Origin of the sequence: Xylanibacter rarus (assembly GCF_001275135.1) — a bacterium.
Taxonomy (GTDB): domain Bacteria; phylum Bacteroidota; class Bacteroidia; order Bacteroidales; family Bacteroidaceae; genus Prevotella; species Prevotella rara.
Map to the genome: position 1 here is coordinate 1 of NZ_LFQU01000008.1, position 115343 is coordinate 115343.

General features: G+C 40.4%; 81 protein-coding genes, 4 tRNA genes and 5 pseudogenes (1 of these 90 running past the window's edge). 36 read left to right on the top strand and 54 right to left on the bottom strand.

Translation table 11 applies throughout. From position 1 onward, the window contains the following. Positions 1-1133 precede the first annotated feature (1133 nt). The 3 genes and pseudogenes from ACU52_RS15035 to ACU52_RS05580 form a co-directional block, all read right to left on the bottom strand. The gene (locus ACU52_RS15035) at positions 1134-1634 is read right to left on the bottom strand and encodes a TlpA family protein disulfide reductase (RefSeq protein ID WP_239684875.1); all 501 of its coding nucleotides are present in this window, start codon (positions 1632-1634) and stop codon (positions 1134-1136) included. A 5-nt stretch (positions 1635-1639) separates the two neighbouring features. Beyond that, positions 1640-2580, bottom strand: a pseudogene (locus ACU52_RS05575) (ribose-phosphate pyrophosphokinase). 24 nt (positions 2581-2604) lie between these two features. Further along, complete coding sequence (locus ACU52_RS05580; RefSeq protein ID WP_021854402.1) at positions 2605-3213, bottom strand: thiamine phosphate synthase; 609 nt, start codon at positions 3211-3213, stop codon at positions 2605-2607. Positions 3214-3576: 363 nt separating this feature from the next. Between ACU52_RS05580 and nspC the strand changes: the two genes are divergently transcribed. The 8 genes from nspC to ACU52_RS15820 all read left to right on the top strand — a co-directional run bounded on the left by nspC (position 3577) and on the right by ACU52_RS15820 (position 6939). Continuing rightward, the gene (gene nspC, locus ACU52_RS05585) at positions 3577-4752 is read left to right on the top strand and encodes a carboxynorspermidine decarboxylase (protein ID WP_053398067.1); all 1176 of its coding nucleotides are present in this window, start codon (positions 3577-3579) and stop codon (positions 4750-4752) included. A gap of 107 nt (positions 4753-4859) precedes the next feature. Then, positions 4860-4932: transfer RNA gene (locus tag ACU52_RS05590), tRNA-Gly, on the top strand. A 47-nt stretch (positions 4933-4979) separates the two neighbouring features. Then, positions 4980-5061: transfer RNA gene (locus tag ACU52_RS05595), tRNA-Leu, on the top strand. Positions 5062-5089: 28 nt separating this feature from the next. Then, positions 5090-5176 (top strand) — tRNA-Leu (locus tag ACU52_RS05600). Positions 5177-5194: 18 nt separating this feature from the next. Then, positions 5195-5267: transfer RNA gene (locus ACU52_RS05605), tRNA-Gly, on the top strand. Positions 5268-5296: 29 nt separating this feature from the next. Then, positions 5297-5845, top strand: coding sequence for a hypothetical protein (locus tag ACU52_RS05610; RefSeq protein ID WP_021854400.1), 549 nt, complete (start codon positions 5297-5299; stop codon positions 5843-5845). 4 nt (positions 5846-5849) lie between these two features. Continuing rightward, positions 5850-6251, top strand: coding sequence for a single-stranded DNA-binding protein (locus tag ACU52_RS05615; protein ID WP_053398068.1), 402 nt, complete (start codon positions 5850-5852; stop codon positions 6249-6251). A gap of 76 nt (positions 6252-6327) precedes the next feature. After that, a complete protein-coding gene (locus tag ACU52_RS15820; RefSeq protein WP_053398069.1) occupies positions 6328-6939 on the top strand; it encodes a 4'-phosphopantetheinyl transferase family protein in 612 nt (203 codons plus the stop codon). Here the strand turns inward: ACU52_RS15820 and ACU52_RS05625 are convergent. From ACU52_RS05625 to lon, 4 genes and pseudogenes are all read right to left on the bottom strand, one after another. After that, a pseudogene (locus tag ACU52_RS05625) lies at positions 6929-8173 on the bottom strand (DEAD/DEAH box helicase); the annotation flags it as partial. The gene ACU52_RS15820 and the pseudogene ACU52_RS05625 sit on opposite strands and share 11 nt — an antisense overlap. 5 nt (positions 8174-8178) lie before the next feature. Next, positions 8179-9408: an LptF/LptG family permease gene (locus tag ACU52_RS05630; RefSeq protein WP_053398071.1), complete on the bottom strand. Its 1230-nt coding sequence runs from the start codon at positions 9406-9408 to the stop codon at positions 8179-8181. A gap of 8 nt (positions 9409-9416) precedes the next feature. Beyond that, positions 9417-10544 (bottom strand): tRNA guanosine(34) transglycosylase Tgt, encoded by a 1128-nt coding sequence (tgt, locus tag ACU52_RS05635; RefSeq protein ID WP_053398072.1) that lies wholly within the window; start codon positions 10542-10544, stop codon positions 9417-9419. A gap of 6 nt (positions 10545-10550) precedes the next feature. Then, positions 10551-12995 (bottom strand): endopeptidase La, encoded by a 2445-nt coding sequence (gene lon, locus ACU52_RS05640; protein ID WP_053398073.1) that lies wholly within the window; start codon positions 12993-12995, stop codon positions 10551-10553. Positions 12996-13493: 498 nt separating this feature from the next. Between lon and ACU52_RS05645 the strand changes: the two genes are divergently transcribed. Together ACU52_RS05645 and ACU52_RS05650 are read left to right on the top strand one after the other, a co-directional pair. Beyond that, positions 13494-15464, top strand: a complete 1971-nt coding sequence (locus tag ACU52_RS05645) for a glycoside hydrolase family 127 protein (protein ID WP_193391573.1) — start codon at positions 13494-13496, stop codon at positions 15462-15464. Positions 15465-15574: 110 nt separating this feature from the next. Beyond that, positions 15575-16273: a tRNA1(Val) (adenine(37)-N6)-methyltransferase gene (locus ACU52_RS05650; protein ID WP_053398075.1), complete on the top strand. Its 699-nt coding sequence runs from the start codon at positions 15575-15577 to the stop codon at positions 16271-16273. Here ACU52_RS05650 and ACU52_RS05655 read toward each other — a convergent pair. Together ACU52_RS05655 and ACU52_RS05660 are read right to left on the bottom strand one after the other, a co-directional pair. Then, complete coding sequence (locus tag ACU52_RS05655; protein WP_053398076.1) at positions 16261-16968, bottom strand: LytR/AlgR family response regulator transcription factor; 708 nt, start codon at positions 16966-16968, stop codon at positions 16261-16263. The two genes, ACU52_RS05650 and ACU52_RS05655, sit on opposite strands and share 13 nt — an antisense overlap. Next, positions 16968-17672: a sensor histidine kinase gene (locus ACU52_RS05660; RefSeq protein ID WP_239684876.1), complete on the bottom strand. Its 705-nt coding sequence runs from the start codon at positions 17670-17672 to the stop codon at positions 16968-16970. Before ACU52_RS05660 ends, ACU52_RS05655 begins: the two co-directional genes overlap by 1 nt. A gap of 671 nt (positions 17673-18343) precedes the next feature. Between ACU52_RS05660 and ACU52_RS05665 the strand changes: the two genes are divergently transcribed. Beyond that, on the top strand, positions 18344-19465 hold the full coding sequence (locus tag ACU52_RS05665; RefSeq protein ID WP_239684877.1) for an efflux RND transporter periplasmic adaptor subunit: 1122 nt from the start codon (positions 18344-18346) through the stop codon (positions 19463-19465). A 9-nt stretch (positions 19466-19474) separates the two neighbouring features. Next, positions 19475-22600, top strand: a complete 3126-nt coding sequence (locus ACU52_RS05670) for an efflux RND transporter permease subunit (RefSeq protein WP_053398077.1) — start codon at positions 19475-19477, stop codon at positions 22598-22600. Positions 22601-22800: 200 nt separating this feature from the next. Here the strand turns inward: ACU52_RS05670 and ACU52_RS05675 are convergent, their stop codons facing one another. The 12 genes and pseudogenes from ACU52_RS05675 to hemW form a co-directional block, all read right to left on the bottom strand. Beyond that, positions 22801-23574: a LytR/AlgR family response regulator transcription factor gene (locus ACU52_RS05675; RefSeq protein ID WP_053398078.1), complete on the bottom strand. Its 774-nt coding sequence runs from the start codon at positions 23572-23574 to the stop codon at positions 22801-22803. After that, positions 23567-24628, bottom strand: a complete 1062-nt coding sequence (locus tag ACU52_RS05680; protein WP_053398079.1) for a sensor histidine kinase — start codon at positions 24626-24628, stop codon at positions 23567-23569. Before ACU52_RS05680 ends, ACU52_RS05675 begins: the two co-directional genes overlap by 8 nt. Positions 24629-24732: 104 nt before the next feature. Further along, complete coding sequence (locus ACU52_RS05685) at positions 24733-26028, bottom strand: TolC family protein (RefSeq protein WP_082335181.1); 1296 nt, start codon at positions 26026-26028, stop codon at positions 24733-24735. Positions 26029-26045: 17 nt separating this feature from the next. After that, a complete protein-coding gene (locus tag ACU52_RS05690; RefSeq protein ID WP_053398080.1) occupies positions 26046-29117 on the bottom strand; it encodes an efflux RND transporter permease subunit in 3072 nt (1023 codons plus the stop codon). Next, the gene (locus tag ACU52_RS05695; protein WP_162207749.1) at positions 29114-30190 is read right to left on the bottom strand and encodes an efflux RND transporter periplasmic adaptor subunit; all 1077 of its coding nucleotides are present in this window, start codon (positions 30188-30190) and stop codon (positions 29114-29116) included. Before ACU52_RS05695 ends, ACU52_RS05690 begins: the two co-directional genes overlap by 4 nt. 482 nt (positions 30191-30672) lie before the next feature. Further along, positions 30673-31629 (bottom strand): zinc ribbon domain-containing protein, encoded by a 957-nt coding sequence (locus tag ACU52_RS05700; RefSeq protein ID WP_053398082.1) that lies wholly within the window; start codon positions 31627-31629, stop codon positions 30673-30675. 110 nt (positions 31630-31739) lie between these two features. Continuing rightward, positions 31740-33612, bottom strand: a pseudogene (locus ACU52_RS05705) (peptidase U32 family protein). Continuing rightward, positions 33605-34522, bottom strand: coding sequence for a homoserine O-acetyltransferase MetA (metA, locus tag ACU52_RS05710; RefSeq protein WP_053398083.1), 918 nt, complete (start codon positions 34520-34522; stop codon positions 33605-33607). The pseudogene ACU52_RS05705 and the gene metA overlap by 8 nt, the downstream one beginning before the upstream one ends. Before the next feature lie 211 nt (positions 34523-34733). Then, on the bottom strand, positions 34734-36773 hold the full coding sequence (locus ACU52_RS05715) for a M13 family metallopeptidase (protein ID WP_053398084.1): 2040 nt from the start codon (positions 36771-36773) through the stop codon (positions 34734-34736). Between the two features lie 33 nt (positions 36774-36806). Continuing rightward, positions 36807-38768, bottom strand: a complete 1962-nt coding sequence (locus ACU52_RS05720) for an ABC-F family ATP-binding cassette domain-containing protein (RefSeq protein WP_053398085.1) — start codon at positions 38766-38768, stop codon at positions 36807-36809. Between the two features lie 301 nt (positions 38769-39069). Further along, positions 39070-39240: a hypothetical protein gene (locus tag ACU52_RS15040; protein ID WP_156316886.1), complete on the bottom strand. Its 171-nt coding sequence runs from the start codon at positions 39238-39240 to the stop codon at positions 39070-39072. 439 nt (positions 39241-39679) lie between these two features. Further along, entirely contained in the window at positions 39680-40804 is a 1125-nt protein-coding gene (gene hemW, locus ACU52_RS05725) for a radical SAM family heme chaperone HemW (protein ID WP_053398086.1), read from the bottom strand. A 158-nt stretch (positions 40805-40962) separates the two neighbouring features. Between hemW and ACU52_RS05730 the strand changes: the two genes are divergently transcribed. The 4 genes from ACU52_RS05730 (at position 40963) to ACU52_RS05745 (ending at position 46508) form a co-directional block, all read left to right on the top strand. Beyond that, entirely contained in the window at positions 40963-43125 is a 2163-nt protein-coding gene (locus ACU52_RS05730; RefSeq protein WP_053398087.1) for an elongation factor G, read from the top strand. A 396-nt stretch (positions 43126-43521) separates the two neighbouring features. Continuing rightward, on the top strand, positions 43522-45081 hold the full coding sequence (locus ACU52_RS05735) for a sensor histidine kinase (RefSeq protein WP_021854631.1): 1560 nt from the start codon (positions 43522-43524) through the stop codon (positions 45079-45081). Positions 45082-45089: 8 nt separating this feature from the next. Further along, a complete protein-coding gene (gene rprY / locus ACU52_RS05740) occupies positions 45090-45788 on the top strand; it encodes a response regulator transcription factor RprY (RefSeq protein ID WP_021854630.1) in 699 nt (232 codons plus the stop codon). Positions 45789-46097: 309 nt separating this feature from the next. Then, positions 46098-46508, top strand: coding sequence for a hypothetical protein (locus tag ACU52_RS05745; RefSeq protein ID WP_147630787.1), 411 nt, complete (start codon positions 46098-46100; stop codon positions 46506-46508). A gap of 154 nt (positions 46509-46662) precedes the next feature. Here the strand turns inward: ACU52_RS05745 and ACU52_RS05750 are convergent, their stop codons facing one another. Beyond that, positions 46663-46842, bottom strand: coding sequence for a hypothetical protein (locus tag ACU52_RS05750; RefSeq protein WP_053398089.1), 180 nt, complete (start codon positions 46840-46842; stop codon positions 46663-46665). 226 nt (positions 46843-47068) lie between these two features. Here ACU52_RS05750 and rpsF point away from each other — a divergent pair, with 226 nt between their 5' ends. The 7 genes from rpsF (at position 47069) to ACU52_RS05785 (ending at position 52920) form a co-directional block, all read left to right on the top strand. Next, positions 47069-47413: a 30S ribosomal protein S6 gene (rpsF, locus tag ACU52_RS05755; RefSeq protein ID WP_021854626.1), complete on the top strand. Its 345-nt coding sequence runs from the start codon at positions 47069-47071 to the stop codon at positions 47411-47413. Between the two features lie 3 nt (positions 47414-47416). Continuing rightward, entirely contained in the window at positions 47417-47686 is a 270-nt protein-coding gene (gene rpsR, locus ACU52_RS05760; RefSeq protein WP_021854625.1) for a 30S ribosomal protein S18, read from the top strand. 18 nt (positions 47687-47704) lie between these two features. Further along, complete coding sequence (gene rplI, locus ACU52_RS05765) at positions 47705-48199, top strand: 50S ribosomal protein L9 (RefSeq protein ID WP_053398090.1); 495 nt, start codon at positions 47705-47707, stop codon at positions 48197-48199. Positions 48200-48477: 278 nt separating this feature from the next. Continuing rightward, positions 48478-49395, top strand: a complete 918-nt coding sequence (locus ACU52_RS05770) for a helix-turn-helix domain-containing protein (protein ID WP_053398091.1) — start codon at positions 48478-48480, stop codon at positions 49393-49395. A 167-nt stretch (positions 49396-49562) separates the two neighbouring features. Then, a complete protein-coding gene (locus tag ACU52_RS05775; protein ID WP_147630788.1) occupies positions 49563-49859 on the top strand; it encodes a hypothetical protein in 297 nt (98 codons plus the stop codon). Continuing rightward, entirely contained in the window at positions 49847-51721 is a 1875-nt protein-coding gene (locus tag ACU52_RS05780) for a TonB-dependent receptor (RefSeq protein ID WP_147630789.1), read from the top strand. Before ACU52_RS05775 ends, ACU52_RS05780 begins: the two co-directional genes overlap by 13 nt. A gap of 161 nt (positions 51722-51882) precedes the next feature. Next, positions 51883-52920: a porin gene (locus ACU52_RS05785; protein ID WP_053398094.1), complete on the top strand. Its 1038-nt coding sequence runs from the start codon at positions 51883-51885 to the stop codon at positions 52918-52920. A gap of 503 nt (positions 52921-53423) precedes the next feature. On the opposite strand, the gene uvrA is transcribed toward ACU52_RS05785, so the two are convergent. Both uvrA and ACU52_RS05795 read right to left on the bottom strand, forming a co-directional pair. Next, on the bottom strand, positions 53424-56252 hold the full coding sequence (gene uvrA / locus ACU52_RS05790; protein ID WP_053398095.1) for an excinuclease ABC subunit UvrA: 2829 nt from the start codon (positions 56250-56252) through the stop codon (positions 53424-53426). Between the two features lie 37 nt (positions 56253-56289). Beyond that, positions 56290-57015 (bottom strand): T9SS type B sorting domain-containing protein, encoded by a 726-nt coding sequence (locus ACU52_RS05795; RefSeq protein WP_021854620.1) that lies wholly within the window; start codon positions 57013-57015, stop codon positions 56290-56292. A 276-nt stretch (positions 57016-57291) separates the two neighbouring features. Between ACU52_RS05795 and ACU52_RS05800 the strand changes: the two genes are divergently transcribed. Beyond that, positions 57292-58545 carry an amino acid ABC transporter substrate-binding protein gene (locus tag ACU52_RS05800; RefSeq protein WP_239684878.1) on the top strand — a complete coding sequence of 418 codons (1254 nt, stop codon included), beginning with the start codon at positions 57292-57294 and terminating at the stop codon, positions 58543-58545. Between the two features lie 8 nt (positions 58546-58553). Continuing rightward, positions 58554-59294 (top strand): porin family protein, encoded by a 741-nt coding sequence (locus ACU52_RS05805; protein ID WP_021854618.1) that lies wholly within the window; start codon positions 58554-58556, stop codon positions 59292-59294. Positions 59295-59407: 113 nt separating this feature from the next. On the opposite strand, the gene ACU52_RS05810 is transcribed toward ACU52_RS05805, so the two are convergent. The 6 genes and pseudogenes from ACU52_RS05810 to dnaN form a co-directional block, all read right to left on the bottom strand. After that, a complete protein-coding gene (locus ACU52_RS05810) occupies positions 59408-61078 on the bottom strand; it encodes a tetratricopeptide repeat protein (RefSeq protein ID WP_053398097.1) in 1671 nt (556 codons plus the stop codon). Positions 61079-61081: 3 nt separating this feature from the next. After that, positions 61082-62749, bottom strand: a complete 1668-nt coding sequence (recN, locus tag ACU52_RS05815) for a DNA repair protein RecN (protein WP_053398098.1) — start codon at positions 62747-62749, stop codon at positions 61082-61084. Position 62750: 1 nt separating this feature from the next. Then, positions 62751-63676 (bottom strand): annotated as a pseudogene (gene porD, locus ACU52_RS05820) (type IX secretion system protein PorD). 14 nt (positions 63677-63690) lie between these two features. After that, the gene (gene coaBC, locus ACU52_RS05825) at positions 63691-64902 is read right to left on the bottom strand and encodes a bifunctional phosphopantothenoylcysteine decarboxylase/phosphopantothenate--cysteine ligase CoaBC (protein WP_053398099.1); all 1212 of its coding nucleotides are present in this window, start codon (positions 64900-64902) and stop codon (positions 63691-63693) included. A gap of 48 nt (positions 64903-64950) precedes the next feature. Then, positions 64951-65805, bottom strand: a complete 855-nt coding sequence (locus tag ACU52_RS05830; RefSeq protein ID WP_053398100.1) for a 3'-5' exonuclease — start codon at positions 65803-65805, stop codon at positions 64951-64953. Positions 65806-65813: 8 nt separating this feature from the next. Further along, positions 65814-66938 (bottom strand): DNA polymerase III subunit beta, encoded by a 1125-nt coding sequence (gene dnaN / locus ACU52_RS05835; RefSeq protein ID WP_053398101.1) that lies wholly within the window; start codon positions 66936-66938, stop codon positions 65814-65816. A 158-nt stretch (positions 66939-67096) separates the two neighbouring features. On the opposite strand from dnaN, the gene ACU52_RS05840 reads away from it, so the two are divergent. After that, on the top strand, positions 67097-67531 hold the full coding sequence (locus tag ACU52_RS05840; RefSeq protein ID WP_021854611.1) for a DUF3127 domain-containing protein: 435 nt from the start codon (positions 67097-67099) through the stop codon (positions 67529-67531). 867 nt (positions 67532-68398) lie between these two features. On the opposite strand, the gene ACU52_RS05845 is transcribed toward ACU52_RS05840, so the two are convergent. From ACU52_RS05845 to ACU52_RS05860, 4 genes are all read right to left on the bottom strand, one after another. Beyond that, positions 68399-69754: an MFS transporter gene (locus ACU52_RS05845; protein WP_021854610.1), complete on the bottom strand. Its 1356-nt coding sequence runs from the start codon at positions 69752-69754 to the stop codon at positions 68399-68401. 42 nt (positions 69755-69796) lie between these two features. Then, entirely contained in the window at positions 69797-71962 is a 2166-nt protein-coding gene (locus tag ACU52_RS05850; protein WP_053398102.1) for a dipeptidyl-peptidase Dpp5, read from the bottom strand. Positions 71963-72032: 70 nt separating this feature from the next. Next, positions 72033-73925, bottom strand: coding sequence for a membrane protein insertase YidC (gene yidC, locus ACU52_RS05855; protein WP_053398103.1), 1893 nt, complete (start codon positions 73923-73925; stop codon positions 72033-72035). A 53-nt stretch (positions 73926-73978) separates the two neighbouring features. Then, the gene (locus ACU52_RS05860) at positions 73979-75592 is read right to left on the bottom strand and encodes a CTP synthase (RefSeq protein ID WP_021854607.1); all 1614 of its coding nucleotides are present in this window, start codon (positions 75590-75592) and stop codon (positions 73979-73981) included. 342 nt (positions 75593-75934) lie between these two features. Here ACU52_RS05860 and ACU52_RS05865 point away from each other — a divergent pair, with 342 nt between their 5' ends. Next, the gene (locus ACU52_RS05865) at positions 75935-77089 is read left to right on the top strand and encodes a DUF3078 domain-containing protein (RefSeq protein WP_239684879.1); all 1155 of its coding nucleotides are present in this window, start codon (positions 75935-75937) and stop codon (positions 77087-77089) included. A 76-nt stretch (positions 77090-77165) separates the two neighbouring features. Here the strand turns inward: ACU52_RS05865 and ACU52_RS05870 are convergent, their stop codons facing one another. Then, positions 77166-77555, bottom strand: coding sequence for a DUF1573 domain-containing protein (locus ACU52_RS05870; protein ID WP_053398104.1), 390 nt, complete (start codon positions 77553-77555; stop codon positions 77166-77168). A 1010-nt stretch (positions 77556-78565) separates the two neighbouring features. On the opposite strand from ACU52_RS05870, the gene aspS reads away from it, so the two are divergent. The 5 genes from aspS to xylA all read left to right on the top strand — a co-directional run bounded on the left by aspS (position 78566) and on the right by xylA (position 84125). Further along, positions 78566-80332 (top strand): aspartate--tRNA ligase, encoded by a 1767-nt coding sequence (aspS, locus tag ACU52_RS05875; RefSeq protein WP_053398105.1) that lies wholly within the window; start codon positions 78566-78568, stop codon positions 80330-80332. Positions 80333-80479: 147 nt separating this feature from the next. Further along, positions 80480-80773, top strand: a complete 294-nt coding sequence (locus ACU52_RS05880) for a winged helix-turn-helix domain-containing protein (protein WP_053398106.1) — start codon at positions 80480-80482, stop codon at positions 80771-80773. 70 nt (positions 80774-80843) lie between these two features. Then, complete coding sequence (locus tag ACU52_RS05885; protein ID WP_021854602.1) at positions 80844-81173, top strand: hypothetical protein; 330 nt, start codon at positions 80844-80846, stop codon at positions 81171-81173. 81 nt (positions 81174-81254) lie between these two features. Next, positions 81255-82754: a xylulokinase gene (locus ACU52_RS05890; RefSeq protein ID WP_021854601.1), complete on the top strand. Its 1500-nt coding sequence runs from the start codon at positions 81255-81257 to the stop codon at positions 82752-82754. A 54-nt stretch (positions 82755-82808) separates the two neighbouring features. Continuing rightward, positions 82809-84125: a xylose isomerase gene (xylA, locus tag ACU52_RS05895; protein WP_021854600.1), complete on the top strand. Its 1317-nt coding sequence runs from the start codon at positions 82809-82811 to the stop codon at positions 84123-84125. Between the two features lie 231 nt (positions 84126-84356). On the opposite strand, the gene ACU52_RS05900 is transcribed toward xylA, so the two are convergent. The 3 genes from ACU52_RS05900 to ACU52_RS05910 are packed head-to-tail and all read right to left on the bottom strand — an operon-like array spanning position 84357 to position 87634. Then, positions 84357-85454 (bottom strand): GDP-L-fucose synthase family protein, encoded by a 1098-nt coding sequence (locus ACU52_RS05900; protein WP_053398107.1) that lies wholly within the window; start codon positions 85452-85454, stop codon positions 84357-84359. A 2-nt stretch (positions 85455-85456) separates the two neighbouring features. After that, positions 85457-86542: a GDP-mannose 4,6-dehydratase gene (gmd, locus tag ACU52_RS05905; RefSeq protein ID WP_021854598.1), complete on the bottom strand. Its 1086-nt coding sequence runs from the start codon at positions 86540-86542 to the stop codon at positions 85457-85459. Between the two features lie 21 nt (positions 86543-86563). Next, positions 86564-87634, bottom strand: a complete 1071-nt coding sequence (locus tag ACU52_RS05910) for a mannose-1-phosphate guanylyltransferase (protein WP_053398108.1) — start codon at positions 87632-87634, stop codon at positions 86564-86566. 438 nt (positions 87635-88072) lie between these two features. Between ACU52_RS05910 and fucI the strand changes: the two genes are divergently transcribed. The 3 genes and pseudogenes from fucI to ACU52_RS05925 all read left to right on the top strand — a co-directional run bounded on the left by fucI (position 88073) and on the right by ACU52_RS05925 (position 93524). Beyond that, positions 88073-89848, top strand: coding sequence for an L-fucose isomerase (gene fucI / locus ACU52_RS05915; protein ID WP_053398109.1), 1776 nt, complete (start codon positions 88073-88075; stop codon positions 89846-89848). A gap of 579 nt (positions 89849-90427) precedes the next feature. Beyond that, complete coding sequence (gene fabD / locus ACU52_RS05920) at positions 90428-91315, top strand: ACP S-malonyltransferase (protein WP_021854594.1); 888 nt, start codon at positions 90428-90430, stop codon at positions 91313-91315. 9 nt (positions 91316-91324) lie between these two features. After that, a pseudogene (locus ACU52_RS05925) lies at positions 91325-93524 on the top strand (alpha-amylase family glycosyl hydrolase). Between the two features lie 70 nt (positions 93525-93594). Here ACU52_RS05925 and ACU52_RS05935 read toward each other — a convergent pair. The 5 genes from ACU52_RS05935 to ACU52_RS05950 all read right to left on the bottom strand — a co-directional run bounded on the left by ACU52_RS05935 (position 93595) and on the right by ACU52_RS05950 (position 100029). Further along, on the bottom strand, positions 93595-95169 hold the full coding sequence (locus ACU52_RS05935; protein WP_053398124.1) for an Rne/Rng family ribonuclease: 1575 nt from the start codon (positions 95167-95169) through the stop codon (positions 93595-93597). A 253-nt stretch (positions 95170-95422) separates the two neighbouring features. Further along, the gene (locus ACU52_RS05940; protein ID WP_021854589.1) at positions 95423-95704 is read right to left on the bottom strand and encodes an HU family DNA-binding protein; all 282 of its coding nucleotides are present in this window, start codon (positions 95702-95704) and stop codon (positions 95423-95425) included. Between the two features lie 405 nt (positions 95705-96109). Further along, on the bottom strand, positions 96110-96601 hold the full coding sequence (locus tag ACU52_RS15885) for a nucleoside recognition domain-containing protein (protein ID WP_394330578.1): 492 nt from the start codon (positions 96599-96601) through the stop codon (positions 96110-96112). Continuing rightward, complete coding sequence (gene feoB, locus ACU52_RS05945; RefSeq protein WP_394330579.1) at positions 96589-98523, bottom strand: ferrous iron transport protein B; 1935 nt, start codon at positions 98521-98523, stop codon at positions 96589-96591. Before feoB ends, ACU52_RS15885 begins: the two co-directional genes overlap by 13 nt. 276 nt (positions 98524-98799) lie before the next feature. Beyond that, on the bottom strand, positions 98800-100029 hold the full coding sequence (locus tag ACU52_RS05950) for a DUF4861 domain-containing protein (protein ID WP_053398110.1): 1230 nt from the start codon (positions 100027-100029) through the stop codon (positions 98800-98802). 295 nt (positions 100030-100324) lie between these two features. Here ACU52_RS05950 and ACU52_RS05955 point away from each other — a divergent pair, with 295 nt between their 5' ends. After that, positions 100325-101131, top strand: coding sequence for a gliding motility protein GldB-related protein (locus tag ACU52_RS05955; protein ID WP_021854585.1), 807 nt, complete (start codon positions 100325-100327; stop codon positions 101129-101131). Between the two features lie 145 nt (positions 101132-101276). Here ACU52_RS05955 and rpiB read toward each other — a convergent pair whose 3' ends face one another. The 11 genes from rpiB to ACU52_RS06010 all read right to left on the bottom strand — a co-directional run. Beyond that, positions 101277-101717 (bottom strand): ribose 5-phosphate isomerase B, encoded by a 441-nt coding sequence (gene rpiB, locus ACU52_RS05960; RefSeq protein WP_021854584.1) that lies wholly within the window; start codon positions 101715-101717, stop codon positions 101277-101279. 2 nt (positions 101718-101719) lie between these two features. Continuing rightward, complete coding sequence (locus tag ACU52_RS05965) at positions 101720-103738, bottom strand: transketolase family protein (protein ID WP_053398111.1); 2019 nt, start codon at positions 103736-103738, stop codon at positions 101720-101722. Between the two features lie 398 nt (positions 103739-104136). Continuing rightward, positions 104137-105810 (bottom strand): ribulokinase, encoded by a 1674-nt coding sequence (locus tag ACU52_RS05970; RefSeq protein WP_053398112.1) that lies wholly within the window; start codon positions 105808-105810, stop codon positions 104137-104139. A gap of 4 nt (positions 105811-105814) precedes the next feature. Further along, a complete protein-coding gene (gene araA / locus ACU52_RS05975) occupies positions 105815-107356 on the bottom strand; it encodes an L-arabinose isomerase (protein WP_053398113.1) in 1542 nt (513 codons plus the stop codon). Between the two features lie 31 nt (positions 107357-107387). Then, positions 107388-108077, bottom strand: coding sequence for an L-ribulose-5-phosphate 4-epimerase (locus tag ACU52_RS05980; RefSeq protein WP_053398114.1), 690 nt, complete (start codon positions 108075-108077; stop codon positions 107388-107390). A gap of 5 nt (positions 108078-108082) precedes the next feature. Further along, positions 108083-108760: an NUDIX hydrolase gene (locus ACU52_RS05985; RefSeq protein ID WP_053398115.1), complete on the bottom strand. Its 678-nt coding sequence runs from the start codon at positions 108758-108760 to the stop codon at positions 108083-108085. Between the two features lie 21 nt (positions 108761-108781). Next, complete coding sequence (locus tag ACU52_RS05990; RefSeq protein WP_021854579.1) at positions 108782-110464, bottom strand: sodium:solute symporter; 1683 nt, start codon at positions 110462-110464, stop codon at positions 108782-108784. Positions 110465-110500: 36 nt separating this feature from the next. Continuing rightward, complete coding sequence (locus ACU52_RS05995) at positions 110501-111661, bottom strand: aldose epimerase family protein (protein ID WP_441295429.1); 1161 nt, start codon at positions 111659-111661, stop codon at positions 110501-110503. 967 nt (positions 111662-112628) lie between these two features. Next, positions 112629-114401 carry a 30S ribosomal protein S1 gene (rpsA, locus tag ACU52_RS06000; protein WP_021854576.1) on the bottom strand — a complete coding sequence of 591 codons (1773 nt, stop codon included), beginning with the start codon at positions 114399-114401 and terminating at the stop codon, positions 112629-112631. 182 nt (positions 114402-114583) lie between these two features. After that, on the bottom strand, positions 114584-115123 hold the full coding sequence (locus ACU52_RS06005) for an FHA domain-containing protein (protein ID WP_053398116.1): 540 nt from the start codon (positions 115121-115123) through the stop codon (positions 114584-114586). A 4-nt stretch (positions 115124-115127) separates the two neighbouring features. After that, positions 115128-115343: the final stretch of an HU domain-containing protein gene (locus tag ACU52_RS06010; protein WP_053398117.1), read on the bottom strand. 873 nt of this gene lie beyond the right edge of the window; only the last 216 of its 1089 coding nucleotides appear in the window; its start codon lies off the right edge, out of view — the gene reads right to left on this strand; the stop codon is at positions 115128-115130.

A 115343-nucleotide genomic window follows, 5' to 3' on the forward strand; every position in this document is an offset into this window, starting at 1 on the left:
TGTTTTCTTTTGGGGACAATAGAAATTTAGGGACAGTAGAAATTTAATTGGGATTTTTTGTTGCAATTCCATAGAAATCCCGACCTTTGCAATATGGAAACGAACCAATTGAAAGTGTTAGCTCGCCTAGTGCTGCCTTCAGAAATACTGATTCTGTTAGTATAGTAAGTGTTGAAGAATTTTCGACAGAGATTCATATTCACCTTGATGAATTCAGAATTATTGCTCTTTAGAATCCAAAGCTCTACGGATATCCCATTAAATTTCTACTGCACCAAAATTGCCTGCAAGAGGTGGCTTTTGGGCTTGTAAAAGGCTACTTTTGGGGTGATAAAAGATGGCATTTTGCGTATTGTACTCATAATGTGATATTTAATCAATTTGAGCCCATACAAGGCATCGATTAAAAGTGCATAAGTTGTATATCGTCATATTCATGTGCATGTTTGAAGTAAGTTCGGTAAGGTGGCTATAAGTCTATGAATTTGCAAGGTTGTCTATTGAAAGTATTGCCTGGCAAAGAATAGATAATAGTATTTGATGTTTTTGAATGTGTCAAAATGAAAATATACAAATATGGACATTGTTTCACTTTTCGACAAACGGCACGGACATTTGAGGTGACGTTACCTGTCGTTACGACTATATATTTTCAGGCCTTAGTCTGCTTCAGAGTCAAATTTCTTTGAAAACCAGTCAATTATATAATAAAGTTCTATAATTTTGTTTTCGATAATCATTGCATCTTTTTGTCGCTATTTGATTTTTATCTATAAAGATGCAAAAACAATAAATTGATTACCAGTTTATCTCGAATTAGAGTGTCTTTGTGTAAAATAATCTTTGAATATGCGGTATTGAATATAAATTCATGTTAGGGCAGAAGACAGAGCAAAAAGGTCTTTCCTTTGTCTTTTTTTGTTTTATGTTTATGTGTGTGAATGTTTGATAAATAGTGTAGAAATGCTAAATGTCACCTTAATATGAGGTTAAGGGTATTTTATGTATAGTACGTTTGATGATTGTGTCTTTGCCTTGGTATAAATAGCACAAAATAATATTGCAATATTATTTTGTGCTATTTATATAATTATGTACGAAGCTTTCAAGTGCTTCCCCTCTCAGTCCGATGTTTAAAACATTTCCTTTTCGTCAACAATTATAGTGAATGGGATGGCTTGTATTCCATACATCTGAGCGGCACTGTTGCCCCAACCCTTAAGGTCGGACAATTGGATCCAGGTCATGTTCATTTCTTTTACGGCGTCTTTCCATTGCTCTTTGTCTTCATCAAGAGAGACACCGACAATACCCAATCCTTGTTCTTTATATTTATTATATGTATTTACTAAATTAGGCATTTCTTGTCTACATGGACCGCACCAACTTGCCCAGAAGTCAATGATTGTTATTTTGTTTTTTGAAAATACGTCTTTTACAGATACCTGATTACCATTGATGTCTTCCATTACGAAGCTGATTTGTTCAGACTGTGTTTCGCTTTCTTTCTGTTCGCTGATTTCTGTATCGTTGGACGTATTGTCGTTTTGAGGCGTGCCATTCTTTTGTGAATGGCACGCTGTCAAGAACATAGTTATAATGGTTGAAAATGTTATCTGTCGAAATATTTTCATACTTATTATACTAAATATTGCGAACTGATGCTTTCGTTGTTTACGACTCTTCTGATTGTTTCTGCAAACATGTCTGCAACAGAGAGCTGTTTTACTTTTGCACATCTGTTAGAATATGGTATAGAGTCAGTGAAAACCATTTCTTCGAGTGCGGAGTTCTGAACTCTTTCGCTTGCAGGGCCACTCATTACACAATGCGAAGCGCATGCTCTGACGCTTTTTTGCACCAGCTTTTTTTCATTATGTCTGCAGCTTTTGTTATTGTGCCTGCAGTGTCTACCATGTCGTCAATGATAATTACGTTCTTGTCCTTGACGTCACCGATAATCTGCATGCTTTCAACAACATTTGCTCTTGCGCGTGTTTTGTTACATAAAACAAGAGGACATCCAAAGTATTTAGCGTAAGTATTAGCACGTTTACTTCCGCCTACATCTGGAGATGCAATGACCATGTCTTCAAGTTTTAGGCTCTGAAGGTATGGGAGTATTACACCTGACGCATATAGGTGATCCACTGGAACATCGAAGAATCCTTGTATCTGATCTGCATGAAGATCCATTGTAATGAGTCTGTCGATACCTGCTACTCCGAGAAGGTCTGCCACCAATTTGGCACCAATGCTTACACGCGGCTTGTCCTTTCTGTCCTGACGTGCCCAGCCGAAATATGGGATGACAGCATTTATGCTTTTGGCAGAAGCACGTTTGGCAGCGTCTATCATAAGCAACAATTCCATTAGATTGTCAGAGTTGGGGAATGTGCTTTGGACTAAGAACACGTCGCGTCCACGTATAGATTCTTCATACGATACGGCAAATTCTCCATCGGAGAATTTAGTAATAAGAAGATTGCCTAGCGGACAATCAAGGCTTTGGCAGATTTTTTCTGCCAGGTACCTGGTGTTTGTTCCAGAAAATACCATAAAAGAGTTTTTGGCACTCATTTCTGTCTTTTGTTTTATTATTTATTATGATACAGCTTTTTTTAATTTCTCAAAATGGTTTATTAAATCTTTATAATCCAATTCATTGTGGATGTCAAACTTGTTCCATAGGTCATTGCATATGACAACACCGCCGAATCCAAGGTCTTTAGCGGCTTTTATGTTTTCCAAACTGATGCCCCCTAAAGCGTAAACGTGTTTGTCGATGAGCCCCTTTTTCGCTGCGCCTTCTATGTCTTTATATGCAATGAGTTTATCTTCAGCATTTTTGTTATGGTTGTCAAACACATTGTATAAAAATACATATTCAGCTTTTTTCTTTATTTCATAGAGATCGTTTATGCTTGTACACGTTCTGCTGAATTTTCCTTTATAGTCTTTTGGAATTTCTTTTTCTTTATTGTCGATATGTATGCCGGCAAGACCATATTCATTTTTTAAATAATAATGGTCATGGACGGTTATTTTGTTGTAATAAGCTTCCGGTAAAAGCGAGAGCAGGCGTTCGGAATACATAGGTGATGCTCCCGGTTTGTATAGGTGCAAGTTGTCCATCCCTTCATCGAAAAGAGTTGTCAGGATCTTGTCTTCTTCTACAAAAAACGTAGGTTGAGTCATTATAACGAGTTTCATCGTTTATTTCTTTTTTTCAAATGCAAATGTATAAAAAAAAGCCAAACCTACAATCTATAATGCAATAAAAATGAAGAATGTATTTTTTCGACAAATAATTATTCTTGACATATATTATTTGTACGGCATTTGGAGTAATTGTGATTAGCCCGAATAGGCTCGGAAAATACTTTTGGACATTAGCGTAATTCAATTGTATTTAGCATTAATATATCTTGTTGAGGCGTGTTGGTGAAGACATTGTTTGATTGATTTTGCAGAATAATAGTTTTGGATGGGTGTGATGAGTACGAAATCTTTATTGTAAATGGTACTGAATGAAAAAAAATGTGTAAGTTTGCGGACAAAAAATAAATTCTTAGTATGACATTTGATTTAAATACGTTTGAAGGATTGAGAACTCCTTATTATATATTAGAAGAAAAGCGCCTGCGTGGAAATCTGGAACTGATAAAAAGTGTTGCAGAAAAAGCCAACGTTGAAATAATACTCGCGTTCAAGGCTTATGCTTTATGGAAGACGTTCCCTATCTTTAGAGAATATATAAAGGCAACAACGGCAAGTTCTCTTTATGAGGCGCGTATGGCTTATGAAAAGTTTGGAACAAAGGCGCATACGTATTCTCCTGCTTATACGGATTATGAAATAGAGGATATCTCGAGATGTTCAAGTTTTCTAACTTTTAATTCCCTGTCACAATATTCACGTTATGGGAAAAAGGCAAAAGAAGTGAATCCTGATTTGAATTTTGGTTTGAGGATTAATCCTGAATATTCTGAAATCGGCACGGATTTGTATAATCCTTGTTCGCCCGGTACTCGTTTTGGCATTACCGCAGATAAGATGCCTGAAGTTTTACCTGATGATATTAAGGGCTTTCATTGTCATTGTCACTGTGAGAGTGGAGCTGATGTTTTTTTACGTACATTAGGACATATTGAAGATAAATTCTCAAAATGGTTTGGGCAGATTGAATGGATTAATTTCGGCGGCGGGCATTTGATGACGCGAAAAGATTACGACGTGGATCTTTTGATTGATACTTTGAATAGATTCCATGACAGGTATCCTTTGCTGAAGATTATATTGGAGCCAGGAAGTGCTTTTGGATGGCAGACAGGATGTCTTGTGGCTCAAGTAGTAGATTTGGTTGAAGACAAAGGTATAAAAACGGCTATTTTAAATGTCAGTTTCACTTGTCATATGCCAGATTGCCTGGAAATGCCATATATGCCTGTTGTTAGAGGGGCAGAGATTATAGAGGATGTAAATATGAAATGTTCGCTTGACGACGATAATGTGTATAGGTTGGGTGGCAATAGTTGCTTGTCTGGTGACTTTATGGGATGTTGGCGGTTTCATAATGAATTAAAAATAGGAGATAATGTCATATTTGAAGATATGTTGCATTATACAACGGTAAAAACTAATATGTTTAACGGAATCACCCATCCTTCTATAGCCATTATGCATACAAATGGAGAGTTTGAAATATTGAGGAAATTCACGTATAAAGACTACTTAAATCGTATGGATTGAAGAAAAAACGATTTTTTTGAAAAAAAGTCCGAAAAATTTTGTGAGTTTCAAAAAAAGCCGTATCTTTGCACCGCATTTAGAGAAATGCTCCTCACTAAAAGGAATAAGCGGAAATAGCTCAGTTGGTAGAGCACGACCTTGCCAAGGTCGGGGTCGCGGGTCCGAGTCCCGTTTTCCGCTCGCACATTCTGAATAAATGACACTTGGAAGTATTTTCCTATTGTATTGCCCAGGTGGCGGAATTGGTAGACGCGCACGTTTCAGGTGCGTGTGTTTCACGACGTGCAGGTTCGAGTCCTGTTCTGGGCACATTGTTTATTCAGAATGATTTTATGATGGAGAGGTGGCGGAATTGGTAGACGCGCTACTTTGAGGGGGTAGTGAAAATTGTTTCGTGGGAGTTCGAGTCTCCTCCTCTTCACCAATCTTTTTTGGTCTTTTTGCGGAAATAGCTCAGTTGGTAGAGCACGACCTTGCCAAGGTCGGGGTCGCGGGTCCGAGTCCCGTTTTCCGCTCATATTAAAAAAGAAAAATACAATCAATCATGAATTTATATTTGCGATATTTTGATAAAGAGACATTAGTAAATAATGTTGATGATGCTATTGCCTTTTTGGCTTCAATTGAGGAGGTCGGTATGAATCCTGATTTGGAGAATGACATTCGTGAATATGTTGCAAGCGATGTTTATTATCCCAAACGATATAAAATAAGACCAAGAGTTTATTTTATTATAATCAAAACAGAGGCTGCTACAATGTTAGATTTTAAGCAGAAAAAAGCTTTACGTTCAAATATTAGTGCAGCTGATGACCAACGTGATAATGTTTCTCCGACTATAGCCCGTCTTAATGAGGAGAGACCTGGTTGGTATGAAGGTTCATTAGACTTTAAACGTGTTGTATTGGTGCCAATTACAGGAAAGCACGAATATCGTGATACACATTTTGTAGCAAGCTGTAAAGCTGTTTCAGGCTTGGACTGCTATAATAGAATTGTTGAGCATCTTCGTGGACGTGTTGACAGTCGTAGTCAGTTTCCATCGGCTAAGGGAAAGAACTTTAAATTTAAGTATTTAGGTCTTTGGAAGTAGAGCTATGAATAAAGTAATGCTTATCGGTAATGTTGGTAAAGAGCCTGTCGTGCGTTATTATGATCACGATCAGGCCGTTGCAACGTTTCCGTTAGCAACAACAGAACGTGGGTATACATTACCAAATGGAACACAAGTTCCAGACAGAACAGACTGGCATAATGTAGTACTCTCACGTGGATTGGCCAAGATTGTCGAAAAGTATGTCCATAAGGGAGATAAACTTTATATAGAGGGCCGTATACATTATCGTACTTATGATGATGCAAAAGGACTTAGACATTACGTAACTGAAGTTTATGCCGATAATATGGAACTGTTAACACCAAAATCTGCAAAGGAAACAAATCAGTCAACGGCAATTTCATCTGCTACTAATAATGAAGATGATGATGCACCGTTCTAGTTTTGGTTAATAATTTGATATTTCGTCTTTTATAATTTGAAGGCTATATATTTAAGGATATCAAAAGATATTATATATGCCGTTGTTCTTAAACGAGGAAATATTTCCTGATGTCAGATTGGGTATTTGGGCTATTAGTGAATCCTCTGATGATTTTTGGGCTTTATCGCCATATGTAGAGAGCTCGCGTAGTGAATTTAATGCTTTGTATAAATCAGAGCAAAGAAAGTGCGAAGTGTTAGCGGTGCGTTTATTGATAAAAGAAATTATTGGTGATAACGTACAGCTTTTGCATCAGGATAACGGAAAGCCATATTTGTCTTCTGGTATGAATATTAGCATAAGCCATACACGTGGCTTTGCTGTAATTATCGTTTCTCATAGTAAGCAAGTTTCTGTTGATATTGAATATTTCAGCAATAGAATAGAACGAATAAGGAGTAAGTTTATGCGTGATGATGAAAATGCGTCATCACAGGTTAAGTTACTGATGCATTGGTGCGCAAAAGAAACTATGTATAAACTGTTTCCAGAGGATAACTTGACCTTTAACAAAATGCAGTTATTATCTGTTGATGGAAATGATTCAACTGGGATAATAACTGCAAAAAATATCTTTAGAAATAGGAATGTGAGTGTTTATTATAGAACTTTCTGTAATTGTTTGCTCACTTATGCTGTTCTTTAGATTTGCGTCTTCTAGGCCTTTTTCTGTTATTTGATGGTTTGTCGCTCCGCTTTCTGGTATTTTTACCTTTAGGTTTTATTATCTTATATTCCGGAGCCTTGCCTAATCCTTTTGGCAGAGGTATTTTTTCAACCTCATATCCGAGGAATTTTTCGATTTGCATAAACCAAGATACTTCTTTACCTCTTACAAGAGTGATGGCAATTCCGTCATGGTCTGCTCTTGCAGTACGCCCAATTCGGTGTACGTAATCCTCAGAGTCATGAGGCACATCATAATTGATGACCATTGATATGTCATCAATATCAATACCTCTTGCAACAATATCAGTGGCAACAAGCACATCAATTTGTCCACTTTTAAACATAAACATAACCTCATCTCTTTCGCTTTGTGAGAGGTCTGAATGCATTTCTCCGCTATTAATATGTATTGATCTTAGTGTCTTGTTTATGTCTTTTACTTTCAGTTTTGAGCTTGAGAATATGATAACTCTCTTATGCCCGTATTTTTTGAATATATCCTTTAAAACGCCTAGCTTTTGATTTTCATGACAGACACATGCAATCTGCTTTATTTTTTCTGCTGGTTTATTTACTGCTAATTTTATAATAGTCGGATTCTTTAATATTGTTTTAGCCAATTCCTCTATTTTGTTCGGCATCGTAGCTGAGAACATTATTACCTGACATGTCTTCGGCAACAGCTTTGTTATTGACAGAATATCATCGTAAAAACCCATGTCAAGCATTCTGTCTGCCTCATCCAATACAAAGAAAGACACCTTACTGAAATCGACGTTTCCCATCGTTATGTGGCTTATGAGGCGGCCGGGTGTTGCAATTATTATGTCTGCACCCATTTTCATGCTACGACTCTCTTGCTCATATCTGTTGCCGTCGTTTCCTCCATATACAGCAACACTGCTTACATCCTCCATATAATAAGAGAATCCTTGCATAGCCTGATCAATTTGTTGTGCGAGTTCTCTTGTTGGACTCATAATTACACAGTTTATTGAGTCGGCCGGGAAATTTTCTTCGTCAAGACGGCTCAATATAGGAAGAAGGTATGCCGCAGTTTTGCCAGTTCCGGTTTGGGCTATTCCAAGAACATCTTTTCCTTCAAGTATTTCGGGGATGCACTCTTCCTGTATGGGTGTACATGTTGTCCACCTCATGTCGTCGATTGCATCAAGGGTGTTATCGCTTAAATCTAAATTGTAAAAATCCATATTTATTAATTAGGGGCTTTACGGTAGCAGAAATATGCCACTATTGTGAAAACTATATTCGGAATCCATGCAGCTAGCATAGGGGGGGTATTTGCGTTTATTGCAAATGTTGCAGAAACTGTCTGTAACATGATGTATGTAAAGCTGAGGGCCAGTCCTATGCCAAGATACATTCCCATGCCGCCTTTTCTTTTTCTTGATGATAATGAAAGACCTATAGTTGCTAGAATAAATGAAGCAAATGACGTTGCAATACGTTTATGGTATTCCACTTCATATTGCACAACGTTTCCAGAACCACGGTCAATCTGTTTGGTGATGTAGTCTCTAAGTTGCGGGCTGGTGAATGTTTCCTGCTGTCCTTTAGAGAATACAAGGTCTGTAGGTTCCATCATAATCGTTGTGTCCTTACTGGCACCACTGGTAATGGTTTCACGTAGTCCTTTCAGTTGGCGTATTCTCCAGTTGCTGACTTTCCAATGATATTTCGTATCTGATATTGTGTCATATTGTATTTCGGCAGCAGTAAGGTGGCTTACCAGTTTCTTGTTTTCAAATTTATCAAGACAGAATCCATAGCCTTTCTTTAGATTATTGTCATAATGCTGAATATAGGCAATAACACCTTTGCCTACCTGCAACTGTACGTTTTCTGCAGCCGTTATCTTTTTCTTGTTTTTATACATTGATTCGAAGTTCTGCCTGATGATGGTTCCTTTGGGAATTATATATGCTCCCAAAAAGAATGTCATAACAGAAATGATTGCTGCAGAAACCATATATGGCCGCATCAGTCGCTTAAAACTTACACCAGCGGCAAGCATGGATATAATCTCTGAATTACCGGCAAGCTTTGAAGTGAAGAATATTACTGCGATAAAAACGAACAGCGGACTGAACAGGTTGGCAAAGTATGGCACAAAGTTCATATAATAATCAAACACAATAGCTTTAATCGGAGCGTGATATTGTGTGAACTTTGCCAAGTTCTCATTAATATCAAATACAATGGAAATTGAAATGATGAGAGCTATTGAATAGAAATATGTGCCAATAAACTTCTTTATGATATACCAATCCAGTATCTTCAGATGTCTGAACGGATTGAGGTATTTCATCCAGTTAAGCTTCTTACCTAACCATGAAAATAAGGCGAATAACCATTTAAGATGAACTTTCATCCATCTCAATAATTTTAATATTCTCCTAAATCTTCTGATGTTCTTAATTTTCATCGTAAGTGTTATATGCGTTTGCCAAGTTGGTCAATTACCGATGATTTCCATTTAACGAAATCTCCGGATATTATATGCTTACGTGCATCTTTTACAAGGCGAAGGTAGAAGGCCAGGTTGTGAATGCTTGCAATCTGCATGGCCAACAGCTCTTGAGCCTTAAACAGATGATGTAAATATGCTTTAGAATATATCTGGTCTACATGACATCCGTCCGGATCGATCGGTGAAAAATCTTTTTCCCATTTCTTGTTTCGCATGTTCATTGTACCATTATATGTAAACAGCATGGCGTTCCTGCCGTTTCTTGTCGGCATGACACAATCAAACATGTCAACTCCGCGTTCTATGGCTTCCAGAATATTTTGTGGTGTGCCAACTCCCATCAGGTATCTTGGCTTGTCCTTTGGCAATATCTCGTTTACGACTTCAATCATCTCGTACATGACTTCCGTCGGTTCGCCTACGGCCAATCCTCCGATAGCATTTCCGTCTGCTCCTTTGTCTGCAACAAATTTGGCAGCATCACGGCGCAGGTCCTTGAATGTACAGCCTTGAACAATGGGAAACAGGGTCTGCTCGTATCCATATAGCGGTTCGGTTTCATTAAAGCGTTTGATACACCTGTCAAGCCATCTTTGTGTTAGCATTAGGCTTTTCTTGGCATACTGATAGTCGCTTTGGCCGGGAGGACACTCGTCAAAAGCCATCATGATGTCAGCGCCTATAATTCTTTCGGTGTCCATGACATTTTCCGGCGTAAAAAAGTGCTTTGAGCCGTCAATGTGCGAACGGAATTCGCAGCCCTCTTCTTTGAGCTTGCGTATTCCTGTAAGTGAGAAAACCTGGAATCCGCCGCTGTCAGTCAGAATCGGTCTGTCCCAAGTATTGAATTTGTGCAGTCCACCGGCAGATTTTAAAATGTCAAGTCCGGGGCGAAGATACAAATGATAGGTGTTGCCCAAGATAATTTGGGCTTGCACCTCTTCTTTGAGTTCACTGAAATGTACGCCTTTTACACTGCCACATGTACCAACGGGCATAAAAATCGGAGTCTCTATCTGTCCGTGGCTTGTGGTTATTATTCCTGCGCGTGCATCGCTGCCGGTGTCTGTATGCTGTAATTCAAATAACATATATGTTTAATCTTCTATATCAAATGTTACTGGGTTCTTTACTTTCTCGTCAGTCAGGGCAAAGTCCCAGACATCTTGAACATTTTCTACAAAATGGAAATTAACCCCGTCAATATATTCCTGTGATATTTCTTCAATATCTTTTTTGTTGTCTTTGCACATAACGATTTCCGTTATACCGGCTCGTTTTGCGGCAAGAATCTTTTCTTTAATACCGCCGACAGGCAGCACTTTTCCACGCAGAGTTATTTCTCCTGTCATGGCCGTATTCTTGCGTACTTTTCTCTGAGTAAGTGCCGACGCAAGAGATGTTGCTATTGTAATACCAGCTGAAGGGCCGTCTTTAGGCGTTGCACCTTCGGGGACGTGTATATGTATGTTCCAGTGGTCGAATATACGATAGTCAATGCCAAGTTTGTCTGCGTGGGCTTTTACATACTCTAAAGCCAGTATGGCAGATTCTTTCATGACATCTCCTAAGTTTCCTGTAAGCGTGAGTTTAGAGCCCTTTCCCTTACTTAAGCTTGTTTCGATAAACAATATCTCGCCACCTACACTTGTCCATGCAAGACCGGTTACAACTCCTGCATAATCGTTGCCTTGGTATATGTCGCGATAGAATGGCGGGTTGCCTAATAGCGACTCAATTTCTTTGGGTGTTATCTTATAGTATGGCAGCGTTGCCTCCTTCGCTTTCAGGTATGCCAGCTTGCGGAGCGACTTGTTAATTTGTTTTTCCAGTTGTCTTACTCCGCTTTCTCTTGTATATTGTTCAATTATTTTCTCAATAGCCTGTTTGCTGAACGTGAGTTTTTTCTCGTCAGTCAGGCCTGTATTCTCTTTTTCCTTTGGTATGAGATGCCTCTTGGCTATCTCAACCTTCTCTTCTGTGATGTATCCGCTCACTTCAATCAACTCCATACGGTCGAGCAGTGGGCGCGGAATGGTATTCAAATCGTTGGCAGTTGCAATGAACAGCACTTTCGACAAGTCATAGTCTACATCAAGATAGTTGTCGTGGAATGCATGATTCTGTTCCGGATCAAGAACTTCAAGCAGCGCTGATGCGGGATCGCCATTTACGGTGTTCTGTGTAATCTTGTCAATTTCATCCAGAATAAATACAGGATTGGACGAACCGGCCTTTTGTATGTTCTTTATTATTCTGCCGGGCATGGCTCCGATATACGTTCTTCTGTGACCTCTGATTTCGGCCTCATCATGCAGACCACCCAGAGATATGCGTGCGTATTTTCGCTTCATGGCATTGGCTATGCTTTTTCCCAGACTCGTCTTACCTACTCCGGGAGGGCCGTAAAGACATATAATCGGTGATTTAAGATCCTTTCTTAAACTTAACACAGCCATATATTCCAAGATGCGCTCTTTAACCTTTTTCATGCCATAATGGTCCTTGTCCAATATCTTTTCAGCACGGTTAAGGTTAAGGTCGTCTTGGGTGTAATATCCCCACGGCAGATTTACCATGGTCTGCAGATATGTCAGCTGTACGCTGAATTCCGGACTTTGCGGATTCAGAATGTCAAGTTTGTCTAATTCTTTGCTGAAAGTCTTAGCAACATCCTCAGGCCATTTTTTATTCTTGGCCTTTTCGAGCAGCTCTTTACGTTCAGGATAAGTATCGCCATTGCCTAATTCTTCCTTGATGTTTTTGATTTGCTGCTGAAGGAAATACTCTCGCTGCTGTTCGTCAATATCCTCACGTGTCTTAGTTCTGATATTATGCTTTATCTCTAAAAGCTGCAACTCGCGATATATTATTTTCAGCATTTTTAATGCTCTGTTTTTCAGTGTGTTGGCCTTTAAGAGCTTTATTTTTTCTTCAACGCTGAATGGCAGACTGGTACAGATAAAGTTCAACAGTATTACTGCATTGTTGATGTTCTGTAATGCAAACTGGGCTTCATCTGGTATATCCTCGTTTTTCTTAACATATTCTATTGATGTGTTCTTAAGGTCATCAACGGCAGCCATAAATTCCTTGTCGTCAGAAGACGGGATTTCTTCCGGTGCATTTGTTACCGTTCCAACAATGAAAGGTTGGGTTTTCTTTATGTCAGAGAGGTTGCAGCGTCCAAGGCCCTGTACAATGACAGTAAGATTGTTGCCGGCGCCAGGCATCTCTAATACACGTATAATCTTGGCATATACTCCAATCTCGTATAAGTCTTTCAGAGACGGATTTTCCTGATCAGAGTCTTTCTGACAAAATATAGCGAATATGGAATTTTGATTTTCTTTTAGATGGTTTATCAAGTTAAGGCTTTGAATTCTGCCAATCAACACCGGCGAAACTACTCCCGGAAATAATACCAAATTTCTTGTGGCTAATACAGGTACGTCACCGTCAATGCTCTCTTCAAAAAGTTTGGCAACATCTCCTTCGTAGTCTGCTATCATAGAAAATGCATTGTTTATATCTTTTCTCATAATTTGCAATTCGTTATTGGGGTGCAAATTTACTCATTTTAATTGATATAATATTGATACCCAGTAATTATTTTCATTTAATTAATATGTATCATGATTGGAAAACCATTGATTTCTGATTCAGAAACTTGCCGTTTTTCATGCAAAAATGGCTGAGTTTTGCTTCAAAACTCTATCACTTATATTTTGTAATAAAAAGAGTTGCTGTTCTTGTAAAATGAATAAAATAGTGGCGGGTACTATTTGATTCGAAATATTGATGGCGTGAAATGTTACGATTTTTAGGGTCGTGTTTTACGGCTGCCGGTGCATAACAAATTTTTATGTCATATTAAAGTTGTTGGCATTTTTTGTGTTAAATTAAAAACATATTATTGCTGTCTGTATAAAATAACTTAATTTTGCATATTAAAGATAATTTTTCGTTTATATACGTTATTATTTGAATATACCATGTTGAATAAAAGAGTTTTGTTGGCTTCATTGGTTATATCTTCTATGGTTTGCCGTGGAGTTGCCGGAAATATAAAGAAATATTTTTATTCAGTAAGACAGGTGCCGTTTACATCTGTGAAGATAAGCCAAAATTCTTTTTGGGGTAGCAGGATAAAGGCTGTGCGTGATGTCACGATACCTTTGGCTTTCAGTAAATGTAAGACAGAAGGCCGATATGATAACTTTGTTAAGGCTGCTCATCCAAATGACAGTTATGATGTGTCGTCATTTATGGGGTTTTCGTTTGACGATACAGATGTATATAAAACCATTGAAGGGGCCAGTTACGTGCTTCAGACTTTCCCGGATAAAAAACTTGTGGAATATATAGACAGTGTGCTTGATATAGTAGCTGCTGCGCAGGAAGCCGACGGATATCTTTATACAGCGCGTACCATAAACCCGAAAAATCCGCATAGATGGGCGGGCAAGGAGCGTTGGAGCAATGAAGAAGTGCTGAGCCACGAACTGTATAATCTTGGCCACATGGTTGACGCTGCATGTGCACATTATCAGGCCACAGGTTCAACGAAATTTTTGGATATAGCCCGGCGCTATGCAGACTGTGTCGTCCGCGAGGTTGGACCTTCTGATGGTCAGGCATGTGTAGTGCCAGGACATCAGATAGCTGAGATGGCATTGGCCCGTCTTTACGTACTCACGGGTGAAAAGAAATATCTTGACGAGGCAAAGTTTTTTCTCGACTATAGAGGGAAGACAAAGGTCAGAAATTCTTATAGTCAGAGTCATCTGCCTGTTGTAGAACAACATGAGGCTGTAGGTCATGCTGTCCGTGCGGGCTATATGTATTCAGGTATGGCAGATGTGGCTGCACTTACAGGTGATTCGGCCTATATCAAGGCAATAGATGATATATGGAACAACATTGTTGCTAAAAAGTATTATATAACGGGTGGAGTGGGAGCCTTGCATGACGGTGAGGCTTTCGGACGGAATTATGAACTACCGAATCTTACGGCGTACAACGAGACGTGTGCGGCCATTGCAATGGTGTATTTAAACCAGAGAATGTTCATGTTGCATGGTGATTCAAAATATATAGACTGTCTGGAACGTACGTTGTATAACGGCGTTATAAGTGGCATGAGCATTGACGGCGGCAGGTTCTTTTATCCCAATCCGCTGGCTTCAGATGGCAAATACAGGTTTAACGCCGACAATACGCTTGAGCGTCAGCCTTGGTTCGGATGTGCATGTTGTCCTAGTAATCTTTGCAGGTTTATACCATCAGTACCAGGATATATGTATGCTGTAAGGGATAACGATGTTTATGTAAACCTGTTTGCTGACAACACCTCGACTATTTCTGTCGGAAAAGGTGAGGTCGTGTTGCGTGAGGAAACCAACTATCCTTGGGACGGCGATGTGCGGCTCAAAGTCGTGAACAACAGTGCCGGAAAGTTCTGTATCAGGATAAGAGTGCCGGGATGGGTACGCGGTCAGGTTACACCGGGTGGCCTTTACAGCTATGCAGATGGCTTGAGTCTGAAATATTCTGTTGCTGTAAATGGTATAAATGTTGCGGCAGAGTTGATTGACGGATATTTTGTCATCGACAGGAAATGGAAGCGTGGTGACTGCATAGACGTACATTTTGATATGAAGCCTCGTATCGTGAAGGCGGATGATAAGGTTGCTGCCTGTCATGGTCGTATTGCTGTTGAGCGAGGGCCTCTTGTGTATTGTGCAGAATGGGCTGATAATGATTATGATTTATTCCGTTTTGTTTTCGACGCTGACAGTTCTATGACTGTGACCGACTGTCCCGGACTTTTGGGCGGCATAAAGATGATAACGGCAAGAGGTACTTTGCTGGATCAAACGCCAGACGGACGCATAAACACTGCTAATCGCACTGTAAAGCTTATACCATATTATGCATGGTGTCATCGAGGACCCGGAAAAATGATTGTTTGGATGGCTGACGGCTTAGGGGTTATGGACGAATATTGAGCGTTCGAAAGCGTCTTTTTTATTCGCGAAAATAAAAGCTATCAGTCATCTTATATGTTTTTAGTGCTTTAATGGCTTAAGCCTGATAAGATGCAAATAATCGGAACATCATGTCAAATAATTATTTCAGATTCAAACAGTTTACAGTAGAGCATACCAGGTGTGCCATGAAGGTGGGTACAGATGGGGTGCTGCTTGGAGCATGGGCACGTGGTGGCGATACTATCTTGGATATTGGTACGGGCTCTGGGTTAATTGCCTTGTTCATGGCTCAACGATATCCATCGGGGAAGATTGTTGCCATTGACGTTGATGCCGGTGCTGTCCTACAAGCGCGTATCAATGTATATAATTCTGCATTCAGCGACAGGATAACCATAATAGAAAAACCTTTACAAGAGTTCTGTGCAGGGCAGTTCGGTTCTATAGTATGCAATCCGCCGTTTTTCGTCAATTCGCTGAAAAACAGAGACGGGCAAAAGGCCATGGCACGTCATGCCGACACACTTACCCATGCTGAACTTGTGAGCGGTGCATCACGGTTATTGGCCGACGATGGCGAGTTCTCTGTTGTCATACCAGCCGCACTGCGCACGGCCATTGATGCTGAAGCAGCCATGGCAGGTCTTTTCCCTTCAAGGATCTGTGCCATTAGAACCATACCACGTAAGCCCGTCAGCCGTTATCTTTTGGCATATCGTAAGCATCCTGCAGACAGGATTGAACAAACAGAAGAATGTATTAATAATGATGATATGTCGCGGTCAGAATGGTACAGCAGCTTGACGGAGAATTTCTATATCAGATGAGAATGGTGCAGGATGCGCTCCGATAATTCATTTGCGTATTGCTGCCCTATAGGTAAGGGGGAATCTGTACCGTTTATGAATACGTTGTGTCTTGTAAAACTATTAATTTTATTCAACGGGACTATGTATGAACGGTGAATCCTCACAAATGCTTCTTGTGGAAGCATCTGCATTAATGTTTTCATGTTTGTACGTGTAAGTACGTTTCCTCCTGTGACTTTGACAATTTTTACATAATTGCCTAAAGCTTCTATATAGAGGATGTCGTTTAGTAGAATGTTTACGTTTGAGTATTCTTGTTTTACTGTGATGTGGCGTTGTGGATTTACTGAGGTTGGGTTCATTCGGCGCATAGCTTTATCTACAGCACGGCAGAAACGTTCATAGGCGAAAGGTTTGTGCAGATAGTCTACAGCATCGAGATTAAACCCTTCTAGAGCATACTGAGCATGTGCTGTTGTGAATATGATGCACGTTTCGTGAGGTATGCTGCGGGCTATGTCCAGGCCGTTTATACTGCTCATATGTATGTCAAGAAACACAAGCTGTGGCTTGGTTCTTATAATTTCGTCTATGCCGTTTTGAGGTTCGCTGTATGTCGTTAGTTCTATGCCGCCGCGACGTTGGCAGAACTGTTCGATAACGAGCAATGCCATGGGCTCGTCGTCAATGGCAATGCAACTTATATTTTTCATTACAGTTGTATTTTTAGTTTTGCTATATATACGTTTCCTATTGGGCCATTTTCAAGCTCGTATCGCCCTGGGTATAATAGTTCAAGTCGTTTTCTGCAGTTGGCTATCCCAATGCCTTCGTGCTCTGAATCTACATGTCTTATAATAGTGTTGACAGTATCGAAACTTAGCAGACCGTTCTTTAGGCATATGTTTATTTGGATGTTGCAGTCTGTGTCTGCTGATGTGCCATACTTAAACGCGTTTTCTACAAAAGTGATAAATATCATAGATGGTACAGGAGTTGTTTCGTTGTCGGTTTGGGCTGTTAGGGTCACCCTTGTATGATGGTTTAATCTGAGTTCCTGCAAATCAGTGTATTGCCTGATATATTCTATTTCCTGTCCTATGGGAATGTTTTCGGAATGTGTTTGTGCATACATGTATCTCAGAATATTTGAAAATTTCACGAAGGCAGATTCTGTTTTATCAGACCCAGAAAGTACAAGTGCATAAAGCATATTGAGAGTGTTGAACATGAAGTGTGGATTTATTTGTGCTTTATAGAGTGCCAGTTCTGCTTTGTTTTTCTCTGCGGCAATTTCCTGTTTTGCCAGTATTTGTCTAAATAGTTCGAATGTCAGTTCGATTGCAAGCGAAAATCCTGTTACCATGAGAAAAAAGAACCATATTGTTTGTGTGCGCATATTCATTCTGGCTTCCATTTGCCGTGGTGAGCCTGTATGGTCTGATGGTACAGGAAAATAAGTGAACAGCCATGTTGTTGCAGTTAAAGTGATCAGTAAGCCGGCTATGTGTATGTAGTTTTTTCTGCATGAAGAGTTTTGGTAGGCATACCCATCGGTATATGAAGTAAATAATGTATATATAGGCTATCAGTGTGAGCAGGAAGGCCGTGTTGTGCACAATCCAACGGTCAACAGGAAGCAGCATTATGGTCAATGGCATTATAATTAAGCAGAATAAAAGGTCTATATACAATGCAATGTGATTATTCTTCATATGAGATTTGTTTTCAGATGTTAATGTATTCAGTCCGCATGGTTTATATATTTTATTATTGTTGGCTGCGGATGGTTCACATATTTATTTTGTTTTACGATCATTGCAAAGGTAATACATTTTATTGAACGGTCTATTGTTTGCCATGTGTTGTTTGTCACCACATATAGGCTGTTTGTCACCACATAGTTTATCATAAGACTCATTGTTCATAAATTTGCATCAACTGAATGGCCGGCAATGCAGTTTTGTAAGGAAAAAAGCAACTATATTTCTTGCTTATATGCACCCGGACATAGAGGGCTGTTATTTGTTGTATGTCTTGAGCGGCCCTTATTTAGTAACTTTAGTTTTTATTTTATAGAAATACAAAATGGAAATTAAAACAAGTATTATGCTCGTTGTGTGTAGTATGTCATTGTTCTGTGCTTGTGATGATAAAAAACAGGCTACTCATGGCGAGGAGTATAAGACGCTTACTGTTACGCGTCGAGACTTTATGCTGCAATCTGCTTATACTGCAACACTTCAAGGGCGTCAGGCTGTTGAGGTGCGTCCGCAGGTCAGTGGCACGATTACAGACATACGTATAAATGAGGGAGATGCCGTTAAGCGTGGTCAGGTGCTGTTTGTCATTGATCAGGTGCCATATAAGGCTGCGCTCAGTACGGCAAAGGCTAATTTGGAGAGTGCGGAGGCAAAGTTGTGTACGGCCAAACTAACGGCAGATAGTAAAGAGGAACTTTGCAGGAGAAATGTTGTATCAGATTATGACAGGCAGACAGCCGTTAACTCTTTACGAGAGGCCAAGGCTGCTGTAGCTCAAGCCCGGGCTGAACTTACACGTGCTACTAATGACTTGTCTTATACAGAAGTGAAGAGTCCTGTTGATGGTGTTGCAAGTATGATACCTTATCGTGTCGGTGCATTGGTTGGCAGTACTATTGAAGAACCGCTTGTAACCGTGTCTGATGATTCTGAGATTTATGCTTATTTCTCTATGGCTGAGACACAGATGCTTGATCTTATAGAGGAGTATGGCTCACTTGATGAGGCTAAGAAAAAACTTCCTCCGGTCGGGTTGACGATGAGTAATGGCAACAAATACGATCTACAGGGACGTATTGATGCTATTGGCGGTACCGTTGATTCGGAGACTGGATCTATAGGATTTAGAGCTGTTTTCAGCAATCCCCGACATCTGTTGCGCAATGGTGGCAGTGCTTCTGTATTAGTTCCGTCCGTGCATAAGAATTGTATTGTGATACCTCAGTCGGCTACATATGAGCTTCAGAACAGAGTGTTTGTGTGGAAGATTGTTGACGGCAAGACAAAGTCTGCCCCTATAACAATTTATAAATATAACGATGGGAAAAACTATATTGTGCTATCCGGACTGGAACCGGGTGATGTCATTATTGCGGAGGGCGCAGGACTGATGCGTGAGGGTACGGTGGTTAGCACGGGAAAGAAGTCTGATTCCACAAAAAAATAAGGATTGCCAATGAAAATAAAAACTTTCATCGACCGGCCTATACTGGCCGGAGTAATATCCGTGCTGATATTCATTCTCGGAATTATAGGCTTGTTGCAGCTTTCTATCGAACAATTTCCTGAGATTGCACCACCTACGGTCAGCGTTTCGGCTACATATAGTGGGGCTAATGCTGAAACCGTGCAGAAGAGCGTGGTGGTGCCGCTGGAGGAAGCACTCAACGGTGTTGAAAATATGACCTATATGACTTCAACGTCATCTAATAATGGCTCTGCCAAAATCAGTGTATATTTCCGCCAGGGAACAGATCCTGACATGGCCACAGTCAACGTGCAGAACCGTATTGCCACAGCACAAGGACTGCTGCCGGCAGAGGTGACAAAGAGTGGTATTACCGTGCGAAAACGTCAGACAAGTAACATCAAGCAGTTGGCTGTTTATAGTCCTGATGATTCGTTTGATGAGGCTTTCCTTACCAACTATATGAAGATTAATATCGAACCGCGTCTTTCGCGTATTGCCGGTGTTGGTGAAGTTAATGTATTCGGATACGAATATTCCATGCGTATATGGTTAAATCCCAGTAAAATGAGACAGTATGGACTTGTACCGGCTGATATATCCGAAGTGCTTGACGAACAGAATGTGGAGGCCGCCACAGGCACTTTGGGTGCTGAGGCAAGTAACACTTTCCAGTATGTGCTGAAGTACCGAGGACGTTATGAGAATGAGGTTGATTATGAAAATCTTGTGATAAAGTCGCTTCCTGGTGGGGAAGTGCTGCGACTAAAAGATGTTGCCGCTATAGAACTGGGAACTAGAGCTTATGATTACATTAACGAAGTTAACGGTCATCCAGGTTGTAACATCATGATTGCTCAGACCTCAGGGTCAAATGCCAATGAGATAATAGAAGAGATCGACCGTACCGTGGACGAAATATCCAAAACGTTGCCAAAGGGTATAAAGATAGTGGATTTGATGAGTACGAAGGATTTTCTTGATGCTTCAATTAAGAACGTCATAAAAACGCTTGTCGAGGCAATAGTACTTGTGGTGCTTGTTGTCTATGTATTCCTTCAGAGTCTGCGTTCAACATTCATCCCCGCACTTTCAATCATAGTGTCGCTGGTCGGTACGTTTGCCTTTCTCTATGTGGCAGGCTTCAGCCTGAATATGCTTACTTTATTTGCGTTGGTGCTTGTAATCGGAACTGTAGTAGACGACGCCATCGTGGTTGTAGAGGCCGTTCAGGCCAAATTCGACGAGGGCTACCGTTCTTCATATCTTGCCACGGTCGATGCCATGGACGGTATCACGTCGGCGCTCGTCACTACAACATTTGTTTTCATGGCTGTGTTTATTCCTGTGAGTTTCATTGGAGGTACCACGGGTACATTCTACACTCAGTTTGGACTTACTATGGCTGCTGCTGTTGCCATATCGCTGGTCAATGCGTTGACGTTGAGTCCGGCTTTGTGCTCACTTATAATGACTCCACATGCCGATGCTTCTAACGGAAGCAAGTTAAGTTTTTCGTCGCGTTTCCATATAGCTTTCGACACAGCATTTGGCCGTCTTGTCATGAAGTATAAAAGAGGAGTAGCCTTTATGCTCCGGCGTAAATGGTTTGCCGGATTATTGCTGGTTATTGCCTGTGTTGGCTTTGCCATACTCATGGCAACCACAAAAACCGGCTTTGTGCCCAATGAGGATATGGGCACGGTGTTTGTTGATGTGCGTACATCGCCGGGCAATAGCGTAAGCCAAACCCGTAAGGTGATGGAGCAGGTGGATAGTTGCCTGCGCACTATACCGCAGATTGAGTTGCAGTCGAATACTACGGGCAACTCTACTTTGAGCGGTCAGGGTGCCTGCAACGGAATGTTCACGATACGTCTTAAAGATTGGAGTCTGCGTACTCACAAGGAGGATGCTCTGGATGCTGTGATAAGCGAGATACAGCGCATTACGGCTCCTATATCGGGTGCTGACATCATTGCCTTTACGCGTCCAATGATTCCTGGATACGGCACAAGTAGCGGATTTGAGGTATATGTGCAGGACCAGAAGGGAGGCACCACAGATGAGTTGTTAAAATATACGCGCCTGTTTATTGACTCTTTGAGCCGCCGTCCCGAGATAGGCCGTGCGACAACTTCATTTGACACCAAGTTTCCACAGTATCTCGTAGAGGTCGATGCTGCGCGATGCAAACGTAACGGAGTGTCACCAGCCGATGTGCTCAGCACGCTTTCCGGATACGTTGGCGGCAGCTATGCTTCAAATATGAACCGCTTCTCAAAACTTTACCGCATAATGGTGCAGGCACCGCCTGAGTTCAGGCTCGACACACGCTCACTAGATAATATGTTTGTGCGAAACTCAGACGGCCAAATGTCGCCTATAAGCCAATATTTAAAGCTCAAAAGAGTTTATGGCTCAGAAGTGCTCACACGCTTCAATTTGTTTTCTGCCATACAGGTAAACGGCTCGGCAGCTCAGGGATACAGCTCTGGCCAGGCCATAGAGGCTATAAAGGAGGTGGCAGACAAGACTTTGCCTACGGGCTATGGTTATGAGTTTGGAGGTATGTCGCGCGAGGAGTCTGACGCAGGCAATACGGCCACATTGGTGTTTGTTGTGTGTGTTGTGTTTATATATCTTATTCTCTGCGCTCTATATGAAAGTCTTTTCATTCCTTTGGCTGTCATTTTGTCCGTGCCGTTTGGCCTTGCCGGCAGTTTCATGTTTGCTAGGATTTTCGGTCTGGAAAATAACATATACTTGCAGACCGGTCTTATAATGCTCATCGGTTTGCTTTCAAAAACGGCTATCCTGCTTACCGAGTATGCCTCGGAGCGGCGTCGTGCCGGCATGTCGATAGCTCAGGCTGCAATTTCGGCTGCTGGCGTACGCCTCAGACCTATACTTATGACATCGCTCACAATGATTTTCGGTATGTTACCCATGATGTTTGCTACGGGTGTTGGTGCTAATGGCAATATATCCATAGGCGTAGGTACGGTGGGTGGAATGCTCGTGGGCACGGTGGCCCTGCTTTTTGTTGTTCCTCCGCTGTTTATGTTGTTTCAGTATATGCAGGAAAGGTTTATGCCGCAGCGACGCCAATAATGTGTAGACATAGTGTGATAATCTCATTTTAAATCAATGTTTGTTACTGCCAGAATCAGGTCATCTTTTTGGCAGTAACAAATCTTGGTTTATAGTAACAGGCGAACCAAGTCTGCGTGTCTGTTTGTTGTAAGTGCTTTATTTTATGTATTGATGATGTGGCAGATGGTTGTTGCTTGGGGTTCTTTTGTGCATTGTTCCTATGAATTGAGCCACACTTTAAGTGCAGAGGCTTTTTCACGGCTTATAATGATTGGCTCCTTGCAGTTGGGTGATGTTTTCATTACCCAGCGTCCGCCAAAGTAGGGCTCTATGCTTCTCACAGATTTTGCCGAGACGATAAACTGGCGGTTTGCTCTGAAGAAGTTTTTCGGGTCGAGTTGCTGCTCCAGGCTACTCAATGGCGGGTCTACAATATGCTCGGTTCCGGCCCATGTGGTGGCTATGGTTATTTTGTCTTCCGAGCGGAAGTATGCAACGTCGTCTATTTGCAATGTGTAAAGTTTCCGGCCTGCCGACACAAGCAGACGCTCGCGGTATGTATTAGCAGCGTCTTCGTGCATCGCTCTTGCAAGATATTTGCTGAGGCTGCCAAGAAGTCCGGCGTTGTGGTAGCGTTCAAATTTAGCTATTGCAGTCTCAAGACGCTCAACGCGTATAGGCTTTAGCAAGTAGTCAATACTGTTAAGGTCGAATGCCCTCAGTGCATACTCGTCGTAGGCTGTGGTGAATACAATCATACATTCGGTCGGCAGCTTGTCTACGAGTCCGAATGATGTGCCGTCAGAGAGTTGTATGTCGAGAAACATTATATCGGGACGGACGCCCGAATGGTCGAGCCACTGGGAGGCTTCGCTTATGCTGCCAGGCACAATATGTGTGTGCCATTCAGGTCTTATACTGTTCACCATACTAAAGAGCAGGCGGGCTGCCGGCAACTCGTCGTCTATTATTGCAGCAGTAATGTCAGTCATATATCATGGGGATTTTTACGGTAAAAGTATTGTTGTCGGCAATGATGCGTATGTCACGTCCACATAGCAGTCTGCAACGCTTTGACAAATTCTGAAGTCCGTGTCCTGAGGTGCCAATTACAGGCTTGGGTGTCAGCGTGTTGCTTACGGCCAGCCAGGGTGAGTCGTCGTTTTCTTCACACCATAGTTTTATGGTTGCGGGATTTGCCGTGTTAACGATGTTGTGCTTTATAACATTTTCTGTTAGCAACTGTAGTGTCAGTGGCGGCAGTTGCATGTAGCCCTCGATATTGTTGAGCTTTGTTTCAAGTTGTATGCAGTCGCCTAGCCGCACTCTTTGTAGCTGTAAGTAGGTTTGGGCAAACCTAATTTCTTCGTTGAGGCTTACACTTTGTTTCTCGTGGCAATCGAGAATGTAGCGGTATATGTCGGCCAAGTTGCGCGTAAATTCGGCTGCACCAGCTGGGTTATATTCTATTTCAGCCACGAGTGTATTCAGACTGTTGAATAGAAAATGGGGGTTTAGCTGACTTTGCAGAGCTGCATATTGTGCTTTGGCTGAGGCATCTTCCAGTTGTCGTGCCCTGCGGCGATGTTCTGCTATGTCGGCATAAAACCTGTTAATGAGTAACAGACTTACGGCCAGCAACTCTATTAGCCATACGCCCAGCAGTGCTCCGGCCCCTCGCCATGCCAAGGCCATCGGCCTTGGGGAGTGACCTATGACTTTGGTGGCCACAAGCAGCAGATAATTAGAGCAGAGTAGGGCTGCGGCTGCTATAGCAAGGAATGTGAACATGCGGCTGCGCTTTTTTATCCATGCGGGATAGGACGCACTCATGCGCCGGTTGACAAAGCGCAGGCTCAGACCAACACCGTTGAACAGCAGTAGTACGGCAATGATGCTTTCCGGTGTGGTCAGGTGCTGGCTACTTATGGCCGGCATGTCACCGCAAATTATGAGCAGCAGGTATGAGCAGCAGCCTATTGCAGAATAGACAAGTATGTCGGTGAGCACCGATCCATGCTGCAGGTTATTGTCATTAGTTGTCATATTTTTATATTACATGTGTGCGTCCGGCAATATGGAGTAGCATGCCGTTTGGATGCCTGTTTGGTGAAATACTGCGCTGCGAATGCAAAAATAATAAATTATTTTCAATATCCGTACACATATTCGAGTGAGCTTTTGGCCATGCAGGCATCAAGTTTTGAGGCTATGTGATTCCGACATGCATCGAGGTAGTATATCTGAGCGTTGATGACGTCTGTAACAGACACACTTCCTTCATAATATTTTTCTGTGGTCAGTCTGCGGCTTTCTTCTGCTTTGAGAAGTGAGCTTGCTGTCAGTTTTACCTGTTCGCATGCCTTTGTGTAGTTACATCTAGCCGTTTCGGCTTCAAGCTGCAGCCTGTCGGCAGTGCTTCTCATCTGTTCTTCGGCTACGGCTGTGGCATGTTTTCCCATACGTCGGGTGTTGCCCCTCTTTCCCCATTCGAATATAGGAATACTTAGTGTGGCATATACAGAATAGTTGGGGTCTGGAGCTGCCCTGAAGTCGTATCCAGGTGATGTGTAGCTTCCGTTGATGCCTACAGACAAGTTCGGCTTGTAGGCTGCATCGGCCATGCGTGCCTCATAGCCTTTTATGTCTATTTGTTTGCTCGCCATGGCCATCTCAGGACGATTGTATATACTTTGCCCCGTTGAAGGTATTGTTGTATCGGGACATAGCATGGTATCTGCCGGTATCATATCAGATGAACCGACACCAGCCAGCGAGTTTAGGGCAAGCCGAGCATTTTCGGCATCAGTTAGCGCACGCTGCAGTTGATATTCGGCATCGTTGAGACGCACTTCGGCTGTCAGAAGATCGTTGCGGCCGGTATATCCGTTGCTTACACGTAATGCTACAGCCTCTGCAAGTGCGGCTGCGGCATCACGATGTCTCTGTGCCACTGTTACCATTTCGCGTGTTGCTACATAGTTCCAGTATGTCTGATCGGCTTGATATATAAGATTGTTGGTTATGCGTTTTTTCTCGAATGCAGCATTCTCACTTTCTGTTTTGGCCTTTCCGTAGGAAGCCTTGAGCAGTCCGCCCGTGTAGATTGGTTGAGCCATTGTCAGCGATGCACCGTATTTTGTGTTTCTGCCGTTGAACGTGTAGCTGCGGCCGCCGTCTGTACTCGGCAGTGCTATGTTCAGTTCGAGTGGATTACCTGTATATTTAGCGTCGGCGTTGCCCGTAATCTTTGGTTTAAAGTCTGCTTTTGCCGCTGCTGCATTTTCTTTATATACTTCTAATGCGTGTGTGGCGGCTTTTACGTCGTGGCTATAGGCTTCCACCTGACGGCGGTATGCCTGTAGCATAGCCGCATCTTTAGCTTCAGCGTTTGTGCTTATGGCAGTCAACGCCGCATATATTGTTATTATATGTTTTATTTTCATACTTTGTCTGTTGCTTGTTATGCATGTTTACATGTTTCTGTCGTATCTTCGGCTTGCTTTGCTGCTTCTGGATAGAATATGGCATATAGGGCAGGAGTGGCAAAGAGAGTGAGCAGCGTGGCAAATGAAAGACCGAACACGATTGTTGCTGCCATGCCTCCGAACACAATGTCGAACAGCAGTGGTATGCTGCCGAATACTGTTGTTGCGGCAGCCATGAGCACCGGACGTGTACGCGATACTGTTGCCTCTACTATAGCCGTAGATGGTGGTACGCCTGCGCGTCTCTGCAGATTGACTTCATCGAGTAATACGATGATGTTTTTTATTATCATACCCAGCAATCCGAGCCATCCGGCAATGCAGAAGAAACCGAATTGAAAACCCGTGACGAGCATGCCGACAACTACGCCTATGATTGAGAGTGGAAGAATGAGAAATATTATTAGCGGTTGCTTGAAGTTGCCGAATAGCATTACGAGGATTACCACCAGGAATATTATGGCCAGTGGAAAATACTTGGTCAGTGCGGCCATGGCCTCTTGCTGGTCCTTATACTGAGAGTCCCAGAAGAAGGTGTAACCTGGTGGTAGTTTTATCTGTTCTATCTCGTTGCGTATTTCGGCATGTACTTCCTTCATAGTGTGTCCGTGTTTAACGTCACACTGGGCTGCCATTGACAGCCGCCTGTTGTATGTTTTCATTAGCGGCCATTCCCATCCCGTGCTTATGCTGTCTGCAAGCTGTGCCAACGGAGCTGAGTTTGTGCCGTTCCATACAGCCAGGTCGCCCAACGCGTCTTGTGATATCATGCCCTTGGTGTTTGTGTGTAACATCACAGGCACCTGCTTGTCCGCATCTCTGTATATGCCTACTGCAACTCCGTCGGCAGTGCTTTTCACGGCGGTCATCATGTCGGCTTTTCCTAGTCCAAGCCTTCCTGCTTTTACAGGATTGTACGGAGTGGTCATCGTCATGGCCTTGTTGCCCCATTCATTGCGTGCATTCATAACCTTGGGATTGCGTCTCATTATTTCTATTGCCACATTGGTCAGCGAATCGAGTACGCGTGGATCATCGCCGCTGAAGCGTGCCTCTATGAGGGCCTGTGGTACAGAGTTCAGCTCAAAGCTATTTACGCGTACTAATGCATCAGGGAAAGCTTGTGATATTTCGTTCTGCAGTTTCTGTTGCATGTTTCTGGCAGCCTCAGGGCTGACGGCTTCAACCAGGCACTGGGCATAGTTGCTTTGAGGACCGTAAGCTGCGTTGGCCAGATAGTAGCGTGGAGGCGTCTGCCCCGTAAATGTTGAAACGTGCTTTATGTCTTTGCGTCGTCTCAGCGTGTCAGCCAATGCTTGTGTCTGTTCTGCAGTCTGCTCTATGCGCGTTCCTTCTGGCAACCACAGGTCTATTGTGAAGTACTGCTTGTTAAGCAATGGCATAAATTGCTGCGGGATGAGCTTGAAAGCAACTGCGCTTAGAATGAGCAATGTGACAAGGCATGCAGTAACGGCATATCTGTGGCTTATCGTCAAGCGTAGGGCTTTTCTGAACATATCGTAAAGTCTGCCTCTGAACAGTTCCCCCTTGAGCTCATCAGGACGTGGACGGCGCACAAACTCTTGTACGAAAAACACGTTTTGCGTTATGGCTAGAATCCAACTAAGCAGCAACGATACTGCTATCACGATGAATAGAGACGATAGAATTTCACCCGTTATGTGTGGAGAGAGGTATACGGGCAAAAATGTCAGCACAGCTATTAATGTTGCACCTAATAGTGGCATGGCTGTGGTGCCCACGGCTGACAGTATGGCCGGGCGTTTGCGCATGCCGCGCTGCATGTTTACCAATGCCGCGTCATATACCACGATAGCGTTGTCTACGAGCATACCCATGGCTATTATTATGGCTGCAAGTGACATTCGTTGCAGGGCAATACCTGTTGCGCACATGTATATCAATGTGCCGAAGATAGAGAAAACTAGTCCGCTGCCTATTAGTATGCCGTTCTTTATTCCTATGAATAGAAGTAGTACGCCAGCTACGGTTATTACAGATATTATAAGGTTTAGCACAAAACCCTCGTTGGCCTCGGCTGACTCATGTCCTTGGTCGTATATTGTCTGCAGGCTGTATCCTTCGGGCAGTGTTTGTCTGGCTTCGTCTATGTATGCTGCAACACGTTCCGACATATCAACCACATTGCCGTCGGCCACAGTAGATATGGCCATACCTACGGCCGGCTGTCCGTCGGTCCGCATTTGGTTGCGTGCGGGATGGCGGTAACCTTCGCTTATATGAGCTACCTCGCCAAGCCTGATGTAGGCTCCGTCCCGTCCCACAATCGTTAGTTGTTCTAGTTCTTCAAGACTACCAAAACTGCCGGTAGCCTCTACTCTTATGCGATTGTGTTCGGTTTCTATAGCACCGGCATCTACAATTCTATTTTGTCTGTCGAATGCTGCTGTTATGTCAGACATGGTTATTCCGCTGGCTGCCAATAGCGAAGGATCGGCTTCTATGTCTATGGTGCGGTCCTGCAGTCCGAACAGCTCTACGCGGGCTACATCTTTTATGCCCAACAGACCATTTTTTAAACTGTCTGCCTTGTCTTCAAGCTCCCGCCAGCTGTGGTTAGATGAACTTAGAGCGTAGAACACTCCGAGTACATCGCCGAAGTCATCGTTTACTACTGGGCGACCGGCTCCTGTTGGCAGATGTGGTTGGGCGTCGTTCACCTTACGTCGCAGTTTGTCCCACAACTGCTGCATGTCAGCAGCGCGTATTTCTTTTTTCACGTAAACGGTAATCTTCGACAGCCCTGCCCTGTTTTCGCTTTTCAGATAATAGAGCTCGCCAAGTTCCTGTATTGATTCTTCGAGCACGTCTGTCACTTGCTCTCTAACCTCAGCCGGTGAGGCTCCCGGATACGATGTTGTCACCACAGCCTGTTTAATTGTGAATGGGGCGTCTTCAAGTTTGCCCATGTTGCCATAGGCAATTATACCACCCGCAAGCACAAGTGCCAGTACCAACCAGCTCAGCGCTCTGTTTCGTAAGCAAAATTCAGCTGCGCCTCTCATTGTTGCATTCCTCCTTTCCGGTTAGCAACGGCCTGTGTGGCCACGGTGTCGCCTTCATTGAGCATGGCTTGACCTGCAGTGGCCACGCATTCGCCTGCTTTTAGACCACTACAAATCTCTATCATACCTCCGCCTAAAAGGCGTCCCGTGGTCACGTTACGTCGGCTAACCCGTCCGCTGTTGTCTATCGTCCAAACACAACTGCCTCCAGAGGATGGACTCCATACTGCTTTCTGAGGTACGGCTACTCCAACAAACTTATTTGAAGTCTGTCCAATGAGCATGTTGCCAGACATGCCGCCTGGCAGGTGTGATTTGCCATTGTCTATCAATGCTGTCAGTTTGAAGGCCATATTGTTACCCGTGGCGGTACGTGTTATATATGTTTCTGCCGGTCTGAATGTCCTGCCGCTCATGCGGTCAAAGCTTATCAGACATGTCCTGCCGCCTATGTTCTGTTGTAGTTGTGCGGCTATGTCTTCTGGTACGTAGGCCTCTGCCTTTATGCGTGACATATCTATAAACGTAACCACTGGCTGTCCTGCTGCCACGTCCTGATAGCGTTCTACATGTTGTGTCTGTACATATCCGCTGAAAGGAGCTATGAGTCGTGTACGGTCCAATTCATCTGCAGCCATGTCATAGTCTGCTTTTGCGCGTTCATAATCGGCTCTTGCATGTTCATACTCCTGTTCGGCTATGTTGCCGGCTTTAAATAAGCGTGTAGTACGCTCGTATTCAGCCTTAGCCTGATGGCATATTGCCGCTGCTCGTCTTTTCCTTACAATGAAGTCACGTGCGTCGAGTGCGGCTATCACCTCTCCGCGTCTGAAGAACTGACCTTCTTGAACGTCAAGTTTGACTATATGGCCGCCAACTCTGAAGGCGAGTTCGGCTGTGCGGCAAGGCTCAGATATGAAAGGATACTTGCGGGCCGATGTATCGGCCATACTTTCAGCCATGGCCACGTCCACAGTGCGTACCGTGCCAGGAGCATCATGTCGGCCACTGCACGATACGGCCATAATGGCAGACGACAGAATCAGAAGCATGTTTTTTCTAATCGTAATCATCGTTTTTTCTGTTAAGTTTGTATGCTTTTTATTCGCAAAGATAACATGTAGCATGGGCAAATGTCAATACAAATATTACTGAAGCAGCTCTATCTGTATCTGAATGCGCATCATCGGTCTCTGGAACGAAATGATTTGACATGGATTATAATGCATGGGTTGATTGTTGTGGATACAGTGAAATAATGATTTGTATTATTGCAGGATTTCGTATTGATATGTTGGGTATATGATAAATTTGCTGATAATAATGTGATATGATTTTCTTGTCTGAGAAATAAAAGTAAAGTATGTGTGTTGGCTTAATGCGTGATGAATTTTTACAATAATTATTGTATAAGCTGAAAGTTTGATGACATACTTTGGGCTCAAATTATTAACCTATCGTTTACGGCAAAAAACTAGGCCACTTTTAAAGTAAAAGTGGCCTAGTTTTTTGCCGTAAACATCTGCTTACATTTTACAATTCTTAAGTTATTTGTCTACGTGTTCATTGCTCCGCATTGTGGGCAAATACCCTTGTGTCTTAGACCTGCTCCACATTTGCCGCAGGTGTAGTTGCATTTAGCACGTTTGAAGTAGATTTTTACGGCAAAGTAGGTGTATGCGGCCAAGAGTGGATAGCCGATGTAATAAAGCGTGGCTATAGAGAATATTATATAGTTTGCGGCGCAGATGCCAGCCAGTCCGCAGAGGTATAGTAAAGCTTCCGCCGGTGGCAAAAGGCGGCGTACAATGTCGGCTACAGCCAGAGAAAGAATGAGCATAGTCCATACGGCAGCCAAGAAGATGGCTAGGACGGGTGGTACATTTAGGGGATTGAGCGTGGGATGGAAGTAGAAATGGCGCCATGTGTCTGGCTCAAAGTTCTGTATGCTTGAGTAGATGACTGCAGCTGTAGCCACGGTGAGGGCTAGCAGCGTGGGATAGAATGTGCCTATGTCATTGAAGTGAACTATTCTAGCATTGCGGCGCAGTAGGGTGCGCATAAGATATGCCACGGATATTGTGCTGATGACGATAAGAAAGATGAGAAGGTGGGTATCGGAGAATATTGATATGAACTGTGATATTGGGTCGCTGGGTACAGTTGAAGCCAATAGCATCTGCTCGCGTGTCCAACCGAAGGTTTCTTGGTCACGTGCTACTTGTATCCATACAGAGTCGGCAGTTGTAGATGGCATTACTCTGATGTCGGCAACGACGATATGGTCGTGCTTGTAGACGGATACAGAGTCGGTCTGCATACCGTTAAGCAATTCTTCTGGCTGCTGGCGCAGCAGTACAAGCGAGTCTGTCTTCACTACGAAGTTGTAGTTTAACGAATAGTGGTGGATGCGTTCAAAAGCGGCAGTGTCTGGCTGTGCAGTAGCTACCGTCTTGGTTTTACTGCGCCCTGTGTTGTGATAGCATGACGACAGCGTGGATGTCAGTATCATAAGGATTGCCAGTATACAGGTGTATAGGGCTTTAGCGGCGTATTTTTTTTTGTTTGTTGCATGGCTATGTATTGCGAGTGTTTCTTGTCGGGAAGGAGACTGGATTAAATCTACTTGTCGGCAATGACGTTCATTTGGCATCGTGCACAGTCAAACTGCAGTTTGAAACGGCGGCCGTCTGTCATGCGCAGGTATAGGGGACTTTTGAGACTATGTGGTTGTCCGCCTTGGCGTGTGCACATGCCCAGAGCATGACGCAGGCAGTAGCGGCACTGCATGAGCAGGGCGTGTGGCGGCATGTTGATCTCTGGGGCTGGTATCGCTTTAGTTTGTTGCGACTTGTAGAATTCTGCCGCCTTGTTATTGGCAACATTATACAGATACGGATAGGCTGCAGGATATGTGTTGCTGCCGCCTTTTTCTGTTTTTGTATTTGCCGCTTTGCTACTTGCCTCCGTGCGTGCGTCTGCTGTAGCCTGTCTGAGGGCTTGCTCCAGTTTTTGGATAATGTCGCGTCTCATGTGAGACAGGAGGCTCGATGGTATAAACGTTTTTATTCCATCTTGTGGAACTGACACGTCGGTGCACTTAAAAGGTGTGTTACCAAGTCGTGTCAGTTGACGCACAATATTGTCGGTCTGTGGCTTCTGCGCAGTTTGCGGCTCACATTGTAACTCTGTAATGGCACTGACACTGTCGGCAGTTGCCGTCAGTATTATGTTGCCTGGGGCAGATTCTTTCAGACTCATTGTTATGTTTATCTTGCGTTCGGCACTTTTGCCCGTAAGAAGTTTCTCGAATGCTTGGTCGCTGTTGCGGTAGAGAGCCTGGCCGCGACTCAATCCGGAAGGCATCCTTTGAGGGAATATGGTGTTGCCTTGTGCCCTGTTGACTCTGAATCCCTGCAGCTCATCATTTCCGTTGAAAAAGCACAGACCATCGCCATTGGAAAAGGCTGCAGTGCCAGCTACGGTAATATCGTTGCGGTTTATTGACTTTACCGTGCCCACATACTGACCTATAGCCTTTGGGGTGAGTGGTGAACTCATGTCAGCGCTGCGTCCATCTGCAAAATAGTGGGTGAAGCCTCGACTGAATGTCTTATCAAGATTTGGTTCAAAAGTATAATAGCTGCGGCCGAGCGAAGCGCGGCAGTAGCGTCCGTTGCTGCGTGCTATTATATCGTTAAGCTTGCGGCTATAGGCTGCAGTTACGTTTTTCACATATGTTATATCCTTTAGCCTGCCTTCAATCTTGAGCGATGTAGCTCCACTGTCGAGCAGTGTCTCAAGGCGGTCTATGAGGCATAGGTCCTTGAGTGACAGCAAGTGGCGTCCGCGTTCAATGACGTTGCCGTGTTCATCCTCTAAATCGAATTTTAAGCGACAGAACTGGGCGCATTCGCCCCTGTTGGCACTGCGCCCAAAACAATACTGCGAAGCGTAGCATTGTCCTGAATAGCTTACACACAAGGCACCATGGGACAAACACTTCGAGTTCGACGTCCGGCACGGCTTTGTGAATTTGTGCGATCTCTGTTGCCGAGAGTTCACGGGCAAGTACGACACGGCTGAATCCCTGTGAGGCTAGCCATTTTACTTTATCTGCTGTACGGTTATCAGTCTGCGTACTGGCATGGATGGGTATAGGCGGAAGTCCGCCTCCAGAGGCAATCATTGAGGCTAGAGCCATATCTTGTACCAGTATGGCATCTGCACCAGCCTCATATAGTTGCGATATAAGCTCTTTGGTGGCACAAAGTTCATTGTCATAGATAATGGTGTTCACAGTCACGTAGACTTTGGCCATGAACGTGTGGGCATACTCGCATAGTGCCTTGATGTCGCTGAGGGTATTGCCTGCTGCGGCTCTTGCTCCGAAGCGGCTTGCTCCTATATATACGGCATCTGCTCCGTGATCGATGGCGGCTATGCCGCATTCCAGGTTTTTGGCCGGAGCCAAAAGTTCTATAGCTTTACTCAATTTTGTTTATGTCGTAAGGGGTTTCTTGATATACGTAATAGTTAATCCAGTTGCTGAAAAGGAGATTGGCATGAGCCCGCCAGCGCACCAACGGAGGATTGTCCGGGTTGTCGTCTGCATAGTAGTTTACAGGCATCTCCACATCGTCACGCTTGCCTATGTCGCGGCGGTATTCTTTGTCGAGTGTATCAGGTGAATATTCGAGATGACCTGTTATGAAGAACTCTCTTCCGCCGCGGGCCATCACTATGCTTACACCGCTTTCAGCTGACTCGGCTATGAGCTGTAAGCCTGAAGTTGCCTCAATATCCTGTTTGCGTATCTCTGTGTGTCTGCTCTGTGGCATGTAGAAAAAGTCGTCAAAGCCTCTGAATATGGGTAAAAGCGGCATGAGTGTGTGTTGCTTGAACACACCGAACATCTTCTTTGGCAGTGGATATTTGGGTATGCCATAATGATAGTAGAGCCCTGCCTGTGCAGCCCAGCATATATATAATGTGCTGGTGACATGATTGCGTGCCCATGCAAAAATTTTAGTTACTTCCTCCCAATATGTCACTTCTTCGAAAGCATAGTTCTCAACAGGTGCACCGGTAATGATCATTCCGTCGAACTTTTTGTCTTTCAGAACGTCAAAGTCTTTATAAAAAGCCATCATGTGCTCGATTGGAGTATTCTTCGGTGTGTGGCTTTTAAGCTTCATGAAGGTTATATCCATCTGTAGTGGTGTGTTCGACAGCAGACGTATCAAGTCGGTCTCTGTCGTAATCTTCAGAGGCATGAGGTTTAATATGACGATGTGCAGAGGGCGTATGTCCTGCGTGTGAGCCCTGGAACTGTCCATGACAAAGATATTCTCTTTCTTAAGAATGTCTATTGCCGGCAGCTTGTCTGGTATTCGTAATGGCATCTTTTTATTCTCTCTTTCTCATTAACGTGTGGCAAACTTACATAAAAAAAACGATATAGCGTATGATTGGCACCGAAAAACTTTTGTGGGGATGAAGTTTGTCATATAAAAAAGCCCCATGGGAAAGTTTCCATGGGGCTATAAGATATCAGCCTACTTTCAGGCTTGATTAATTCAACATGTCTTCAACGATGTTGTCACTGAGGTGAAATTACCAAAGTTTTACTCGTTTGTCTGCCGGCAGATAAAGTTTGTCTGTAGGTTTAACGTTGAAAGCTTCGTACCATGCGTCGATATGTGGCAGTGCACCGTTTACGCGCCATTCGCCGAGAGAGTGAGGATCGCTCTTTGTACGGTTACGTATCTCCTCTTCTGTAATGTTTGCAGCCCATACGCCTGCATAAGCCAAGAAGAAACGCTGGTCGGCTGTAAGGCCGTCAATCTCTTTCAGAGGAGCGTCCTTTGTGGCGTTCTTATATGCATTGTATGAAACCTGCAGACCGCCGTGGTCGGCAATGTTTTCGCCAAGTGTGAGTTTACCGTTGGCATTGAGGTCAGGCAGAACTTTGATTGCAGAGAAGAAGTCAACGCAAACCTGTGCACGCTTATTGAAGTTTTCAGCGTCGCTGGCTGTCCACCAGTCAATCATGTTTCCGTTCTTGTCATAGTTGCGTCCCTGATCGTCGAATCCGTGAGTCATCTCATGGCCGATAACAACACCGATGGCACCATAGTTGAATGCATCGTCTGCTTCAGGATCAAAGAAAGGACGCTGCAGGATTCCTGCCGGGAAGCAAATCTCGTTGGTTGTCGGATTATAGTATGCATTGACGGTCTGAGGTGTCATGAACCACTCATCCTTATCAACCGGTTTGCCTGCACGATAGTTGATGTCCCACTCGTTCCAGAACTTGCGGCAGTTCTGTACGTTCTCATAGTAAGACAATTTGGGGTCGATTGTCAGGCCTGACATATCTTTCCATTTATTTGGATAACCGATCTTTACGTAGAAAGCATCGAGTTTGTCGAGTGCAGCCTTCTTTGTGTCGTCACTCATCCAGTCCTGAGCCTTGATTCTTTCAGCAAGAGAAATCTGCAGGTTCTTTACGAGCTTTTCCATACGCTCTTTTGAAGATGCGGGGAAGTAACGCTCAACATACATCTTGCCGAGAGCTTCACCCATCTGGCTTTCTACCTGACTTGTTGCACGCTTCCAACGTGGATGGTCTTCCTTACGGCCAGACATTGTCTTTCCGAAGAAGTCGAAGTTGGCAGCAATTACGTCATCGCTCAGGTAGCCTGCTGCTGAGAGGATAACATCCCATTCCATATAAGCACGCATTTCGTCTGCTGTCATCTCAGAGAGAATCTTGTCTGCACCCTTTACGAAAGCAGGCTGACCTACAACGAGTTCCTTGAAGTACTCGCTCTTTACGCCTTCTGCGTTCAGAAGTTGTGTTAAGCCTACGTGAGGATAGTTGCTCTCAAAGTTCTGAATAGTCATCTTGTTGTAGTTGGCAGCAACGTCACGCAGCTCTGTGCTTGACTTAGAAACCTTTGCCAGCGCAGTTTCTACTTTCATGATGCTCTCCATCTTCTTCTTGGCTGCAGCGTCAGAGAAACCAAAGAGTTTGAACATGCGCTCAATATGCTTCTTGTAAGCCTCTCTTATGGCTGTTGTTGCGGGGTCTGTGTCAAGATAATATTCCTTCTGGCCGAGGCATATACCACCCTGATATATATTCAGGATGTTCATTGTGGCGTTCTTTTCATCAGCTCCAAATCCGATGCCCATAGGCACTCCATAGCCGAATGTAGCATATTTAAGCTGCACCTTGCGGAGGTCAGCCACGGTCTTGGCCTTTTCTATCTCATTTATGAGCGGCATAACAGGCTTTACGCCTTCCTTGTTGCGGCGCACAGAGTCCATTGCAAGCTTGTAGAAGTCGCTTAACTTGCGCTCTGTGGTGCCCTGCGGATATTCTTTCTTCAGCAGGTCGCTCAAGATTGTGTTAACGCGTTTGTTGTTGTCGAGTCCGAGCTGATCAAAGCTTCCGAAGCGTGAATAAGCTGCGGGCAGCGGATTGTTTTTCATCCATCCGCCACATGCGTACTGATAGAAATCATCAGCTGGTCTGACACTGTTGTCGAGATTCTTCAGGTCGATTCCCGACGTCAGCTGTGCCTGTGCGCCTGCTGTCAGTGAGGCAGAGGCAAATAGCACTGCTGGGATAATGTGTTTCATTTTCATAATTTTTTAATTTAAGTTGATGGTATTTGTCTGTTACATATATTTTTCAAGTTCTTCCGACAACTGCTCCCATCTCTCAACTTCTTCATCGAGAGTTTTCTTTACAGATGTATATTCGTTTATCAGCTTCATGTCACTGGCCCTTTCGGGTTGACATAGCATTTCGTCGAGTTCCTTAAGACGCTTTTCAAGCGTCTCGATTTTTGCTTCAGAGTCCTTTACGGCCTTTTCAGCCTTACGTATTTTCTTCTGTTGCTCTTTGCGTTCTTCATACGATTGCTTGGCCGAGTTTTCAGCCTGTTGCTGCTCATTGCATGTTGAGTTTCCTGAGCTTGCAGGCTGTTGTATCGTTGTCGTTGCTTGGTGATGACCAAGAGAGTCGAGTGAGTCGATGTTATGAGTCTGTAGAAAGTCGTATATTCCGCCGATATGCTCTCTTACTTTTCCATCTCCAAACTCATAGACCTTGGTTACCAGTCCGTCGAGGAACTCGCGGTCGTGGCTTACAATGATGGCCGTGCCGTCAAAAGCTTTGATGGCCTCTTTTAGGACATCCTTCGACGGCATGTCGAGATGGTTAGTCGGCTCGTCGAGAATCAGCAGGTTAACCGGTTCGAGCAGGAGCTTTATCATTGCGAGTCGGCTGCGTTCGCCACCGCTGAGCACTTTCACTTTCTTCTCAGATGCTTCGCCTCCGAACATAAAAGCTCCGAGTATGTCGTTAATCTTTAGTCGGATATCTCCTTTGGCTACATTGTCTATTGTCTGGAACACAGTAAGCTCCTCGTCAAGCAGCTGTGCCTGATTTTGGGCAAAATAGCCAATCTGAACGTTGTGGCCAATCTTAAGCGTCCCTGTGTATGGAATCTCGTTCATTATACATTTCACGAGTGTTGATTTTCCTTCTCCGTTCTTTCCTACGAAGGCCACCTTCTCGCCACGTTTTATTGTGAGTGTTACATGGTCGAACACGGTATGAGTGCCATAATTCTTGCGCACTTCATCGCATATTACAGGATAGTCGCCGCTGCGCAGGCATGAGGGGAACTTGAGGTGCATTGCCGAGTTGTCCACTTCGTCAACTTCTATAGGCACAATCTTCTCGAGCTGCTTTATGCGGCTTTGCACCTGTACAGCCTTTGTGGGCTTGTACCTGAAGCGTTCAATGAAATCTTTTATGTCGGCTATTTCCTTCTGCTGGTTCTCGTAGGCACGCAGTTGCTGCTCGCGTCGTTCGGCTCTGAGTTTCACGTACTCGTCATATTTCACTTTATAGTCAACCACCTTGCCACAGCTTATTTCGAGCGTGCGGTTGGTCACATTGTTGATGAATGCACGGTCGTGGCTTACCAAAACCACGGCTTTTGCGCTTTGTGCAAGAAACTGTTCGAGCCATTGTATGCTCTCAATGTCGAGATGGTTGGTAGGCTCATCTAGCAACAGAACGTCCGGTTTCTGCAAAAGAATCTTTGCCAGCTCTATACGCATACGCCATCCTCCGCTAAACTCGCTTGTAGGACGTGACATGTCCGAACGCTCAAATCCAAGACCTGTCAAAGTGCGCTCTATGTCAGCTTCATAGTTCTCTGCGCCCATCATCATGTATCTTTCGTGCTCTTGGGTGAACTTCTGAACTAGAGCCATATATTCATCACTGTCATAGTCGGTGCGTTCTGCCAGTTGTTGGTTCATCTTGTCGAGCCTTGCCTTCATTTCCGTATTTCCGGCGAAGGCCTTACGCGCCTCTTCACGTACTGTTGTGTCATCCTGAAGAATCATCACCTGCGGCAGATAGCCTATGGTTGTTCCACTTGGTACAGCCACGACGCCCGCAGTTGGCTTTTGCATGCCGCAGAGAATCTTCAGCATAGTAGATTTGCCTGCTCCGTTTTTTCCGACCAGTGCGATTCGGTCGCGGTCATTAATTACGAAGCTGACGTTGCTGAAGAGCGGCTTAACGCCAAATTCTACTTTTAGTCCTTCTACTGAAATCATTCTTTTCGTTTCTTTACGCTTACTATTTGTCAGCCGTGTTAGGCTTATTCGGCGTATTACTATTGCTTTAGGTGGCAAAATTAAATAATTTTATCTTTAAAACCAAACAATAGCAAGAAAAAGGATGCCGCTATGAGGAACATTCGACCGATTAAAGCTTTCCTTTGTCTGTTCAAAATGGTAAATGTAAAGGCCTGTCGTATATAATCCGTTATCTTAGTAATAGTTGGTTGCCATTCTTTTATACATGCTGAATATGTTTATATGTTGATGTTTCATGTCATTGATTTATGATAATGGTTTATGTCGCATAGAACTTTTGGCCGTTTGGACTTTCTGTTTTGGTTTTACTTTTTGATGCTTTTGTCTTTTGTTTTCTTTCAATTTGATTTTTGCAGACCTCTTCAGGCTGAGTTATTTTGAAAATAAAATCATTTGGACGTGAAAATTGGCCTAATTCGTGTGCATCCATAAGTTATTGCATTACAATGAACTATGCGAGAATGTCGGGTTGTGTGCAATGGAAACTGATGTGAAACAGTTATAATAAGCTGTTTTTTGATATGAAAAAGACTTGTTTTTGAACGTAAATACATAGTGTTTTGTGGTGTAATACGATGCTTTTTGCATCATAAAACATAGCCTTTTAAAGGCTTTGTAAATATTGTTTACTGCCTTCCGGCTGTTTTTGTCTCATCTTGTTTCTATTCTAGCTAAAAACTCATACAAAACAGCAGTGACATTCTGTAATGTCTTTTAGTAAATTGGCAGCACGTTGCTTTGCAAGGTGCTGAAATGGTATATTATGATTTTATTGTTTTGTCCACGTAGGAACAGATGAAAATGCTTGAGTTTTGTTTATGCCATAATTTCCTTAATATTATTACCGGTTGCCACATGAGAATGCATGACTAAACAATCATAAGGTCGCTCATCACCATGTCACTGATAAAGATGCCTTCGGATGTAAGTCTTAGCCGGTCGTGCTGTATCTCTAGTAGTCCTTGCTCAATATGTTTGCCGGCGGCAGAAATAAGCGTGTTTCTGTATCTTTTACCCAAACGCGTTTCCATGGCGTTTAGATCAATCCCGTCTGATGTGCGTAGGGCAGTGGTTATGATGTCGTTGAATGTTGTGTCGTTGTCGAGTTCTTCACGCTCCATAGGAATGATGCCGTTATTAATTTCCTCGATGTATAGTTTTAAATCGGCCACATTCCACTGTCTGGAGTTAAGGTCAAACGAGTGAGCGGCTGCGCCAAGACCGATATATGGCACTTGATGCCAATAGCTGCTGTTATGACGTGAGCGATATCCTGGACGTGCAAAGTTGCTTATTTCATAATGTTCATATCCGGCATCCGTAAGTTGGCATACAAGCTCTTTGAACATTGTCAGGCTCAGTTCTTCGTCAATCTCTTTTACCTTGCCTGTGTCGAGCATTTTCCACAATGGCGTGTCTTCTTCATACATAAGACTGTATGCCGAGATGTGTTCTACGTTTAGAGCCAAAGCGGCAGATATGTCCTCCTTCCACTGGCTTAAACTTTCGTCAGGGAATCCAAACATCAAGTCGATGCTTATATTTTTGATGCCTGCTTTTCTCAGCAATTTTACGGCATGTTTCACTTCGTCAGAGTTGTGTCGTCTGTGTAGAAGACGGAGTCTGCTGTCTGCAAATGTCTGCGCACCCATGCTTACACGGTTTATAGGCAGACGGCTTAGCATGTTTGTAAACTCCGGAGTGATGTCATCAGGGTTGCACTCCATTGTTATTTCGGCATTTCTATCCACGTCATACACATTATTTATATATAGAAACAGTTTGGTAAGTTCAGCTTCGTCCAGCAACGAAGGCGTGCCTCCGCCAAGGTATATAGTGGAGAAAGGTTCGCGTATATAGTTTTTCCTTAATTCCATTTCGCGACAAACCGCATTTATGTATTTCTTGCGTAAGTCAAGAAGTGTGGTCGAGTAGAAACCGCAATAAATGCAGCGGCTCTTGCAGAAGGGTATATGGATGTATATGCCGGCCATTGTTTATTAGATGTTTCAGTTTCGTTTTCTTTATTTTAATGCAAAATTACTAATATGTTTTAATTTTTTGACGCTTTTTTGTGTTTTCTTTTGCTTGTTTGCGCAAAAAATCGTAACTTAGAGGCCAACATAAGTTATTAACTTAAATCTATAATAATATGAGAGTTTATCAAACTAACGAGATTAAAAACATTGCCTTGCTTGGCAGTGCGGGCTCAGGCAAGACTACTCTTGCCGAAGCTATGTTATATGAGAGCGGACTGATTAAGCGCCGCGGTTCTGTAGAAGCAAAAAACACAGTAAGTGACTATTTCCCTGTTGAACAAGAATACGGCTACTCGGTATTTTCAACTGTTTTTAATGTAGAGTGGAACAATAAAAAACTTAATATCATAGATTGCCCGGGCTCTGACGACTTTGTCGGCGGCGCCATCACAGCCCTTAACGTTACTGACCAGGCTGTTATATTAATCAATGGTCAGTATGGTCCTGAAGTTGGCACACAGAATAACTTCAGATACACTGAGAAGCTGAAGAAGCCGGTTATCTTCCTTGTAAACCAGCTTGACAGCGACAAGTGTGATTTCGATTCGATAATAAGTAGCATGCAGGACATTTATGGTCCGAAATGCGTCCAGATACAATATCCGATAACTACAGGTCCAGGCTTTAATGCCCTTATTGACGTCCTTCTGATGAAGAAATATTCATGGAAGCCCGAAGGCGGTGCTCCTATCATAGAGGATATACCGGCAGAGGAGATGGACAAGGCAATGGAACTTCATAAGGCTCTTGTGGAGGCCGCTGCAGAGAACGATGAAACTCTTATGGAGAAATTCTTTGAGGAGGAAACTCTCACAGAGGACGAAATGCGTGAAGGTATACGTAAGGGATTGGTTACACGTTCTATATTCCCTGTTTTCTGTGTTTGCGCAGGAAAGAGTATGGGTGTTCACCGCCTGATGGAATTCTTGGGCAACGTAGTTCCGTTTGTAAGCGAAATGCCTAAGGTTCATAACACACGTGGTGAGGAAGTTGCTGCAGAAAGTTCAGGACCTGAATCTATTTACTTCTTTAAGACAGGCGTTGAGCCTCATATCGGAGAAGTTTCTTACTTCAAGGTTATGAGCGGATGCGTTAAGGCCGGCGACGATTTAAGCAATGCCGACCGTGGCTCAAAAGAACGCATTGCAAATATTTATGTTTGTGCAGGAGCTAACCGTCAGCCTGTTGACTGTCTTAATGCCGGTGATATTGGCTGTACTGTTAAGCTGAAGGACGTGAAGACAGGCAACACTCTTAATGGAAAGGATTGTGATAATAGATTCGACTTCATAAAATATCCTAACTCTAAGTATTCTCGTGCCATTAAGGCTGTCAATGAGGCTGACACAGAAAAACTGATGGCTGCTTTGTTGAAGATGAGACAGGAAGATCCGACATGGGTAATAGAGCAGAGCAAGGAGCTGAAGCAGACAATAGTTCATGGTCAGGGTGAGTTCCATTTGCGTACACTAAAATGGCGCCTTGAGAATAATGAGAAACTGCAGGTTAAGTTTGTTGATGCCAAGATTCCTTATCGTGAGACCATCACAAAGGCTGCACGCGCAGACTATCGCCATAAAAAACAGTCGGGTGGTGCAGGACAGTTTGGTGAAGTGCACCTTATTGTTGAGCCTTATGCAGAAGGTATGCCTGATCCTGTAATGTACAAGTTTAACGGTCAGGAGTTCAAGATGAACATCAAGAGTAAGGAAGTTGTTGACCTGGAGTGGGGCGGCAAGCTTGTGTTCATCAATTCTGTTGTCGGTGGTGCTATTGATACACGCTTTATGCCTGCTATTTTGAAGGGTATTATGGAGCGTATGGAGCAGGGACCTCTGACGGGAAGCTACGCACGTGACGTACGTGTTGTTGTTTATGATGGAAAGATGCACCCGGTTGACAGTAACGAACTTTCATTCATGTTGGCAGCTCGCCATGCTTTCTCTGATGCATTTAAGAATGCTGGTCCGAAGATTCTTGAGCCTATTTACGACCTTGAGGTTTATGTTCCGGCAGACTTTATGGGTGATGTCATGAGCGACTTGCAGGGACGTCGTGCCCTCATCATGGGTATGGACAGCGAAGCCGGTTATCAGAAACTGCAGGCTAAGATACCTTTGAAGGAACTTGCAAACTATTCTATCTCGCTGAGCTCTATTACAGGCGGACGTGCTTCGTTTACCACGAAGTTCGCAAGTTACGAGCTTGTTCCTAACGACATACAACAGGCTCTGATACAAGAGCATGAGGCAGAACTTGCTGATAAAGACGAATAACAATAATGAATCAGCCGTGTGGAGTAAATCCCACGGCTGTTTTTTTATGCTGATATTGCATGTTGAATAGTTTGTTTGAAAAATTATAGCTTATTGTAATCTTGCTATTTTTATAAGTGTTATGTCGTTTCCTGCTTGTATATAAAGTCTGTTTTATTCTTTTTATATAATGCAGTTTCCTTGGTATATCATGAATGTCATTGCACTATATATAACCTTATAGTTCTTTACAATTATTCTTCATGCTGTTCTGTTTAATTGCAAGAACTTTTGTGAAGGCCTTTAACTTGATAATTATTAATTATCGTATGGTTATTTGGTTAATATAGATAAATTTTGAATAATTAATTAACAAAATAATTTGGCTTTATTTATTTTTACCATATATTTGCCAATATGAAAAAAGCAACAATTTGGACAGTAGCAATCGTGATGGGACTTTCTTTCCTTGTGCTGCTCTTTATGCAAATAAAATATATTGAAGAGATGGTGCACATGAAGAAAGAACAGTTTGACGAGTCTGTAACAAAGGCTCTGTCTCAGGCTGCCCGTAACTTGGAACTGAATGAGACATTAAGGTATCTTGAAAAGGATGTTAACGCGACAGAACGCCGTGCATTCAAACAAGATTCAGTTGGAACTCGTTCGGGTGAAATGGATGGCACTGTCCAGCATTCACATCAATACTCTGTTGTTGATAAAAACGGTACGATGTATTCGTCTTTTGAATTAAAAACGATAACGATGAAACCGTCCTCAATGCCCAAAGCGATGATTCTGCGTAATGACAAGAACTCGATATCAGAGGCAACAAAGTCAATGAGGGAAATTGTGAAAAACCGTTATATCTATCAGAAAGCTTTGCTTGACGAGGTCGTTTACAGCATACTTTATACTGCTTCAGAAAAACCGTTGAAGGAGCGTATAAACTTCAAGATGCTTGATCAGGACATTAAGACGGAGCTGATGAACAATGGTATTGATATTGCCTATCATTTTACGGTTTCGACACAAGACGGAAGAGAAGTATACAGATGCCCTGACTATACGGATGAAGGTGAGGAATATACTTATTCGCAGGCATTATTCAGAAATGATCCTTCATCGAAGGCTGGAATTGTCAAGATACACTTTCCTGATATGAACAGCTATATTTTCAGCAGTGTACGTTTTATGATTCCTTCTATTGCGTTTACTGTTGTGTTGCTGGTGACATTTATTTTTACAATCGTAGTTATATTCAGACAGAAACGTTATACTGAGATAAAGAATGACTTTATAAACAATATGACTCATGAATTAAAAACTCCTATAAGCAGTATTTCTCTTGCTGCACAGATGCTCAATGATGAAAGCGTAACTAAGAGTCCTGTTATGATGAAGCATCTGGGAGGAGTTATTAATGACGAGTCGAAGCGTTTGCGCTTCCTTGTAGAAAAGGTGTTGCAGATGTCAATGTTTGACCGCAAGAAAGCCATATTTAAAAAGAAAGAGCTTAATTTGAATGAGTTGGCCGAAAATGTAGCTAATACGTTTACATTGCGTGTAGAACATACAGGAGGGCATATAACGACAAAACTGAATGCAACGGAACCGACAATCTATGTTGACGAGATGCATTTTACGAATGTTATTTTCAACTTGTTGGACAATGCTGTTAAATATCGTGATCCTGAGCGACCGGTAGAATTGTTTATTAATACATGGAATGACAAAGAGCATCTTTACTTGTCGGTTAGAGATAACGGATTGGGCATAAAAAAAGAGAATCTTAAAAAGATTTTTGAGAAGTTCTATCGTGTTCATACCGGAAATGTGCATGATGTCAAAGGCTTTGGCCTTGGCTTGGCATATGTAAAGAAAATCGTAGAACTGCATAAGGGTGAAATACATGCAGAAAGCGAAAAAGGAAAAGGAACGAATTTTATAATAACATTACCTATAATTAAAAAATAAGAAAGACTATGGATGAGAAATTGAAAATTCTTTTATGCGAAGATGATGAGAATTTAGGTATGCTTCTTCGCGAATATTTACAGGCAAAGGGTTATAGCGCAGAACTTTGTCCTGATGGTGACGCAGGATATAAAGCTTTCTTGAAGAGCAAGTTTGATATATGTGTACTTGATGTTATGATGCCAAAGAAAGATGGATTTACATTGGCTCAGGAAATAAGACAGGCCAATGCTGAAATTCCAATCATATTCCTCACTGCTAAGACTTTGAAGGAAGATATTCTTGAAGGCTTCAAAATCGGTGCTGATGACTATATCACAAAGCCGTTCTCAATGGAAGAGCTTGTGTTCCGTATAGAGGCTATCCTGCGTCGTGTACGTGGTAAGAAAAACAAAGAAAATACTGTTTATCATATCGGACGTTTTACTTTCGATACTCAGAAACAGTTGCTTACCATTGACGACAAGCAGACAAAGCTTACAACTAAAGAGAATGAGCTTCTTGCTCTTCTGTGCTCTCATGCTAACGAGATTCTGCAGCGTGACTTCGCACTGAAGACAATATGGATTGATGATAACTACTTCAACGCACGCTCTATGGACGTTTACATTACAAAGTTGCGTAAACATCTTAAGGACGACGACCAGATAGAAATCATCAACATTCACGGCAAGGGATACAAGCTTATCACTCCAGAGCAGGAATAAATATAAGCCTTGAAAGATAATAATAAAACAATCCTTAAAACCGAATACACCGGCTCTGAGGATTGTTTTTGTTTTATATTATTATAAGTTATTTGCTCTTTATGGAATAAAATTATATATTTGCAGAAACGACGGAAATTGACTATGAAACATGTTGACAGGTATGTGATTACTGAAAGTCCTGCTTCCTCGGTTTTTGGATTGGGCTTTTGTCTTATTTTGGCTTGCGGTTTGTTGGACGGCTATAGTAAACCATGGTATGTCGCAATCTCCGTAGTTATATTCATACTTGTAATATTTTCTGTTGTATTGAGTCTGTTTATACGTAGGCAGAAAATTGTAATTGATTCACGAGGTATTCATTATTATGAACGTTTTTTATTTAAGATAACCAAGCACGATTATCCATGGTCACAGGTGAGCAGATGCTATATAGACTGGTATCATTATTATTCAATGCTGTTGCCGGTGCGCAGGCTTGTTGTCGTTACAGAATTGTCAAACAGCAACAGTAAGTATCATGATATAGATCTTAAGGATTTTGAATTGGCTTTCAGAATGAGTAGTTTGAAACGTGCTATCTTAGAATATAGTAATAATGCCGGAATTTTTGATGTGGAGCAGACTTCGGCCAATAGAAAAAGTGAAATGTTCTATTGGTTGATTATTGTGTTGGTACTTATATTGGTGTTCTTGTGTGTGCAGATTTCTAACTATTGAGGCCTGTATAATTGCTGGATGTGTAATGTGTTGATAGCTAGAGGTTTGTAAAAGATACAGTTTCGCAGTCTAAAAGATGTCTTTTATTTCGCGTTTTATGGCCTTTTACAATGTAAAATGGCATTAATTGCGAAATGTCGCGTTTCCGGTATGTTTAATATTTGCTTTCCTTTTTCAGAAGATACACGTGCCCAACTGCTCCAAACACCACCAGAGTCAAGGCCGAGATGATGAATGCGTTACTGTCGGTCCAACTGAAAGCGTAGCCGACAATCAGCATAATGACGCCCAGATACATGGCTGCCAGTCCTGAAAAGCGTACGTATTTCTTCATATAAATAATTTTTTATGATCTTAATATTATAGGTGCAAAAATACAGATAAAAATCAATAAAGCAAGGCTTTGTATATGAAAGATTGGCAAAATAAGGCTTGTAAAGGTGAAATAAAGTTAAATATTATAAGTGTGTACATTAATAATGTCGGATATATCAGCGGAAAAGCGTACCTTTGCACCGCATTTTGCAAAATAATAAACAAATTAATCATTTTAAAGTTGTATGAATCAATACGAAACCGTTTTCATTTTAACTCCCGTTTTGTCTGATGAACAGATGAAGGAAACGGTCGCTAAATTCAAAAATCTGCTTACTGACAAAGGTGCGGAAATTCTGAATGAGGAGACCTGGGGACTGAAGAAGATGGCTTATCCTATTCAGAAGAAATCTACAGGTTTTTATTGCCTGATAGAGTTCAAGGCTGAGCCTAATGTAATTAACACTCTCGAGACTGGATTCCGTCGTGATGAGAAGGTAATCCGTTTTATGACAGTTAAGCTCGACAAGTATGCCGTACTGTATGCCGAGAAGAGAAGAAACAAATACGCTAAAAAAGAGGAGGCTTAAATTATGGCAGCACAAGAATCAGAAATCAGATATTTGACTCCGCCTTCAGTGGATACAAAGAAAAAGAAGTATTGCCGTTTCAAGAAGAGCGGTATAAAGTATATTGACTATAAGGATCCTGAGTTCCTTAAGAAATTCTTGAACGAGCAGGGTAAGATACTTCCCCGCCGTATCACAGGAACTTCTCTTAAGTATCAGCGCCGTGTGGCTCAGGCTGTTAAGCGTGCACGCCAGATAGCTCTGCTTCCTTATGTAACCGATTTGATGAAATAATTTGAAGGAGGAGACAGAATGGAAATTATACTGAAAGAAGATATTATCGGCTTAGGATTTAAGAACGATATCGTTAACGTAAAAGCCGGCTATGGCCGTAACTACCTGATACCTCAGGGCAAGGGTGTTATAGCGTCTCCTTCAGCAAAGAAGGTATTGGCTGAGAACTTGAAACAGCAGGCTCGTAAACTTGCTGCTATTAAGGCTGAGGCTGAGAAGAAGGCTGAGGCTCTGAAGGATGTTGCTCTTGTTATAGAGATGAAGGTAAGTGCTAATGGTGTAACTTATGGTTCTGTTAATGCCGCAACTGTAGCTGCTGAACTTCAGAAGAAAGGCTTTGACATCGATCGTAAGATTGTTACAATGCACGATGCTAAGAAGGTAGGTGACTTTGTTGCTACCGTACACTTCCACAAAGAAGTTCTCGTAGAGGTGCCTGTAAAGGTTGTTGCTGAGAATGCAGTTCCTGAGGTTGAGGCTCCCAAGGCAGAAGAAACAACTGTAGAAGAGTAATTTTCGCACTGTAAAGCAGTTTTATATAAAAGTCCCGGTTGCTTTTAAGCACCGGGATTTTTGTTTTTATACAATATTACTTTTATATAAATTCATGCTAAAATTAAATTTGCCGTGTTATGAAAAACATGTTATAGCTCTTGTATTATAGCTTGTAAATTTGTATCTTTGCATAAGTGTCGCAGCTTGGCTTATGCTGTATTTCATATAATATTGCATGTCATTGCCAGACTGTTGTATTTTTGTATTAAGAGGCATAAGTTATAATAATTTGGGTTATGAAGTCATATTTCTCTATTGTAGTATTCTTTGTATTGTTGCTGTCATCTGTTGTAACCGGAACGGACAGATATCTTAGTACAGAAGACTTGATTAAGGATGATTTGAATCAAGCCTTAGCTCATACTATTGCAGTAAAGGGTGGTGCATGGTTGGTAACAGATACAATAAAGGCATATAAACAGTTACAGAATACGACATCTGGTCATGTGGCATTATTGATTAATGATGAGTTTTTCAATAAACGACTTTCTATACCTGAATTACGCAACAGGGCATATATATCGTTCGACATAGTGCCTGAAAATATCGTTGCGCATAACTCAAAATATATTCCGAATGGGATATGCAGTGATACAATAATATTAAACCCTGCTTCATTGAAATACTGTAACGGATCAGTTGCCATGCGCGGTTATGCAGAGTGTTCTTTTTTCATGGTATTGAGTCTTTCTGATCAGAAACTGCCGATAACCTTAATGCTTTTATCTTTGATTTGGGGCAGCATTACTTATTTTTGTTTTAAGAAGAAAGAGCTTTTGTATAGTGTATCTTTTGCTGAAAGTAATGATACTGCATGCGTTTGTGCTAAAAATGACGATACTTGTATTATATCAGTAGGCAATATGTTGTATAATAAGCAGTCGGAAACATTTTATGGTGCAGATAACAGAGAGATTAACTTGACGCCGATGCAATTTGAATTGATGCAGATGTTTTTTAAAGCAGACGGGCACAGGCTTGTTAAAACTGATATTTGTAATGCTCTGTGGCCAGGGAAAGATAATGCAAACGAAACACTTTATACAATGATTAAAAGACTGAAGCCTGTTGTTGAGGCTAACAGTAATTTGAAAATAGAAGTAGAACGCGGACGCGCATATAAGTTGCGCGTTGATGACAAAAGTGTGTTATAGAAGTTTTTATTTTATCTTTTAGCTTGACGTAATTCATTGATTAATAGTTTATTACAAGATTCTGATGTCTTGACCTATAGACTGTCTGGTAAATGTCAGTAAGTTGTCAGTGTAAAAATATTCTTTTGTCTAACGCCTGATTTATCTTTGTGCGAAAAAGCTTAAAGATGAAAAAGACGTTATTATCTGTAGTTTTATTAATGTTTTCATGTTTTTCAATGGCTCAAAGTTATAAAGAAGCAAAGAAAGACAGTGTTAAAACGAAATGTGTTGTTGCAGACAAAGATATCAGTTATCATAATTATAGTCATGATAATGACATCGTTGTATCTGATTCTTTAATCTTGAATGAGGTCGTTGTAAAAAGTTCTCGTGTTGTAAATACTAATGGGACACTAAGAATTTTTCCTACAGATAAACAAAAGAAAATTCTTCAACGGCTTATGGCTTGTTGTCAAAGTTAGCATTACCACTTATTTCTGTTGATGAAGTGGCACATACTATTTCGGCACCTAATAATATGGGAGCCGTTCAGGTGCGTATTAACGATATTGAAGCAACTGCAAACGATTTGTCATCAATAGATTTAAGTGCTGTGAAATATGTTGAATATATAAGAAATCCGGGAGCAAGATATGGTCAGAACGTGGGTTTTGTAATTAATATAATTGTGAAAAAAGCTGTTAGTGGTTATGTCATAGGAGCTGACCTGACACATACTATGACATATCTTAATTGTTCGGATAATTTGTTCGCAAAGTTTAATTTTGGAAAGAGTGAAATATCTTTGAGTTATTGGCTGGATTTTTCAGACAAACGAAAGTTACGTTATGAAGAAACGGCCCAATATCTTATGCCTGATAATTCTTTTTATTATATAACGCGAAGAGATAAGGAACGCAGACTAAAAAATATATGTCATAATCTGCAATTGAAATATTCTTTTTCAGAAACAGGACGATATGTCTTTCAGGCTACACTCGGCACAGATTTATCGAATTGTCCTGATGATTATACTTTAAGGGAAAATATTGTAAATCAAGAATGTGATACTGTCGGGATAAATTCGTCTGACAAATCTTTTTCTCCTGTCCTGGATCTTTATTATAATCAGAATATAGGCCGAAATCAGTCTGTAACAATAAATGCAACAGGGACATATAGCGACGCTTCTTATTCATGGAGCTATGATGGGAAATCACCTTATAGCTATACTTCTGATGGTGACAGCTGGTCGCTTTTTGCTGAAGGTATATATGAAAACAGAATGCGTATGCTGACTTTTTCATCGGGTATACAATATTTTCAGAAATATATTAGTAATAAATATCTTGGGGATGCAGAAGCTATAAATACTATACGTAATTCACAAGTCTATGCTTATGCGCAGATAAAAGGTAATTTGGCGGCATTAGAATATACCTTTGGTGCAGGGGTAAGTCGTCTGTATTATCATCAGGCTAATGATGCTTATGAATATTGGCTTTGGCGTCCGGAGCTTTCTCTTGCTTATCCGTTTTTGGAAAAATTTAAATTAAGGTATTATCTGCGTATGTATCAGAATCCTCCACGCCTTGAATATTTGGGAGATGTTGATGTGAGAAATAATGAGCTAGAAGTATCCCGAGGTAATTCTGCGTTGTTTCCTGCACGTGTATTGGAGCAGTCGTTTACCTTGTCGTGCCAATTGCCCTCGTTTTATGCAGAAATAGAAACGTCTTATCGTAATAATTATCATTGCGTTATGTCTCAGATTAATAGAGAGATTGATGAAAGCGGAAACACAAATTTTATTTTTACCCGTGAGAATCAGCGCCGGATTTCTATGTTTTATGTCAATGGCTATACTCGTTTTGCTATTGTTTCTGACAAACTTACGTTTGCTGCAACAGGTGGCTTTTTCCGTTTCTTCAATTATGGAAATACATACAAACATCATTATTCTTCGTTTAATGGTGCATTCAGGGCTACTGCATATTTGGGTGATTTTACGTTTTCTGCTGATGCAAGTAACGGATGGAGTTTTCTTGAGGGCGAAAACCGTACTACAAATATTTGTACTTACAGTCTTGTCGCATCATATAAGTATAAAGATTTCATCTTTTCATTAATCTGGCAGAATGGTTTTCAGAACGATATGCTTTCTAATAAAGCATATTTGCTTAACAGATATGTTGGAAAGACGCAAAAGCTTATTAATGGTGATATGGGAAATATGCTAACTTTTAATTTAAGCTGGCGTTTTTCAAAAGGCCGTAAATATGAAAGTCCGAAGTATACAGTTAATAAAAAAGATAATGATACCGGTATAATAAAAGGGAATTAAAAATAAGAGAATATACTATTTTTACAGAAGATTATTTGCTGTGTTTAGTTGATTTTATAATTCGTTTTGATGTATGGCATAGGATGTTACAAGCGTTTTAATTGCTATGTAATATTTTTGTAACACATAATGCTTAATTTTGCAAAAAAATAAGTAATTGTATGAATAATAAGAAACTGATTTTGCCATTGTTGGCTTTGTGTGTTGGTTTGCCATTACACGCTCAAGAAGAAGATAAGGTCGACCTTACTCCGAAGGTGCACGGCACCATACGCGGAAAGTATGAATATCAGACGGAAGAAGGAGACGGACGTTTTCAAGTTAGAAACGCGCGTGTCAGTCTTGAAGGAAAAGTGGCAAAAGCTGTTGAATATAAAGCAGAAATCGACTTGTCGGATGAAGGGCAGATAAAGATGCTTGATGCATATACAAAAATCAAGCCTGTTAGAGGATTTGATTTTACTATAGGACAGATGCGTGTGCCATTTACAATTGATGCCCATCGTTCTCCTCATCAGCAGTATTTTGCTAACCGATCTTTTATTGCTAAGCAGGTAGGTAATGTACGTGATGTTGGTGCAACTTTAGGCTATTCGTTTAATGTTGGGATTCCAATTATTCTTCAGGCCGGAATGTTTAACGGCTCTGGATTAACGAATCAGAAGGATTTCTGGACAAACAATATTAATTTTTCAGCTAAGGCTCAAATCTTTATTCCTAATGGCTTTAATATTACTCTTAGTACGCAGAAAATCCGTCCTGACCATATTTCGGTTATGATGTATGATGCAGGTGCTTATTATCATGCACATGGCTGGCATATTGAGGCAGAATATCTTTTTAAGCATTATGAGGATAATGCCTTTAAGAACGTGCATGCATTTGATGCGTTTGTTAACTATGATATTCCGTTACGCAAGTGTTTCTTTACAAAGATTTCGCCACTTTTGCGTTATGACTATATGAGTGATCATAGTGATGGTATGCGTTATCTTGACGGTGAGGAGAACACAGAAGGATCATTGATGATAAACGACTATCAGCGCTCAAGAATTACAGGTGGACTTACCTTTAGTATAGCTAAGCCGTTTATTTCAGATATTCGTCTCAACTATGAGAAGTATTTCTACCGTTCTGGAGCTGTTGCTAAACCATCAGAAAGTGATAAAATTGTAATTGAAGTAATGACAAGATTCTGATTAAATTTCTGATTTTATAGAATAAAATACATAGGATTGTTAGTGTACCGCGCAATAACACCATATGGTGTGTTGTGCGGTTTTTTAATTTATGCGTATGCGATATTTATCGCTACTGATGCAGTATGATTTTTTGATATGTGCTTTTTTACCTTATGATATGTGGCGTTTTGCAGTATAAAACATGGCCTTTTGCATCCTAAAAAGCCATGTTTTGTAATGAACGTTATTTGTCGCTGATTATCAGTAGTTTACGAATACTCTTCAGACCTTGTAATGAGGCATTTTAATAAAGATCAATTTTGGACTAAAGATATGCGTCTTTTCCTTTAGTTAAGTATTGCTCGTAAATAATGATGCAGATTGTAATAGTTTGGAAATGGCTGACAGCGCATAGGCAATGACTCAAAAATACATGTTCTTTTAAACAAAAAGAGCAAGTCTTTCAATATTAAAATGTAAAATCATTATATATTGACAGACTTGCCTTATGTTTAATTCTATTATGCCTGCAGCTCTTTCTTTAAGAATCGAGGAGTAAAGCCTTTCGTACTTTCTGCCACTTCTTCCGGTGTGCCTGTAGCCAATACAGTACCTCCGTTGCGTCCACCTTCTGGTCCCATATCTATTATATAGTCAGCCAGCTTTATTACGTCAAGGTTGTGCTCAATAATAATGACTGTGTTGCCGCGGTCGACCAGCTCCTGAAGTACGTTCATCAGTATGCGTATATCTTCAAAATGCAGACCTGTTGTTGGTTCATCAAGGATATACAGCGTCTTGCCCGTGTCACGTTTGCTCAATTCTGTTGCCAGTTTCACTCGTTGGCTTTCACCTCCGCTAAGCGTCGTTGAGGGCTGTCCGAGTTTAATGTACCCAAGTCCTACATCCTGTATTGTTTTTATTTTTCGTAAAATATCAGGAATGTTTTCGAAGAATTCTACAGCCTGATTTATGGTCATGTCAAGTACGTCTGCTATGCTCTTGCCTTTATATCTCACTTCAAGAGTTTCCCTGTTGTATCTTTTTCCGTGGCATACTTCACATGGTACCATTATGTCCGGCAGAAATCTCATTTCTATTGTCTTATATCCGTTGCCGCCACAGGCTTCACATCTACCGCCTTTTACGTTAAATGAGAATCTGCCAGGCTTGTAGCCTCTTATCTTTGCTTCTGGAAGATTTACGAAAAGTGAGCGTATGTCACTAAACACACCTGTATATGTTGCCGGGTTTGAACGTGGTGTCCTTCCGAGCGGACTTTGGTCTACATTCACCACCTTATCTATATGCTCAATGCCTTCAATGCTCTTGTATGGCATTGGCTTTTTGAGCGAACGATAGAAGTGTTGGCTCAGTATAGGTTGCAACGTTTCATTAATTAATGTTGATTTGCCGCTTCCGCTCACTCCGGTAACGACAATGAGCTTGCCGAGAGGAAATTCGGCATCAATATTCTTAAGGTTGTTTCCAGATGCACCTTTTAATATTATATATTTTCCGTTGCCTTTACGTCTTTCAGCAGGAACTTCTATTTTCATCTCTCCATTGAGATATTGGCTAGTAATGGTGTGCTGTTTCAGCATTTCATCAGGCTTACCCTGAAATACAACCTCTCCGCCTTTGCGTCCTGCCTTTGGACCTATGTCTACAATATAGTCTGCACTGAGCATCATGTCTTTGTCGTGTTCAACAACAATAACAGTATTGCCAAGGTCGCGTAGTTCTTTCAGTGATTTTATAAGTCTGTCATTATCACGTTGGTGCAATCCAATACTAGGTTCGTCCAATATGTAAAGTACGTTCACAAGTTGCGACCCGATTTGTGTTGCCAGTCTTATTCGCTGGCTCTCTCCACCGGAAAGCGTTGCTGATTGTCTATTGAGTGACAAATAGTCGAGTCCAACTTCAAGCATGAAGTCGATTCTTGTTATAATTTCTTTAATGATTTCCGAGGCAATTTTTGTTTGTCTTTCGTTCAGATGCCTTTTTGCTTCGATAAGCCATTCTTTGAGTTCACTTATGTCAAGGTTTGCCACTTCAGATATATTCTTGTCCCATATTTTGTATGAAAGCGACTCGCGTTTTAGTCTTTGTCCGTTGCATTCTGGACATTGGCATACCGTCTGAAACTGATCGGCCCATTTCTGACCGCTTGCGCTGTCGTCATTTTCGATGACATTGTGAAGATATTTTATAATGCCGTCGAAGTCAACGAAATAGTCGCTTGATGTATGGACAAGTTCTTTTCTTATGCGTACGGGTTCAAGTGAGCCATATAATATCTCGTTCATGGCTTCTTCTTGAATCTCATTTATTGGCGTGTTAAGGTCGCAGCCGTATTTCTCAAGAATTGCATCAATTTGCCAGAATATCATTTGGTTTTTATACTTTCCTAGCGGAATTATGCCTCCTTGTTTTATTGACAGCTTCATGTCCGGCATAATTTTGTTGATGTCAATCTCGTTTACATAGCCGAGCCCTTTGCAGCGCGGGCATGCGCCTTCGGGTGAGTTGAATGAGAATTTATTAGGGGCTGGATCTCCGTAGGACATACCTGTAGTGGGACACATTAGCCTTTTGCTGTAATATTTTGCTTCATTTGTGTCTTTTTCCATAATCATGAGCAGCCCATCTCCTTGCTTCATTGCTGCTGCAACGCTCTTTTTCAGCCGTTCGTCGTCTTTGTCCTGTACTTGCAGTTTGTCTATGACAACCTCGATGTTGTGGTTCTTGTACCTGTCAGTTTTCATTCCTCTGACAATTTCTTTCACCTCACCATCTACTCTGATATGCAAGTATCCTTTTTTGCGCATGCTTTCAAACAGTTCGCGATAGTGACCTTTACGGTTGCGTACAAGAGGAGCCAATATGAAAATCTTCTTTCCGTCGTATTTTGTATGGATCATCTTCAGCACGTCTTCTTCCGTATATTTCACCATTTCTTCACCCGTTGCATAACTGTATGCAATACCTGCACGTGCATACAGCAGGCGCAGATAGTCATATATTTCTGTTGTCGTTCCTACAGTAGATCTTGGGTTCTTGTTTGTAGTTTTCTGCTCGATGCTTATTACCGGACTTAATCCAGTAATTTTGTCAACGTCAGGACGTTCCATTCCGCCAAGGAAGTTGCGTGCATAGGCAGAAAACGTTTCGATATACCGTCTTTGGCCTTCAGCGTATATGGTGTCGAAGGCAAGTGATGACTTGCCTGAACCGCTAAGTCCGGTTATAACAGTAAGACTGTTACGCGGAATTTCTACGTTTATGTTTTTAAGATTGTGTACGCGTGCTCCCCACACGTTTATCTTTTCATCTTCTCTATCCATTTCTAATTTGACTCTTTGATGTACAATTCTGGATACTTTATTCTGTTGTTGATGTTCCTGATTCTTCTGTGTATCCACGTAACAAATTGACGTCTCTTCTTATATTAAATGTGCGTCCGTCAGCTCCTTTTGCTTTTACTAAAACAAAGTAGACACCCTGTTTTACGTCTTTCCCATTATATTTTCCGTCCCATCCTCCGGCAGGATCGTCCCATTCATACAGCTTTTGTCCCCAGCGGTTAAATATGTATGCATGGAATTCAATAATAGACTGATATCCGTCTTTGGCCTTATATATATCATTTATGCCGTCTCCGTTAGGTGAAAATGCATTTGGCATTTCTAGTTTGCTCTCGCTTATCGTAACGCGCATTGGCCCTATTTCATCCCAATATTCTTGAGTATATGCTATTGTGTCATTTCCATTGATGAAGGTTGCATATACTACGATATTGTGAGTGCCTGCTTTTGTAAAAGTATATTCAGTGTTTTCCTCATATCTTGTCAGATATGGTGTACTTTCTCCGTCAATGGTGAACCTCCATTCATAATTGGCACTATATTCACCTACATTTTGTGGATTAGCCTGAAAGCGCCCTACTAGTGGAGCATTTCCGGACATATTAGAGTTTTCCTCTTCTCCTTCATCAGTTACATAAGTGGCTGTAGGGCTGATTGTCGGTATTTCGTCGTAAGTGTCTGCCTTTATGTTTATGGCAGTTATGAGTGTTGCTACGCAACTGAATAAAAGTATGATTCTCATTTCTTCAAAATATATTTATGCAAATTTACGTAATAAAGTTGATTTAGACGCTCTTTTTTTGTATTTTTGCACACAAAAGTTTGGTAAGGCTTTGCACGGCATGACCAATTATATATGTCTGCTTGGTAGTGGCATTGGTGTTTAGTCTTTATCAACATTGGATTAAATAAGATACCAAATTAAATAAATATGAGGCATTTTTCACGATATATCGTGCTGTTTCTAGTTTTTTTTGCAGCATTCGATATGTTTGCACAAAACAAGGACGTGCAGGATATGCACAAGGTTAAACGTAGTGAAACAATTTTTGGAATTGCCCGTAAATATGGCATTACGGTGAGTGAACTTATTAAGGCTAATCCGGAAATGAATGATCCGAATTACGAGCTTAAAAAAGGTGATTATATCATTATACCAAAGTCTGGTAAGTCGGTAGTTTCTAAGTCTGTAAATACATCTGATAAGGCCATAAAGACATCATCAAAGTCTGTCAAAGTTGGAGTATTGTTGCCGCTGCACAATGTTGATGGTGATGGACGTCGTATGTTGGAATATTATCGTGGCCTGCTTATGGCTTGTGATGACTTGAAGAAGGAAGGATTGTCGATAGAAATTAATGCGTGCAATTTGCCGATAGATGGAAACGTTTATCAAACATTATCTACGGCAGGACTTAATAAGGCTGATGTTATTTTTGGACCGCTTTATACGAAACAGGTAAAGCCTATTGCCGATTTTGCCAAGGATAATGGGGCAAAGCTGGTTATACCATTTTCTATTAATGGCAATGATGTCGCATCAAATTCTAACATTTTTCAGGTTTATCAGTCTCCTGAATATTTTTATAATGAAGTTATTAAGCATTTCGTTTATCGTTTCAGTAACTATCATGTTGTTGTTATCGACTGTAACGACCGCACAAGTGATAAGGGGGTGTTTACATTCGGACTGCGTAAAGAACTTGAAGCTAGGAACATTTCATGTAATGTGACAAATTTGAATTCCAGCGATGCAATGTTTGCCAAATCATTCAGTGCAGTAAAGCCAAATATGGTAATATTGAATACAGGACGTTCACCTGAACTAAATCAGGTTTTGGAAAGGTTGGATGCACTTACTGGTGAGCATCCTTCGTTGGCAGTTTCATTGTTTGGATATACAGAATGGCTAATGTATGTGAAATACAACCAGGAAAAGTTTTTTAAGTATGATACATATATCCCGACAGCAGCATATTACAACTCTTATTCAACCAAGGTAAAGACTTTGGAAAACAGATATATGCGTTGGTTTAAGAGCAGTATGATGGATTATCTGCCACGTTTTGCCCTTACTGGTTATGATCATGGCATGTTCTTCCTGCGTGGTATATATAACAATGGAAAGAAGTTTAATGGAAGTACTGCTGATAAAAATGCAGTACAAACACCATTGCATTTTACCAAACTTGGTTCTGGTGGATATCAGAATGCCGGTTTTATGTTTGTCCATTACAATCGTAATAATACGATATCACTTATCAATTTTTGACAGAAAAGATGCGTAGATTATTAATATCGGCTGTGTTTTCTTTGTTGGTGTCTGGAGCATATGCCCAGATAGGATTGTATCGTAATGATATGAGTATCGGTGTAAACGGAGGATATGTTTTGAGTAATGTCGGTTTTAATCCGAAAGTAAATCAGACATATCATGGAGGTTTTACCGGGGGCGTGTCTTTTAGATATGTTTGTGAAAAGTATTTCAGTACAATCTGTGCTTTGCAGGCGGAAGTAAACTTCGCCCAGATTGGATGGAAGGAGGAAATACTCGATGCAAATGACGCTCCTGTAATAAACCCTGTTACAGGTGTGGCTGAGCAATATAGCCGAACAATGAATTATGTGCAGATACCGATATTTGCTCATTTAGGGTGGGGACGTGAGGATAAAGGCTTTCAGTTCTTTTTTCAAGCTGGTCCGCAGCTGGGTTTCTGTCTAAGTGAATCAACCAAGATGAATTTTAATTTTGAGGACATAAACCTAGATGATCGTGTTAACCATACGGTTGCTCAAGATACAATGGCTGTAGAGAATAAATTTGACTATGGTATAGCAGCCGGACTTGGAGTTGAGTATTCTCATCCTAAAGTTGGTCATTTCCAGTTGGAAGCACGTTATTATTATGGCCTGGGCAATATCTATGGTGATTCAAAGAAAGATTATTTTGGCAAGTCAAACTTTGGTAATATAATTGTTAAGCTTACTTATTTGTTTGATATTATTAGGACGAAGAAGTAGTTGATTGCTTTTGTCTTTAAAACAAGTAAGTCTTAATTGAAAATAAAAGAAGCGGCAGGTGAGAATCATTTCACCTGCCGCTTCTTATTTCTTGTTATTTATAATAGCACCGATTATTTAGAATACTTTTCTATCATTGCTTGTGCTTGAACATGCCCCAGCTCTTTGGCCTTTTCTAAGTTTGACATTCCGTTGCCCTTATCTCCTTTATTTATCTGTGCTAACCCTAATATCAGATAACCGTCTGCATATTCAGGTGCAAGCTCAATACATTTTGTTGCAGTTTTTATAGCGTCATCCATCATGTTTACTCTTAGTTCCAATGATGCTTTTTCTGCATAATATGTTGGTTCTTTCGGGGCAAGCATAATAGCTGTTGATATATCTATCAAAGCTTGTTGGTAAAGTTTTGCTTTTACTTCTGCTTGTTCACGTATATAATAGAAATTAGCATTTACATTTCCGTTTACCAGAATTTCGTAGCGTGTGTAGTCAAAGACAGCTTGTCTGAAGCTGTCTGTCGTAATATAAGCTTCCGCACGTGCCAAGAAATACGGAGCTGCTTCTCTAAGTCTTAAAGTGTCTGTTGTTGTTATGGCACTGTCAAGCAGCGCTATAACCTCTTTCATTGGGGCTTTAAGCATTTGTTTGCATTGTGATGCGTTATAGAATAATTCCGGGTTTCTTATTGATGTCTTTGTCAGGTCCATGAACATGTCATAGGCTTTCTGATATTCGCCCTTTGCATATGTTATGAGTGCCTGTTGGTGCTGATATGATGGCTGAGGATTTATTGCATATGCTTTATTAATTTCCTCAAAAGCCTTGTCCAGATTCCAGGCCGCGTATGGTATGTCGCTTTTATAAACTTCTTTGTTGTATATTATTTTGCTGTAATTATAGTGAGCCTCATCTTTGTTTTCAACCTTCTTGATGGCCGTTTCCATTTCTTTTTCAGCACTTTCAAAGTCATTTGCGTCAAGATATATTTGTGCTTGAGCTGTATAGCCGTCAACAGAAGTAGGGTATTGGTTTATGAAATCGCTGACTATAGCCGCATGTTTTATTGAGTCATTCGCTTGTGCCGCCATCATGAGTGTCAGAAGAGCCTGGCTCTTGTCTGTCGGCAATGATGGAGGTATGCCTATCTTTTTCATGGTTTCATCTTCAACAGAAAGTCCTGTTGTCTGCAGTTCGGTAATAAACTTTGCGTCTGTTGCGTGTATGTCTGTTGATGTCGTAGACGGTTGCATTATTCCAATAACTTGTCCTTCAGAATTAACAAAAGGGCAGGCATTTGTGTTTTCCGGAACAGCAAGTGAGAATATATAATATGAGTATTTATCCATAAACGTTTCTACGTTTTTTACAGTTGCAGCTGTTATTGTCGGTGATTTTTCTGCATATGATACAAGCCATGCCTGTGAGCCAGAAGCAGATGCAGATTGTGCAACATTCAGTGGAATAGTTTTGCCGCTGACCTTAAATTTTGCAACGTCATATATATCATTGACGCCCATTATTCTTTCTACATTCATTTCGCGTCCTTTGCTGTCTGTAACAATAGCTTTAGATGCTCCAATAAATGGCTTAAGGTCACTTATTGCTTCACCATTATTGCCGACAAACACACCATGGCTTGTTGAAAGAACAGTTCCATCTGCGTTGTATGTTGTTAGTTTGAATACGGATTTTGCCGCATTCTTTACGGCTGAAGGCTGTGCTTTGCTGTTGCCGCATACACAAAGTATGATTAATGTTAAAATAACTCCTATCTGTTTCATCGTTTATAATGTTTTTAATAATTCTTTGGCATTGTTTATGGCTGCATCAGAAATTTCAGAGCCACTGAGCATCTGTGCGATTTCTTTTGTGCGTTCGTCCTTGCTTAAAATGAGCATGCGACTGCTCGTGCCATGTTCTGTTTCTTCCTTAAACACTTTATAATGAGTGGTTCCTTTTGCTGCAATCTGTGGCAAATGAGTAATGCTTATGACCTGACGGTTGGCTTTTCCCATTTCCTGCATTATATCACCCATCTTTTCTGCAATTTTCCCGCTAACTCCGGTGTCTATTTCATCGAATATTATTGTAGGCAGTTTCACAGCACCGCTTATCATTGCTTTAAGTGACAACATAACTCTTGCAATTTCACCTCCGGATGCAACCTGTGCTACAGGTTGTACAGGTGTGCTGGTATTGGCACTGAATAAGAATGATATCCGGTCGTGGCCATCCTCACTGATATTTTTGTTTTCGATTTTTATAGAGAATCTTACGTTAGGTATTCCTAAGGGTATGAGCCTGTTACGCATTTCCTGCTCAATCACTTTCGATGCTTTTGTCCTTATTTCTGTCAGTTTAGATGCTATGGCTTCACACTCCTTAAGTAAACGTGCTTCTTCTGATTTAAGCTTATCTAACTCTTCATCACTGTTGTCGATATTACTTATCTGTTTCTCCAGATTATTTTGTATATTAATGAGATCCGCAATATTGGACACATGATATTTTTGTTCAAGAGAATAGATTTTGTCAAGCTGACTGTTTATCTGTTCAAGTCTTGAGGGATCGAATTCGATATTGTCGGCTTCTGAATTTATTTCGTCAGATATATCTTTCAGTTCTATAAAACAGCTTTCCAACCTGTCTGAAATAGAACTGATTTCAGGATATATGCTTGTTATGCCGATAATGGAGCGCGATGCTTCCTTCACTTTATCAAGTACATTATTGTCTGATTCATATGAGTTTAGTGAAGTTCCGGCTGAATAGAGCGCTGTCTTTATCTCTTCTACGTGACTTAATTTTTCGCTTTCCCGCTCGAGCTCTTCCTGCATGCCGTCTTTCAGTTCTGCTTCTGTGAGCTCTTTTAGCTGAAAACGGATGTAGTCTTCATTTTTTTTATTTTCTTCAATTTCTTTGCATAGTCTGTCTACGGCTTTCTTTGCATCTTTATATGCATTGAAATGTTCCTTGTATTTTATAAGGAGTTCTCTGTCCTTGGCTATAATGTCGACTACGTTTAGCTGGAAATCTTCTTCGTTCAGCAAGAGGTTTTGATGCTGACTGTGTATGTCTATAAGCTGTTGTCCCAAAGTGCGCATTAGGTTTAATGCAACGGGGGTGTCATTAATGAAAGAACGTGTCTTTCCTGATGAGTTCAGTTCTCTTCTTAATATACAGTCGGTATCGTCAAAGTCGATATTGTTTTCTGTGAAAAAGTCCTGCATGTTATATCGGCTTATGTCGAAATGAGCCTCAATAACACATTTTGAACTATTTGATTTTATGCTTTTCACGTCTGCACGCTGTCCTAGAAGCAGATTTATCGCTCCTAAGATAATACTTTTTCCGGCTCCGGTTTCACCTGTAATGACCGAAAAGCCAGGATTGAAATGTATGTCAAGTGTATCAATCAGCGTAAAGTTCCTAATATATAACTGTTTCAGCATTTTATATTGAAATGAAATATATTATTTTATTTTTTATTTTCTCCCAATAACTGTTTTGCGAAGCATTTATAGAAAATAGAATCTCATAAACTGATTCTTTTCTTTTTGTGTGCCTTTACCGTTATATATGTTTGCCAACTCATCTTTTTTGTAGTCCGTCCATATTTGCGGCAAGGTGCTCAAAGGTTTGTCTTCGTGTGCTTTTTTCAGATTTGTCTCGATTGTTGTTGTGATGTTTGTTCTTCCTCTTTCTACATTGTTGGCCATTTCGTCAAGGCCGCTGCGGTAATAGTCATATTGCAGCTGTCTGAAAGGTTTCATCGCTCCTTCCATGTAGTCATTAATGAATGCAAAGCGGTTTCTGTCATTCTCAAAAGCCTTCCATCCTGTAAAATTCAGATTCTGTGCATTATTTACAAGATTAAGGCATCTTTGCAGAATGTCCTCGCCACCCATAGGCGAGAAACTGTCAAGGTTCATACCTATGATCAGATATGCGTAATAGGCAATAAGTGCTGTCAGTTGGTTGTCTATCTGTTCTTCGTTGAAGTTTAATTGGTCAAACTGTGCAAATTCAAAGTTAAAGTCGCCGTCTTTATTATTATATAAGGTTGAATTATATGCTGAGTTGTATACAGGCCTGTTGGCTTGAATTAGTGCCGTACATGTAAATAAATTTGATGATGCGTCGTATTTCGTCACAGTTATATTGAAGTTGCATATTATTCTTTCATTTTTCTGAAACTGCAACGATGTCCATTGTTTGTCATTGATGAACTGTTCCAGGGTTTGCTGCAGATTGTCGAAGACACTTGCATCAGTGCCTTGAATCTGATTATGGTTTATTGTTACTTTAGCCAGTAACTCCTGAGCATTTGTGCCTGCTGTGATAAACAACCAACTTATTATAAGTAATAGCAACCTCATTTTGCCTGTTATGATTATGACCTGTTTTTTTCAGTGAAAAGTTTTGTTAATTCATCAATGATATCTGCAGCAACGTACTTTTTGTTTTTCTTTTCAAATGTTTTTATTTCATTCTTTGTTATGATTTCAATTTGGTTATCATTGCTGCGGAATGTCGTTCCTTCATTGCGCGTTGAGTTTAATACGATAAAGTCGAGATTCTTCCTTTCCAGTTTACTTTTGGCATTAATTTCTTCATTGTTTGTTTCCAATGCGAAGCCAACTAAAATCTGTTCATCAGTCTTTATACGTCCTAGTTCTGCTGCAATGTCATTTGTTGGGCATAGCTGTATGTTAAGATTATCTTTTTCGCGCTTAATTTTATTTTCTGCGATAGATATAGGACGAAAGTCGGCTACAGCTGCACACAATATTGCGGCGTGGCAATCTTTAAACTCTGTGACGGCTGCATTATACATCTCGTTACAGCTTTCTACATTGATGCGTTTTATCTTTTTAGAGCATTCAATACCAACAGGTCCGCTTATTAATGTTACCTCAGCACCGCGTCTGCGGCATTCTTCTGCCATGGCAAATCCCATTTTCCCGCTAGAGTAGTTGCCGACAAATCTTACCGGGTCTATCTTTTCATAAGTCGGACCGGCTGTTATCATTATTTTTTTCCCCTTCAGCGTATCTTTGTTTTCATCAAAGAATTCATCAAGATATCTTACAATTTCTTCCGGCTCCTCCATTCTTCCCTTGCCTTCCAGGCCGCTTGCAAGGAAGCCGCTTTGCGGCTCAATGATGATATTACCATATGACTGCAGACGCTTGATATTTTGTCGTGTTGAAGGGTGTGCGAACATGTCAAGGTCCATTGCCGGAGCGACAAACACAGGTGCTTTCATCGATAAGTATGTCGTTATAAGCATGTTGTCTGCTATTCCGTTGGCCATTTTTCCTATTGTACTTGCCGTGCATGGAGCAATCAGCATGGCATCGGCCCAAAGACCAATGTCAACGTGTGAGTTCCATGTGCCGTCACGTTGAGAGAAAAATTCGCTGATGACAGGCTTATGCGTAAGTGCAGATAATGTTATTGGTGTTATGAATTCCTTTCCTGCCGGAGTTATAACGGTCTGCACCTCAGCACCTTGTTTTATAAGTCCTCTGATTATGAGGCATGCTTTATATGCTGCAATACTGCCTGTTATGCCAAGTACAATTTTCTTACCTTTCAACATGTTGTATTTATATATGATATTGTGTTATTTTATTTCTTACCCTAGAGTTTATCGCTTGTTGAATTCTCTTAGGCGTATTCGTGTAAGCACTTGCTTCGTGTTGTATGTGAAGTCGCTGCTGAGCATCCAGCTGAAATATCCCGGGTCGCGGTTTAGTACTTCTGCAACACTCCATCCTTTGTATTTGCCAAAATTGAAAACTTCCTGCATACGTGGATTGCCGTCAGAATCTGTAAGGACATTTCCGTTGGCATCCTTCATTTCTTTCCAAATGATACGTCCGGCGAAATCAACGTTATTGTTGAGCTTTGAGAATTCTGCAAGCTCGTTCATGTCGTTGTTTAGCTGACGTTCAGGCTCTTCCTGTTTTCCGGGGGCATACATGTCGAGCTCTCCTTGCAGCACTCTGTAGGTAGCCTCAGTATCCTGATCAGCTTTATGAGCCACAAAGTCGTCTTCCATCTTTCTGCCGCAATAGAATTTATATGCTGCTGCCAGATTTCGACGTTCCATCTTGTGGAATATTGTCTGAACGTCAATCAGATTACATTTTGAAAAGTCAAAGTCGATGCCTGCGCGCAGAAATTCCTCGGCAAGCATAGGCACGTCAAAATGGTTTGAGTTGAATCCGGCAAAGTCACATCCTTGAAACTTGTTTGCCAAATCTGTTGCAAGCATCTTGAATGTAGGAGCATTTGCTACGTCTGCATCTGTAATGCCTGTAATGTCCACAACTTCCTGCGGAATACTTCTTTCGGGGTTTACAAACTGGTTTGAGCGTTCCTCCTTACCGTCAGGATACACCTTAATATAAGAAATCTGTATAATTCTGTCTTTAACAAGATCAAGCCCTGTTGTCTCCAGGTCGAAGACAATCAGGGGCTTTGTAAGATTTAATTTCATTCTTCTGATTAATCGTTTAATAACATGGGCATGATAAGCATCAGTATATCTTCATTTTCAGGCTGTTCTGCCGGAAGTATCAGGCAGGGGCGACTTGGGTCTGCCAACTTTAATACAACCTCTTCACAGTCAAGATGGCTTAATATTTCCATCAGTGAAGTACCCTTGAAGCCGATGTCCATTATGTTGCCGTTGTAGTCGCATACAATCTCTTCTTGTGCGCTTGTGTAGAAGTCAACATCTTCTGATGATATAACTACTTTGCCCATTTCGATATGCAGTCTTATCTGTTGGCTGCTGTCGCTTGCGAATGGTAGAACACGCTTTAAAACTCCTATAAGTACAAGTCTGTCTATCGTAAGCTGGTTAGGATTGTCTTGTGGTATTACGGAGTTGTAGTTCGGGTAGCGTCCTTCAATCAGGCGGCAAGATAACGTTCCGTCTGAGAATATGATGTTTGCATTGCGGTCATCAAATCTGATTATTATGTCATCATCATTTTTCTGCAGCACATTTTTTAATAATGTTGCAGGTTTCTTGGGCAAGATGAATGACAGCGGATTGTCTGACTTTATGTTCTTGCTCTTTGTTTTTACGAGTTTATGTCCGTCGCTGGCAACTATTGCCAATGTGTCTTGGCTCAGGTCGAAAAAGATACCATTCATCACCGGGCGCAGCTCTTCGTTGGCGGTTGCGAATATCGAGCGTGAAATATCGTTGTTAAGTGTTTTAGAGTCGATTATTATTGACGTCGCATTTTCGGGGAGTGACTGGAACTTTGGAAACTCTTCACCGCTCTGTCCTGTAAAGTTGTATACACCATTCTGATATATCACCTTTATTGCAAATGTCGTCATGTCAACATCCAGTGTCAGTGGCTGTTCCGGCAACTCCTTTACGGCATCTAAAATAGTTTGGTTGTTGACTGCGAACACACCGCTGTCACATGTTTCGTCGAGTTGTATGTTCGTTGTCATAATGTTTTCGCTGTCTGATGCAGTTATTGTCAGATGATTGCCGTTTACCTCAAATAAGTAGCAATCCAATATAGGCAATGAATTTTTACTGCTGAACACTTTTGATAAAGCCGATAGGCGGCTGGCTAAAGCCGTGCTTGATATTGTAAGTCTCATTATTTAATATTATTATTCGTTTTATCTGCGTAATTAATAGGACACAAAAATACAAAAAAGCAAACTCTAAAACAAAAAAACGTGTAAAAATTTCTTTATTTACGAGTATTTTAGTAATTTCGCAATTCAAAAAATAGAAACAAATAATATATAAAGAAATGGAGATTGAAGGAAAAATTATAGTTGTTCTTCCTGCAAGAGAAGGCGTTTCTGCCAGAGGAACACAGTGGAAATCACAAGACTATGTAATAGAGACTCATGAGGCTTATCCAAAGAAATGTTGCTTCAATGTTTTCGGTGCAGACAAGATACAAATGTTCAATATTCAGAGTGGTGAGGAATTGCGTGTAAGTTTTGATATTGATGCACACGAATATCAAGGCCGTTGGTTCAATTCTTTGCGTGCTTGGAAAGTGGAGCGTATTGATCCGAATGCAGCTGCTGCACAAATGAATGCTACACAGGGAATGCCTTATACAGCTCCGGTTGCTGCGCCTCAGGCTCCAGTATCAGCAGAAACTCAGCCGGCTTCAGAGGCTGCTCCTTTCCCGCCGCAGCAAGAAGGTGAGAGTGAAGATGATTTACCGTTCTAATTATATAACGGGTAAGGTGCATTTATGTTTATTGTGATTATATCTGTTTCAGATTCATTGATCAATAAACATGGGTGAGGTTAAGAACTTTATATCCGGGGATTTAGGTTAGTGATTATTTATGAATGTAATCAACTTATTTGTTCTGTCCGGAATTAGATATTAAACGATAGGCATGGCATAAAATTTTATGTCATGCTTTTTGTTTTTATATAATGTCCTTTTTGTAAGGATATTTTGTCGTGTATTGTTGCTTTAAATGAATTTTGACGCTCTCAGATTTAATTATTTGTAATTGAGTCTTGTGTTTTGGACAAAAAGTAGTAAAATGTTATAATTTCAGTAATACGCTGATTGATAGAACTTTACGCCGTTTAGACCATCGCTGGATACTCCTTTTTATGCTAAAATCAATGCTTTAGCATTGCAAACTCAGTGGTTTTAGCTTGCAATTTGCCTGATTTTATAGCTCATAATCATTGTTTTATTCTCATAAATGGGTTGATTTTTTATGCTTAAATTCGAATAATGCAAATAAAAGTTAATAAATTGCGCGTATGTATAAGGTAAATTTAGAATTTATTATATGTTGATTTTCTAGATTGAAAAATATTTTTGTCCTGATTTTTTACTCTAAAATTGAAAGAGAATTGTTGTGATAATCATATATTAACTGATTCTGTTTTTATCGTATACTAAATGCCATAAAGTGTGGGCTTGGTACGCAAATGTGAAGATTTTCTGATGTGTAAGAGTATTGTGTGTTGTGTTTAAACAAAAAGAATGCTGGATTTAAGAAATAAATCCAGCATTCTTTTTTCATGTATATTAAGCATTCAGTTGCTTGATAACGTTATTATGTGCAACTTATTCTTTTATGTTAGGTTCTTCAAGTCCGAAGCCTTTCTTCTTGTCGAAAGCTTTAAGGGCGAAGCTTAGAATCAATGCCAGTACTCCTAATGATGCGAATATAAGCATCGGAACCAAGTAGCCGCCTGTAGCTTTCAGAGTCATACCTATTATAAGGGGAACGAAACATAGACCTATATTCTGTATCCAGAAAATAAGAGAGTATGCACTTCCTAAAATTACCGGGTCTATAATCTTCGGGACACTTGGCCATAATGCTGCGGGAACCAAAGAGAACGAAACGCCGAGAATTACTATAATGAGAAGTGCGAACCATTCGTTAGGATAGATTGGCAACAAGAATGCAAAGCTGAGGTGGCATGCTATCATTATAAGTGAACCGAGCATAAGCATTGTTGCGCCTTTTCCTTTGTGGTCAAGGAATGAACCAAGCACAGGAGTCAGTATCATTGCGAGAATCGGGAACCATCTGAACAAATCTGCTGCAGCTTCTTTCTCAATGTGCAGTGTTACTTCAAGATAGTTTGTTGCATATCTTTGGAATGGGAAGATTGCAGAATAGTAAAGTACACACAGTAATGCTACAATCCAGAACATCTTGCTGCTGAATATACGTCCGAGGTCGCTTACTTTAAATTCTTCAGTTGGTTCGTCTGAATTGGCTTCACCAAGCTGTTTGTCCAGTTTTGCGTCCATTACGGAGAACACAATAAAGTTGATAAGGCCGATAATCAAAAGAACGGTACAGAATGCTATCGGTGCCACAACAGAGTTGTCGAACTGTGTAGCAATTTTAGGTGAAACAGAGAATACTGCAAACACGCCAAGACGTGCAATAGCCATTTCAAGTCCCATTGCCAAGGCCATTTCTTTGCCCTTGAACCATTTTGCTATTGCTTTTGACACTGTTATACCTGCCATCTCACAGCCACAGCCGAACACCATGAAACCAAATGATGCCATTTTTGCACTTCCGGGCAGTGTTGTCCACCATGAGTCAAGCCAGCTGCACATGGCTGTTGCTTGGAACCAGTCGCTTACACCAATATATTTTATAGAGGCGCCTATAACCATTAATGATGTTGACAATATACCAGTGAATCTTATTCCGCACTTATCGAGGATGATACCTGCAAGGATAAGAAAACCACACACGTTAAGGATGTATTCCGAAGCAGCGTATGTTCCGAAAACTCCACTGTCCCAGCCTCTTTCTGATTCGATCAGCGACTGTAATGGCGACATTACGTCAACAAACATATAGGCAAAAAACATTGCCAATGCTATTAACACCAAAGCTGTCCAGCGCGCTGCGGCTGAATCATTCAGCTTTCTTTGAATTGCTTCTGTCATTGTTTTCTTTTATTTTTACTGTTAATTATTTCGGTGTTTAAATTATTTCAGCCAGCGGTCAAGCCAGTTGAAGAAAGTCCTTTGCCAGAGTACGCCATTTTGTGGCTTCAGCACCCAGTGGTTTTCATCGGGGAAAAGCAGAAGCTCAGCTGGAATACCTCTCATGCGAGCTGCATTAAATGCACCCATACCTTGGTTCGCATTGATGCGGTAGTCTTTTTCTCCGTGAATACACAATATTGGTGTGTCCCATTTGTCTACAAACTTGTGTGGTGAGTTGGCATATGTTCTCTTTGCATTTTCTGTCATGTCCTTGTTCCAGAAGGCATCATCATACTCCCAGTTGCTGAACCAAGCTTCTTCTGTATCAGTGTACATTGATTCTAGATTGAAAGCACCGTCATGAGCGATAAAACACTTGAAACGCTTGTTGTGATGTCCGGCAAGATAATATACGCTGAAGCCTCCGAAGCTTGCACCAACAGCACCGAGACGATCCTTGTCTACGAACGGGAGATTCTTGCATGCATCATCAATTGCACTTAGATAGTCATTCATGCACTGACCGGTCCAGTCGCCTGAAATTTCCTCATTCCATTCACTGCCGAAGCCTGGCAAACCTCTTCTGTTCGGAGCTATTACAACATAACCGTTGGCTGCCATTATCTGCATGTTCCATCGGTAGCTCCAAAATTGAGAAACAGGGCTTTGCGGACCGCCTTCGCAGAACAGTAGGGTAGGATACTTCTTTGTTTCATCGAAGTGTGCCGGAAGTATGATCCAATACATCATGTCTTTTCCGTCTGTTGTCTTTGTCCAGCGCTGCTGAATTTTGCCAAATGTCATCTGATCATACAGATGCTTATTTTCAAATGTTATTTGTTCAACTTTTGCTGTCTTTTCTTTTTTGCCAGGAGTTACGATGTATAACTCAGATGCTTGAGACATGCTGTGTCTCTCTGCTAGCAGCTTTTTGCCGTCATTAAGCATCTGAACTGAGCCATAATCATTCCAACCGTCTGTAAGTTGCATTACATTGCCCTTAAGATTGGTCTGATATATGTTCTCGCAACCATGCCAAATGCCGAGGAAATATAAAGTTTTTGAATCTGCAGACCAGCAGAAATCATCGACATTAGAGTCGAATGACTCTGTTGTATATGTCTTTTCCCCAGTTTTTAAGTTATAGACGCAAAGTCTGTTGCGGTCGCTTTCATATCCGTTGCGTGCCATGCTCAACCATGCGACATATTGGCCGTTTGGAGAGAATTTGGGATTTACGTCATATCCAGGGTTGTTTTTAAGATTTTCTTCAGAGTTAACAGCCTGGTTTTTCATAGACTTTGTCATGTTGATTTCAGGCTCTTTGTAATTTGCAGGCTTGCAAATATTTACAGTCTGTTTAGACTCTATATTATAAAGGTATATATCTGTGTCAGTTGAAATTGCATAATTTATTCCGGTCTTCTTTCTTGAAGTATATGCAATTGTTTTTGAGTCAGTGCTCCATGCTAGCTGCTCTGCACCTCCGAAAGGCTTAACAGGACATTCGTATGGTTCACCTTTCATTATATCAGTGCCTTCTCCAATGCCGTTTGACGTTACTTCAGCCAGATAAGGGTGGGGGATAGATTCAACATATTCATCCCAGTGTCTGTAATTCATATCTGTGATGACTCTTCCTGTTGTTAAAGGTAAGTCTTCCGGCTTTTCTTTTATAATTCCATGGTAAGGGATTTGTTTGATAAGTATAACATACTTTTCGTCAGGGGAAAATTTAAATCCGTCAATACCTGTTTTGTCGTTTGTAAGTTGCTTTCTGCCGCTTCCGTCAGAATTCATTTCCCATATTTGGCCGTCACATAAAAAAGCAATTTTCTGGCCGTCTTTTATCCATACTGCATCCGTCTCACTTTTTGCAGACGTAGTCAGCATTTTGTTATTCTTTCCATCAGAATCCATAATGTAGATTACCTGATGGCCTTTGTTTTGTTTTACACTGTAATAACCTACTTGGTAGATAATGTGTTTTCCATCTGGCGAGGCCTGTGCAGTGCCGATTCGACCCATTGCCCACAGAGCCTCTGGTGTCATTAGATCACTTTGTAAGGTGATGTTACTTTTACCGATGAAGCTCGCATTTTCTTGTGCGTTAACCGAACTACAACAAATTGAAAGTGCGGTTGCTAAGATTGTTGCTTTGTTCATAAATTTAGTGTTTTTAGAATATAGGGGCATACTTTTGCATGCCCCTATCAATTTATAAATGTGTTTTTTCCTATTTTCTCATTTTGTCTTGTGCCTCGCGTTGGCGTTTTAACTCCTCTGCCTGTTTTTGCATGGCTTCGAGTCTTGCCGCCAAGCCGCTCATCTTTTTAGGATTATTCTTGTTTTCCTGATATCTTGCTTCAAGAATACTCAACAATTTTTCATCATTTGTAGTCTTGCGCAAAGTCCACATGATGGCAGCACTGAAGAACAAAGATACAAAGTAATAGAAGTTAAGGCCTGATGAATAGTCGTTGAACATGAAGAAGAACATAACTGGCATCAGATAAGTCATCCATTGCATCATCTTCATTTGTTCAGCCTGAGCTCCGACCATTTGGTCTTTCTGCTGACGTATTGTCATTATTGAATACAAAACGTTTGCTACACAGAATAGAATACATGTTAAACTCAGGTGGTCACCTATGAGCCATATGTTGTTATGCCATTCGATTATCGGATCATATGTTGACAAGTCACTTATCCATAAGAAACTTTCACCACGTAGCTGTATCGCATTGGGGACAAAGTTGAACATGGCAATCCAGATAGGCATCTGTATTAACATTGGGAGACAGCCGCTCAATGGACTTACACCATATTTGGCGTATAGTGCCATCATTGCCTGCTGCTTCTGCATCTGGTCTTCAGGCTTGTTGTATTGTTTGGTCGCTTCTTCAAGTTTTGGTTTTAAAACTCTCATCTTTGCTGAAGACATGTAGCTCTTCTTGACCAAAGGATAAGTTATTACCTTAAGTAAAAGGGTAATCAATATAAGGACAATACCCATATTGATGTTCAAGCCTGTAAGCCAGTCGAACACGTATAAGGTGAACCAACGGTTAATTATACGGAACAAAGGCCATCCAAGATATACCAAGCGGTGAAGCTCTAAATCTTTGTTGAATGTGCTTTCTTTTTCAATCTTTTGCAACAGTCTGAAGTCGTTGGGACCATAATAGAATTCAAGTTCAGTTGAATTATTGCCTGTTGGGTCAAATGATGTCTTGACCTTTGCACCATATTGTTTCAGGTAGCCAGAACCTTTTTCCTGTGGAATGCTTGTCATTAATGAGTTTGTTCCCAAATCGTCCTTTGCAATCATTACTGCACTGAAGAACTGGTTCTTGAAGGCAACCCAGTCGATGGCGTCTTCTATTTTCTCATCAACCTTTTCACTTGTCTCGCTAATATAGTCAGTACCTCCATCCGTGAAATGATAAGTAAGAGATGCATACCGGTTCTCAAAGGTAAAGCCTTTTTCTTGTTGGCGGCAGTGGTCTGTCCATTCGATGTCAAGTTTGTTGTAGTTTGGTGAGAAAAGTCCGCTCATTCCATTTGCTTTTAAAGAGAAATGTAGCAGATAGTTCTTGCCAAGCTTATAATTCATTACTAAGGATCTTCCATTAGAGCCAACAGCAGTCATTGTAACTGTTGAGTCTGTAATGTTTGAAGGTGTAAAGTATAGATCGCTTGTTATGATATTTGTTTCTTTACCTTCAAGCATGAATTTTAAAGACTGATCTTTACTGTCAAAAAGAGTAAGGTCTTTATTGCCCTTGTTATCTTTAAAGTCCTTTATTACAGCTTTTTCAACAGTACCGCCTTTTGTGCTGAGTGTAAGCTCTAACTTTGAATTCTTCAAAATAATGTTTTGAGCTTTACCGCTTAACGACTTATAGAAAACAGCTGTAGTATCTGCATTTACATTATTTTGTGCATTCTGATTAGAGGCTTGTGCCTCAGCGTTACGGCTTTCTTCGGCTTTTTTCTTTGCAAGAGCTGTTATCGAGTCTTGCATACGTTGTTTGGCAATATCTTCTTCAGATGGTTGAGTATACCAGCTGAAGCCGATTAGCAGAGCAGCGATGAGAACAAAGCCAATGATTGTATTCTTATCCATCTTTTGTTTCTCTCTATGGTGTTATTTTTATTCTTTTACCTTTTAATAATATATCAATTTTTGCTTTTTTTGTTCTCTATAGCCTTTTTGATAAAATCAAGGAACAGCGGATGTGGATGAAGTACTGTGCTTGAATATTCCGGATGGAATTGTGTGCCGATATACCATTTCAATCCTGGTATTTCAACTATTTCAATCAGGTTGCTTTCCGGATTACGGCCAACACACTTCATTCCGGCTCTTTCGTATTCTTGTTCGAAATCGTTGTTAAATTCATAACGGTGACGATGACGCTCCTGGATATATTCTTTCTTATAGATATCGAATACGCGTGAGCCTTGTTTCAAAATACACTCATAAGCACCAAGCCGCATCGTGCCGCCCATGTTTGTGATGTTCTTCTGGTCTTCCATAATATCAATGACATTATGTTCTGTCTTCTCGTCCATCTCTCGACTGTTGGCATCTTCGTATCCAAGAACGTTACGTGCAAATTCAATTACCATCATTTGCATACCCAGACATATACCGAATGTTGGAATGTCATGTGTACGTGTGTAATGTGCGGCGACAATCTTTCCTTCTATTCCTCTTTGACCGAATCCCGGGCAAATAACAATGCCGTCCATATCTTTAAGCTTTTCGGCAACATTGTCTTCTGTAATCTTTTCGCTGTTTATGAATGTCGTTTTGACTTTGTAATCGTTATATGTTCCTGCCTGTGACAGACTCTCCAGGATACTCTTGTATGCATCCTGCAGGTCATATTTTCCAACAAGTCCGATATTTACGATTTCTGTTGCTTTATGTCTACGCTCCAAGAATGAACGCCATGGACCTAATGTCGGTGTTTCACCAACAGGTTCGCCCATTTTGCGCAATATCGTTTCGTCAAGCTTTTGTTCCTGCATCCTTACTGGAACTTCGTATATTGTCGGCATGTCGACACTTTGCACTACTGCGTCAGCGTCAACATTACAGAAGTTTGCAACTTTCTTTCTGATATTGTCGTTTATTGGATGCTCGGTTCTTAACACAAGGATATCCGGTTGGATACCAACGCTTTGCAGCTCTTTGACTGAGTGCTGAGTCGGTTTTGTCTTTAATTCTTTGGCTGCAGCCAAATAAGGAATATAAGTAAGATGGACACAAAGAGCCCTCTTGCCAAGTTCCCATTTTAGCTGTCTGATACTTTCTAAGAAAGGCAAGCCTTCAATATCTCCTACTGTACCTCCGATTTCTGTAATTACGAAGTCATAGTTGTTCTTCTTGCCAAGCAACATTACGTTGCGCTTTATTTCATCTGTGATATGGGGGATTACCTGTATTGTCTTTCCCAAATAGTCGCCACGGCGCTCTTTGTCTATGACGGCCTTATATATACGGCCTGTTGTAAGGTTATTGGCTTTGGTTGTCTGAATACCGGTAAAACGTTCGTAATGTCCGAGGTCAAGGTCTGCCTCGTGGCCATCCACTGTTACATAACATTCGCCATGTTCATAAGGGTTCAGCGTACCCGGGTCAATGTTGATGTATGGGTCGAACTTTTGGATTGTGATGTTGTATCCTCTGGCCTGAAGAAGTTTGCCTATTGATGACGATATTATTCCTTTTCCAAGAGAGGAAGCTACACCGCCGGTAACGAATATATACTTTGTCTCTGCCACGATTATAATATTTTGGTTATTTATTAATACTAATATACAAGGTGCAAAATTAAGAAAAAATGCTGATATGCCAAAATTATAATCTCTTAATTTTAATAGTTTCGTGTGTGTTGAAAAAAACAGCCATTAATGTTCTGTTTTTGAATATTAATACTAACTTTGCACGCAAAAAGTGCTAAAAGTATGAAACATAAGCAAATATTGATATTAATAATCTTGGAGTTCTTCTGTGCGGTGTCTTGTTTCGGAGCGCCTATTAAGCATCATAATGGCCGAAACATAAGCAGAGATTCTTTCATCGTGGCTTCGTATATTGATTCGCTTAAAGCGTGTAAAGTCCATATGGATTCTTTAATGTATGCAGCTGATACTTTGGATGATAATGCAGGATCTGATGCCCGCTTTTTCCGCGTTTTTGCTCCTCTGACATTTTATTATTCTGTAGCTGGTCATACTTTTAGCATTAATGATAAGTACAAGGGTGTTGATGATGTGAGCAGCGCTATTGACGATGCGTTGATGTCTGTTTATGTTAATCATCCGGAATATGTCGTAAATACGGAAAGTGACTTAAGCAAAATAGGCTCTTTGCATGAAGAGATAACTTCGCCAATACGTCATAAGGTTGATTATTCTAGGGAAGAAGCTTCTGCACCGGACGTAAGCCTTGACACTCCTGTTGAAATTGTCATAGAGAAACCGAACTTTTGGACTTTTGGCGGTGACTACTATTTGCAGTTCCTGCAAAATTATGTCTCAAGTAACTGGTATAAAGGTGGCGAAAGCAATTATTCGATGGTTGCAAGTACCACGCTACAAGCGAATTACAATAATAAACAAAAGGTTAAGTTTGAAAATAAACTTGAGCTTAAATTAGGATTTCAGACCTCAAGCGGAGACACCCTGCATAACTTTAAGACTACAGAGGACCTTATAAGATATACGGGCAAATTGGGACTTCAGGCAAGCAAGAATTGGTATTATACATTGCAGCTTATCGCATATACCCAGTTTATGCGTGGCTATAAGAGCAACGATCCTGAGGTGTATTCAGATATTTTATCGCCGTTGAATATAAACTTGTCTTTGGGTATGAGCTATTCGGTAAACGCTTTTAACGGAAAACTAACAGGATCTTTGCAGATGGCTCCTATTGCATACAACTTCAGATATGTCGGACGAAAATCGCTTGCAACAAGATATGGACTAGAGGAAGGTTCGCATACAATGAATGATGTGGGTTCTGAATGTACGATAGATTTGACATGGGCTTTTTCGGATTTGATTAAATGGAAGACTCGTCTTTATGGTTATACGACTTATGAACGAACTGAAGTAGAATGGGAAAACACCTTTACATTCCAGTTTAATAAATATATCTCGACAAATATCTTCATATATCCGAGATTTGACGACGGATCGTCAGTGCGCCATGATGACTATGGATATTGGCAGTTTAAAGAATATGCCTCAATAGGTTTTGCATATTCATTTTGATGTGAATAAGGTTAGTGATGAATATTCTTATGATATAATGATAATAAAAAAGGGAGCATTGAGCTCCCTTTCTTATTTATTTTGCTTCTTCCATTGTGCCTTCTACATATAAGCGCACAATTTCATTCTTTGCGTTAGACTTTATCGTGATTGATTTCTTAAAATGTCCTGGAAATTTGCCTTTGCCGTTGTATGTCACTGTCACTGTTCCTTTTCCGCCGGGAGCTATTGGAGCTTTAGTGTATGATGGAACTGTGCATCCACAGCTGGCCATTGCTTGGTTTATTACGAGTGGGGCGTCTCCCACGTTGGTAAAGTTAAATGTACACTTTTGTACGGGATTACTTTCTGAAAATTTGCCGAAATTATAAGTTTGCTTGTCAAACTTAATTTCTGCCGTCTTTTGTGCTGCTGCATTGCTTATGCAAAGTATCAGCAACATTGAAATGAATAGGATCTTTTTCATTTTTATTCGGTTAATAATAATTTTTTGCAGCAAATTTACATCTTTTTTTTATAAAATATATAATCGATGGTTTATTTTGTGTTAATTAATTATGATTTGATTGTAAAATTATATTCAAATTCGTTTTGTAATATATTTTTGTCAAACGGGGTAGTTGGCTGCATGTTTTATGGGCATGCCATTTCGTGCCTGTTTTTATCAGTTCTAGGATAAAGGGGAAATATCTTTAATTATTTTGGTTTGGGATGATTGCGCGATTATTCGTTTTAGCCTTAATTTGTAAATTGTATTTTTAAGTCTGGTATGGTAAAATTTTATTACTGATTTTGTGCTATTATTTTGCAAAAAGTTTTCTCTAAAATAGAAAAAGCGTCGTAACATAAATTAAATGTTGGTGGACGTTTTTCGTGTTTTTATAACCTTTTTTATTGCTTTCGTGGTCGAAGTCTGTGTGATGTTATTGTTTTTAGGCGTAAATTCATTGTTTTTTATCGGTTAAAGCATTGCTTTTGTGTCCTGAAACCATGCTTTTTGCTGTGTAAAAGGGCATGTTTTGTACTGGAGAATGTATCAGGTAATTAGATATTCTGTGTTAACCCATTGATATGTAGTGAAATACGAAAAATGAGGTTTTTCGCTATTTTCTAAAGGAAATACATTCATGTAAAAAATAATGGCGTTTTCAGAAGCTTTTAATCAAAAAGTTTTCTGTTTTTTTAATGCATTTATTATAATTGTCAGAGAGATGTTTGCGAGTTGCTCGCTAGTTTGCAATTTTGAATTTTTTGGCTGATAGTGCTTCGTATTTGTTCCTCTAAAAGTTGGAGATTTTTTGTGTTCTTCATCTTAAAAAGAATTATCTGTATTAGCCGGTGAACGGATACCAGCTCGGTTTAAACAGTTGAATTTTATACTATCATAGAGTGTAATTTTACTTTTCGCCATTTAAAATTTGTTCATTCGGTCATTTTTTGTACTTTTGCATCATAATTAAAGTAATTTGTAAGTTTATGTATAGAACAAATACATGTGGGGAATTGCGCTTGTCTGATGCAGGCAAGACAGTTACTCTGGCCGGATGGGTTCAGCGCATCCGTAAAATGGGCGGAATGACATTTGTCGATATCCGTGACCGATATGGTATTACACAGCTTGTCTTTAATGAAAACGACAATGTTGAGCTGTGTGCTGCAGCCAACAAGCTTGGACGTGAGTTTTGTATACAGGCTACAGGACTTGTCAACGAACGTGAGAGCAAGAACAAGAATCTGCCTACTGGTGATATAGAGATTATCGTCTCTGAGATGAATGTCCTGAGTGAAAGCATCACGCCGCCGTTTACAATAGAGGATAATACAGATGGTGGTGATGATATAAGAATGAAATATCGCTATTTGGACTTGCGCCGTTCATGCGTCCGCAAGAATCTTGAATTGCGCCACCGTATGACAATATTGATACGCAACTTCTTGGATTCGAAAGATTTTATTGAGGTTGAGACACCTATATTAATAGGTAGCACTCCTGAGGGTGCACGAGATTTTGTTGTGCCTTCACGCATGAATCCAGGACAGTTCTACGCATTGCCACAAAGTCCGCAGACTCTGAAGCAGTTGCTTATGGTGAGCGGATTTGACAGATACTTCCAGATAGCAAAGTGCTTCCGTGACGAAGATCTTCGTGCCGACCGTCAGCCTGAGTTCACACAGATAGACTGTGAGATGTCTTTTGTTGATCAGGATGATGTTATCAATCTTTTTGAAGATATGGCACGCCATTTGTTTAAGGAAATACGTGGTGTGGAATTACCGGCCAAACTACAGCAAATGACATGGCATGAGGCAATGTGCAGATTTGGAAGCGATAAGCCCGATTTGCGTTTTGGAATGGAATTCGTTGAACTAATGGATACTCTAAAGGGCACAGGCTCGTTCGAGGTGTTCAATAGTGCAGAATATATTGGCGGAATCTGTGTGCCGGGCTGTGCTTCTTATACAAGAAAGCAGATAGATCAGCTGACTGATTTTGTCAAGAAACCGCAAGTTGGCGCTAAAGGACTTGTTTGGGTTAAGTTTAATGAAGACGGTTCTGTAAAAAGCAGCATAGATAAGTTCTATGATGCAGATGTCTTGCAGAAACTTAAAGAAGTGATGGGTGCAGGTAATGGTGACCTGGTATTGATTCTTAGTGGTGATAATGCAAACAAGACACGTGTTCAGCTCTGTAGCCTTAGATTGGAAATGGGCGACAGGCTTGGCTTGCGTGACAAGAATAAATTTGAATGTCTGTGGATTATTGACTTCCCGCTGTTTGAGTGGAGCGATGAGGAACAGCGCCTGATGTCTACTCATCATCCGTTTACAATGCCAAATCCTGATGATATTCCATTATTGGAAGAGCATCCGGAAAGAGTGCGTGCTAAGGCGTATGATTTCGTTTGCAATGGTATTGAATTGGGTGGAGGAAGCCTTCGTATCCATGACGGACGTCTGCAAGAGCGTATGTTTAAGATATTGGGCTTCACGCCGGAGCGTGCGATGGCTCAGTTCGGCTTCTTGATAAATGCATTTAAGTATGGCGCACCTCCTCATGCAGGATTGGCTTTTGGCCTTGACCGTTTTGTTTCTGTAATGGCAGGATTAGACAGTATACGTGATTGTATTGCGTTCCCGAAGAATAACAGTGGACGTGATGTCATGTTGGATGCACCGTCTGCTCTTGATGAGAAACAGCTGGATGAGCTGCAGATAAAGGTTGATTTAAGTCAAGAAAATTGATATTAAAAAAGCACTTAATGTGTTGAATACGATTTTTCTTGATAAAATTTTTAATAATTTGAATAAAATCACTATATTTGCATCGAGAATTTGAAAAGATTGTATGTCTTTTAGACATTGTCGATCTTAATGTGTTTTACTTGAATTATGACAGAGAAGAACGTAAGTGTAAGAAAGACAGCTGCAACAAAAGCTGTTGAGAAGAAAGCAGCACCGAAGAGAAGTACTGCAAAGAAAGTTGAATTAGAGATTAATGCAGAAACAGTAGGATTTAAGGCTGGCGATGTATATCAGGCCTTAGCTACAGCTGAAAAGCCCTTGAGCGTTGCTGAGATTGCTAAAGCAGCTAAAATTACCACAGAAGAGACTTTGCTCGGTATGGGCTGGCTCTTTAAAGAGGGTAAGATAAAAGATGCAGAGAACAAGATTACATTAGCTTAATCTGTAGAAAGAATATTTAAAAAGGGCTGGTAATATTTTCTTACCGGTCCTTTTTTATTATCATAATACTATGAGCTACGACCGCGATATCATCTTTATTCTTAACGAGGCCGGGCCTAAAGGCTTGAGCGTGAAAAAGATAGCAAGGCATGTCTATAATCATAACAACGGATTCTTCAATGTCGTGTCGTTTGAAGACGTCTACCGTTATGTTTCGTCATATTTGATCCGTACAAGTAAAGTGCCTGATTCTATTATTGAGAAGACAGATGAGCGTGGAGTGTATCGTATCAATAATTCTTCTAAAATGTCTCTTCAACTGCAATTTGAATTTTGTGATGACGAAGAAAAAGAAGAGCCTGAAAATAAACATGAAGACTTGTCTTTGTCATTATTTTAAGACACTTTAAGATACAAAAAAATCATAAATTCAAGGGAAATGCATTTCTAAATCGTCTTTAATATAAAAAGTATTTTTATTATGTCTGGTAGATATTTGTTAGGTTTTGATGTCGGAAGCTCTTCAGTAAAGGCATCTTTAGTAGATTCAGATAGCGGCGTATGTGTCGCATCAGCATTTTATCCAGAAAAGGAAGCACCTATCATAGCCGTGAAATCTGGTTGGGCTGAACAAGATCCTCAAATGTGGTGGGATAATGCAAAACTCAGCTTGAAAAAGGTTATGGCAGATTCATCTGTTAAAGGTGAAGATATTAAGGCAATTGGTATATCTTATCAGATGCATGGCCTTGTGTGTGTTGATAAGAATCAGAATGTATTGAGGCCTTCTATAATTTGGTGTGATTCTCGAGCTGTGCCTTATGGTGAAAAAGCTTTTGAAAATATAGGACCAAAAGAGTGTCTTGGTCATTTGCTTAATTCGCCGGGTAATTTTACGGCTTCTAAGCTTGCATGGGTGAAAGAGAATGAACCGCAGCTGTTCGAGAAGATATATAAGATAATGTTGCCTGGTGATTACATCGCAATGAAACTGAGCGGTACTATTAATACTACCATCAGCGGATTGAGTGAAGGCATGTTATGGGACTTTAAGAATAAAAAAGTTGCAAAATTCCTGTTGGATTATTTCGGTTTTGATGAAAGCTTAATTGCTGACATTGTGCCGACGTTTAGTATTCAGAGTGAAGTCTCAGAGGCCGCTGCAAATGAATTAGGCTTGAAGGCAGGAACACCTATTAGTTATAGGGCGGGTGATCAACCTAATAACGCTCTTAGCCTTAATGTGTTTAATCCGGGTGAAATCGCGTCTACAGCTGGTACTTCAGGTGTCGTTTATGGCGTTTTGGGCGAAGCTAATTATGACATTAAGAGTCGAGTTAATACTTTTGCCCATGTTAATTACCAAAAGGATATGGAACGTCTTGGCGTTTTGTTGTGTATTAATGGAACAGGAATATTAAACGCTTGGATGCGCCGTAATGTTGCACCTGAAGGAATTTCATATTCAGATATGAATGATATGATGGCAAGTGTTCCGGTAGGAAGTGATGGAATAACAATCATTCCTTTTGGCAATGGAGCTGAGCGTGTGCTTGAGAATAAAGAGATCGGCTGCTCTATCCATGGCGTAAATTTCAACAAGCATGGCAAAGCCCACCTGATGCGTGCAGCACAGGAAGGTATTGTCTTCAGTTTCTGTTATGGTATGGAGGTAATGCAGCAGATGGGTATGGATATACATAAAATACATGCAGGTAAAGCCAATATGTTCTTAAGTGAGTTGTTCCGTAATACCTTAGCTGGAGTTAGTGGCGCTACAATAGAACTTTATGAAACAGACGGAAGTGTAGGAGCTGCCAAGGGAGCCGGTATGGGTTGTGGCATATATAAAGATCATGATGAAGCTTTTGCAACATTGAAGAAGTTGGCAGTTATAGAGCCGGATGAAAAACGACGTGCTGAATATTTGCAGGCTTATTCATTATGGAAAGAGACTTTATTGCAACAAATTAATCATTGATTAGTAATTTCGAGATATAATTATTTAGGTTTAATAAATTAATAAATAACGGTTATGGTAAAAGAGTATTTTCCGCAGATAGGAAAAATTAAATTTGAAGGTAAGGATAGTAATAATCCTTTAGCTTATCATTATTATGATGCTGAAAAAGTAATAATGGGTAAGAAGATGAAAGATTGGTTGAAGTTTGCAATGGCTTGGTGGCATACATTAGGCGCAGCAAGCGGTGACCAGTTTGGTGGCGGAACACGTACATATGCATGGGATGAAAAAGCTGATGCAGTTGAGCGTGCTAAGGACAAGATGGATGCCGGATTTGAAATAATGGACAAACTTGGCATAGAATATTTCTGCTTCCATGATGTTGACTTGGTTGACGAGGGTGAGACTATCGAGGAATATGAAGCTCGTATGAAGGCAATCACTGATTATGCTCTTGAAAAGATGAAGGGCACAAATATCAAATTGCTGTGGGGTACTGCAAACGTTTTTGGTAATAAGAGATACATGAATGGTGCTGCAACTAATCCTGACTTTGATGTTGTTGCACGTGCCGCTGTGCAGATAAAGAACGCTATTGATGCAACAATAAAGCTTGGAGGTGCAAACTATGTATTCTGGGGTGGTCGCGAAGGCTATATGAGCCTTTTGAACACTCAGATGCAGCGTGAGAAAGAGCATCTTGCAAATATGCTGAAAGCTGCTCGTGATTATGCTCGCTCAAAAGGATTCACAGGAACATTCTTGATTGAACCTAAACCAATGGAGCCGACAAAGCATCAGTATGATGTTGATACAGAGACTGTTATCGGATTCCTCCGCGCACATGGTCTTGAAAAAGATTTCAAGGTTAATATTGAGGTAAACCATGCAACACTTGCAGGTCATACATTTGAGCATGAACTTGCTGTTGCTGTTGACAATGGTATGCTTGGAAGCATTGATGCTAACCGTGGTGATAATCAGAATGGATGGGATACAGACCAGTTCCCAATTGATAACTGGGAGCTTACTCAGGCAATGATGCAGATTATTCGTAATGGCGGATTAGGAAACGGTGGTTCTAACTTTGATGCTAAATTGCGTCGTAATTCAACAGATCCAGAGGATATCTTCATTGCTCATATCAGCGGAATGGATGCTATGGCCCGTGCTTTGGAGAATGCAGCAAATCTGATTGAGAACTCTCCAATTTGTGACATGGTTAAGGAGCGTTATTCTTCATTCGATTCTGGTAAGGGTAAGGAATTTGAAGAAGGCAAACTTTCTCTTGAGGATATTGTAGCATATGCAAAAGAGAAGGGTGAGCCAAAGCAGACTTCTGGCAAGCAGGAGTTGTATGAAACTATTGTTAGCTGGTATTGCAAATAAATATTGAATTAATAGATTTGTGCAGACGATATAAAACGGCTGCACAAAATCTTTTGGCGTATTTAATGTCATTGTAGATAAGTTCACTTGTCTAAATTGACGACAGCCGCAAAGAAAAATCCATATCAACATTCAGTGCTGATATGGATTTTTATTTTGTTTCTACCTATTGTCTTGCCAATCTATATTGGTAAACTTGTTCCTTATAAGGAAATATGGCTATTTATAAATTCAGTTTTTATGATTGATGCAAATTCCTCGTTTGTACCATTCGTAAAGTTTGTGGATGCCCTCATCTATCTCTATTTTATGATGCCATCCAAGATTGTGCAGTTTTGTAACATCTGTAAGCTTTCTTGGAGTTCCGTCTGGTTTTGTCGCATCCCATAATAGTTGTCCTTTAAAGCCAATTTCATGCATTACTTTTTCTGCAACATCACGTATGCTTATTTCTTTACCGGTGCCGACATTAATGTGACAGTTTCTGATTTCTTTATCATTAGGCGAGTATGTGTCTTTGAAATCTACGTTTAATAAAACATAAACGCTTGCGTCTGCCATTTCTTCACTCCAGAGAAATTCTCTCATTGGACTTCCTGTGCCCCATAATGTTACGGCCTGTGGCGTTATTCCGAATTTATCAAGAATATTTAGTATTTCCTCATTCGTGTTTTGTCCACATACTCCTTCAACAGGTCTTAAGTTTAAGTCTTTGCGAACTGCTTCCCAATTGTTTTCGTTAAGGCATTTTGCCAAATAAATTTTACGTAACATAGCAGGCAGAACATGACTATTTTCAAGATGGAAGTTGTCATTTGGACCATAAAGGTTTGTCGGCATTACTGCAATGTAATTGCATCCATATTGCAGACTGAAACTTTCACACATCTTTAAACCCGCAATCTTTGCTATTGCATATGGCTCGTTTGTGTATTCAAGTTCAGATGTTAGAAGGGCATTTTCCTTCATGGGCTGTTGTGCCATTTTTGGGTAAATGCATGTACTTCCTAAGAACAACAATTTTTTAACATTGTGCTTGAAACTTTCGCCAATGACATTTTGTTGTATTTGAAGATTTTGATAGATGAAGTCTGCCCTGTAATTAAGGTTGGCCATGATGCCTCCAACATGTGCAGCTGCTAACACTACAGCTTCTGGACGTTCTTCGTCAAAAAAACTTTTAACAGCAACTGGGTCAAGTAAGTCTAGTTCCTTATGCGTGCGTCCAACCAGATTGTTATACCCCCTTTGCTTAAGATTATTCCAAATTGCAGACCCCACTAGTCCGTGGTGGCCTGCAACGAATATTTTTGTATTTTTGTCTAACATCTTTATTCTGCCATTTGTGCTTTGATATAGAGTTTTTTCACAAACTTCATATCGTGTTGTACCATTATTCTTATTAATTCATGGAATGATGTTTTTGTTGGATTCCATCCGAGAATCTTTTTTGCCTTTGCCGGATTTCCTAATAGTTGGTCTACCTCACACGGGCGGAAGTATTTTGGGTCAACTTCAACTATTGTCTTGCCAGTCTTGGTGTCAATACCTTTTTCGTTGACACCTTCACCTTCCCAACGGAGTTCTATGCCTGCTTCTTTGAATGCTAATGTACAGAATTCTCTTACAGTGTGCATTTCTCCTGTAGCAATGACAAAGTCGTCCGGCTCTGGTTGCTGTAGAATGAGCCACATGCATTCAACGTAGTCGCGTGCATATCCCCAGTCTCGTTGTGCATCAAGATTGCCGAGATACAATTTGTCCTGGAATCCTTGAGCAATACGGCAGGCTGCAAGAGTTATTTTTCTTGTAACGAAGTTTTCTCCTCTGCGTTCACTTTCATGGTTGAAAAGAATACCATTGCAACAATACATATTATAGCTTTCGCGATAGTTTTTCATAATCCAGAAGCCATAGAGTTTGGCTACAGAATATGGAGATCGGGGGTAGAATGGGGTTGTTTCAGTTTGCGGCACTTCCTGAACTTTTCCATAAAGTTCAGATGTTGAAGCCTGATATATTCGGCATGTCTTGTCTAGTCCGCAAATGCGTACTGCCTCAAGCAGTCTTAATACGCCTACAGCATCTGTATCTGCTGTATATTCTGGAACATCGAAAGAAACTTTAACATGACTTTGTGCCGCTAGATTATATATTTCGGTTGGTTTGATTTCTGCAATTATACGTATTAATGATGACGAGTCGGTCATATCAGCCCAATGCAGGTTTACAAGTCTTGATTTCTTCATGTCTCTTACCCATTCATCCAGATATAGATGTTCAATACGTCCTGTATTGAATGAAGACGAACGGCGGAGCAGTCCATGAACTTCGTATCCTTTTTCAATTAGAAATTCGGCAAGGAAAGAACCGTCCTGACCGGTTATACCGGTAATTAATGCAATCTTTTTTTCCATTTTAATCTTTTGTGTCTTTAATTATTTATTGTCGCTTGAAAATTGTTTTATACGCTGTTCTTCAGACAACTTGCAAATTAAAAGCTTGTTTCCGTCGTCTGCAACAATGTATCCGTCTAGTCCTTGAATAACTACTTTCTTTTTGTCTAGAGTATGTACGATGCAGTTGTGGGTATCAAAAAGCGAGACATTTTCTCCAATTACTCCATTGCCATAAAGATCTTTTTTTGTTTGAACAAGCAATGAGCCCCATGTGCCGAGATCGCTCCAGCCAAAATCAGCGGGACATACGAATATTTCCTCGGCTTTTTCCATAATTGCATAGTCAACCGATATGTTTTCGCACTCAGGGAATCTTAAGTCGATTTCTTCCTGCTCTTTAGGAGTGCCATATACAGGCTGCAGGCTTTCGAAAATTTTGCTTATTGCAGGCTGATAAATGCGGAATGCATTTACGATAGTGTTGACGCTCCAAATGAATATTCCTGCATTCCAGAAATAACTTTTGTTTTGGATATATTTTTTTGCTGTTTCTAAGTCTGGCTTTTCTCGGAAAGAATCAACTCTGAATATTTCTTTATTCCGTGGAGAGCATGACGACAGGTCAGCCTGAATATATCCATAACCTGTTTCCGGGCGCGTAGGTTTCATTCCAAGAGTTATTATCGCATCTGTTTCACTAGTGAATTTGAGGCATTGAGATATGACTCTTTTAAACTCTTCGCAATTTGTAACTATATGGTCGCTTGGTGTGACAACAATATTGGCATTACGGTCTTTGGATTTTATTCTCCAACTCACGTATGCTATACATGGAGCAGTGTTGCGTCTGCATGGCTCACATAAAATGTTGGTAACCGGAATTTCCGGCAGTTGTTCTAAAACTAAGTCTTTATAGCTGCGGTTTGTTACAACCCATACGTTTTCAGGAGAACATATTCCCTTGAATCTGTCGAATGTTAGTTGTAGCAGGGAGCGTCCTACTCCTAATACATCTATAAACTGTTTGGGTTTTTCTGTTGTACTCATTGGCCAAAAACGGCTGCCAACCCCGCCAGCCATTATGACTAAGTGATTATTATTATAAGCCATAAATTAAATAATGTAAAAATTATAACTAAGGCAAAAGTACTAAAAAATTAGATACAAAAGAAGGTTTTTGAAAAAAAACACTATTTGACATACGAATAATGTCTTTGCTGCCATAATTCTAAACTGGCGCTTATTTTGAAGACTAGTCTTTTACTGATATACTTTAAAACGTCGTATATTGTTTATTTTCTGTATTTTATGTTATTTTGATATTTCTTTTGTTTAAGTAGATAGGTGCGTCTGTTGTTAATAAATGTTATCGCTGTTAAGGTTTATTTGTGTTTTATGTGTACTAATTCTAAGTTGGTTTATCAAAAAACAATGATTGGTTATTGTCGTATTTCTTATCTTTGTCGCCAAACAAGCACTTAATAAAGATAATATTTTTATTTTAGGTGAAGTTCTTTTGCTTATTTTAATAACAAAACCTGATATATAATGAAAAACTATCCAAAAATCGGAATTCGTCCAATTATTGATGGCCGTCAAGGCGGAATAAGAGAAAGTCTTGAGGAAAAGACCATGAATTTGGCAAAAGCTGTAGCAGAACTTATCTCTAATAACTTAAAAAACGGAGACGGTACTCCTGTTGAATGCGTCATAGCAGACGGTACGATAGGTCGCGTAGCTGAGGCAGCACGATGTGCAGAGAAGTTTGAAAATAATGGTGTGGGGGCCACAATTTCCGTTACATCATGCTGGTGTTATGGATCAGAAACAATGGATATGCATCCTTATTGGCCGAAAGCCGTATGGGGATTCAACGGTACGGAGCGTCCGGGAGCTGTTTATCTTGCTGCAGTACTTGCTGCTCATGCTCAGAAGGGACTTCCTGCATTTGGTATTTATGGACACGATGTGCAGGACTTGGATGATAATACAATACCAGCTGACGTGGCTGAGAAGATATTGCGTTGGGCGCGCGCCGCTCAGGCTGTAGCAACCATGCGCGGCAAGTCTTATCTGTCTATCGGAAATGTTGCTATGGGTATTGCTGGAAGTATTGCCAACGCTGATTTCATGCAGGAATATCTTGGCATACGTGCAGAACAAGTGGATATGACTGAAATTCTGCGTCGTATGGATGAAGGCATCTATGATAAGGATGAATACAAGAAGGCCATTGAATGGGTTAAGAAATATTGTGTTCCCAATGAGGGTGAAGACATAGGAAATAGAGATGTCAAGAAAAAGAACCGTGAGGAAAAGGATGCCGACTGGGAGTTTGTCACAAAGATGACAATGATATTCAGAGACTTGATGACTGGCAACGAGAAGCTGCTAGAGGCCGGATTTAAGGAAGAGGCATTAGGCCATAATGCTATAGCCGGAGGTTTCCAGGGACAAAGACAATGGACTGACTATAAGCCTAATGGTGATTTCTCTGAGGCAATGCTAAATACGTCGTTCGACTGGAATGGTATACGCGAGCCTTACGTGTTTGCAACAGAAAATGATACATGCAATGGTCTGACAATGCTGTTGGAACATTTGCTGACAAACCGCAGCGCTATATTCTCTGATGTCAGGACATATTGGAGTCCAGAGGCTGTTAAGCGTGTTACGGGTAAAGAGCTCAGCGGGCGAGCTTCAGGAGGAATTATACATCTTATAAATTCTGGCGCCACAACTCTGGATGGAACAGGACAGTGTTGTGATGCCGACGGAAATCCAGTGATGAAGCATCATTGGGAACTTACAGACAAAGAAGTTGAAGCATGCCTTTCTGCTACTACATGGTATCCGGCAAACCGTGATTATTTCCGTGGCGGAGGCTTCTCATCCAACTTCCTGTCTAAAGGTGGTATGCCTGTAACTATGGCACGTCTTAACCTTGTAAAGGGACTCGGACCGGTGCTTCAGCTTGCTGAAGGATGGACGGTAGACATCGATCCGGAAATACATAAGGTAATAGACAAGCGTACAGACCCGACTTGGCCAACTACATGGTTCGTGCCGCGTCTTTGTGACAAACCTGCCTTCAAGGATGTTTATTCTGTTATGAATAACTGGGGTGCAAATCATGGAGCCATCATTTATGGTCATATAGGTGCAGACCTTATTACTCTTGCGTCTATGCTCCGTATACCAGTTTGTATGCATAATGTTGATGACGACAAAGTGTTCCGTCCTGCAACATGGAATGCTTTCGGCATGGATAAGGAAGGAGCCGATTTTAGGGCATGTGCCAACTTCGGACCTCTTTATAAATAATTTTTTATAGGTTGAGAAAGTATCATTAGAGGGAGCGGGAACGGACTTTGTACGTTTCCGCTCTTTTTCATGTAGGTTTCTGCATTTTATGAATTTTATGGCCGTTATGCCTTATTGGTTGGCGGAACGTTATGTATGTGCAATTGATTTTGTCCGTATATATACATATTGTAGCTACCATGCTGTTTTCAAATCTATACATTGTATGCGTTTTATCTGATATGTGTCCTTTCGCTGTGTAAAATGCCGTCTTTCAGCCTTCAATTTGCCACCTTTTGCCGTATGAAACATGCCCTTTTGTAACTGCTTGAATATCAATGTTATATATGCCCTTATGAAATCCGTTGATTTGATAACAGTAATCCAATGAATTTTCGTTCATAAATCAGTGAATTAGCGTTGTAAAATCATAATGTTTTGTTTGTCACTATTTTAATATAACTCATATTTCAGTTATGATGTAAGCTAAAGTCATTATAAATCGCTGATTGTCAGATTTATGACATGTCATCATTTGCATGTGTGCAGAAAATGTGTTAACTTTGCACCGCAAATTACAAATAGTAAATATTTAAAAATATGAAAGCATTTGTTTTTCCCGGACAGGGAGCACAGTTTGTAGGTATGGGCAAAGACCTGTACGAGAGTAATCCATTGGCAAAAGAACTTTTTGACAAGGCTAATGACATTCTCGGTTATAAGATAACAGACATCATGTTCAACGGAACAGATGAAGAACTTAAGCAGACAAAGGTAACTCAGCCTGCAGTATTCCTTCATAGTGTAATCAGTGCATTGTGCATGGGTGATGCTTTTGCTCCGTCAATGGTTGCCGGTCACTCTCTCGGAGAGTTCTCTGCTCTTGTTGCTGCCGGTGCATTGAGCTTTGAGGATGGACTTAAGCTTGTCTACGCTCGTGCAATGGCAATGCAGAAGGCCTGTGATGCCGCTCCTTCAACAATGGCTGCAATAATAGGTCTTCCTGATGAAAAGGTAGAGGAAATTTGTGCCGAAGTAAACAAGGAGGGACATGTATGTGTTCCTGCAAACTTTAACTGTCCTGGACAGCTCGTTATAAGTGGTAACATTGAAGCTATAAATGAAGCTTGTGAGAAGCTTAAGGCAGCAGGAGCTAAGCGTGCTCTTCCGCTGAAGGTCGGAGGCGCTTTCCATTCTCCTCTTATGCAGCCGGCTAAAGACGAACTTCAGGCAGCTATTGAGGCAACAGAATTCAGCGAGCCTAAATGTCCTGTATATCAGAATGTTGACGCTAAGCCTCATACTGATGCTGCTGAGATAAAGAACAATCTTATTGCACAGCTTACAAGTTCTGTAAAGTGGACTCAGTGTGTTCAGAACATGATTGCTGATGGTGCCGACGACTTTACTGAGTGCGGACCCGGCAAGGCTTTGCAGGGAATGATTGCCCGTATCGACAAAAATGTTTCAGCTCATGGCATTGCATAAACAGCAATGATGAAACATCATAAGATACTTATATATCAAATCTTTACGCGCCTTTTCGGCAACCGTTCATATAATTGCGTTGAAAATGGAACTCTTGCCGAAAATGGCTGCGGAAAGATGAGTTTTTTTGACGATTCGGTATTAAGACGTATAAAAAAACTCGGTGTAACACATGTCTGGTATACAGGTGTTATACGTCATGCTTCTAAAACAGACTATTCTGCATTTGGCATCCCGTGCCAGCATCCTGCTATAGTTAAGGGTAGGGCAGGATCACCATATGCCATTGTCGACTATTATGACATCGACCCGGATTTGGCTGATGATGTTGACAGGCGTATGGAAGAATTTGAGGCTTTGCTGCAGCGCAGCCATAAGGCCGGGCTTAAGGTTATTATCGATTTTGTGCCAAATCATGTTGCACGCCAATATAAATCGGTAAAGAAGCCTGATGGGGTGAAGGATTTTGGTGAGACAGATGATGTTAACAAAGGGTTTTATCCTGATAATAATTTCTATTATTGCCCTAATGAGAGCTTCGCTCCATATTTTGATTTAAAAGGTGAAGCAGATGATTCATATAGTGAATATCCTGCCAAGGCTACCGGAAATGACCATTTCGATAATCATCCTGGTATTAACGACTGGTATGAAACCGTTAAATTAAACTACGGTATTGATTATTGTGATGCAGGAGGCCGTTCTTATCATTTCGCTCCTGTGCCAGATACATGGCATAAAATGAGAGATATACTCTCGTTTTGGGCAGCTAAAGGTGTTGACGGCTTCCGTTGTGATATGGCTGAGATGGTGCCTTCCGAATTCTGGTATTGGTGTATTGGTAAGATAAAGACAGATTATCCTGATATAGTGTTTATTGGTGAGGTATATAATCCATCACTTTACAGGAGCTATTTGGGGAGCGGTTTCGACTATCTTTATGACAAAGTCGGCATGTATGATTGCCTTTGCAGAGTCATCCGCGGAGAAAGTGCTGCTTCAGACATAACTTACCAGTGGCAGGCTGTTGACGATATAAAGGAGCATATGCTTTATTTCCTTGAGAATCATGACGAACTGCGCTTGGCCAGTGATTTCCTTTCTGGTAATGCATACAAGGCTTTGCCGGCTGTTGTTGTAAGTGCCTTGCTCTACAACAATCCGTTTATGTTATATGCCGGTCAGGAGTTTGGTGAACGTGGTATGGACAAGGAGGGATTTAGTGGCTTGGATGGACGCACTACGATATTCGATTATTGGACGGTTGCGTCTCTTTACAATGGGTATGTGAACAGACGTAAGCTTACATCAGATGAAAAATGTCTGGAAAAGGCTTATTCAGCCATTCTTAATATAGCCAAGAATGAAAAGGCTGTGAGTGAAGGCATGTTTTTTGATTTGATGTATGTGAATCCTAAAAGTGACATCTTTGATTCTCATCGTCAGTATGCTTTTCTTAGAAAGGCAGATAATGAGGTGTTGCTTGTTGTGGTTAATTTCTCAGATTCAGATGTTACATGTGGCGTAAATATACCCAGGCATGCATTTGATTATATGCAGATGGCCGAAAAATCTGTCAACGCAACTGATTTGCTCACAGGCAACACTGTTATGCTGCCACTTAAGGCAGATTCTGCTGTAGAATTAAATATTCCTGCATACGGAGCCCGGATATATAAATTTTTAGTATAGAAATCTTTATATCATACATCTTTCTAACAGTTCATAAATTAATGCCATGGCAGAAGATTATATTTTGAATGCGCACAATAAGGAAGAATTTCCACCTGCACATACTGCAGAACATCTTCTCAATCAGACAATGATACGAATGTTTGGTTGTGAGCGGTCAACTAATGCTCATATTGAGCGCAAAAAAAGTAAGATAAGTTATGTTCTTGACCATAAGCCTTCCCGTCATGAGGAACGTGATATTGAGAGGAAGATGAATGAGCTTATCGATGAGGACTTGCCTGTAAGTTTCGAGTTTGTCAATCGTGATAATGTGCCTGAGGGAGTGTCGCTTGACAGGCTGCCGGAAGATGCGTCTGAAACATTGCGTTTAGTCCGTATTGGCGATTATGATGTATGCCCGTGTATCGGTAAGCATGTGCGTTCTACGTCTCAAATTGGCCGATTTGAAATTCTAGGAACTAATTGGGATGAAGAGAAACATACTTTCCGTATAAGATTTAAAATTGTGCAATAAATAATCTTTAGCGATTTTGTAAGTCTTAGATATAAAAAAAAGATGTGTCCAAACAATGGACACATCTTTTTTATTTTGTTTCAATTTCCTCCTGCATGTCAATAAAGTGCTTCTTGCTGTCATAAAATTCGTATTGCAAGAAGGCCATTTTCTGAGAAGGAATTACATGTACGCCCATGCCATATTTCATCTGCCATTTGCGTTTAAGGCTTATTATGCCTTGATTGATATATGCTGCTACATAGGGATGTACATGCAGATAGAATTTCTTAATTCCAATCTTATTGACTAGTCTGTCAATTTTTCTCTCAAGCTGGTCAACAAAAAGTATGCTGGATTTTATCGTTCCTTTGCCAAAACAAGTAGGGCAGGTTTCTTCCACATTAACATCCATTGCAGGACGGACTCTTTGGCGTGTTATTTGCATAAGTCCGAATTTACTTAGTGGTAAGATATTGTGTCGTGCACGGTCTTTTTGCATATTCTTGCACATTCGTTCATAGAGCAGTTGCCTGTCTTCGGCTAGGTTCATGTCTATGAAGTCTACAACAATAATACCTCCCATATCTCTTAAGCGCAATTGTCGTGCAAGTTCGTCTGCTGCGCCAAGATTAACATCAAGTGCATTGGCTTCCTGACCATTTGCGGAGCGTGTTCTGTTTCCGCTATTAACGTCTACAACGTGCAGGGCTTCTGTGTGTTCTATAATTAGATATGCACCATGCTTGTAGTTTACAATTTTGCCAAAGCTCGATTTTATCTGTTTGGTGATGTTAAAATTGTCAAAGATCGGGACATTACCAGAGTACATCTTTACTATATTTGCCTTGTCCGGGGCAATTAGGGTTACGTAATGTTTTACTTCTTTGTAGACCTCTTCATCATTTATATATATATTTTCGTATGACGGATTAAACAAGTCGCGTAACAATGCAACGACACGACTAGTTTCCTCATATATTAGTTGAGGTCTTTTTTCTGTCTTTTGTACTTTAGTAATGGTTTCCTCCCAACGCTTTAAGAGAATCTTCAGTTCGGTGTCAAGTTCTGCAACTCTTTTGCCTTCGGCAACAGTACGTACAATAACGCCAAAATTTTTAGGCCTTATACTGTTGATTAGCTGTTTGAGTCGTGCTCGTTCCTCACCACTTTTAATTTTTGAAGAAACAGAAACTTTATCATTAAATGGTATCAGAACCAAATAACGTCCTGCAAAACTTAACTCACCAGTCAGTCTGGGACCTTTTGTTGATATTGGCTCTTTAACAATCTGTACCATCACCTCTTGTCCGACACGCAACGTATTCTGTATGCTTCCGTCTTTTTTCAAATCAGGAAGATGAGTCGCTTTTGACAAGGGGAAAAGTTTCTTTCTGTCGCTTTTTACTTGTTTTAAATACTTTTCGTATGAGTCAAATTGGCTTCCTAAGTCAAGATAATGGAGAAAAGCATCACGTTCGAAACCAACATCTACAAAACAGGCATTAAGCCCAGGCATCAGTTTTTTGACTTTTGCCATATAGATGTTGCCAACTGAGAAAGACGCTGAGCGCTGCTCAGTCTGATACTCTACTAGATTTTTATCTTCCAGCAGGGCAATCGAAATCTCTTTCTGTTGGACGTCAATTACAACTTCGCTGGTCATTTCTGGTTTTCTGAACTTAGTTTTGTCAAAAAAGAGGGCATGTCCACCGGTCGTTATAGGCTGTGATGACATGCCCTTTAATTTCTGAATTTACAGACTTATCGAAGCAATTTACTTGCTCTTATGTCTGTTCTTTCTTAATCTTTTTTTACGCTTGTGTGTAGCCATCTTGTGGCCCTTTTTCTTCTTACCGCTTGGCATAGCTTATAAATTTAAATGGTTTATATAATATTGTTAAATTAAAAATCCGCACTTATTCGCCTTTCATTTTGCTTACAAAGCTCTTAGCGGGCTTAAAGCTTGGAAAATCGTGAGCTTTAATAACTATTGTGGTATTCTTTGATATGTTACGTGCCGTTTTCTCGGCTCTATGCTTAACGATGAAACTGCCGAAACCGCGCAGGTATACATTTTCTTTCTTTTCAAGTAAGCTTGTTTTTATAACTTCCATGAAAGCTTCAACTGTTGCAGAAACATCTTTTTTCGCAATACCTGTTGATTCTACAATTTCCTCAATTATATCTGCCTTAGTCATTTTTATATGAATTTACTATTTATCGGTTCTTAACTTTTCATTTGGGCGTGCAAATATAATAGTTTTTGTTGTGAAACGGAAATTTATTTTGCTTTTTTTGCGATTTTGGAGTCTTAAATATGCTCTAAATCACTAACTTACATAATTTTGTCATTAATTATGTGTCGCAAATTATGTGAATATTATTTTTATTGTAAGTTATTAAAAAGTGATTTTACGTTTCCGCATAATATATGGTTATTATTATATTTTATTGGTTTTTAATTGTTTTGTTTTTCATTATTCTTACTTTTTTGAATTAATCAATTTGCTTTTATGTCTGATTGGCATTAAACAGAACCGCCTTAACATCTGATTAAATGTTAAGGCGGTTGGTCTGTTTATACTTTTTCTCTTATTTAGTTTCTATAAAATCAGGCTGCCTATTTGGTAACAGCATGCAGAAACGCACCATGCCAGAAATGTTGTATAAACCATTGTAAATATTGGCCACTTCCAACTACCGGTCTCGCTTTTTATTGCTGCAATTGTTGCTATACAAGGGAAATAAATCAATACAAATAGCAAATACGAAAAGGCAATGAGCGGAGTTATTCCGTCCGCCTGCATCTTTTTATTCAGGATTTGATATTTTTCAGATTCATTGGATACATTATCGTCATCGGCATAAAGTACACCCATTGTTGATGCTATGATTTCTTTTGCGCCAACTCCTGCTACAAGACTAACGTCAAGTTTCCAGTCGAAACCTTGTGCCCTGAATATAGGTTCAATTGATTTTCCGATGACTCCAATATAGCTTTGTTCTTTTTGTTCTTGATTGCTTAATTGCTCATTATGAGGGAAATAACCTAAGGCCCATACTATTAGACTTGCAACGAGAATTATTCCTCCCATTTTTTTAGGTACTGCTTGCCTTTTTCCCAAGTATGGCGTAGTATGGCTTTTGCTGTAGGAAATCTGTATGGAGGCAGTTCCATGACGAAAGGAGTGTCGTCTCCTTTAATAAGCCATTTGCTGAATATACGGCTCATTAGCACAGCCATAGCTATACCGATGACATAAAGGGATATCATGATGAGCGACTGATATTTTACTGCAAAGAATGTACCTATAATCATTATGTAGATAGGTAGGCGTGCGCTGCAGCTCATAAGTGGCAATACCAATATCGTAATTAGTCGGCTGCGTCTGTTTTCGATAGTTCGTGTTGCCATTACGGCTGGTACGTTGCATCCAAATCCCATGATAAGCGGAATGAACGATTTGCCGTGCAGTCCCATCTTGTGCATTACTTTATCCATGATGAAAGCAGCTCGGGCCATGTAGCCAGAGTCTTCCATGAATGAAATTATAAAGTATAAGATCAATATTTGAGGAAGAAATACGATTACGGCTCCAACACCTGCTATAGCCCCGTCAATGACCATGGCTTTAAGTGGGCCGTCCGGCATTATAGATCTCATGAATTCACTTATGAGATTTACACCACTTTCAATCCAGTCCATAGGGTATTGGCCTAACGTGAACGTAATTTCAAACATTAGGTACAAGAATATGAAAAATAGTGGGAAACCAATGTATTTGTTTGTTATTATGGCGTCAAGGACATGAGTAAGCTGATATGTGTCTGTTTTGTTTCCTTCTTCACAACCAGCTTCTTTCATGGCTCCATGTATGATGCCATATTTTGCATTCATTATGGCTGTTTCGCTGTCTTCTCTGGTTTCTTTGAGAATTAGTTCAGCTGCGTTGTCCCGAATTTTTATGATATCTTCTCCGTTTGGAAGATCTTTTACCTGAGTTTCTATTTTTGAATCTTTCTCAAGTAATTTTATTGCCAGGAAGCGTGTTGAATATTTGTATCGGATTTGTTCGTTTTTTTGTATTTCCTTTTTTACATCGTCAATTGCTTGTTCTATGTATTTCCCATGATTTAAATGGATGTGTCTGAGATTGTTCTTTCCCGGTTCGGTAACACCTTCATATACGTTTATGACAGTTTTGAAGAGTTCGTCAATGCCGCGTCCGGTTTTAAATACTGTAGGGACAAATGGCATTCCGAATAATTCACCGAGTTTATCATAGTCAAGTTTGTCCCCTCTAGATTCAAATTCGTCGAACATGTTTAATGCTCCGACAATTTTGAGATTCATGTCAACCAGTTGTGTCGTAAGGTAGAGGTTTCTTTCAATGTTGCTTGCATCAATAACATTAATAATGACATCAGGAGTATTGTCGATTATTTGTTTACGTACATATAATTCTTCGGGGCTATATGCTGAAAGTGAGTATGTGCCAGGCAAATCTACCAGATTGAAGCGATATCCATTGTATTCAGCGTGTCCTTCTTTGGCGTCTACTGTAACACCAGAGTAATTGCCGACTCTTTCGTGTGCGCCAGATGCAAAATTGAATAAAGATGTCTTTCCGCAATTGGGATTACCTACCAAAGCAACGTTTATTGTATGACTTTTTTCCAATGCAACTTTGTGGAGCATTTCATCTGTGAGCAGATAGTCTTCATCTGCTGTTTGAGATATGTTTGTCATTCCCAACTTCTTCGCCTCTTCTTCTTCTAGCTGCGGGGCGTTGTCGGCCGGTATGATCTCAATCATTGCGGCTTCTGTATGCCGTAATGAGATTTCATACCCCATTATTTGATATTTCACGGGGTCCTGAAGTGGAGCGTTAAGCAGTACTTTGACGATTTTTCCTCTGATGAATCCCATTTCAACAATGCGTTTGCGAAATCCACCATGTCCCATTACCTTAACAATAACACCTCTTTCTCCTGTCTTTAGTTCTGATAATCTCATCTTTTTGCCATTTTAATAAGTAATGCAAAAGTAACAAAAAATAATGATTTCGTATTTATATTTTAGTAAAATACCTATTAATGATGATAAGTTAGTTAATGTGTTGCCTATATTTTTATTTTCGGCTATAGATTATCATTATGCAATGGTAATATTTTGCTTTTCTTGAAGCCTAAGGAGAGTCAGATGTCGTTTAGTAAAAATGTTTTGCAGGAAAAGGAATGTGAAATAATTGTCGCACATCCTTTTCCTGCAAAATTGTTTATAATTAATTTCTTATTGTTTAGAAATGATAATCGGGTCTTCTTGTTCCTTTTTCCATTCTTTTAAATAGTCAAACCATTTTTCTGCATTGTGAAAACCGAACTTTTCATTGTCACTGCAGAATGTGATTTTATAGTTTATCTCATTAGTTTTTGAACTAATTACGAAAGCATAGTTGTCTTTATTGGCGGCTTCTTCGCTGATAATATATTCTCGTGGTATGTAAATTCCCAAGCCTACTGTTTCGCGCTTATGTCCTGCGCTGTCTTTTTCAGATACAGGCCAATCTGTTCCCCAACATCCACGTAAACCTTGTTTGTCTGAAAATTCCTTTGAATTTTTTACGTTTATTATACCTGTAGAGAATTTATACTTATCTACGTTTTTATTGAATGTAGCTTTGACATAGCATTCTCTTCTTCCAGTATAAAGAATGTAAAGAGTGGTCATGTCTATTGGTTCCTGACCAGGTTGCGGACGCCATGCAACATCCTTAACTTCAACAATCGTACGTAATGGGCCGCGTGAAATGATGCGTTGGCTTCTTTTGTCAACATCAGTAAGCATTGTTGGCTTACTTCCGTCCCAGCCTCTAAGTGTGCCTAAGCCTAACGTTGAACCTACCCATAATACATCATCTCCGAAACCTGCTTTTTTCTGATCTTTGTCAGGATAGAATTGTGTTTGTTTTAATTCCAGACCTTTGTTGTATTTTCCGTAGATGTCAACAGTTTGTCTATGGTCGAAATAGATTCTGTATGCGACCATGTCGTTCTCAAAAGCAGCTCCGTGGTGATGTAAGGACCAATAAGGATTCACGTCTCTATCTACAGTTAGATGAGAAATATATAAGTTCTGTTTATTGCTTTCTTTAATTTTTTTATTACTCAAAAGCATTTCTACATAAACTTTCGATGGATATTCCTTGGGCAGTCCTTCATTGGACAATGTGATATTTATTTTTTTTGAAGATTTTTTTTCAATATCAGTAATGAAACAGAGTTCATCCATTATGCCATCCTGGTTAATGTCGTCAAGCTGACATGGTATTTCTTTACCTTCACATTTTACTGTTGCTGATCTTACAATGTCTGTGTTATATTCCTTCAGGTTGAGCACTATTGGCTCATTGAGCTTTGATGTTTTGGAATTGTTTGTAACTGTAATTGTGATGTCTTTCTGGGAAAATCCAGGAATACTGATCAGCAGAGTTATTACGCCTGTTAATATTTTTTTGTTCATAGCAATTAATTTTTATTCAATGCAAAGATACGTCTAAATAATTTAAATGCAAAATTGAAATTGGCTTATAACAAATATTGTTGTATTATATGTATAAAAACAAAGTTGATTTATGCTTTTGTTAATGTTAGTTGCTTATTAATAAATGTGGAATATAAATTCATTATTGTTGACTGATTTTTATAAAATTAAAGTTAAATTGCCGTTTTTTAGAGTTTAATTTAATTTTTTTAGCTAATATGTTTGGGGATAATTAGTTTTTTACTAACTTTGCAGGGTAAAAGATTAATGTGTAGTGAAGTTTTCCAAATGGTTATTAGTATTATCAGTTTTTCTTCTTGAGGCATGTGAGCTTAAATTGAAGCCTTTTGAAGATGAGAGCGTCAAGCAACGTATTGAGGTATGTCGCTATGACCGCTTGGAAAGTCAGTATCTTACGACTGGAGATTTTTCTGCATTACAGCAGATGAATACAGACTTTCCTATGGAAACGAGAACATTACTTGAGGATGTTTTGAGAATTGGTGAGGTAAATGATCCGCAGATTAATCATAAGTTTTTGGCATTTTATCAAGATTCTACGCTTCAGACAATACTATCAGATGCAGAGGCTCAGTATGCAAATATGGATGATATAAACAAACTGTTAAACAGTTCGTTTGACCGTCTTAAAGTTTATATTCCAACGTTACCGATACCTCAGATATATGCTCAAATTGGTGCGTTAGATCAAAGTATTGTTGTTGGAAACCAGACCATAGGCATCTCATTGGATAAGTATTTGGGTAAAGATTATCCTTTGTATAAAAAATATTATTATCCATCACAGATCAAGACAATGACGCGAGATAATATAGTACCTGATTGCCTTAATTTTTATCTTCTCAGTCTTTATCCTATGCATGATTTCGAATCACGTACCCAGCTAGAGAGAGATTTGCATATAGGAAAGATTATGTGGGTTTGTAATATTGCTTTGGGATATAAATTTTTTAAATCCCGTTATGTCAATATGATAGACCAATATATGAATAAAAATAAGTCAATTTCAATAGAAAATCTTCTTAAGAACAATGATTATTCGTACATTATAAAGATGTAGAATGTAAATTTTGATATTGGAATATTCTGAAATTTTATATATTCAGCAATATAAAAATACCCAAGAGTACGTTTTTCGTATCTTGGGTATTTTTATATTGTTGAATTTTATCAACTCTCTTTAATTATATCAGGGTTGCTAATTCTTATTTTACAGGAATTTTCTCAATTCTTCTCTGATGGCGTCCACCTTCAAAGGCTGTCTTAAAGAATACATCAAGTATTTTTTCAGCTGTTTTATTGTCAATAAAACGTCCAGGTAATACGATTACATTTGCATCATTATGTTGGCGTATGAGTTCACTTATTTCAGGTGACCAAACCAAGCCGGCACGAACACCCTGATGCTTGTTCAATGTAATAGCCATACCTTCACCACTTCCGCAGATACCAATGCCTGGATATACTTCTCCGCTTTCAATTCCTTCAGCCAAAGGATGTGCAAAATCGGGGTAATCACAGCTCATGTCACTATATGTGCCATAATCTTTATACTGATAGCCATGGTCTTCCAAATATTGGATGACAAACTTTTTTAACGGAAAGCCTGCATGATCGCATGCTAGTCCTACAGTCTTGATGTCCATAATTATTCCTCCATAAATAATTTAACCTGTTTGTATACGTTTTCGGCTGTATATCCGAGTTTTTCATCCAATACTTTATATGGTGCTGAGAATCCGAAGCTTGGCATTCCAAATACTTTACCATTGGCACCTACCAAACCTTCCAATGTTACAGGCAGACCTGCTGTCATGCCAAATATTTTGGCGTTTTTAGGAAGTATGCTTTCTTGGTATTCTTTGCTTTGATTGCGGAAGAGACCTTCACTAGGAACGCTTACGATGCGGATCTTTATTCCGTCTTTACGGAGAAGTTCTGCACCGGCAACCAATGTTGATACTTCAGAACCGTCTGCTAAGAGTATTACATCGAAGTCTTCATCTGAACCTGCGACAACATATGCTCCCTTGCGTGCCTGTTCGTAGTCATTTCCAGCCGGAAGTTTTGCGATGTTCTGGCGTGAGAATATAAGTGCTGTAGGCGTTTCCATATTTTCCATGGCCATAGCCCAGCATACTGTTGTTTCATCTGCGTCAGCAGGACGGAATACTCTTACGCTGTCTTTTCCATGATGGTTCTTGAGTTTTTCCATCAGTCTGATTTGTGCTTCCTGCTCAACAGGTTCGTGTGTAGGTCCGTCTTCACCTACTCTGAATGCATCGTGTGTCCAAATAAATTTGATTGGCACTTCCATTAATGCTGCCATACGTACAGCAGGTTTCATGTAATCAGAGAATACGAAGAATGTTCCACATGCAGGAATTACGCCGCCATGGAGATACATACCGATGCACATGCATGCCATTGTGAGTTCGCTTACACCAGCCTGGAAGAAAGCTCCGCTGAAATCATCTCTTACCATTGATGATGTCTTTTTCAAGAAACCGTCAGTCTTGTCGCTATTTGACAAATCGGCAGATGAACAGATCATATTAGGAACTTGTTCTGCAAGTACGCCAAGGCATGCGGCAGATGCAGCACGTGTGGCCGATCCTTCTTTCTGAACAACAGCACTCCAATCTACTTTAGGAGCATTGCCGCTGAACCATTCTTTCATCTGTGCAGCTTTTTCAGGATTTGCTTTTGCCCATGCTTCTTCTTCAGCATGACGTTTTGCTACAATTTGCTTTAATTCTTCTTTGCGTCTTGCATATAATTCCTGTACTTCGGGGAATATCTGGAATGGGTTTTCAGGATCACCTCCAAGGTTCTTTATTGTATTTACATATGCATTTCCGCCAAGAGGTGCACCATGTGTCTTGATACTGTGCTCATAGCTTGTGCCGTCCTCTTTAAGTGCACCTTTACCCATTACGGTTTTTCCGATGATGAGGGTAGGGCGGTGTTCTTCTTTTTGTGCCTGTTTTAGGGCCTCACGTATTTCGTCAACGTCATTTCCGTTTATTTTAATTACGTTCCATCCCCAAGATTTGTATTTCGCTTCAGTGTCTTCGTTCATAACAACACCACATTCTGTTGAAAGTTGGATGTCATTTGAATCATAGAACATAATAAGATTGTTCAGACCAAGTGTACCTGCAAGACGGCCTGTACCTTGTGAAATCTCTTCTTCTATACCACCATCAGAAATATATGCATATATTTTGTGCTGCATAACTTCTTTTCCAAGACGTGCTTCCAAAAATTTTTCTGCAACAGCGGCACCGGCAGCAAAAGTATGTCCTTGACCAAGAGGACCGGATGTGTTTTCTATACCGCGCTTAACGTCTCTTTCAGGATGTCCAGGAGTTGGTGAATCCCATTGACGGAACATGGCTAGTTCTTCCAATGTGAATTTCCCTTGCAGGCATAATGCGCTGTATAGCATCGGAGACATGTGTCCTGGATCGAGATAAAAACGGTCTCTGCCTTCCCATGATGGATTTTCAGGATCGTATACTAAAAACTCTGAGAATAGTACATTGATAAAGTCTGAACCTCCCATGGCACCTCCGGGGTGTCCTGAGTTTGCTTTTTCTACCATAGATGCAGCGAGAATACGTATGTTGTCTGCTGCTTTGTTCATTAATTTTTTATCGTTCATTATATTTAGTATTAAATTTGATGATTTTCGGGTTATATCTAATAATTTGAAATTATCTTACTTATTACATGCAAAGATAGTTAAATCTTATGATAAAACAAAAGAAAAAGACGTTTAAACTTCAATAAAGTTAATAATGATTTTATCCGCTTTTCAGCAATTGTTTTTATAAGATGATGCCTTATTGTTTATGGTTGCTATTTGCGTTTAATGATAAATGTCTGTTGGTTTTATTTTCATTAATTTACTCCATACGAAATGTGGCATTTGGGCTTGCGATATGATATGTTTCATCATCTAAAAGATAACCGTTTGACTTCTAAAAGGAGTCTGTTTAAAATGTCACAATGAAAGTGGCGTTAATGTCTGAGTGACAGACACTAACGCCATCTTAGACCCTAGAATAGCTCTTTTTCTGTAAATTGTCCGAGTTTTAGATATTTTTTGTATATATCCTCGTATGCTTTTACATTTTCAGGCTGTGGAATATATTCTTTAGAGAATCCGCTATTCATATTTTCTATTGCATCTTCAACTTTCTCATATATTCCTGCTGCTGTTGCTGCAAACATTGCGGCTCCTAATGCGCATGCTTGGTCTGTATTGCAAACTTTTATTGGCTTATTGATGACATCACACATTGTCTGCATTACAAATGGTGATTTAAGCGCGATGCCTCCAATGCCTATGACTTTGTCGATTACTATTCCTTCGTTTTCAAATCTGTCAACAATAGCTTTTGTTCCATATGCTGTGGCTTCTACTAATGCGCGGAAAACTTGTGGGGCATTTGAGCCTAGAGTGAATCCGGCAATTGTTCCTTTTAGCAACTGATTTGCATCCGGAGTGCGTCGTCCGTTTATCCAGTCTGTTGCGATCATCGTGCTTTCGCTGACAGGTATTTTTTCTGCTTCTTCGGTTAGTTTGACGATAATTTTATCGCAAGTTTTTTCAACAATATTGTCAATTTCTTCTTTAGATAATTTATCGCCGATTGTTTGAGGCAGGATTTCTCTTACGGGGAATTCAAGTATTCTTCTGAACATGGCATAGACATCGCCAAAACTTGACTGACCGGCTTCAAGACCAACCATTCCGGGAATTACGCTGCCATCAACTTGTCCACAGATACCTTTTATACATTTTGTACCGATTTCATCATACGATGCAACCATAACGTCGCATGTTGATGTTCCTATTACACGTACAAGCGTATGAGGAGTAACTCCGGCACCAACAGCACCCATATGACAATCGTATGCGCCTCCGGCAACAACAACATCTTCATTAAGTCCTAGACGCTCTGCCCATTCTTTGCATAGATGTCCGACAGGTTTATCTGCAGTTTCTGTCTCCTCGAACAGTCGGGCACGGAATCCGGCAAGTTTAGGCTCTAATGAAACAAGAAAATCTTCAGAAGGAAGACCTCCCCATTCTTTATGCCACATTGCCTTATGGCCACATGCACAGCGGCTGCGGACAATGTCTTTTGATTTATTTACACCGGTCAGTACAGCTGGCAGCCATTCACAATATTCAACTATTGAATATGCCTTCTGAGCAACCTTGCTGTCTTCACGTAAGATGTGCATCGCTTTTGCCCAGAACCATTCAGCAGAATATATGCCACCTTCATATTTAGCATAGTTTATTTCTGACTTTGCACATGCTAAGTTTATCTCTTCAGCTTCTTTTACTGCAGTATGGTCTTTCCATAATACAAACATTGCATTTGGATTGTCCTCGAATTCTGGCAGCATTGCCAATGGAGTGCCAGTCTCGTCTGTGAAGGCAGGTGTTGATCCTGTTGTGTCAAAGGCAATTCCGACAACATTCTTGGCAACTTCTTGTGGACATTGGCTTAAAGCATCTTTTACCGTGCCTTCCAGCACCTCAAGGTAATCCTTGGGATGCTGGCGCCATTGGTTTGCTTTAGGGTTGCAATATAATCCTTGTTTCCATCGTGGATAATATTGTACGCTGGTTGCTAATATTTCACCCGTTGTAGCATTTACAACTAAAGCCCTGGCTGAATCACTTCCGTAATCAAGGCCTATAACGTATTTTGTCATAAAACTACAGCAAAGCTTTGTTCAACATGTAATAAACTTCATTGAAGCGCAGTTCTTTGCGGAACTCATCAACCTTTGTATTTTCATTGATGAATACACACTCTATTCCTGCAATTTCTGCATAATCCTGCCAATATTCTTCAGTAAGATCGTATGAGAAACAGCTGTGATGTGTGCCTCCTGCGTATATCCAACATCCTGCTCCAACTTCAAAGTTGGGTTGAGGAATCCAAAGTGCTGATGCAACGGGGAGTTTAGGCAATGCCTTAGGTTCGATGCATTTTACATCGTTTACAATCATTCTGAAGCGGTTGCCGAGATCTACTACTGTTGCAGTAACACCAGTTCCTACTTTTGAAGTAAATACAAGACGGGCGGTCTGGCTCTTTCTTACTCCTATGCCAAGGAAATGAACTTCAAGTCGTGGCTTAGATGCAGCAATCAGAGGTGATACTTCCAGCATGTGTGACTGCAGGATGGAACTCTGTTCACCATTAAAGTTGAGCGTATAGTCTTCGAGGAACGAACAGCCGTTAGGCATGCCTTGTGTCATGACCCAAATACTGCGGTATAAGGCTGCTGACTTCCAGTCGCCTTCTGCGCCAAAGCCATATCCTTCAGCCATGAGTCTCTGTGAGGCAAGTCCTGGAATTTGGTCGAATCCCATTCCGCTTCTTTCTACGTCTACGTCACCAAGGTCGTCAAAGTTTGTTGTGAAGCCTTTTGCACCTTTGGCTTTCAGTATGGCACGTAAAGCGAGTTCCGCTTTTGCTGCATTCCATACTTTCTTATATGCTTCGCTTGTCTTATCCTCAAGTGAACTGTCATGGTCGTATTCATTGAAATATGTAGCAACCAGATTGTCAACATCAGCGTCCTTTATTTCTTTAAAATAGCTAAGTACTTCGCTGAATGGACAATAATCTACATGATAGCCCAAAACCTGTTCTGCTGCAACCTTGTCGCCGTCAGTAACAGCTACATTATTCATCTGGTCGCCGAAACGCAGGATTAACATGTCTTGTGCATCTGCCCATGCTGCACATACACGTTCCCATACAGCAATATGGTTCTGTGTCTTTTCTTCTTTCCAGTATCCAACTACAAGTTTTCTCCTTATGCGCATACGTGATATTATGTGACCGAACTCTCTGTCTCCGTGAGCACTCTGGTTGAGGTTCATGAAGTCCATGTCGATAGAATCCCATGGAATTTCGGCATTATATTGTGTATGCAAGTGGAGTAGTGGCTTGTGAAGTATCTGAAGTCCGTGTATCCACATCTTGGCAGGAGAGAATGTGTGCATCCATGTTATTACACCGATACATTTTTTCTCATTGTTGGCAGCTGCGAAAAGTTCTGAAACTTCTTTGCTGCTATTTGCGGTTCCCTTATATACCACTTTAATTGGAAGTCTTCCTGAATCGTTCAGTCCGGCAACCATTTCTTTTGAATGTCCGTCAACTTGTTTAACTGCATCACCTCCATATAGAAGCTGAGCACCTGTTATAAACCAAATTTCGTAATTTTCGAATGCTTTTATCATAGTTGTAATTACTTTTTTATGTTATTAAATTTTATTTCTTTTGTCCGTAATATGCGTTTGGTCCGTGTTTCCTGCTGAAATGTTTTTCAACGAGGAGAGGATTCATTGTTGTATCTGGGTTAACCATGAAAGAAACAAATGCCATCTTGGCAACTTCTTCCATCACAACGGCATTATATACAGCGTTGTCTGGGTCTGTTCCCCATGAGAGTGGTCCATGGTTCTTAACCAATACCCCTGGAGTGTGTACATAGTTGATTCCTTTGAAGCGTTCTACAATGACATTGCCTGTTTCTTTTTCATATTCGCCCATCTGATTTTCTGTCATATCTTTTGTACATGGTATGGCATCGTGGAAATAATCTGCATGTGTCGTGCCGATATTTGGAATGTCTTTGCCAGCCTGTGCCCATGCTGTTGCATATGTAGAGTGGGTGTGTACAATGCCTCCGATTTCGGGAAATGCGCGATACAAGACCAAGTGTGTCGGTGTATCTGATGAAGGATTGAGATCTCCTTCAACAACTTTTCCTGTAGCGAGGTCTACAACTACCATGTCAGATGCCTTCATCTCGTCATAGCTTACGCCTGAGGGCTTTATTACAACAAGCCCTTTTTCGCGGTCTATTCCAGATACATTTCCCCATGTAAATATTACCAAGTTATGTTTTACAAGGTCAAGATTGGCCTTAAAAACTTTTTCTTTTAATTCTTCAAGCATAATTCTTATAATTTAAATGTCGGATCTTCCATGTATGCATCATTATTAAAACGATACAAGGCTGCTCCTCGTTTAGATGTAATTTTGTCAATTAAATCGGTCTTTTCAATGAAATCGATTGTCTTTATACGTTTTCTGAAGTTACGTTTGTCGATAGCCTCTCCTAAGATTGCCTCGTATACATGTTGCAACTGCGTTAAAGTGAACAGTTCGGGCAATAGGTTGAAGCTTAGCGGCTCAGATGAAATTCTTCTTCTAAGCAATGATATGGCTTTTTTTACCATATCATTGTGGTCAGAATAGAGTTTGGGCAGTTCTTCAAGATTAACCCATTCTGTCTGATGGTTTTCTTGAAGAGTCTTGTCGTAATCCTTAACGTTTATCAGGGCGCAATATGCTATTGATATAACTCTTTCACCTGGATCACGGTCAACAGCTCCGAAAGCTCCTACCTGTTTCATGTATAAGCCTGTAAGACCTGTCAGTTCATACAATACTCTATTTGCCGCTTCATCCAGCGTCTCGTTTTCTCCAACAAATCCGCCATAAAGAGACCATTCGTTCCTTCCTGGGTCCATCTGGCGTTTTCCTATCAGCAGTTTTAGCTTATTGCTTTCGAAACCGAAAACGATACAGTCTACTGATACAAAAAATTTTGAATGTTCGTTATAATAAATTGTCATATGCTCTAAGTTATTTCGTTATTACCAGAAGTAAATGTAGAATGCCACTGTAATCGCTAATATGATGATGCTATGTATTACATCCCAATGATTCCAGCTTGCACGTGATTCAGCTTTTTGTTCTGGTGTTGCAGTGCCAAATACGAGTCCTTTGATTTTTTCTTCAGATGGAGCTTCTGTACACAAGCTTACGATTACGACAACCAGACAGCAGAAAATCAGCATTACACCACAGAAGTAGAGCCAGTTGAAGTCGTAGAATACTGCTTTAAACCAATTATCTGTTGCGTCTGTTGTATTGCTATAGTAAACCTTTGCACCTAATCTTGTAAGACCTATAATTATTCCAGACAGAAGTCCCCACATGCCTCCTTTTGCTGTTGTTCTTTTCCAGCATATACCTAACAAGAATGCTGCTGCTATGCCGGGAGCAAGTACGCTTTGTACATCTTGCAGGTAGTTATACAATACATTGCCGACGCTTCTCATTATTGGTATCCACAGAATTCCAAGAATTACAATTACCACAGTTGCCATTTGGCCAATTCTCACGAGAGACTTTTCTGAAGTGTTCGGGCGTAGACGTTTATAGAAGTCGATGGTGAAAAGCATGGCAGATGAGTTAAACAATGATGCCAGTGAACTCATGAGGGCGGCTAGAATACCGCATACGACCAAACCTTTCACTCCTGCAGGCAGAATTTTTGCTACCAATGTCGGGAAGGCAGCATCACTGATTGTTACTCCATTTGCATCAACCGGCAGGAAAGTGCCGCCTGATTTTACGTTCAATGCGTATGCGATCATTCCTGGAATAAGGAAGATGAATACAGGAAGTAGCTTTAGGTAAGCACCAAAGATTGTTCCGCGACGTGCCTCTCTTTCATTTTTTCCGGAAAGAACACGCTGTACGATGTACTGGTCTGTACACCAATACCAAAATCCGATAACAGCAGAGCCGACTAATGCTCCAAGCCAAGGATAATCAGGGTCTTTCAGATTGCGCATCAAATCTGTCATGTGATCTCCATATTCGTTAACAGGCTGTATAGAACATACCTGTAGTACTTGGTCCCAACCGCCAACTGCTTTCAGACCTAATACTAAGATTATGAGTGAACCTAATAATAGGATAGGGGTTTGCAGTACAGATGTGTACAACACGCTTTTCATTCCGCCGAAAATAGTGTATAGAGCTGTTATTAATACCAGTCCAATTGCAGCAATCCAGAAAAAGTCAATGCCCCATAACTCTTTAATGCCGAATACTTGTTGGAAAACAAGTCCGCCTGCGTATACCGTAACAGCAACTTTAGTCAAGACATAGCTTATGAGTGATATTACAGATAAAATAGTGCGGCTTTCTTTATTATAACGTTTTTCCAGGAACTCAGGCATTGTGTATACCATACTTCTTGTATAAAAAGGTACAAACACCCATCCAAGAATAAGAATCATCCAACCTTGAATTTCCCAATGTGCCATCGCCATTCCTGAAGATGCTCCGGCTCCGGCAAGTCCGATCAGATGTTCTGAACCAATGTTTGAGGCAAAGATAGATGCACCAATGGCTATCCATGTTGCGTCTCGGCCTCCAAGAAAATAGTCAGCCGAGTCATTGTTCTTTTGATTGATGACCCATACAACTATACCAATCAGTGCCAGGCAAAAGACACCAATTACAATCCAGTCTAATAGTTCCATTTTTTTTGATTAAAATTTTAATAGGTTAATAGTTATTTATTTAATGCTGAATTTGAATATGCAGTGTGAATAGTATTTTTCACCAGGTTTCAAGTTTGCTGTCGGCCATCCTTTTTTGTTTGGTGTGTCCGGATATTTTTGTGTCTCGAGACAGCATGCTGCACGTTTGTTGTATGCAATGCCCTTTTTCCCGTTAATCTTTCCGTTTAAGAAATTACCTGTATATACCTGAATGCCAGGCTCATTCGTGTAGACTTCAAGCATAATGCCTGTCAAGGGAGAATATAGGCTCGCTGCTACTTTTGTATCATCACCTTTACCGTCTTTATATGTATTTAAACACCAGTTATGGTCAAAGCCATTGGCATTCTTTATCTGATCAAATTTGAAATTATTGACATCCTTTCCAATTGCAGTAGGCTTCCTGAAATCCATGGGGGTATTATCTACTTTAGCAATTTCACCCGTTGTCATGTATGTTGAGTCAGAAGGGGTATAATTGTCTGCGTTTATGTACAGAATGCAATTCTCTATATCCTTAGTTGGGTCTCCGTTAAGATTAAAATATGAATGGTTGGTCATATTAATAACGGTTTCTTTGTCTGTTGTTGCTGTATATGTTATGTCCAGACTGTTATTGCTTCTCAATACATATGAAACAGTAGCGGTTACATTTCCGGGGAAATTGTTATCTCCATCTTTAGATAACATTGTTAGTTCTAGTGTCGAGTCATTAGGTTGCTTGGCATCATATACCTGATATTGCCATCCGGATGGGCCTCCATGCAGGCAATGTCCATAATTGTTTGTAGGTAGCTGTATGTTTTTTCCTGCTATTTGTAATTTACCTTTATTTATTCTGTTGGCATATCTTCCAATTGCAGCTCCGAAATCACTTGGACTGTTTACTGAATCTGCATATTGTGCTATATTGTCATATCCAAGAACAACATCTGTTTGTTTGCCGTTTTTATCAGGAACAACAAGTGATACAATTCTTCCACCAAAGTTCGTTATACATACTTCCATACCATTTTTGTTGTTTAGGGTATAGAGTTTTACGGCTTTTTGATTTATAGTTGTATCAAAAGCAGCTTCAGACAATCCTGAGATTGTGCTTACGTTGCTGCCGTTTTTAACTCCGCATGCGGATAATAAACAACATGCAAGGCCTAAATTTAAGATGTTAAATTTAATGTTCTTCATGATTTTATATTTTAGATTGTTATTGGGTGTAAAATTACATTATATTCTTTAGATGCCAAAATATATTAGTCTGTGTTTTTATTTTAACGCTGTTTTTTTGCAAATTTTATCATTTCGCTGCTTTTTGTGTGAATTTTTAAGAGATAAATTTCTCTTATGTAAAACTATTTATGTAGTATGGGTGGGTTTGGGATTTTCTTTTTGTCATACGTTGAATTGTTTTCTTGCTTCTTTAAATTTAATGGGTTGAATATAATGTATGTGAGGCTGAATACAATTTATCTTAATATATTGTTACATAATGATATTTCAGACATGAGCTGTTTTTAATGTATGCAGAGGTGTTGTACTGTTTATATAAATCACTTGTTTACGTACAAAAAGTCTATTACTTTTGCATTAAAAACAATAGACTTTTTATACGTAAACAATAGGTTAATGATTTGAAACTTTTATGCACCTATTCTCTTTCTATTTGTGCTTTTATTGCCCTGTGCTTTAGCGGCTTATTCACTGTTATGTTTATTTTAATTTCAATTTTTCCCCTCTTCAAAATTTGTTGACTTGCTGGATATGCCTTAACAGGCTTTTGCCTAATGAGAAAAAGCTATTTGTGCATAATAATAATTAGCTTTCTCTATAAAATAATTTTGTTTAGTCCTTATTATAGTATATTTTAGTTCAAATGGCATATACGTAATATGTGTCAAATAGAAATGATTTGACTAGTATATAATGTTTATGCGGTAAATACACTAATAAATTTAGTGCACTATTGTAGTAATGTTTATTGAAAATCATTAATACGTGTATTGTTTTTAATTTAACAAGGCGAAATGTTTTGTAATTGTGATTATGATTGTTTTTCTCCCATTTGTGCTTGTTATCGTTTTTTTATATATAATAAAATAGGGAAGCAAAATTTGCTTCCCTATTTTATTATGGAATAATATGATTATTATTCTCCTTTTTCCATTTTAGCCTTAAGCTCAGCCAAAGCATCGATGTCGCCAAGTGTTGTTCCTGCAGCAACGTTATTTATAACAGGAGCATCTTCCTTCTTGGCCTTCTTTGCACGAGGAGCTTTCTTCGGCTCTTCTTTTACATCCTCGAATGTACGGCTGTGTGACAGAATGATACGTTTTGTTTCTTTTACAAACTCAATTACCTTGAACTGGAGCTCTTCACCCGGCTGAGCCTGTGAACCGTCTTCCTTTACAAGGTGCTTAGGTGTTGCGAAACCTTCTCCGCCTTCATTCAGAGTGATAACAGCACCTTTGTCCATTATTTCGGTAATCTTACCAGTGTGGATTGAACCCGGTGTGTATATTGTTTCGTATGTATCCCAAGGATTCTCCTCAAGCTGCTTGTGGCCAAGGCTGAGACGACGGTTCTCTTTGTCTATTTCAAGAACAACAACGTCTATTTCTGCACCAACCTGAGTAAATTCTGATGGGTGCTTTACTTTCTTGGTCCAAGACAAATCGCTGATATGGATGAGTCCGTCAACACCTTCTTCGAGTTCTACGAAGATACCGAAGTTAGTAAAGTTGCGAACCTTTGCAGTGTGCTTGCTTCCAATAGGATATTTAACTTCGATTGTTTCCCATGGATCTTCTTTAAGCTGCTTGATGCCGAGTGACATCTTACGCTCTTCACGATCAAGAGTTAAGATAACTGCCTCAACTTCATCGCCAACGTGCATGAATTCCTGTGCACTGCGGAGATGCTGGCTCCAGCTCATTTCTGAAACATGGATAAGACCTTCAACACCAGGAGCTATTTCTACAAATGCACCATAGTCAGCGATAACAACTACCTTACCCTTAACATGATCGCCAACTTTGAGGTTAGGATCAAGTGCATCCCATGGATGTGGAGTGAGCTGCTTCAGACCGAGAGCAATACGTTTCTTGTCATCATCAAAGTCAAGAATAACAACGTTAATCTTCTGGTCAAGTGCAACAACCTCATGCGGATCGCTTACGCGGCCCCAAGAAAGATCTGTGATGTGGATGAGTCCGTCAACACCTCCAAGGTCAACGAATACTCCGTATGATGTAATATTCTTGACAGTTCCTTCGAGGATCTGGCCTTTTTCAAGCTTGCTGATAATTTCTTTCTTCTGTGCTTCAAGTTCAGCTTCAATAAGAGCTTTATGTGAAACAACAACATTGCGGAATTCCTGATTGATTTTAACAACTTTGAATTCCATTGTCTTTCCTACGAATACATCGTAGTCGCGTATAGGATGAACGTCAATCTGGCTTCCCGGGAGGAATGCTTCGATACCGAATACGTCAACAATCATACCACCCTTAGTGCGGCACTTAATGTAACCCTGTATAACTTCCTCGTTATCAAGGGCTGCGTTAACGCGCTCCCAGCTCTTGCTGAGGCGAGCCTTTTTGTGTGAAAGCAGAAGCTGACCTTTTTTGTCTTCCTGATTTTCAACATAAACCTCAACAACATCTCCGATTTTTAAATCGGGGTTATAGCGGAACTCGCTTGCAGGAATAACACCGTCGCTCTTGTAGCCAATATTGACAACGACTTCTTTCTTGTCAATAGAAATTACCTTTCCGTCTACAACCTGGTGCTCGCTAACTTTGTTAAGGGTTTCATCGTAAGCTTTTTCAAGTTCTTCTTTGCTTACATTTGCTTTGCTTCCATTCTCAAACTCGTCCCAATTGAAGTCTGATAATGGTTGTACGTTCTTTAAATCTGACATAAAAATTAAAAATAAATTAAATAATTAATAAAGTTCGACTTTATATTTGTTTATAAATCGGCTGCAAATTTACAACCTTTTAATTTTATATTTCTGTTTCCTGTAATTTTATTTCCTTATTTTTGCCATTTTATGGCGTTTTTAATTTTTTTTAAGTGTTTACAACTGCCTCAACCCGCTGATTAGTCTGTTGTTTCACCTTCTTTTGGTGCTTTTAGTATAATACTTGTGGCTCCGATTGTGAATAATGTGCCATCATGTATAATCCTTTTTTCTTTATTCCCCAAAATTTCATTATCTACAAATGTGCCGGTGTAGCTGGGGCCGTCGCTTAGGGTGTATTTCAGATGCCCCTTCTTGTCTCTGGATACATTTATATTACAATGGGTAATATCTATACTTGGGTCATTTGTCTCAATAGGAGTGTTTGTCTTGCTTCCTTTCATATATCGGCCAATTATGTTGTCTCCGAATTTTAGCGGTATGACCTGCTTATAATGAAAGACATTTTCGATGACAATTAATGCTCCGAATTCGTCATTATATTCATTTTCGTTTAATATCTCATCTTTTTGCGGATTTCTAAGTTTTGTGGCTCCAATTCTAATACCAAATTGTTTGCCACATTGTGGACATTCAAATATAAGTGACTGCCCCTCTTTGTATTTTGTTTCATCAAATGTGATAAATCCATCACATTTTGGACATCTAACTCTTTTCATTATATTATTTTATCTGGTATACCCAAGCGTCATAAAAAAACTCATTGCCTCTCAGGTCATTGAGGGCGTTATATGCATCATTTCTGGTCTTGTATTTTCCGTATACAACTTTGATGGATTTATTGTCTTCAATTAAAGTGCTTGCTTCATATCCCTTTGTAGTAAGCTTCGTAACAAAAGCGTCTGCATTCTTTTTTGTTACTCTGCTTGCCAATACAAT

Excerpts from the sequence above, each read along its gene's own strand:
- ACU52_RS15035 (WP_239684875.1), bottom strand. The coding sequence starts at position 1,634 with ATGAAAATATTTCGACAGATAACATTTTCAACCATTATAACTATGTTC.
- ACU52_RS05580 (WP_021854402.1), bottom strand. The coding sequence starts at position 3,213 with ATGAAACTCGTTATAATGACTCAACCTACGTTTTTTGTAGAAGAAGAC.
- nspC (WP_053398067.1), top strand. The coding sequence starts at position 3,577 with ATGACATTTGATTTAAATACGTTTGAAGGATTGAGAACTCCTTATTAT.
- ACU52_RS05610 (WP_021854400.1), top strand. The coding sequence starts at position 5,297 with ATGAATTTATATTTGCGATATTTTGATAAAGAGACATTAGTAAATAAT.
- ACU52_RS05615 (WP_053398068.1), top strand. The coding sequence starts at position 5,850 with ATGAATAAAGTAATGCTTATCGGTAATGTTGGTAAAGAGCCTGTCGTG.
- ACU52_RS15820 (WP_053398069.1), top strand. The coding sequence starts at position 6,328 with ATGCCGTTGTTCTTAAACGAGGAAATATTTCCTGATGTCAGATTGGGT.
- ACU52_RS05630 (WP_053398071.1), bottom strand. The coding sequence starts at position 9,408 with ATGAAAATTAAGAACATCAGAAGATTTAGGAGAATATTAAAATTATTG.
- tgt (WP_053398072.1), bottom strand. The coding sequence starts at position 10,544 with ATGTTATTTGAATTACAGCATACAGACACCGGCAGCGATGCACGCGCA.
- lon (WP_053398073.1), bottom strand. The coding sequence starts at position 12,995 with ATGAGAAAAGATATAAACAATGCATTTTCTATGATAGCAGACTACGAA.
- ACU52_RS05645 (WP_193391573.1), top strand. The coding sequence starts at position 13,494 with ATGGTTTGCCGTGGAGTTGCCGGAAATATAAAGAAATATTTTTATTCA.
- ACU52_RS05650 (WP_053398075.1), top strand. The coding sequence starts at position 15,575 with ATGTCAAATAATTATTTCAGATTCAAACAGTTTACAGTAGAGCATACC.
- ACU52_RS05655 (WP_053398076.1), bottom strand. The coding sequence starts at position 16,968 with ATGAAAAATATAAGTTGCATTGCCATTGACGACGAGCCCATGGCATTG.
- ACU52_RS05660 (WP_239684876.1), bottom strand. The coding sequence starts at position 17,672 with ATGGAAGCCAGAATGAATATGCGCACACAAACAATATGGTTCTTTTTT.
- ACU52_RS05665 (WP_239684877.1), top strand. The coding sequence starts at position 18,344 with ATGGAAATTAAAACAAGTATTATGCTCGTTGTGTGTAGTATGTCATTG.
- ACU52_RS05670 (WP_053398077.1), top strand. The coding sequence starts at position 19,475 with ATGAAAATAAAAACTTTCATCGACCGGCCTATACTGGCCGGAGTAATA.
- ACU52_RS05675 (WP_053398078.1), bottom strand. The coding sequence starts at position 23,574 with ATGACTGACATTACTGCTGCAATAATAGACGACGAGTTGCCGGCAGCC.
- ACU52_RS05680 (WP_053398079.1), bottom strand. The coding sequence starts at position 24,628 with ATGACAACTAATGACAATAACCTGCAGCATGGATCGGTGCTCACCGAC.
- ACU52_RS05685 (WP_082335181.1), bottom strand. The coding sequence starts at position 26,028 with ATGAAAATAAAACATATAATAACAATATATGCGGCGTTGACTGCCATA.
- ACU52_RS05690 (WP_053398080.1), bottom strand. The coding sequence starts at position 29,117 with ATGAGAGGCGCAGCTGAATTTTGCTTACGAAACAGAGCGCTGAGCTGG.
- ACU52_RS05695 (WP_162207749.1), bottom strand. The coding sequence starts at position 30,190 with ATGATTACGATTAGAAAAAACATGCTTCTGATTCTGTCGTCTGCCATT.
- ACU52_RS05700 (WP_053398082.1), bottom strand. The coding sequence starts at position 31,629 with ATGATACTGACATCCACGCTGTCGTCATGCTATCACAACACAGGGCGC.
- metA (WP_053398083.1), bottom strand. The coding sequence starts at position 34,522 with ATGCCATTACGAATACCAGACAAGCTGCCGGCAATAGACATTCTTAAG.
- ACU52_RS05715 (WP_053398084.1), bottom strand. The coding sequence starts at position 36,773 with ATGAAAATGAAACACATTATCCCAGCAGTGCTATTTGCCTCTGCCTCA.
- ACU52_RS05720 (WP_053398085.1), bottom strand. The coding sequence starts at position 38,768 with ATGATTTCAGTAGAAGGACTAAAAGTAGAATTTGGCGTTAAGCCGCTC.
- ACU52_RS15040 (WP_156316886.1), bottom strand. The coding sequence starts at position 39,240 with ATGGATGCACACGAATTAGGCCAATTTTCACGTCCAAATGATTTTATT.
- hemW (WP_053398086.1), bottom strand. The coding sequence starts at position 40,804 with ATGGCCGGCATATACATCCATATACCCTTCTGCAAGAGCCGCTGCATT.
- ACU52_RS05730 (WP_053398087.1), top strand. The coding sequence starts at position 40,963 with ATGAGAGTTTATCAAACTAACGAGATTAAAAACATTGCCTTGCTTGGC.
- ACU52_RS05735 (WP_021854631.1), top strand. The coding sequence starts at position 43,522 with ATGAAAAAAGCAACAATTTGGACAGTAGCAATCGTGATGGGACTTTCT.
- rprY (WP_021854630.1), top strand. The coding sequence starts at position 45,090 with ATGGATGAGAAATTGAAAATTCTTTTATGCGAAGATGATGAGAATTTA.
- ACU52_RS05750 (WP_053398089.1), bottom strand. The coding sequence starts at position 46,842 with ATGAAGAAATACGTACGCTTTTCAGGACTGGCAGCCATGTATCTGGGC.
- rpsF (WP_021854626.1), top strand. The coding sequence starts at position 47,069 with ATGAATCAATACGAAACCGTTTTCATTTTAACTCCCGTTTTGTCTGAT.
- rpsR (WP_021854625.1), top strand. The coding sequence starts at position 47,417 with ATGGCAGCACAAGAATCAGAAATCAGATATTTGACTCCGCCTTCAGTG.
- rplI (WP_053398090.1), top strand. The coding sequence starts at position 47,705 with ATGGAAATTATACTGAAAGAAGATATTATCGGCTTAGGATTTAAGAAC.
- ACU52_RS05770 (WP_053398091.1), top strand. The coding sequence starts at position 48,478 with ATGAAGTCATATTTCTCTATTGTAGTATTCTTTGTATTGTTGCTGTCA.
- ACU52_RS05775 (WP_147630788.1), top strand. The coding sequence starts at position 49,563 with ATGAAAAAGACGTTATTATCTGTAGTTTTATTAATGTTTTCATGTTTT.
- ACU52_RS05785 (WP_053398094.1), top strand. The coding sequence starts at position 51,883 with ATGAATAATAAGAAACTGATTTTGCCATTGTTGGCTTTGTGTGTTGGT.
- uvrA (WP_053398095.1), bottom strand. The coding sequence starts at position 56,252 with ATGGATAGAGAAGATGAAAAGATAAACGTGTGGGGAGCACGCGTACAC.
- ACU52_RS05795 (WP_021854620.1), bottom strand. The coding sequence starts at position 57,015 with ATGAGAATCATACTTTTATTCAGTTGCGTAGCAACACTCATAACTGCC.
- ACU52_RS05800 (WP_239684878.1), top strand. The coding sequence starts at position 57,292 with ATGCACAAGGTTAAACGTAGTGAAACAATTTTTGGAATTGCCCGTAAA.
- ACU52_RS05805 (WP_021854618.1), top strand. The coding sequence starts at position 58,554 with ATGCGTAGATTATTAATATCGGCTGTGTTTTCTTTGTTGGTGTCTGGA.
- ACU52_RS05810 (WP_053398097.1), bottom strand. The coding sequence starts at position 61,078 with ATGAAACAGATAGGAGTTATTTTAACATTAATCATACTTTGTGTATGC.
- recN (WP_053398098.1), bottom strand. The coding sequence starts at position 62,749 with ATGCTGAAACAGTTATATATTAGGAACTTTACGCTGATTGATACACTT.
- coaBC (WP_053398099.1), bottom strand. The coding sequence starts at position 64,902 with ATGTTGAAAGGTAAGAAAATTGTACTTGGCATAACAGGCAGTATTGCA.
- ACU52_RS05830 (WP_053398100.1), bottom strand. The coding sequence starts at position 65,805 with ATGAAATTAAATCTTACAAAGCCCCTGATTGTCTTCGACCTGGAGACA.
- dnaN (WP_053398101.1), bottom strand. The coding sequence starts at position 66,938 with ATGAGACTTACAATATCAAGCACGGCTTTAGCCAGCCGCCTATCGGCT.
- ACU52_RS05840 (WP_021854611.1), top strand. The coding sequence starts at position 67,097 with ATGGAGATTGAAGGAAAAATTATAGTTGTTCTTCCTGCAAGAGAAGGC.
- ACU52_RS05845 (WP_021854610.1), bottom strand. The coding sequence starts at position 69,754 with ATGACAGAAGCAATTCAAAGAAAGCTGAATGATTCAGCCGCAGCGCGC.
- ACU52_RS05850 (WP_053398102.1), bottom strand. The coding sequence starts at position 71,962 with ATGAACAAAGCAACAATCTTAGCAACCGCACTTTCAATTTGTTGTAGT.
- yidC (WP_053398103.1), bottom strand. The coding sequence starts at position 73,925 with ATGGATAAGAATACAATCATTGGCTTTGTTCTCATCGCTGCTCTGCTA.
- ACU52_RS05865 (WP_239684879.1), top strand. The coding sequence starts at position 75,935 with ATGGATTCTTTAATGTATGCAGCTGATACTTTGGATGATAATGCAGGA.
- ACU52_RS05870 (WP_053398104.1), bottom strand. The coding sequence starts at position 77,555 with ATGAAAAAGATCCTATTCATTTCAATGTTGCTGATACTTTGCATAAGC.
- aspS (WP_053398105.1), top strand. The coding sequence starts at position 78,566 with ATGTATAGAACAAATACATGTGGGGAATTGCGCTTGTCTGATGCAGGC.
- ACU52_RS05880 (WP_053398106.1), top strand. The coding sequence starts at position 80,480 with ATGACAGAGAAGAACGTAAGTGTAAGAAAGACAGCTGCAACAAAAGCT.
- ACU52_RS05885 (WP_021854602.1), top strand. The coding sequence starts at position 80,844 with ATGAGCTACGACCGCGATATCATCTTTATTCTTAACGAGGCCGGGCCT.
- ACU52_RS05890 (WP_021854601.1), top strand. The coding sequence starts at position 81,255 with ATGTCTGGTAGATATTTGTTAGGTTTTGATGTCGGAAGCTCTTCAGTA.
- xylA (WP_021854600.1), top strand. The coding sequence starts at position 82,809 with ATGGTAAAAGAGTATTTTCCGCAGATAGGAAAAATTAAATTTGAAGGT.
- ACU52_RS05900 (WP_053398107.1), bottom strand. The coding sequence starts at position 85,454 with ATGTTAGACAAAAATACAAAAATATTCGTTGCAGGCCACCACGGACTA.
- gmd (WP_021854598.1), bottom strand. The coding sequence starts at position 86,542 with ATGGAAAAAAAGATTGCATTAATTACCGGTATAACCGGTCAGGACGGT.
- ACU52_RS05910 (WP_053398108.1), bottom strand. The coding sequence starts at position 87,634 with ATGGCTTATAATAATAATCACTTAGTCATAATGGCTGGCGGGGTTGGC.
- fucI (WP_053398109.1), top strand. The coding sequence starts at position 88,073 with ATGAAAAACTATCCAAAAATCGGAATTCGTCCAATTATTGATGGCCGT.
- fabD (WP_021854594.1), top strand. The coding sequence starts at position 90,428 with ATGAAAGCATTTGTTTTTCCCGGACAGGGAGCACAGTTTGTAGGTATG.
- ACU52_RS05935 (WP_053398124.1), bottom strand. The coding sequence starts at position 95,169 with ATGACCAGCGAAGTTGTAATTGACGTCCAACAGAAAGAGATTTCGATT.
- ACU52_RS05940 (WP_021854589.1), bottom strand. The coding sequence starts at position 95,704 with ATGACTAAGGCAGATATAATTGAGGAAATTGTAGAATCAACAGGTATT.
- ACU52_RS15885 (WP_394330578.1), bottom strand. The coding sequence starts at position 96,601 with ATGGGAGGAATAATTCTCGTTGCAAGTCTAATAGTATGGGCCTTAGGT.
- feoB (WP_394330579.1), bottom strand. The coding sequence starts at position 98,523 with ATGAGATTATCAGAACTAAAGACAGGAGAAAGAGGTGTTATTGTTAAG.
- ACU52_RS05950 (WP_053398110.1), bottom strand. The coding sequence starts at position 100,029 with ATGAACAAAAAAATATTAACAGGCGTAATAACTCTGCTGATCAGTATT.
- rpiB (WP_021854584.1), bottom strand. The coding sequence starts at position 101,717 with ATGGACATCAAGACTGTAGGACTAGCATGCGATCATGCAGGCTTTCCG.
- ACU52_RS05965 (WP_053398111.1), bottom strand. The coding sequence starts at position 103,738 with ATGAACGATAAAAAATTAATGAACAAAGCAGCAGACAACATACGTATT.
- ACU52_RS05970 (WP_053398112.1), bottom strand. The coding sequence starts at position 105,810 with ATGACAAAATACGTTATAGGCCTTGATTACGGAAGTGATTCAGCCAGG.
- araA (WP_053398113.1), bottom strand. The coding sequence starts at position 107,356 with ATGATAAAAGCATTCGAAAATTACGAAATTTGGTTTATAACAGGTGCT.
- ACU52_RS05980 (WP_053398114.1), bottom strand. The coding sequence starts at position 108,077 with ATGCTTGAAGAATTAAAAGAAAAAGTTTTTAAGGCCAATCTTGACCTT.
- ACU52_RS05985 (WP_053398115.1), bottom strand. The coding sequence starts at position 108,760 with ATGACAATTTATTATAACGAACATTCAAAATTTTTTGTATCAGTAGAC.
- ACU52_RS05990 (WP_021854579.1), bottom strand. The coding sequence starts at position 110,464 with ATGGAACTATTAGACTGGATTGTAATTGGTGTCTTTTGCCTGGCACTG.
- rpsA (WP_021854576.1), bottom strand. The coding sequence starts at position 114,401 with ATGTCAGATTTAAAGAACGTACAACCATTATCAGACTTCAATTGGGAC.
- ACU52_RS06005 (WP_053398116.1), bottom strand. The coding sequence starts at position 115,123 with ATGAAAAGAGTTAGATGTCCAAAATGTGATGGATTTATCACATTTGAT.